The sequence below is a fragment of the Paracoccus aeridis genome, from assembly GCF_004923205.2.
GTDB classification, from domain to species: Bacteria; Pseudomonadota; Alphaproteobacteria; order Rhodobacterales; family Rhodobacteraceae; genus Paracoccus; species Paracoccus aeridis.
The window spans coordinates 1-98,174 of the sequence record NZ_SELD02000043.1 but is presented as its reverse complement, the minus strand read 5'-3'; the positions used below and the strand labels follow the sequence as shown (position 1 = coordinate 98,174).

General features: G+C 70.2%; 89 protein-coding genes and 1 pseudogene. 36 read left to right on the top strand and 54 right to left on the bottom strand.

All coding sequences use genetic code 11. The annotated features are described in order from the left end of the window. The 3 genes from ELI80_RS12995 to ELI80_RS12985 all read left to right on the top strand — a co-directional run. On the top strand, positions 1-1,107 hold a 1,107-nt coding region (locus tag ELI80_RS12995), incomplete at its 5' end, for a TniQ family protein (protein WP_136652347.1). A 232-nt stretch (positions 1,108-1,339) separates the two neighbouring features. Beyond that, on the top strand, positions 1,340-1,771 hold the full coding sequence (locus ELI80_RS12990; protein WP_136652346.1) for a DUF2231 domain-containing protein: 432 nt from the start codon (positions 1,340-1,342) through the stop codon (positions 1,769-1,771). Beyond that, positions 1,768-3,270, top strand: a complete 1,503-nt coding sequence (locus tag ELI80_RS12985; protein WP_201740634.1) for a PQQ-dependent sugar dehydrogenase — start codon at positions 1,768-1,770, stop codon at positions 3,268-3,270. The genes ELI80_RS12990 and ELI80_RS12985 overlap by 4 nt, the downstream gene beginning before the upstream one ends. Before the next feature lie 21 nt (positions 3,271-3,291). Here the strand turns inward: ELI80_RS12985 and ELI80_RS12980 are convergent, their stop codons facing one another. Continuing rightward, positions 3,292-4,530, bottom strand: coding sequence for an AGE family epimerase/isomerase (locus tag ELI80_RS12980; RefSeq protein WP_136652345.1), 1,239 nt, complete (start codon positions 4,528-4,530; stop codon positions 3,292-3,294). 110 nt (positions 4,531-4,640) lie between these two features. Here ELI80_RS12980 and ELI80_RS12975 point away from each other — a divergent pair, with 110 nt between their 5' ends. Continuing rightward, positions 4,641-5,810, top strand: coding sequence for an acetyl-CoA acetyltransferase (locus ELI80_RS12975; RefSeq protein WP_136652344.1), 1,170 nt, complete (start codon positions 4,641-4,643; stop codon positions 5,808-5,810). Here the strand turns inward: ELI80_RS12975 and ELI80_RS12970 are convergent. Both ELI80_RS12970 and ELI80_RS12965 read right to left on the bottom strand, forming a co-directional pair. Then, positions 5,791-6,807, bottom strand: a complete 1,017-nt coding sequence (locus ELI80_RS12970) for an alpha/beta fold hydrolase (protein WP_136652343.1) — start codon at positions 6,805-6,807, stop codon at positions 5,791-5,793. The two genes, ELI80_RS12975 and ELI80_RS12970, sit on opposite strands and share 20 nt — an antisense overlap. Before the next feature lie 69 nt (positions 6,808-6,876). After that, a complete protein-coding gene (locus ELI80_RS12965) occupies positions 6,877-7,731 on the bottom strand; it encodes a hypothetical protein (RefSeq protein ID WP_136652342.1) in 855 nt (284 codons plus the stop codon). Between the two features lie 283 nt (positions 7,732-8,014). Here ELI80_RS12965 and ELI80_RS12960 point away from each other — a divergent pair, with 283 nt between their 5' ends. The 8 genes from ELI80_RS12960 (at position 8,015) to ELI80_RS12925 (ending at position 19,589) form a co-directional block, all read left to right on the top strand. Then, a complete protein-coding gene (locus ELI80_RS12960) occupies positions 8,015-9,607 on the top strand; it encodes an NAD(P)-dependent oxidoreductase (protein ID WP_136652341.1) in 1,593 nt (530 codons plus the stop codon). Positions 9,608-9,617: 10 nt separating this feature from the next. Further along, complete coding sequence (locus ELI80_RS12955; RefSeq protein ID WP_236641487.1) at positions 9,618-10,334, top strand: hypothetical protein; 717 nt, start codon at positions 9,618-9,620, stop codon at positions 10,332-10,334. 75 nt (positions 10,335-10,409) lie between these two features. Continuing rightward, positions 10,410-14,924, top strand: coding sequence for a glutamate synthase large subunit (gltB, locus tag ELI80_RS12950; RefSeq protein ID WP_201740636.1), 4,515 nt, complete (start codon positions 10,410-10,412; stop codon positions 14,922-14,924). A gap of 392 nt (positions 14,925-15,316) precedes the next feature. Further along, the gene (locus ELI80_RS12945; RefSeq protein ID WP_136652339.1) at positions 15,317-15,940 is read left to right on the top strand and encodes a DUF1269 domain-containing protein; all 624 of its coding nucleotides are present in this window, start codon (positions 15,317-15,319) and stop codon (positions 15,938-15,940) included. A 58-nt stretch (positions 15,941-15,998) separates the two neighbouring features. After that, entirely contained in the window at positions 15,999-16,766 is a 768-nt protein-coding gene (mtgA, locus tag ELI80_RS12940; RefSeq protein ID WP_136652338.1) for a monofunctional biosynthetic peptidoglycan transglycosylase, read from the top strand. A 96-nt stretch (positions 16,767-16,862) separates the two neighbouring features. Beyond that, a complete protein-coding gene (gene fzlA / locus ELI80_RS12935; protein ID WP_236641486.1) occupies positions 16,863-17,549 on the top strand; it encodes an FtsZ-binding protein FzlA in 687 nt (228 codons plus the stop codon). Positions 17,550-17,628: 79 nt separating this feature from the next. Continuing rightward, positions 17,629-18,627: a tRNA epoxyqueuosine(34) reductase QueG gene (gene queG / locus ELI80_RS12930; protein WP_438943073.1), complete on the top strand. Its 999-nt coding sequence runs from the start codon at positions 17,629-17,631 to the stop codon at positions 18,625-18,627. Beyond that, a complete protein-coding gene (locus ELI80_RS12925) occupies positions 18,624-19,589 on the top strand; it encodes a DMT family transporter (protein WP_136652336.1) in 966 nt (321 codons plus the stop codon). The genes queG and ELI80_RS12925 overlap by 4 nt, the downstream gene beginning before the upstream one ends. Here ELI80_RS12925 and ELI80_RS12920 read toward each other — a convergent pair whose 3' ends face one another. The 9 genes from ELI80_RS12920 to cysQ form a co-directional block, all read right to left on the bottom strand. Then, entirely contained in the window at positions 19,590-20,972 is a 1,383-nt protein-coding gene (locus tag ELI80_RS12920) for a hypothetical protein (RefSeq protein WP_136652335.1), read from the bottom strand. It abuts the gene before it with no gap. Then, positions 20,972-22,678 carry a DUF5927 domain-containing protein gene (locus tag ELI80_RS12915; protein ID WP_136652357.1) on the bottom strand — a complete coding sequence of 569 codons (1,707 nt, stop codon included), beginning with the start codon at positions 22,676-22,678 and terminating at the stop codon, positions 20,972-20,974. The genes ELI80_RS12920 and ELI80_RS12915 overlap by 1 nt, the downstream gene beginning before the upstream one ends. Beyond that, a complete protein-coding gene (locus ELI80_RS12910; RefSeq protein ID WP_236641485.1) occupies positions 22,678-23,703 on the bottom strand; it encodes a glycosyltransferase family 2 protein in 1,026 nt (341 codons plus the stop codon). Before ELI80_RS12910 ends, ELI80_RS12915 begins: the two co-directional genes overlap by 1 nt. Positions 23,704-23,721: 18 nt before the next feature. Continuing rightward, positions 23,722-24,969, bottom strand: a complete 1,248-nt coding sequence (locus tag ELI80_RS12905) for a glycosyltransferase family 4 protein (RefSeq protein ID WP_136652334.1) — start codon at positions 24,967-24,969, stop codon at positions 23,722-23,724. Next, entirely contained in the window at positions 24,959-25,975 is a 1,017-nt protein-coding gene (galE, locus tag ELI80_RS12900) for a UDP-glucose 4-epimerase GalE (protein WP_136652333.1), read from the bottom strand. The genes ELI80_RS12905 and galE overlap by 11 nt, the downstream gene beginning before the upstream one ends. 4 nt (positions 25,976-25,979) lie before the next feature. After that, a complete protein-coding gene (locus ELI80_RS12895) occupies positions 25,980-26,870 on the bottom strand; it encodes a UTP--glucose-1-phosphate uridylyltransferase (RefSeq protein WP_136652332.1) in 891 nt (296 codons plus the stop codon). Between the two features lie 133 nt (positions 26,871-27,003). Continuing rightward, a complete protein-coding gene (locus tag ELI80_RS12890; protein ID WP_236641484.1) occupies positions 27,004-28,278 on the bottom strand; it encodes a glycosyltransferase family 2 protein in 1,275 nt (424 codons plus the stop codon). Then, entirely contained in the window at positions 28,275-29,075 is an 801-nt protein-coding gene (locus ELI80_RS12885; RefSeq protein ID WP_136652330.1) for a 3-deoxy-manno-octulosonate cytidylyltransferase, read from the bottom strand. Before ELI80_RS12885 ends, ELI80_RS12890 begins: the two co-directional genes overlap by 4 nt. A 3-nt stretch (positions 29,076-29,078) precedes the next feature. After that, positions 29,079-29,879, bottom strand: a complete 801-nt coding sequence (gene cysQ / locus ELI80_RS12880; protein WP_136652329.1) for a 3'(2'),5'-bisphosphate nucleotidase CysQ — start codon at positions 29,877-29,879, stop codon at positions 29,079-29,081. A 210-nt stretch (positions 29,880-30,089) separates the two neighbouring features. Between cysQ and ELI80_RS12875 the strand changes: the two genes are divergently transcribed. Next, positions 30,090-30,908: an ABC transporter permease gene (locus ELI80_RS12875; protein WP_136652328.1), complete on the top strand. Its 819-nt coding sequence runs from the start codon at positions 30,090-30,092 to the stop codon at positions 30,906-30,908. Here ELI80_RS12875 and ELI80_RS12870 read toward each other — a convergent pair. Then, complete coding sequence (locus ELI80_RS12870; RefSeq protein WP_136652327.1) at positions 30,889-31,602, bottom strand: alpha-ketoglutarate-dependent dioxygenase AlkB family protein; 714 nt, start codon at positions 31,600-31,602, stop codon at positions 30,889-30,891. The genes ELI80_RS12875 and ELI80_RS12870 overlap by 20 nt on opposite strands. Positions 31,603-31,757: 155 nt before the next feature. Between ELI80_RS12870 and dnaK the strand changes: the two genes are divergently transcribed. From dnaK to radC, 3 genes are all read left to right on the top strand, one after another. Further along, positions 31,758-33,671, top strand: coding sequence for a molecular chaperone DnaK (gene dnaK, locus ELI80_RS12865; RefSeq protein ID WP_136652326.1), 1,914 nt, complete (start codon positions 31,758-31,760; stop codon positions 33,669-33,671). A gap of 79 nt (positions 33,672-33,750) precedes the next feature. After that, positions 33,751-34,914, top strand: a complete 1,164-nt coding sequence (dnaJ, locus tag ELI80_RS12860) for a molecular chaperone DnaJ (protein ID WP_136652325.1) — start codon at positions 33,751-33,753, stop codon at positions 34,912-34,914. A 35-nt stretch (positions 34,915-34,949) separates the two neighbouring features. Then, entirely contained in the window at positions 34,950-35,741 is a 792-nt protein-coding gene (gene radC, locus ELI80_RS12855; RefSeq protein ID WP_136652324.1) for a RadC family protein, read from the top strand. 162 nt (positions 35,742-35,903) lie between these two features. On the opposite strand, the gene uvrC is transcribed toward radC, so the two are convergent. The 8 genes and pseudogenes from uvrC to ELI80_RS12815 form a co-directional block, all read right to left on the bottom strand. Next, positions 35,904-37,793, bottom strand: coding sequence for an excinuclease ABC subunit UvrC (uvrC, locus tag ELI80_RS12850; protein ID WP_136652323.1), 1,890 nt, complete (start codon positions 37,791-37,793; stop codon positions 35,904-35,906). 300 nt (positions 37,794-38,093) lie between these two features. Beyond that, on the bottom strand, positions 38,094-38,897 hold the full coding sequence (locus ELI80_RS12845; protein WP_136652322.1) for an SDR family oxidoreductase: 804 nt from the start codon (positions 38,895-38,897) through the stop codon (positions 38,094-38,096). Further along, positions 38,897-39,688: a S49 family peptidase gene (locus ELI80_RS12840; RefSeq protein ID WP_136652321.1), complete on the bottom strand. Its 792-nt coding sequence runs from the start codon at positions 39,686-39,688 to the stop codon at positions 38,897-38,899. Before ELI80_RS12840 ends, ELI80_RS12845 begins: the two co-directional genes overlap by 1 nt. Positions 39,689-39,762: 74 nt before the next feature. After that, a complete protein-coding gene (locus ELI80_RS12835) occupies positions 39,763-40,641 on the bottom strand; it encodes a PfkB family carbohydrate kinase (RefSeq protein WP_136652320.1) in 879 nt (292 codons plus the stop codon). 72 nt (positions 40,642-40,713) lie between these two features. Further along, positions 40,714-41,454, bottom strand: a pseudogene (locus ELI80_RS16660) (cytochrome c1); the annotation flags it as partial. Between the two features lie 970 nt (positions 41,455-42,424). Then, positions 42,425-43,750, bottom strand: a complete 1,326-nt coding sequence (gene petB / locus ELI80_RS12825) for a cytochrome b (protein WP_136652319.1) — start codon at positions 43,748-43,750, stop codon at positions 42,425-42,427. 13 nt (positions 43,751-43,763) lie between these two features. After that, complete coding sequence (petA, locus tag ELI80_RS12820; protein ID WP_136652354.1) at positions 43,764-44,336, bottom strand: ubiquinol-cytochrome c reductase iron-sulfur subunit; 573 nt, start codon at positions 44,334-44,336, stop codon at positions 43,764-43,766. 241 nt (positions 44,337-44,577) lie between these two features. After that, entirely contained in the window at positions 44,578-46,344 is a 1,767-nt protein-coding gene (locus tag ELI80_RS12815; protein WP_136652318.1) for a 2-isopropylmalate synthase, read from the bottom strand. Between the two features lie 216 nt (positions 46,345-46,560). Here ELI80_RS12815 and ELI80_RS12810 point away from each other — a divergent pair, with 216 nt between their 5' ends. Together ELI80_RS12810 and ELI80_RS12805 are read left to right on the top strand one after the other, a co-directional pair. Beyond that, positions 46,561-48,219: an NAD+ synthase gene (locus tag ELI80_RS12810; RefSeq protein WP_136652317.1), complete on the top strand. Its 1,659-nt coding sequence runs from the start codon at positions 46,561-46,563 to the stop codon at positions 48,217-48,219. A gap of 103 nt (positions 48,220-48,322) precedes the next feature. Further along, positions 48,323-48,772, top strand: a complete 450-nt coding sequence (locus tag ELI80_RS12805) for a pyridoxamine 5'-phosphate oxidase family protein (RefSeq protein WP_136652316.1) — start codon at positions 48,323-48,325, stop codon at positions 48,770-48,772. 18 nt (positions 48,773-48,790) lie between these two features. Here ELI80_RS12805 and pncB read toward each other — a convergent pair whose 3' ends face one another. Together pncB and pncA are read right to left on the bottom strand one after the other, a co-directional pair. Then, positions 48,791-50,098 (bottom strand): nicotinate phosphoribosyltransferase, encoded by a 1,308-nt coding sequence (gene pncB, locus ELI80_RS12800; protein ID WP_136652315.1) that lies wholly within the window; start codon positions 50,096-50,098, stop codon positions 48,791-48,793. After that, positions 50,095-50,688 carry a bifunctional nicotinamidase/pyrazinamidase gene (gene pncA, locus ELI80_RS12795; protein ID WP_201740632.1) on the bottom strand — a complete coding sequence of 198 codons (594 nt, stop codon included), beginning with the start codon at positions 50,686-50,688 and terminating at the stop codon, positions 50,095-50,097. Before pncA ends, pncB begins: the two co-directional genes overlap by 4 nt. A gap of 97 nt (positions 50,689-50,785) precedes the next feature. On the opposite strand from pncA, the gene trhO reads away from it, so the two are divergent. After that, positions 50,786-51,673 carry an oxygen-dependent tRNA uridine(34) hydroxylase TrhO gene (gene trhO, locus ELI80_RS12790; RefSeq protein WP_136652314.1) on the top strand — a complete coding sequence of 296 codons (888 nt, stop codon included), beginning with the start codon at positions 50,786-50,788 and terminating at the stop codon, positions 51,671-51,673. Between the two features lie 9 nt (positions 51,674-51,682). Here the strand turns inward: trhO and ELI80_RS12785 are convergent, their stop codons facing one another. Next, entirely contained in the window at positions 51,683-52,204 is a 522-nt protein-coding gene (locus ELI80_RS12785; protein ID WP_136652313.1) for a hypothetical protein, read from the bottom strand. A 181-nt stretch (positions 52,205-52,385) separates the two neighbouring features. On the opposite strand from ELI80_RS12785, the gene ELI80_RS12780 reads away from it, so the two are divergent. From ELI80_RS12780 to ELI80_RS12770, 3 genes are read left to right on the top strand one after another with little or no spacing between them, the layout of a single operon-like run. Next, positions 52,386-53,153 (top strand): amino acid ABC transporter substrate-binding protein, encoded by a 768-nt coding sequence (locus ELI80_RS12780; RefSeq protein ID WP_136652312.1) that lies wholly within the window; start codon positions 52,386-52,388, stop codon positions 53,151-53,153. Between the two features lie 25 nt (positions 53,154-53,178). Beyond that, the gene (locus tag ELI80_RS12775) at positions 53,179-53,841 is read left to right on the top strand and encodes an amino acid ABC transporter permease (protein WP_136652352.1); all 663 of its coding nucleotides are present in this window, start codon (positions 53,179-53,181) and stop codon (positions 53,839-53,841) included. 28 nt (positions 53,842-53,869) lie between these two features. Next, a complete protein-coding gene (locus ELI80_RS12770; RefSeq protein ID WP_136652311.1) occupies positions 53,870-54,616 on the top strand; it encodes an amino acid ABC transporter ATP-binding protein in 747 nt (248 codons plus the stop codon). 3 nt (positions 54,617-54,619) lie between these two features. On the opposite strand, the gene ELI80_RS12765 is transcribed toward ELI80_RS12770, so the two are convergent. Next, on the bottom strand, positions 54,620-55,456 hold the full coding sequence (locus ELI80_RS12765) for a 2-keto-4-pentenoate hydratase (RefSeq protein ID WP_136652310.1): 837 nt from the start codon (positions 55,454-55,456) through the stop codon (positions 54,620-54,622). Between the two features lie 127 nt (positions 55,457-55,583). Between ELI80_RS12765 and mutS the strand changes: the two genes are divergently transcribed. After that, positions 55,584-58,238: a DNA mismatch repair protein MutS gene (mutS, locus tag ELI80_RS12760; protein ID WP_136652309.1), complete on the top strand. Its 2,655-nt coding sequence runs from the start codon at positions 55,584-55,586 to the stop codon at positions 58,236-58,238. Here the strand turns inward: mutS and ELI80_RS12755 are convergent. The 3 genes from ELI80_RS12755 to ELI80_RS12745 are packed head-to-tail and all read right to left on the bottom strand — an operon-like array spanning position 58,175 to position 61,278. Beyond that, positions 58,175-59,017, bottom strand: a complete 843-nt coding sequence (locus ELI80_RS12755) for a glycosyltransferase (protein ID WP_136652308.1) — start codon at positions 59,015-59,017, stop codon at positions 58,175-58,177. The genes mutS and ELI80_RS12755 overlap by 64 nt on opposite strands. A 13-nt stretch (positions 59,018-59,030) precedes the next feature. Then, entirely contained in the window at positions 59,031-60,536 is a 1,506-nt protein-coding gene (locus tag ELI80_RS12750) for a glycosyltransferase 61 family protein (protein WP_136652307.1), read from the bottom strand. A gap of 22 nt (positions 60,537-60,558) precedes the next feature. Then, entirely contained in the window at positions 60,559-61,278 is a 720-nt protein-coding gene (locus ELI80_RS12745; RefSeq protein WP_136652306.1) for a DUF1013 domain-containing protein, read from the bottom strand. A 153-nt stretch (positions 61,279-61,431) separates the two neighbouring features. On the opposite strand from ELI80_RS12745, the gene ELI80_RS12740 reads away from it, so the two are divergent. Then, positions 61,432-62,076: a ribonuclease T2 family protein gene (locus ELI80_RS12740; protein WP_136652305.1), complete on the top strand. Its 645-nt coding sequence runs from the start codon at positions 61,432-61,434 to the stop codon at positions 62,074-62,076. 254 nt (positions 62,077-62,330) lie between these two features. On the opposite strand, the gene ELI80_RS12735 is transcribed toward ELI80_RS12740, so the two are convergent. Both ELI80_RS12735 and ELI80_RS12730 read right to left on the bottom strand, forming a co-directional pair. Beyond that, complete coding sequence (locus tag ELI80_RS12735; RefSeq protein WP_136652304.1) at positions 62,331-63,326, bottom strand: NAD(P)H-quinone oxidoreductase; 996 nt, start codon at positions 63,324-63,326, stop codon at positions 62,331-62,333. Then, positions 63,323-64,003: a COQ9 family protein gene (locus ELI80_RS12730; protein WP_136652303.1), complete on the bottom strand. Its 681-nt coding sequence runs from the start codon at positions 64,001-64,003 to the stop codon at positions 63,323-63,325. The genes ELI80_RS12735 and ELI80_RS12730 overlap by 4 nt, the downstream gene beginning before the upstream one ends. A 95-nt stretch (positions 64,004-64,098) precedes the next feature. Here ELI80_RS12730 and rpsU point away from each other — a divergent pair, with 95 nt between their 5' ends. Next, positions 64,099-64,305, top strand: a complete 207-nt coding sequence (gene rpsU, locus ELI80_RS12725) for a 30S ribosomal protein S21 (protein ID WP_011748553.1) — start codon at positions 64,099-64,101, stop codon at positions 64,303-64,305. 182 nt (positions 64,306-64,487) lie between these two features. On the opposite strand, the gene ELI80_RS12720 is transcribed toward rpsU, so the two are convergent. Further along, on the bottom strand, positions 64,488-64,946 hold the full coding sequence (locus tag ELI80_RS12720) for an Lrp/AsnC family transcriptional regulator (protein WP_201740635.1): 459 nt from the start codon (positions 64,944-64,946) through the stop codon (positions 64,488-64,490). 148 nt (positions 64,947-65,094) lie between these two features. On the opposite strand from ELI80_RS12720, the gene ald reads away from it, so the two are divergent. Next, positions 65,095-66,213 carry an alanine dehydrogenase gene (gene ald / locus ELI80_RS12715; protein ID WP_136652301.1) on the top strand — a complete coding sequence of 373 codons (1,119 nt, stop codon included), beginning with the start codon at positions 65,095-65,097 and terminating at the stop codon, positions 66,211-66,213. Between the two features lie 66 nt (positions 66,214-66,279). Here the strand turns inward: ald and mscL are convergent, their stop codons facing one another. After that, positions 66,280-66,759, bottom strand: a complete 480-nt coding sequence (mscL, locus tag ELI80_RS12710; protein ID WP_136652300.1) for a large conductance mechanosensitive channel protein MscL — start codon at positions 66,757-66,759, stop codon at positions 66,280-66,282. A gap of 100 nt (positions 66,760-66,859) precedes the next feature. Between mscL and ELI80_RS12705 the strand changes: the two genes are divergently transcribed. Then, positions 66,860-67,564 (top strand): glutathione binding-like protein, encoded by a 705-nt coding sequence (locus tag ELI80_RS12705; protein ID WP_136652299.1) that lies wholly within the window; start codon positions 66,860-66,862, stop codon positions 67,562-67,564. A gap of 42 nt (positions 67,565-67,606) precedes the next feature. On the opposite strand, the gene pheT is transcribed toward ELI80_RS12705, so the two are convergent. The 7 genes from pheT to pyk all read right to left on the bottom strand — a co-directional run bounded on the left by pheT (position 67,607) and on the right by pyk (position 74,265). Continuing rightward, positions 67,607-70,012, bottom strand: coding sequence for a phenylalanine--tRNA ligase subunit beta (gene pheT / locus ELI80_RS12700; RefSeq protein WP_136652298.1), 2,406 nt, complete (start codon positions 70,010-70,012; stop codon positions 67,607-67,609). 1 nt (position 70,013) lies between these two features. Then, a complete protein-coding gene (locus tag ELI80_RS12695) occupies positions 70,014-70,580 on the bottom strand; it encodes a hypothetical protein (RefSeq protein ID WP_136652297.1) in 567 nt (188 codons plus the stop codon). Continuing rightward, positions 70,577-71,659, bottom strand: coding sequence for a phenylalanine--tRNA ligase subunit alpha (pheS, locus tag ELI80_RS12690; RefSeq protein ID WP_136652296.1), 1,083 nt, complete (start codon positions 71,657-71,659; stop codon positions 70,577-70,579). Before pheS ends, ELI80_RS12695 begins: the two co-directional genes overlap by 4 nt. Positions 71,660-71,799: 140 nt before the next feature. Beyond that, the gene (gene rplT / locus ELI80_RS12685; protein ID WP_136652295.1) at positions 71,800-72,180 is read right to left on the bottom strand and encodes a 50S ribosomal protein L20; all 381 of its coding nucleotides are present in this window, start codon (positions 72,178-72,180) and stop codon (positions 71,800-71,802) included. Positions 72,181-72,195: 15 nt separating this feature from the next. Further along, the gene (rpmI, locus tag ELI80_RS12680) at positions 72,196-72,396 is read right to left on the bottom strand and encodes a 50S ribosomal protein L35 (protein WP_017998717.1); all 201 of its coding nucleotides are present in this window, start codon (positions 72,394-72,396) and stop codon (positions 72,196-72,198) included. Positions 72,397-72,537: 141 nt separating this feature from the next. After that, positions 72,538-72,762 carry a hypothetical protein gene (locus tag ELI80_RS12675; protein ID WP_136652294.1) on the bottom strand — a complete coding sequence of 75 codons (225 nt, stop codon included), beginning with the start codon at positions 72,760-72,762 and terminating at the stop codon, positions 72,538-72,540. A 54-nt stretch (positions 72,763-72,816) separates the two neighbouring features. Then, the gene (pyk, locus tag ELI80_RS12670; protein ID WP_136652293.1) at positions 72,817-74,265 is read right to left on the bottom strand and encodes a pyruvate kinase; all 1,449 of its coding nucleotides are present in this window, start codon (positions 74,263-74,265) and stop codon (positions 72,817-72,819) included. A gap of 126 nt (positions 74,266-74,391) precedes the next feature. Here pyk and ELI80_RS12665 point away from each other — a divergent pair, with 126 nt between their 5' ends. Beyond that, complete coding sequence (locus ELI80_RS12665) at positions 74,392-75,132, top strand: N-formylglutamate amidohydrolase (protein WP_136652292.1); 741 nt, start codon at positions 74,392-74,394, stop codon at positions 75,130-75,132. Between the two features lie 111 nt (positions 75,133-75,243). On the opposite strand, the gene ELI80_RS12660 is transcribed toward ELI80_RS12665, so the two are convergent. Further along, complete coding sequence (locus ELI80_RS12660) at positions 75,244-77,457, bottom strand: primosomal protein N' (protein ID WP_136652291.1); 2,214 nt, start codon at positions 77,455-77,457, stop codon at positions 75,244-75,246. 96 nt (positions 77,458-77,553) lie between these two features. On the opposite strand from ELI80_RS12660, the gene fsa reads away from it, so the two are divergent. The 3 genes from fsa to ELI80_RS12645 are packed head-to-tail and all read left to right on the top strand — an operon-like array spanning position 77,554 to position 79,923. Then, positions 77,554-78,210 carry a fructose-6-phosphate aldolase gene (gene fsa, locus ELI80_RS12655; RefSeq protein WP_136652290.1) on the top strand — a complete coding sequence of 219 codons (657 nt, stop codon included), beginning with the start codon at positions 77,554-77,556 and terminating at the stop codon, positions 78,208-78,210. Then, the gene (locus ELI80_RS12650) at positions 78,207-78,956 is read left to right on the top strand and encodes a DUF484 family protein (RefSeq protein ID WP_136652289.1); all 750 of its coding nucleotides are present in this window, start codon (positions 78,207-78,209) and stop codon (positions 78,954-78,956) included. The genes fsa and ELI80_RS12650 overlap by 4 nt, the downstream gene beginning before the upstream one ends. A gap of 13 nt (positions 78,957-78,969) precedes the next feature. Further along, positions 78,970-79,923, top strand: coding sequence for a tyrosine recombinase XerC (locus tag ELI80_RS12645; RefSeq protein WP_136652288.1), 954 nt, complete (start codon positions 78,970-78,972; stop codon positions 79,921-79,923). Between the two features lie 4 nt (positions 79,924-79,927). Here the strand turns inward: ELI80_RS12645 and ELI80_RS12640 are convergent, their stop codons facing one another. The 6 genes from ELI80_RS12640 to ELI80_RS12615 are packed head-to-tail and all read right to left on the bottom strand — an operon-like array spanning position 79,928 to position 85,805. Next, on the bottom strand, positions 79,928-80,320 hold the full coding sequence (locus tag ELI80_RS12640) for a Na+/H+ antiporter subunit G (protein WP_136652287.1): 393 nt from the start codon (positions 80,318-80,320) through the stop codon (positions 79,928-79,930). Further along, positions 80,317-80,586: a K+/H+ antiporter subunit F gene (locus ELI80_RS12635; protein ID WP_136652351.1), complete on the bottom strand. Its 270-nt coding sequence runs from the start codon at positions 80,584-80,586 to the stop codon at positions 80,317-80,319. Before ELI80_RS12635 ends, ELI80_RS12640 begins: the two co-directional genes overlap by 4 nt. A gap of 23 nt (positions 80,587-80,609) precedes the next feature. Next, on the bottom strand, positions 80,610-81,101 hold the full coding sequence (locus ELI80_RS12630; RefSeq protein ID WP_136652286.1) for a Na+/H+ antiporter subunit E: 492 nt from the start codon (positions 81,099-81,101) through the stop codon (positions 80,610-80,612). Further along, on the bottom strand, positions 81,098-82,615 hold the full coding sequence (locus tag ELI80_RS12625) for a monovalent cation/H+ antiporter subunit D (RefSeq protein WP_136652350.1): 1,518 nt from the start codon (positions 82,613-82,615) through the stop codon (positions 81,098-81,100). The genes ELI80_RS12630 and ELI80_RS12625 overlap by 4 nt, the downstream gene beginning before the upstream one ends. 8 nt (positions 82,616-82,623) lie before the next feature. Beyond that, positions 82,624-82,971 carry a Na+/H+ antiporter subunit C gene (locus ELI80_RS12620; RefSeq protein WP_136652285.1) on the bottom strand — a complete coding sequence of 116 codons (348 nt, stop codon included), beginning with the start codon at positions 82,969-82,971 and terminating at the stop codon, positions 82,624-82,626. Continuing rightward, on the bottom strand, positions 82,971-85,805 hold the full coding sequence (locus ELI80_RS12615; protein WP_136652284.1) for a monovalent cation/H+ antiporter subunit A: 2,835 nt from the start codon (positions 85,803-85,805) through the stop codon (positions 82,971-82,973). Before ELI80_RS12615 ends, ELI80_RS12620 begins: the two co-directional genes overlap by 1 nt. A 152-nt stretch (positions 85,806-85,957) precedes the next feature. Here ELI80_RS12615 and ruvC point away from each other — a divergent pair, with 152 nt between their 5' ends. From ruvC to ELI80_RS12590, 5 genes are read left to right on the top strand one after another with little or no spacing between them, the layout of a single operon-like run. Next, complete coding sequence (gene ruvC, locus ELI80_RS12610) at positions 85,958-86,452, top strand: crossover junction endodeoxyribonuclease RuvC (RefSeq protein ID WP_136652283.1); 495 nt, start codon at positions 85,958-85,960, stop codon at positions 86,450-86,452. Further along, positions 86,449-87,123, top strand: a complete 675-nt coding sequence (gene ruvA / locus ELI80_RS12605; protein ID WP_136652282.1) for a Holliday junction branch migration protein RuvA — start codon at positions 86,449-86,451, stop codon at positions 87,121-87,123. Before ruvC ends, ruvA begins: the two co-directional genes overlap by 4 nt. A 19-nt stretch (positions 87,124-87,142) precedes the next feature. Continuing rightward, positions 87,143-88,018 (top strand): M48 family metalloprotease, encoded by an 876-nt coding sequence (locus ELI80_RS12600; protein ID WP_136652281.1) that lies wholly within the window; start codon positions 87,143-87,145, stop codon positions 88,016-88,018. Next, complete coding sequence (gene ruvB, locus ELI80_RS12595; RefSeq protein ID WP_201740631.1) at positions 88,015-89,055, top strand: Holliday junction branch migration DNA helicase RuvB; 1,041 nt, start codon at positions 88,015-88,017, stop codon at positions 89,053-89,055. Before ELI80_RS12600 ends, ruvB begins: the two co-directional genes overlap by 4 nt. Beyond that, positions 89,048-89,488, top strand: a complete 441-nt coding sequence (locus tag ELI80_RS12590) for a PaaI family thioesterase (protein WP_136652280.1) — start codon at positions 89,048-89,050, stop codon at positions 89,486-89,488. Before ruvB ends, ELI80_RS12590 begins: the two co-directional genes overlap by 8 nt. Positions 89,489-89,491: 3 nt before the next feature. Here the strand turns inward: ELI80_RS12590 and folD are convergent, their stop codons facing one another. From folD to tolA, 8 genes are all read right to left on the bottom strand, one after another. After that, positions 89,492-90,370 (bottom strand): bifunctional methylenetetrahydrofolate dehydrogenase/methenyltetrahydrofolate cyclohydrolase FolD, encoded by an 879-nt coding sequence (folD, locus tag ELI80_RS12585; protein WP_136652279.1) that lies wholly within the window; start codon positions 90,368-90,370, stop codon positions 89,492-89,494. Beyond that, positions 90,360-90,671 carry a chorismate mutase gene (locus ELI80_RS12580; RefSeq protein ID WP_136652278.1) on the bottom strand — a complete coding sequence of 104 codons (312 nt, stop codon included), beginning with the start codon at positions 90,669-90,671 and terminating at the stop codon, positions 90,360-90,362. Before ELI80_RS12580 ends, folD begins: the two co-directional genes overlap by 11 nt. A gap of 114 nt (positions 90,672-90,785) precedes the next feature. Continuing rightward, positions 90,786-92,678: an ATP-dependent zinc metalloprotease FtsH gene (gene ftsH, locus ELI80_RS12575; RefSeq protein WP_136652348.1), complete on the bottom strand. Its 1,893-nt coding sequence runs from the start codon at positions 92,676-92,678 to the stop codon at positions 90,786-90,788. Between the two features lie 61 nt (positions 92,679-92,739). After that, complete coding sequence (tilS, locus tag ELI80_RS12570; protein WP_136652277.1) at positions 92,740-94,008, bottom strand: tRNA lysidine(34) synthetase TilS; 1,269 nt, start codon at positions 94,006-94,008, stop codon at positions 92,740-92,742. Next, positions 93,998-95,065: a tol-pal system YbgF family protein gene (locus tag ELI80_RS12565; protein ID WP_136652276.1), complete on the bottom strand. Its 1,068-nt coding sequence runs from the start codon at positions 95,063-95,065 to the stop codon at positions 93,998-94,000. Before ELI80_RS12565 ends, tilS begins: the two co-directional genes overlap by 11 nt. After that, on the bottom strand, positions 95,062-95,613 hold the full coding sequence (gene pal, locus ELI80_RS12560) for a peptidoglycan-associated lipoprotein Pal (protein WP_136652275.1): 552 nt from the start codon (positions 95,611-95,613) through the stop codon (positions 95,062-95,064). The genes ELI80_RS12565 and pal overlap by 4 nt, the downstream gene beginning before the upstream one ends. 14 nt (positions 95,614-95,627) lie before the next feature. After that, entirely contained in the window at positions 95,628-96,965 is a 1,338-nt protein-coding gene (tolB, locus tag ELI80_RS12555; protein ID WP_136652274.1) for a Tol-Pal system beta propeller repeat protein TolB, read from the bottom strand. 66 nt (positions 96,966-97,031) lie between these two features. Further along, a partial coding sequence (gene tolA / locus ELI80_RS16080) for a cell envelope integrity protein TolA (protein ID WP_161596473.1) occupies positions 97,032-98,174 on the bottom strand: 1,143 nt, incomplete at its 5' end.

The following is a 98,174-nucleotide window of genomic DNA, read 5'->3' as shown; positions in this document are numbered from 1 at the left end:
GTTCTGCAAACTACGTCGAGAGCCGACTATTTCAGCGGCCTGTTAACGGTGCCCACCACGACAGGAGAATCCGCGACGTCGTTCGCCTCTCGCCTGGCTCGGCGGAACGGCGTGCCCCGGATGATCACCTTCTGCTCGGATGTGGGGATCGACTACTTTGCGCTTGTGAACGGCGATCCGGTCGAAATCCAGCGGTTGGCAGTTCTGGGTGGGATCGACCCTGTCCCGCTGCAAGCGGCAACACCTTCTCTGGTTGAGCCGGGCTGGTTTCGGCTCGGGTACGAACGCATAAAATGCACCGCCTTCGCGCGGACCACGCTCAGGATCTGCCCGATTTGCGCTGAGAATCCAGGTGACAGGACGGGAATCGTCCACCATGGGTTATGGCAACTCGCAGCAATCCGTAGTTGCGAACGGCATGGCTGTCATCTCGTCGCAGTCCCGAGGCCAAAAAATGCAAATGACTGCTTCGACCATATTCCGATGGTTGAAAGTTTTCAGGCCGCAGGCACCACGATGGCTGAACTTGAGCAGCTTGAGTTGGAAAATTATCTCATCAATCGGGTCCGAAACGGCCCTGCGGGCATATGGCTGGACCGATCCCCCTTCCACGTTGCCTCGCAGGCCTGCGAGATGCTGGGCTTATTGTTGACTATTGGCCCCAAGGCAAAGCGCTCCGAGATGGAGGACGCGCAATGGGCAGCGGCAGGAACTGCCGGCCTGCGGGTTCTTCGGGGCGGACCAGATAGTCTGCGGCGGTCACACAAAAAGATTCGGGATACGCACCCGGCCGACGAGAGGCTACACCGATCGCACTATGGCGTATTCTTTGAATGGCTGCGATATCGTGATGATGACAAAGACTTCGATATTTTCCGAAACATCGTCAGAGACTTCATTTTCAAGAACTTCCCGATACCGGCTGGCGCAATAGTGTTTGGAAAGCCCTGTCCTGAGCAGCGACTTCACACTTTCGAGACGGCCGATAAATTATACGGCGTTCCACATATTAGGCTCGGTCAGAGGGCTGCGATGGTCGGCTCTCATTTTGCGTGGTCAGAGGCAGAACTACCTGAAAAGAGAGGCAAAGGCCAAGCGCAAAGTTAGCGACCGTCTATTGATTTCATTGAACTATTTTCAGCCCAAGAGGCAGAACTTCGTAACGTTACCGACCCGCCTTCATGCACGAACATCTTCTCGCGTTGCCCATGTGCAATGCGGCGCGCCGTCCCGGCGTTCACGGAAACTTATCGCCTCGCCCCGCATTGCTTTCCCGGGGCCCGGTGCGCGCTGCGCGCCGAGCGATCACCCGTCCGGTGAACAAGCGAGAGGAAGCATCGTGGTTGCCATATCCTACCTGGATGCGCGAAGGCCGCTGCATCCGCTGCATGCGATCCTTCTGTCCATCCCGCTGCCGCTGTTCATCGGCGCGCTCATCTGCGACGTCGCCTATTCGCGGACATGGCACGTGCAGTGGGGCAACTTCTCGTCCTGGCTGATCGCCGGGGCGCTGGTCGGCTGCGGACTGGCGCTGCTTTGGGCGCTGGTCGCGCTCATCCGCAACCGGGGCATGGGCGACCGGGGCAGGCTGCCGTATTTCCTCGTCCTGCTGGGCCTGTTCGTGGTCGGCCTGATCAACGCCTTCGTCCACGCCAAGGACGCCGCCGCGACCATGCCGGAGGGGCTGTGGCTGTCGGCTGCCTGCGTGGTGCTGGCGCTGGTCGCTTCCTGGATCGGCTTTGCGGGTTTCCGCACGGGAGATTTCGAATGATCCGCCTTCTGCTTCTGTCAAGCGCGCTGACGCTCGCCCCGCTGTCGGCCATGTCCCAGACGACGCAGGCCCAGGCGTTCCCGGCCGACGGGGCGCCGGACACGGCTGCGGCGCCCTTCGTGACGTCGTCGACCGGGACCGTCCCGATCGAGACCGCGCCGGCACCGGCCGAGACCGCCCCGGCAACCGGGACGGCAGCAACCGCAGCCCCGACCGAGACACCGGCCGAGACACCGACTGCGGCGGCCCAGCCCGCGCAGGCGCGGCAAGGCGGCGTCCCCGCCTCGCAGGTGGGGCCGAACCCGGACCTTCCGGCCCCCCGGCGGGGCTTACTGCCCGACATGACGGTGCCGCGCCCGGCCCTGTGGGGCGACGACCTGCCCACCGTGCCGGCGGGCTTCACCATCGCCGCCATTGCGACGGACCTGAAGATCCCGCGCCAGACGCTGGTGCTGCCGAACGGCGACATCCTCGTGGCCGAGGGAACGGGCGGCGGCGCGCCTGCGCTGCGCCCCAAGGACCTGATCGCCAACTTCATCAAGGGCCTGGGAAAAAGCAGCGTCGAGGGCGGCAACCGCCTGACCCTGCTGCGCGACGCCGACGGCGACGGCACGTACGAGACGCAGGGGGTCTTCGCCGAGGACCTGAACGCGCCCTACGGCCTTGCGCTGGTGGACGGGCAGCTGTTCGTCGCCAACCAGGACGCCGTGGTGCGGTTCGACTACGTGGACGGGCAGACCACCGCGAGCGGCCCGCCCGAGACGCTGACCCTGCTTCCGTCCGAGATCAACCACCACTGGACCAAGGCCATGACCGCCAGCGCGGACGGCCGCTTCCTGTACGTGGGGATCGGGTCGAACAGCAACATCACCGAACGCGGCATCGCGGCCGAGGAGGATCGCGCGATGGTCTGGCAGATCGACACGCAGACCGGCGCGCATCGTCCCTATGCGACCGGGCTGCGCAACCCGACCGCGCTGGCGATCCAGCCCGGCACGGGTCAGCTGTGGGCGGTGGTGAACGAACGCGACGAGATCGGCCCGGACCTCGTCCCCGACTACCTGACCTCGGTGCAGGAGGGCGCGTTCTACGGCTGGCCCTACAGCTACTGGGGCCAGACCGTCGATCCCCGCGCCCAGCCGCAGGACCCCGAAAAGGTCGCCTCGGCCATCGCGCCCGACTACGCGCTGGGATCGCACGTGGCGGCGCTGGGCGTGTCGTTCTCGACCCCCGCGATGGGGGCGGACTTTGCCGATGGCGTGTTCGTGGGCGAGCACGGCAGCTGGAACCGCGACGACCCAGTCGGCTACAAGGTCATCTTCGTGCCGTTCCAGGACGGCCGCCCTGCGGGCGATCCGGTTGACTTCGTGACGGGCTTCCTTCTGGACGAGGGCAATACCCGCGGCCGCCCCGTCGGGGTGACGGTCGATCCGCGCGGTGCCGTGATCGTGGCGGACGACCTGTCGAACACGGTCTGGCGCATCACGCCCGCGTCGTGACCCGGCCCGGCCGGCCGCGCCCTAGCGCGCGCCGGCCTGCTGGCGCAGGTCATCGGCAAGCCGCGACAGGCCCGGCACCTGCGGCAGAAGCACCGCCTGCAGCGAATGATAGATGTCGGGCTTGCCGGTGAACAGGCGCGAGGCCGGCCGGCCGCGATCGTCGATTTCGGGGAACCAGCCGCCGCGCGCGTGGTCGATCAGGCTTGCATCCGCGAAGGTCCAGAGCCGGCGGTACCATGCCTCGTCCTCCTCCTGCGGGTCCAGCTTCTGCAGCGCGGCCACGGCGCCGATCGCCTCGGCCACGGGCCACCAGTAGCGGTCGCGGATCAGCACCCGGTGGTCGTCGCCCAGCGTGTAGGCGAAGCCGCCCTCGCGTAGCCACGCCGCGTCCAACGCGGTGTGGATCATCGTGCGGGCGCGGCCGGGCGCGCCGTCGTCCGGGCGGCCCGACAGGTCCCAGTGCTGCAGCGCCAGCCGGCCCAGTTCGAACGAATGACCGGGCGTGGTGCCCGGCGGGCGGAACATCGGATTGCCGCGATAGGCCCTGTCGACGCGCCAGTGCGCGTCGTAGTGTTCGGGGATGTGCCAGCCGTGGGCCGGCGCGATCTCTCCCACGAAGAAGTCCAGGATCCGGCCTGCGCGGGCAAGGTGCTGCGGCTCGCCGGTCGCCTCGAACGCGGCCAGCAGCGCCTCGACCCCGTGCATGTTCGCGTTCATGCCACGATAGGTCGAGAACGGCTGCCAGTCGCGGGTGTATTCGTCGCGCAGACGCCCGCACGGCTCGTCCCAGAAATGGCGGTCGATGATCTCTGCCACGTCCGCGATCAGGCGGTCGGCGTCCGGGTGCCCCGCGGTCTTCGCCGACGCGCCGGCCAGCAGCACGAAGACGTGGCCGTAGGCGAGCTTGGTCCCGTCGGCCACGCCGCCCGCGTCCGTGGACCAGACATAGCCGCCATGCCGCCCGTCTCGGTGATGCGACCACAGCCGCGCCATCCCCGCGTCGATCATGTCGGTGCAGTCCGGCAGCCCCGCAGCGTGGGCGAGCGCGAAGGAATGGACCAGCCGCGTCGTCGTGTGCAGTTCCTGCAGGCCGCCCGGCAACGGCGTGCCGTCCAGATCCAGCACCGCGAACGCGCCGCCTGCCCGCAGGCTGGGGCGGAAGAACCGGACCTGCCGGGCCGCGTCGGCGCGCAGCCACGCCAGATGCTCGGGCAGGTCGCGCCAGTTGATGTCGGGATCGTCGGAACGGGGCAGCGGCATGGGGCGGTCCTGAAGATGGGCGGGCGCAGCATGGCACCGCGCCGCCACGGTTGCCAGACCGCCCGCGGGGTGCCATGCAGGGATCGAGCACCCAAGGCAGAGGTTCCACGATGGGCAAGGCACAGATCGTCGGTTGGGCACATTCCCGCTTCGGCAAGGCCGAGGCGCCCGACACCGAGACCCTGATGGCCGAGGTCGTCCCGCAGGCCCTCGACCACGCCGGCATTGCGCCCGAGGACGTGGACGGGATCTTCGTCGGCGTCTTCAACAACGGCTTCGCGCGGCAGGACTTCCAGGGCGCGCTGGTCGCGATGGGCGACGAGCGGTTCGCCCACACCCCGGCGACGCGCTACGAAAACGCCTGCGCCACCGGATCGGCCGCGATGCACGGGGCGATGGACTTCATCGAATCGGGCCGGGGCCGGATCGCGCTGGTCGTGGGCGCCGAGAAGATGACCGCGACCCCGAACGTCGAGGTGGGCGACATCCTGCTGGGCTGCTCCTACCGCAAGGAGGAGGCGGAGGTTCAGGGCGGGTTCGCGGGCCTGTTCGGGCAGATCGCCGACAAGTACTTCCAGCGCTACGGCGACCGGTCCGAGGAGCTGGCGATGATCGCGGCCAAGAACCACGGCAACGGCGTCGCGAACCCCTATGCGCACATGAGGAAGGACTTCGACACCACCTTCTGCAACACCGTCAGCGACAAGAACCCGCGCGTCGCGGGGCCGCTGCGGCGCACCGACTGCTCGCTGGTGTCCGACGGCGCGGCGGTGCTGGTGCTGGCGGACGAGGAAACCGCCGCCGGCATGGCCCGCGCCATCGCCTTCCGCGCCCGCGCGCAGGCCAACGACATCATGGCGATGTCGCACCGCGACGTGCTGGAATTCCGCGGCGCGCGGATGGCATGGGCCAAGGCGTTCGACCAGTCGGGCCTGACGCTGGACGACCTGTCCCTGGTGGAAAGCCACGACTGCTTCACCATCGCCGAGCTGATCGAATACGAGGCGATGGGCCTGGCCGAACCCGGCGAGGGCCACCGCGTCATTCGCGAGGGGATCACGCGGAAGGACGGGCGGCTGCCGGTGAACCCGTCGGGCGGGCTGAAGGCCAAGGGGCATCCGATCGGCGCGACGGGCGTTTCCATGCACGTCATGGCGGCGATGCAGCTGGCCGGCGAGGCCGAGGGGATGCAGGTCCCGGACGCCAAGCTCGCGGGCGTCTTCAACATGGGCGGGGCTGCGGTCGCGAACTACGTCTCGATCATGGAGCGGGTGAAGTAGGGGGCCGGGGGCGCGCTTCGGCGGCAACGTTCTCTGTCATATCCTTCGCCACGTCATCCGCCACGTCGCGCAGCCAGGCCGCCACCAGTCGCGGCTGCGTGATCGGCAGCATGTGCCCGCCCGGCACCAGCGTCAGCCGCACCATGCCGCTGGCCCCGGCGAGCAGCGCGGCGTGCTGCGCCGGGGCGACCAGCGCGTCGCTTTCCGCGCCCAGCACGTGGATCGGGACCGACAGCTCGGCATAGCGCCGCGACAGCGCCGGCAGCTGGTCCAGCGCCGCGCGGAGGTCGCGCCCCGCCGCGGCGATGCTGCGCGGCCTGAGCGCGAGAAAGCCGCCACCCTTCCAGCCGACCGACAGCGGCCAAGGCTCGGGCGAGAAGATGTGCTTCGTGACGAACGGCGACAGCGGCGCCGACATCGGCGCAGCGAGGGTCTGGGTCCAGAGCCACCCCAGTGGCGTCGGCGCCAGCAGCGCCCTCTGCCACGCCGCGTCTTCCGGTGAGCGCAGCGGGTGGGTCGCCGGGGCGATCAGCGCCGCGCCCCGGATCGCGCCGGGATGGTCCAGCGCCACCTGCAGCGACAGCGCGCCGCCGAGCGAGTGCCCGACCAGCAGCGGGCGGTCGAGGCCGAGCGTCTCGATCAGCCGGACCACCAGCCCCGCCTGTGCGGCAAGGCTGCCCTTGGGGCCGATATCGTCGGAATAGCCCGCGCCGGGGCGGTCGACGACGTGGATCTCGTGCGCGTCGTCCAGCAGTTCCGTCAGGCGCATGGTGAAGTTGCGCGCCGTCCCAGCAAGGCCGTGGATCATCAGCATCGCCGGCCGGCCGTCGCGGCGCGCGCCGCGCGAGACGACGTGCAGACGGACCCCGCCCACCTCGACCATTCGGCCGTGCGGGGGTGCGGCGGCCTCGATCCCGGCCTGCATCGCGCGCGAGATCAGCGCGGATGTCGCGAGGACGCGGGCGGCGGCGGCAAGGACGGATCTGGTGCGCGGCATGGCGGCCCCCCTGAAGCTTTCGGAAGGGAACGCGCGCGGGGCCGCTTCGGACCCCACGCGGGCGGAACGTCAGCGTTGCTGCCCCGGCCAGCCGCAGGGCCAGCACCCCCGGCGCGGGTCGTCCCAGTCGGGCATGTCGAGCCAGGGATACCAGCAGATCCCCGCCACCGGCACGCCCGACAGCGCCACCTCGGCCCGGACATGCGCCAGCCAGCCCCAGCGGTCGCGGATGTGCGGAAACCGCCGGTGCGCGGCGCGCAGGCCGTCGTGCCAGCCGGTTTCCGTGATCATCACCGGCAGGCGGTAGCGTTCCGAAACGGCCTGCAGGACGCGGTGCAGCGGCTCGATCGCGTGGTGGGGGTAGTAGTTGACGCCGACCATCTGGACGAGGCCGGTCCCCACCAGCTCGTCCGTCGCGCGGAACACCGACGGGGCAAGGTGGTGGAACGGGTCGCAGGTGGCGAAGCGCGGGGCGTTCGGCAGCATCGCCGCGCTGGTCATCATCCTGCGCGCGGCGGCGATGGCGCGCGACGGCGTGATCCCCGACACGCGCCGCCCGACCGAGGGTTCGTTCACCGCGATCGCCCAGGCGCCCGGCGGCAGCGCGACCGCGCAGGCGATGGCGTGCGCGGCGGGCCGGGGCGGCAGGTCGAAGTGGCAGAAATCCCAGATCACCGGAAAGCCGTCCGGCACCGCCTGCACGCGGGCCACCACGTCATGGCGCCACGACAGCCCGTCGCGCGCGCCCGCCGCCCCCTGCCCGATCGCGGTGGCGTAGTGATGCGCCATGCCGGCGTCCGGCAGGTGGCCTGTCGAGTGAAGCAGGTCGTGCCCGCTCCAATGCAGGCGCCCGCACTCGAACCCGGCGATGATGGGGATGTCGCTGCCGTAGACCGGCTCGAACGCGGGGAAGGCGGCTGGCAAGGCTCCGTCCATGACTCTCGCGGCACTTGGAACAAAACAGGCACGAGGCTTAACCGATCGGGGCGAAGGTGGAAACCCCCGGATGCAGGAGAACACCGGGCATCCCATACTTGGGTCCGCTTTCGTACCTAAATAAATCCACGCGCCGCAGCAGCTTACCGGACGGCAGGGGCCGATTTGCGTTGTAGGTCAGCAACGCTGCCTTTTCTCTCTGAACGGCCTGATTTAGAACGATTCGCGGGCGTCGCGGCGCTCATTCTGCCGATTGATGGGGGCGCAGCCGATGGCCACGCAGAAGATGCTCAGGTTCGTGACGGTCGGGCGCGAGATGCCCGAAAAGCGCGAGGCATCCGACCGCGCCCGGGACTTCCACGAAATCTACCGCGAGTTTGCCGACGCCAAGGCCGCCGAGCAATCCAGCCGCTGCTCGCAATGCGGCGTGCCCTACTGCCAGTCGCACTGCCCGCTGCACAACAACATTCCCGACTGGCTGCGCCTGACCGCCGAGGGGCGGCTGCACGAGGCCTATCTGCGCAGCCAGGAAACCAACACGTTCCCCGAGATCTGCGGCCGCATCTGCCCGCAGGACCGGCTGTGCGAAGGCAACTGCGTGATCGAGCAGTCGGGCCACGGCACCGTCACCATCGGCGCGATCGAGAAATACATCACCGACACCGCGTGGGACGAAGGCTGGGTCCAGGCCCCCCGCCCGGCCATCGAGCGCCCCGAAAGCGTTGGCATCATCGGGGCCGGTCCCGGGGGCCTTGCCGCCGCCGACCGGCTGCGGGCGATGGGGTTCCAGGTCACCGTCTATGACCGGCACGACCGCGCGGGCGGGCTGATGATCTACGGCATCCCCGGCTTCAAGCTGGAAAAGCCGGTGGTGGAACGGCGGTCGAGACTGCTGGCCGACGCGGGCGTCGTGTTCCGGCTGAACGCGGACGTGGGCCGCTCGATCACATTCGACGAAATCCGCGCGCAGCACGACGCGGTGCTGATCGCGACCGGGGTCTACAAGACCCGCGACCTCGACATCGACAACGCCCCGGCGCAGGGCGTGGTCGCGGCGCTGGACTACCTGACCGCGTCGAACCGGATCGACCTGGGCGACCACGTCCCCGACTTCGATGACGGGGAGCTGAACGCCGCCGGCAAGCGCGTCGTCGTGGTCGGCGGCGGCGACACCGCGATGGACTGCGTCCGCACCGCGATCCGGCAGGGCGCGGAAAGCGTGAAGTGCCTGTATCGCCGCGACCGCGCCAACATGCCGGGATCGCAGCGCGAGGTGCAGAACGCCGAGGAGGAGGGCGTCGAGTTCGTGTGGCTGTCGGCCCCTGCCGCGTTCTCGGGGCACGTCGTGGGCGACGCCGCGCTTCGGGATGAAGCGGATGTGGCCAACGACGGCGGCGACGTGGATGGCGACGGGATCGGCGACAACCCGAAGCTCTCGCCTGCGCGGCTGCGGACGGAAACCGACCGCTCCACCGGCCCCGTCGGGCAACAGGCGGCGGGCCGCGTCACCGGCCTGCAGGTGCAGCGGATGCGGCTGGGCGCGCCCGACGTGTCGGGGCGCCAGTCGCCCGAGCTGATCGAGGGCGCGATCCACGACGAACCCGCCGACCTCGTCATCAAGGCGCTGGGGTTCGAGCCCGAGGAACTGCCCCGGCTCTGGGGCGTCGAGGGGCTGGAGGTCACGCGCTGGGGCACCATCCGCGCCGACCACCGCACCCACCGCACCAGCCTCGATGGCGTGTATGCCGTGGGCGACATCGTGCGGGGCGCGAGCCTCGTCGTCTGGGCCATCCGCGACGGGCGCGAGGCGGCCGACAGCATCGCGGCCGCGCTGACCCGTTCGGGCAGCATCGCCGCCGAGTGAGGGGCACCCCGTGACGATCACGCTCAACACGGGCAGGGGCGCGCTGGCGCTGGGTCTCGCGGCGCTCGCGGGCCCTGCCCTTGCTGCGGCCCCGGTCTTCACCCCGCCACCGGGCTGCACGCTGGAAATGACGGTCCAGAACCGCAGCTGCACCGTGTCGCAGCACTATCGCTGCGACGCCGATGCGCCCGGCGACCAGTGGGTCGAATACTTCACCCGCGAGGGCGCCACCTACCGGTCGAGGATCGACGACGAGACGCGGTGGATGGAAAGCCACGGCCTGCTGGACGGCATCACCGACCGGATCGAGGAAGGCGGGCCGGACGATTCCAGCCTGACCACGCTTCTGGCGGAGGGCTCGGACGAGTTCGACTTCTGGACCCGCTCGGACGCGGGCGAGCGGCTGCACCATGTCGGCCGGGACGAGCTGACCGGCGACACCGCCGAGGTCGGCGGCGTGCCCCTGAAGATCACGCGCTTCCAGCTGCGGACCTTCGACGAAGCCGGCAACCTGCTGATCGAACGCTCGGGCCAGCAGTTCGTGAGCGAGGCACAGCGCCGCTTCTACGGCGGGGTCGAAACCGCGACCGACTGGACCGGCGAGCGGCAGGAAACGAACGACAGCCCCGTCCGGTTCAGCTTCCCCGGCCAGCCCGGCTTCGGCTCGACCGAGCCGCAATACGACTGCGAGATCCAGATGGTCCGCGCCGGGTTCCCCCATGCCTGAGACGCGCCCCGACTGCGAACGCTGCGACAATCCCCATCTCGAAGGAGACATGCCGTGACCATTTCCCCGAGCTGGATGGCCGACGAGGAAACCCGCCGCGCCTGGATGGCGGAAAACTCGATGTACCGGGCCGAGGACGAGCATGCGTCCTGCGGCGTGGGCCTCGTCGTGTCGATCGACGGCAGCAAGTCGCGCCGCGTCGTGGAACACGGCATCAACGCGCTGAAGGCGGTCTGGCACCGCGGCGCGGTGGACGCGGACGGCAAGACCGGCGACGGCGCGGGCATCCACGTCCAGATCCCGGTCCCGTTCTTCCACGACCAGGTCCGCCGCACCGGGCACGAACCCGATGCGGGCAAGCTGATCGCCGTGGGCCAGGTGTTCCTGCCCCGCACCGACTTCGCCGCGCAGGAACGCTGCCGCACGATCGTGGAAACCGAAGTGCTGCGGATGGGCCACTACATCTACGGCTGGCGGCACGTGCCCGTGAACACCGCGGTCCTGGGCGAAAAGGCCAACGCCACCCGCCCCGAGATCGAGCAGATCCTGATCCGCTGCGAAGGCGACATCGACGACGAGACGTTCGAGCGCGAGCTCTACATCATCCGCCGCCGGATCGAGCGCGCGGCGACCGCGGCGCAGGTGCAGGGGCTCTACTTCGCCTCGCTCAGCTGCCGGTCGATCATCTACAAGGGGATGATGCTGGCCGAACAGGTGGCCGAGTTCTACCCCGACCTCAAGGACGCGCGGTTCGAAAGCGCCTTCGCGATCTACCACCAGCGCTATTCGACCAACACCTTCCCGCAGTGGTGGCTGGCGCAGCCGTTCCGCATGCTCGCCCACAACGGCGAGATCAACACGCTGCGCGGCAACGTCAACTGGCTGAAGAGCCACGAGATCCGCATGGCGTCGTCCACGTTCGGGGACATGGCGGACGACATCAAGCCGATCGTCCCGGCGGGCTCGTCGGACAGCGCCGCGCTGGACGCGGTGTTCGAGGTGCTGGTGCGGTCGGGCCGCAACGCGCCGATGACCAAGACCATGCTGGTCCCGGAAAGCTGGTCCAAGTCCGCGACCGACATTCCCAGGGCGTGGGCCGACATGTACGCCTATTGCAACGCCGTGATGGAGCCTTGGGACGGCCCCGCCGCCCTCGCCATGACCGACGGGCGCTGGGTCTGCGGCGGGCTGGACCGCAACGGGCTGCGGCCGATGCGCTATGTCGTGACCGGCGACGGGCTGCTGGTCGCGGGGTCCGAGGTGGGCATGGTCCCGGTGGACGAGACCTCCGTCCGCGAGAAGGGGGCGCTCGGGCCGGGGCAGATGATCGCCGTCGACATGGCCGAGGGCCGGCTTTACCACGACCGCGAGATCAAGGACAAACTCGCCGCCGCGCAGCCGTTCGGCGAATGGGTGCAGAAGGTCGTCCAGCTGTCGGCGCAGATGAAGGAGCTGCCCGAGACGGTGTCCTTCACCGGCGAGGATCTGCGCCGCCGCCAGATCGCCGCGGGCTACAGCGTCGAGCAGCTTGAAACCATCCTCGCGCCCATGGCCGAGGACGGCAAGGAAACGCTGGCCTCGATGGGCGACGACACCCCGCCCGCCGTGCTGTCGCGGCAGTATCGCCCGCTCAGCCACTTCTTCCGCCAGAACTTCAGCCAGGTCACGAACCCGCCCATCGATTCCCTTCGCGAATCGCGGGTGATGAGCCTCAAGACCCGGTTCGGCAACCTCAAGAACGTGCTCGACGAAAGCTCGGCCCAGACCGAGATCACGATGCTGGAGACGCCGTTCCTCGCCAATGCCGAGTTCGAGGCGCTGATGGCCGCCTTCGCCGAGCAGGTGACGCGGATCGACTGCACCTTCGGCCAGGGGCCGGACGCGCTGCAGCAGGCGCTTCACCGCATCCGGGCGGAAGCCGAGGACGCGGTGCGGTCGGGGGCGGGCCAGATCGTCCTGACCGACGAGGCGCTGGGGCAGGGACGGATCGGCATCCCGATGGTGCTGGCGACCAGCGCGGTTCATTCGTGGCTGACCCGCAAGGGGCTGCGGACCTTCTGTTCGATCAACGTCCGCTCGTCCGAGGCGGTGGACCCGCACGACTTCGCGGTGCTGATCGGCTGCGGCGCGACGACGGTGAACCCCTATCTCGCGCAGGACAGCATCGCCGACCGGATCGCGCGCGGGCTGCTGGCGGGCGACCTCATCACCGCGATGCGCCGCTACCGCGACGCGATCGACGCGGGGCTGCTGAAGATCATGGCGAAGATGGGGATTTCCGTCCTGTCGTCCTATCGCGGCGGCCTCAACTTCGAGGCCGTGGGCCTGAGCCGCGCGATGGTGGCCGAGTATTTCCCCGGCATGCAGAGCCGCATCTCGGGCATCGGGCTGATCGGCATCCAGCGCAAGCTCGAGCGCGTCCACGCGCAGGCCTTCGCCGAACCCGCCGATCTTCTGCCCATCGGCGGCTTCTACAAGGCCAGGCGTTCCGGCGAAAAGCACGCGTGGGAAGCCAACACCATGCGACTGCTGCAGGTCGCCTGCGAAAAGGCGTCCTACGAGATCTGGAAGCAGTTCTCGGCCGCGATCCGTGCGAACCCGCCGATCCACATCCGCGACCTGCTGGACATCAAGCCGCTGGGCAAGCCGGTCCCGATCGAGGAGGTGGAATCGATCACCTCGATCCGCAAGCGCTTCGTGACGCCGGGCATGAGCCTCGGCGCGCTGAGCCCCGAGGCGCACATGACGCTGAACATCGCCATGAACCGCATCGGCGCGAAGTCCGACAGCGGCGAGGGCGGCGAGGACCCGGCGCACCACGCGCCGCTGCCGAACGGCGACAACCCGTCCGCGAAGATCAAGCAGGTCGCGTCGGGGCGGTTCGGCGTGACGGCGGAATACCTCAACGCCTGCGAGGAGCTGGAAATCAAGGTCGCGCAGGGGGCGAAGCCCGGCGAGGGCGGGCAGCTGCCCGGCATGAAGGTCACGTCGCTGATCGCGCGGCTGCGCCACTCGACGCCGGGCGTGACGCTGATCTCGCCGCCGCCGCACCACGACATCTATTCGATCGAGGATCTCGCGCAGCTGATCTACGACCTCAAGCAGATCAACCCGCGCGCCAAGATCACGGTCAAGCTGGTCGCAGGCTCGGGCGTGGGCACGATCGCCGCGGGCGTGGCGAAGGCCAAAGCCGACATCATCCTCATCTCCGGCCACAACGGCGGCACGGGGGCGTCGCCCGCGACCTCGATCAAGTTCGCGGGCCTGCCGTGGGAGATGGGGCTGACCGAAGCGCACCAGGTCCTCGCCATGAACCGGCTGCGCGACCGGGTCACGCTGCGGACCGACGGCGGTCTTCGCACCGGCCGCGACATCGTCATGGCCGCGATGATGGGGGCCGAGGAATACGGCATCGGCACCGCCGCGCTGATCGCGATGGGCTGCATCATGGTCCGCCAGTGCCAGTCGAACACCTGCCCCGTGGGCGTCTGCACGCAGGACGAGCGCCTGCGCGCGATGTTCACCGGCAGCGCCGACAAGGTCGTGAACCTCATCACCTTCTACGCGCAGGAGGTGCGCGAGATCCTCGCCTCGATCGGCGCGCGGTCCATCGACGAGGTGATCGGGCGCGCGGACCTGCTGACGCAGGTCAGCCGGGGGTCGGCGCATCTGGACGACCTCGACCTGAACCCGCTGCTCATCACCGTCGATGGCGCGGACAAGATCGTCTACGACCGCTCGCGCCCGCGCAACGCGGTCCTCGACACGCTCGACGCCGAGATCGTCAAGGACGCCGCCCGCTTCTTCGAGGACGGCGAGAAGATGCAGCTGTCCTACGCCGTGCGGAACACCCACCGCACCATCGGCACGCGCACCAGCTCGCTGATCGTGCAGAAATACGGGATGCGGAACAAGCTCCAGCCCGATCACCTGACGCTGCGCCTGACGGGCAGCGCAGGGCAGTCGCTCGGCGCCTTCGCGGCGCGGGGGCTGAAGATCGAGGTGACGGGCGATGCCAACGACTATGTCGGCAAGGGCCTGTCGGGCGGGATCATCGTGGTGAAGCCGCCGATGGGCAGCCCGCTGGTGGCGGCCGACAACGTCATCATCGGCAACACCGTCCTGTACGGCGCGACCGACGGCCACCTGTTCGCGGCCGGCCGCGCGGGCGAACGCTTCGCCGTGCGGAACTCGGGCGCGAAGGTGGTGATCGAGGGCTGCGGCACCAACGGCTGCGAATACATGACCGGCGGCGTCGCGGTGATCCTGGGCGCCATCGGCACCAACTTCGGCGCCGGGATGACGGGCGGCATGGCCTACATCTACGACCCCGACGGCGTGGCGGCGAAGAACCTGAACATGGAGACGCTGGTGACCTGCCCGGTGACGCAGCCGTTCTGGGAAGACCAGCTGCGCGCGCTGGTCGAACGCCATGCGGCGGAAACCGGCAGCGCCAGGGCGGCAGAGATCCTGCAGGACTGGGACCGGACCCGCGCCGCGTTCCTGCAGGTCTGCCCGGTCGAGATGCTGGCGCACCTGAAGCACCCGCTGGCCGATGCCGGCGAGCTGGCGGCGGTCCCGGCGGAGTGAGCCAAGCGGCGCCGGTCGGATGGACCGGCGCCGTTCCGCGCACGTCGCGACGGCCGGTGAAGGCGTCGCAGGATCGCCCTGCGGTCGTCTGATCGGAGCGCGGGAGCGACGATCAGCGTGCGCCGAGACGCGACAGCAAGGCCGCGATCTCGACCTGCTCGGGTCAAGGCGCCATGGCGGCCGAACGGGCAACCGGTGGCAGCGGGCCTCGTCCGCACCACCCGCCCCCGACATCCAGTCGACAGGGCGATCCGACGCGCTGGTCGCTGAGGAAGGTCGGCCTCGATCCGGCAGGCCATCCCGGAAGCCTGCGGCCGCCGCGCAGGCGAAGCGCGGAACCCTGCGCGCGGGGCGAGGGTTGGGGCGCAGCACACCAACCTTCGAGGACCAACATGTCAGACCTGATCGTGATCGCCTTCGACAACCAGGATGACGCCTTCGCCGTGCGGCAGGATCTCGCCAAGGCGCAGTCCGAATACCTCGTCGAGCTTGAGGATGCGGTCGTCGTCACCCGGCCCGACGCCGAGCACTACCAGCTTCACCAGGCCGCGAACCTGACCGCGGCGGGTGCGCTGGGCGGCGGGTTCTGGGGCGGGCTGATCGGGCTTCTGTTCCTCAACCCGCTGCTGGGCGCGGCCGTGGGGGCGGGCGCCGGGGCGCTGGCCGGCAGCGCATCGGATTACGGCATCAACGACGACTTCATCCGCCAGATCGGCAAGACGGTGCCCGTCGGCAGCGGGGCGGTGTTCATCCTGTCGCGCAAGCTGAACCTCGACAAGCTGCTGCCGCGGCTGCAGCAATATGCCGGCGCGCGCGTGATCCAGACCTCGCTGGGGAACGAGGACGAGGCGCGGCTGCGCGCGGCCCTGTCGGGCGGCGCCCATGCGCCGCTAAGCGAGCCGCCGGTGCAGGCGGAAGCGCCCCGGAGCTCGATCCTGGCCGCCGACACCAACGCCGACACCAACGCCGACGGGGACATCCCGACGACGACCCCGTCTGTCCCGCCGCGGCTCTGACCCCCGCGCGGCCACGGCAACCTTGACGCGCGGCGCGGGGGCGTGAGACCACGCCCCCATGCGCTTCGGCATCCCTCCTCCCCCGCCGGTCGAGGACGTCCCCCCGGCCCCGCCCCCGCGGCCCGTCGCGAGGCGGCGCGGCGTGGCGCTGCGGCTTCTCCGCCCGCTCCGGCGGCTCGGGCGGCCGCTGCGCTGGTTCGCGCTCAGGGTGCTGGCGCTGATGGCGGGGCTGGTGGTGCTCTACTGGATGGTCAACCCGCCCACGACCTGGACCATCATGCGCGAGGCCGGACCGGGCGCGCGCCAGTGGGTGCGGATGGACGACATCGCGCCCGTGGTCGCGCGGTCGGTCGTCGCGGCCGAGGACGCGAACTTCTGCAACCACTGGGGGTTCGACATGACCGAGATCCGGCGCGTCATCGCCTCGGGCTCGAACCGGGGCGCGTCCACGATCACCCAGCAGACGGCGAAGAACGTCTATCTGTGGCAGGGGCGCAGCTGGGCGCGCAAGCTGCTGGAGACCGTCTACACGCCGATGATCGAAGCGGTCTGGTCCAAGCGCCGGATCCTCGAGGCGTACCTGAACGTGGCCGAGTTCGGCCCCGGCATCTTCGGCATCGACGCCGCCGCGCGCGAGCTGTTCGGCACCACGCCCGACAGGCTGTCGGCACGCCAGGCGGCGGCGCTGGCGGCGGTCCTGCCCGCGCCCAAGACGCGCCGCCCCGAGCCCGGCTCGCGCCGGGCGCGGGCGATCGCGGACGGCGCCGCGACGATCCAGGCGGACGGCCGCGCCGCGTGCTTCCAGCGCGAGCAGCCGGCCGGCTGACCGCCGGGGAGAAGCCGCCGCGGTTGAAACACCTGCGCCCGGGGCGTATGACCGCAAGGTCCCGCGAAAGCCTTGAGCACAGACCAGATCGCCCGAATGTCCATGACCGCCTCGTCCACCCCGCGCCTTTACCACATCGCGCTGTCCCCGTTCTGCCGCAAGGTGCGGCTGGTCCTGGGCGAGAAGCGGATCGAGGTCGAACTGGTCGAGGAACGCTACTGGGAGCCGGGGTCCGAGGTGCTGAAGCGCAATCCCGCGGGCAAGATCCCGGTCCTGCGGATGGACGGGCGGCTGATGGCCGAAAGCCAGGCGATCTGCGAATACCTGGACGAAACGGTGCCCGCGCCGCCCTTGATGCCGGGATCGCCGCTGGAACGCTACGAGGTGCGCCGGCTCTGCGCGTGGTTCGACGACAAGTTCAACCGCGAGGTCACCCAGCCGATCCTGTCCGAGCGGGTGTGGAAGAAGGTCATGAAGGCCGGCTATCCCGACAGCAAGCTGGTCAAGGGCGGCCTGCGCGCGGTCAAGGACCACATGGACTACCTGACCGGCCTGCTGGAGACGCGCAAGTGGCTGGCCGGGACCACGCTGAGCCTCGCCGACTTCACCGCCGCGGCGCATCTGTCGTGCCTCGACTACATTTCGGACGTGGACTGGGACCGCTCGGCCACGCTGCGCGACTGGTACGCGACCGTGAAGTCGCGGCCAGCGTTCCGCAGCGTGCTGGCCGACCAGGTGCCGGGGATCCCGCCCGCGCCGCACTATGCCCAGCTCGACTTCTGAGCGGTCGCAGGGGGGCGCCGCCCCCCATCGCCCGGGGGGCGATCCCCCCCGGGATATTTCGGCAAAGAAGAATGCGCTGGTGGCCCGCGCGCTGGCCGAGGGATTCTCGGCCGTGCGCGTGACGACGCCCGGCGCGATCCCGCACGCGGCCGGGCGGCTGGCCGATTTCGTCGCCCGGGGCCGGCACGGGCAGATGGGCTGGATGGCCGAGCGGGCGCATTGGCGCGGCGATCCGGCGGCGCTGTGGCCCGCGGCGCGGTCGGTGGTCATGCTGGCCGAGACCTACACGCCGGAGCACGATCCGCGCGAGGATCTCGCCCGGCGGGATCGGGGTGCGGTCAGCGTCTATGCGCAGGGGAAGGATTACCACGACCTCGTCAAGGCGCGGCTGAAGCGCGTCGGGCGCTGGCTGGTCGAGGACACGGGGGCCGAGATCAAGGTGTTCGTCGACACCGCGCCCGTGATGGAAAAGCCCTTGGCGCAGGCGGCGGGGCTTGGCTGGCAGGGCAAGCACACCAACCTCCTGTCGCGCGACCTGGGAAGCTGGTTCTTCCTCGGTGCGATCTTCACCACGCTGGACCTGCCGCCCGACGCGCCCGAGCGGGACCACTGCGGCAGCTGCACGGCCTGCCTCGACGCCTGCCCGACGAACGCGTTTCCGGCGCCGTTCCAGCTGGATGCGCGGCGCTGCATCTCGTATCTCACGATCGAGCACAGGGGGCCGGTCGATCCCGAGCTGCGGCCGCTTCTGGGCAACCGCATCTACGGCTGCGACGATTGCCTTGCCGCCTGTCCCTGGAACAAGTTCGCGGCGCAGGCGAACGAGATGCGCTATCACGGCCCGCATCGCGCGCCGCCGCTGGAGGAGTTGGCGGTGCTGGACGATGGGGGGTTCCGCGCCCGGTTCTCGGGCAGTCCGATCAAGCGGATCGGGCGCGACCGGATGGTGCGCAACGCGATGTACGCGGTGGGCAACAGCGGCCTGCCGCGGCTGCGTCCGCTGGCGCAGGCGCTGGCGAACGACGCCGACCCGGCCGTCGCCGACGCTGCCCGCTGGGCCGCGGGGCGGCTGGCATGAGCGCGGATCTGACGACACGGATCGCCGCCCCCGCGATGGCCCAGAGCCCGCTTCGGGGCATCCTGCTGAAGATCTGCAGCGTCACGATCTTCACCGTCATGGGCGCGATCCTCAAGGCCACCGCCGACGTGGTGCCGGTGGGCGAGCAGGTCTTCTTCCGCTCGCTTTTCGCGATCCCCGTCATCCTCGTCTGGGTCGCGCTCAGGGGAGAGCTGCGGATCGGGCTGCGCACGCACCGCGCGGTGAGCCACTTCTATCGCGGCATCATCGGGACGCTGGCGATGGTCTGCAGCTTCGCGGGGCTCGGCCTGCTGCCGCTGCCGGAGCAGACGTCGCTGGGCTACGCCATGCCGCTGCTGACCGTCCTTTTCGCGGGCATGTTCCTGGGCGAGGTGATCCGGGGCTTCCGCCTGGGCATGGTCGCGCTGGGGCTTGCGGGGGTGCTGGTCGTCCTGTCGCCGCGGCTCGGGGCGGGCGCGGAAAGCGTGTCGGCGCAGCAGACGCTGGGCGCGGTCCTGACGCTCGCGGGGGCGGCGCTCGGGGCGCTCGCGCAGATCTTCATCCGCAGGATGGTCGCGGAGGAACGCACCTCGGCGATCGTGTTCTGGTTCTCCGTCACCTCGACGGTGCTGTCGCTGGTGTCGCTGCCGTTCGGCTGGGTGCTGCCCGCGCCCGACGTGACCGCCCTGCTGGTGGCGACGGGCATCCTGGGCGGGATCGGGCAGATCATGCTGACCTCGGCCTACCGCTACGCGGACGCGTCGCTGGTGGCGCCGTTCGACTATGTCTCGATGGTGCTGGCGCTGGCGATCGGCTGGTTCGTCTTCGGCGAGGCGGCGACGGCCACGATGCTCGCGGGCGCGGCCATCATCATCGCGGCGGGCGTCGCGATCATCTGGCGCGAGCGGCAGCTGGGGATCGAGCGGGCGCGGGCGCGCAAGGCGATGACGCCGCAGGGGTGATCAGGGCCGGTCGCCGAAGCCGAACGCCACGTAGTCGCGCAGATAGGCCGCCTTCGCGGCCTTCCTGAGGTCGGCGTCGTCCAGGAAGGGCGGGATCGCCGCCGCCACGGGAGGCTCCGCGTCGATCCCGGCCGACCGGGCGAGAAAGCCCAGATCCTCGGCCATCCGGTCCTCGCGCACGACCATGTCGGGGACGCCGAAGCGGGCGAAGCCGGACGTGACCTCCGACTGCGTGGCCCAGCCGGGATGGGTGGACAGCGTCGTCTGGCCGTTCAGGTTCCGGCGCAGCAGGTCGAGGAACGCCGCGAACACGCGCGCCCGTTCGTCGGGCGGGATCGCCTGGACGCCGCCCTCGGGCACCGGCACCCGATGCGTGGCGCGCAGCAGCTGGCGCAGTTCGGCGTTGCCCCCATCCGCGAGCGCGGCGAACGCAGCCCATGCGCGCAACAGCGGGTGGCGCACGACGGTGAAGCCGCGGTGGCCGGGGCGCTGGCGCTTCCACTGGCGCAGGCTGTTCTGGTTGAAGTCCGCGGTGACGGGGCCGAGGCCGCGCAGCCACGTCCCGACGACCTCGGACGGGCCGCCCCTGACCGGCATGAACAGCAGCCCCCTGCCCGCCTCGGCCGCCACGAAGGACGGGACGGCGGGACCGCGGCGCGGCTCGAAGCTTGGCAGTCGGCGGGACTGGAACGGGTCCATCGCCGCCAGCGCCGCCTGCATCTCGTCGAAGTTCTCCACCTTCTCGGCCAGCTCGCGCGGGTTCTGCGGGACCTGGTCGCTGGCGGGTTCCACCCGCTCCAGGTCGGTGCGGCCGAGCCAGTGCAGAAGGCCGGTCATCACGCCCGCGTCGCGCAGATCCTCGTAGCCCAGCCAGAACGCCGCCTGCCCGCTGGTCTGGAGCCGGTGCAGGACGCGCAGCTGGAACTGCTCGATCTCGGACATCGCCTGCCCGAACTCGGCCGCGTCGAAGCGGATGCGGGCGGGAATCGGGGTCTCGGTCTCGTTCAGCTTCCACTGGTTCGTGGCATAGGCGAGCCGGGTCGAGACGTAGCTGTCGAGCGGGTTCCGCGCGAGGACGATCTTGGCGCAGGTCTTGTCGTCCAGGATCGCGTCGAGGATCCGCGGGTCGTGGTCGTGGAAGTAGCGGAAGCCCGTCATGTTGGGGTGCGAGCGGATCGCCTCGAACAGGCGCATCGGGTCGGCGTCGCGTTCGGCCATGGTCACGCCGCGCAGTTCGTCCTTGTCGGGCCAGCCCATCATGTAGGGGTTGAACGCCTCGCCGAAGCAGGTGACGTACTTGATCGCGTTCAGCGTCGCCTCGAGAAGGTTCGACCCGGTTCGCATCTCGGCGAAGATCACGAAGCTGCGGAAGGGGTGCGTCATCAGGCGTCCTTGAGGATGGGGGCGCGGGCGGTCCGGTTGGGGTGGCGGAAGTCGCCCATCTTGCGGGGGCGCAGGCCCGCGTTCCGGAGCCGGTCGAGGAACGCGAGCATGCCCGTGAGATCGGCGACCCCGGGCGCCCCCTGCGGCACGGTGTCGGTTTCCAGAAGCGCGGCCAGCGGGGCCACCGGATCGGCGCCGACCTCGGCCAGGTTCCAGCGTTCCACCCGCGCCTTCAGCCAGACGGAATCCAGCACCTCGAGCAGCGCAAGCTCGCGCCGCTGCAGGATCGCGGCCGCGCGGCGCACGTCGTCGAAGGGCATGCCCGAATGAAGCAGGGGCACCGCCCAGGCGCCGGTCACGACCAGCAGCCGCATGTTCGGATCGGTCGCCATGAACCAGTTGAGCGTCTGGCTGTCGCGCGGGCTGAACTGGAACAGCTGCCGCCGCCTCGACACCCGGATCAGCGAGGTCAGGAAGCCCTGCGGATCGAGGTCGCGGACCTTCGGGCTGTCGCTGAGGCAGCCGGGCCCCAGCCTGCGCCCGCCGCCATATTCGATCCCGTCGGGCGCGAAGAGGCGGCCATGAACATCGGCGTCCACATGGTCGGGCAGCCATTCCACCAGCCCCGGATAGGCGTCGGCCATGCCGTAGAGCACGGTGTACGGCGCGGCGGTCTTGCCGTTCTCGGCGTCCTTGCGGGGGAAGCGGCTCTGCATGTACAGGCCGGGCCGCCCCACGTTGCGGCGCGACACGGCCTGGTCGATGAGCCGGTCGATCATGTAGCTGTCGGGCTCGTCGTTCTGCGCGTGCGCCTTGGGAAAGACGTCGTACAGCGCCTGCGCGCGCGGCCAGATCTTGCGCGCGATGAAGCAGCCCGACTGCGCCAGCACGTCGCGGTGGTCGTCGTAGAAGACGTAGGGCTTGCCCTGCCCGTCGAACTTGGACAGCGTCAGCGACCGGCTTTCGATCCCCAGCGTGTGCCGGCGGGCGAGGGTCTGGAAGTAGCTTTCGTCCGGGATCCAGACGCGGCGGAAGTAGCGGTCGAACACCGGCCGGCGCGGGTCCGTCAGGATCGCGGCCAGCGTGCGCGCCGTCAGGCACCACCACTGCGATCCCAGATGCGGGATCACGCCGTCGGGGATGGTACGCGACACCTTCAGCCGCCGCTGCAGGTTCACGTAGCGGTCGAAGAACCCGCGCTGGCGGCGGAACGAGAACGGGAACCGCAGCGTGAACCGCTCCAGGTCGAGGCCCCCGACGGCCCAGCCGACATCCGCGGCGTTCACGCTTTCGATGAAGTCGCGGTCGGGCCTGCGGGAAAGATAGTCGATCAGCTCGGCCACCGGGCGCAGCGGCAGGCACGCGCCCGACGTGGTCAGGACATGGGTCAGGCCGGGCTCGGCGGCAAGCAGCGCCTCTGCCGCGTCCTGCGTCGCCGCGACCAGGCTGAAGGTGCCCCACTCGCAGGCCCGCCGGGGTGCGAACAGGATGCCCGGCACGCCCGCAAGCGACGCCCGCATGCCGGCGAGATCGGCGTCCGGCACCTTCGCGTCCACGTGGATCGCCACGGCCGCGCCGCCCTCGGCCCAGATCCGGGCCATGCGGGCGACAAGCGGCATGTTGTCGTGGCACAGCATCACGACGCCCAGCCGCGCCGGGACGATGCGTTCCGATTGAACCGACTGCCCGCTGCGGCCCGCGTACATCACGGCCAGTTCCCCCGCGAGATCAGGCCCAGATGCTCCAGCTGCCGCCAGCCTTCGTATTCCACCGATTCCGGGCACCACAGCTGCGGCCGGTTCTGCAGGGCCGAGTGATACGCCCTGTATTCGCGGCTGCCCGCGTAATGCTGGCCGCGCGTCAGTTCCTCGTCCGACTTCTCGACGAAGGTCGACAGGAACTTGGTATGCAGCAGGACGCCCGACGCCCGCTCGCCCCCGTTCTCGTCATAGACGAGGTTCAGCGAGCGCGGCAGCAGCATGTGGGTCGAGCTGACATAGGCATAGTGCCGCGCCCAGCGGACCAGCGGCGTCTTGTTCAGGGCGGGCGCGTTGTGCGGGTCGTCGGCAAAGAACGCCCGCGCCCGCGGGCCGCCCTGGATCCAGAGGTTGCCGTATTCGCCGTTCTTGCGGATCATGTAGTTGGCGGGGTCGAACCACGATGCGATGTCCAGCGGGTTCTCGCCCGTGAGATACGGCCGTTCCGAAACCGTGCCGCGCGGGTACATGTCCAGCAGCATCGCCGGAAACGCGCGGTAGGACGAGCTTTCCAGCCAGTCGGTCAGCGCCCGCAGCGGCCGGACGTCGCAATGCGGATAGACGAGGAACTCGTCGGGATCGACGGTCAGGCACCAGTGACCCGTGCCGTGGCGGAACAGCAGCCAGTTGACCCAGTCCAGCCCGAAGCGCGACCCCTTGTAGCTGGCCTTCGTGGTCCACAGCGACACGTCCGGCTGGCCCGCGAGCAGGTCGCGGCTGCCGTCGTCGCTGTCGTTGTCGACAATCAGGAAGTGGTCGATCCCCAGCTTGCGGTAGTAGTCGAGGAAGTACGGCAGGCGCACCGCCTCGTTCCGCAGGGTGACGAAGCACAGGATGGCGTCCGCGCCGATGTCGCCGGTGCGGTCGGCCACGGGCGACAGCGCGCGCCTGCGGCGGATGGCGCGGGCAAGCAGGTACTGCCGGCGCGCGCGCAGCCGGACCCGCCGCCTGTACCTGTTCCACCAACCCGGCACGACCACCCCTTGAATCGTCTAGCCCGGCGCGCCCCGTCGGGCGGCCTGCGTCATGACAGCCTTGCTAACGGTTTCGAAGTGCGCGCTCCACCCCGGAACATCCACCGGTTGAAGAACCTGGCGGGGCTGCGCGGCAGCGGCCTCGATCCGCGCGGCCCACGCGGCCGGGTCGTCGGGGGGAAGAAACGTCGCGGCGTCGCCCAGAAGGGCGCGGGCCGTGGGCAGCGGCGTGGCGATGACGGCGGTGCCGCGGGCCGCCGCTTCGGTCAGCGGCAGGCCGAAGCCCTCGCTGCGGCTGGGCATCAGCAAGCCGTGGGCGCGATCCAGAAGCGCCGCGACCGCCCCGTCCGACAGGTCGTTCATCTCTCGCACCGGGCCGCCGGGCGGCAGCGCGTCCAGCCGGGCGAAGGTCGCGGCGTTTTCCCACCCGCGGCGGCCGACGATGAACAGCTGCGGGATCGCGGACGGCGGAAGGCGGCGCGCCAGAAGCTCCCACGCGTCCAGCAGCAGCGCGTGGTTCTTGCGCGGCTCGATCGTGCCCAGCGCCACGAAGAACGGGCGCGACAGGTCGAGGTCGGGCGGCAGGTCCCCGGGGACCGGGGCTGCGAGCGTCGTGCCGATCGGCGCCACGATCACCGGCGCGCGTTCGGGGATGCCGAGGCGGCCCCGCCAGCGCAGCAGGTCGGCGCGGGTCGCCTCGCTGATGGTGGCGATGGTTGCGGCGTGGCGCAGGGCCGATTGCAGCCGGGCGCGAAAGATCGGGCCCTGCCCCGCGCGCGTGAACTCCGGATGGTCGAGCGGGATCGTGTCGTGGACCAGCACGACCGGGTGCGCCCAGCCCATGCCGGCAAGCCACCCGGGGTCGAGGTTCGTGTGACCGACGTTGAGATAGGTGACCGGGCCGGGCAGCCGCCGCAGGACGCGGGCCCGCAGGCCGCGCCCGCTGCGCGGGGCACGGATCACCGCGCGCCGCACCAGCGCCCACTTTGCCCGGGGCCGCGCGCCTGCCTGGCGCAGCAGGCGGTCGAGCGGCGAAGCCGGCGGCAGGCCCGAGAGATCCCCCGCGACCCAGCGCAGCAGGTCCGCCCCGGCGGCGGGCGGCAGCACCGCCTGCACCGGCCCCAGCCGCGCGACCAGCAGATGCGGGCGGCCTTGCAGATGGCCGAGCCACGCCGCCTCGACCCGGTCGATGCCGGTCAGCGGCCCCTGGCCGAGACGGGAGATCAGCCGTGTGACGTCCAGCAGGTAAGCCGGCTCATTTCCCATAGCCGCCGGTCTGGTGCCAGCGCCAGGCGTCGCCGATCATCTGCGGCAGGGTGGACCTGTCCGCGCGCCAGCCCAGCACCTCGCCCGCGCGCGCGCTTCCCGACACCAGCGACACCGCGTCGCCTTCGCGGCGCGGACCTTCGGTCATCGGGACGGCGTGGTTGGTGGCGAGCGTGGCCTGGTCGATCACCTCGCGGACGGAAAAGCCCGATCCGGTGCCGAGGCAGAACACCTCCGCCCCGCCGGTCGCCTGCGCTTCCGGCGGACGGCCGCGGCCGTCGCGCAGCCACTTCAGCCCCAGCACGTGCGCGTCCACCAGGTCCATGACGTGGACATAGTCGCGCACGCAGGTGCCGTCGCGAGTGTCGTAGTCGGTGCCGTTGATCGTCAGGGCCGGGCGCTTGCCGTCGATCGCTTCCAGGATCACCGGGATCAGGTGCGTCTCGGGCTGATGGAACTCGCCCACCTGCGCCTCGGGGTCGGCGCCCGCGACGTTGAAGTAGCGGAAGATGACCGAGCGCAGGCCGTGGGCCGCGCCGAAATCCTTCAGCATGTCCTCGATCGCGCGCTTGCTGGCGCCGTAGCTGTTCAGCGGCGCCTGCGGCGTCGTCTCGTCCAGCACGACGCCGTCATGGTCGCCGTAGGTCGCGCAGGTGGAGCTGAAGACGAAGTCGAGACAGCCCGCGTCCACCGCCGCCTCGATCAGGTTCAGCGAGGCGCAGACGTTGCCGCGCCAGTACTTGCCCGGCTCGCGCATCGCCTCGCCCACCTGCGACAGCGCGGCGAAGTGCATCACCGCGATGGGCCGGTGCGCGGCGAAGACCTCGTCCAGCCGGGCGCGGTCCATCAGGTCGCCCTGTTCGAACGGGCCGAACTTCACCGCCTCGCGCCAGCCGGTGCAGAGGTTGTCGAAGGTGATGGGGATGTAGCCCGCGGCGGCCAGCGCCTTGCAGGCGTGCGAGCCGATGTAACCGGCGCCACCGGTTACAAGAACCTTGTCTGCCATGCGCTTACTCGGCCGCCTTCCGCATCGCGAGGACGTCGTGCAGGTACTCGGCGAACTCCTCGCGCAGGTCGTCACGATCCAGACCGAACGCGACCGTCGCCTGCAGGAAGCCCGCCTTCGACCCGCAGTCGTAACGCTGGCCGCGGAAGCGCAGGCCGAACACGTCGCGCCCTTCCTCGATCTCGTCGGCGATGGCGTCGGTCAGCTGGATCTCGCCGCCCGCGCCCTGCTTCAGCTTGTTGAGGTTTTCCATCACGCTGGGCGCGAGGATGTAGCGGCCGATCACGGCGAGGTTCGAGGGCGGGTTTTCCTTGGGCTTCTCGACCATGCCGCGCACCTTGACGATCGCGCCCATGTCTTCCTCGATGTCGAGGACGCCGTAGGACTTCGTCTTGTCCAGCGGCACTTCCATCGTGGCGACCATGCTGCCGCCGGTCTCGGCATGCGCCTCGATCATCTGCTGCAGGCACGGGGGCTCGCCCATGACGACGTCGTCGGTCAGGACCACCGCGAAGGGCTCGTCGCCGATCAGGCGGCGGGCGCACCAGACGGCGTGGCCAAGGCCCATCGCCTTGTGCTGGCGGACATAGGCGATCGCGCCCGAATCCATGTTGGTCTGGCGCAGCAGTTCAAGCAGGTCGTTCTTGCCCGCCTTGTGCAGCGTGTTTTCCAGTTCATGCGCGTGGTCGAAGTAATCCTCGAGCGCGCCCTTGCCGCGCGAGGTGACGAAGATGAACTCCTCGATGCCGGCCGCGCGCGCCTCGTCGATGGCGTACTGGATCAGCGGCCGGTCGACGAGGGTCATGATCTCCTTCGGGATCGACTTCGTGGCGGGGAGAAACCGGGTGCCCAGTCCGGCAACCGGGAAAACGGCTTTGGTGACCTTGCGGACCATGAACGTAGCTCCGTTAGGGGTGACGCGCACCCGCCCTGCTTTCATGCAACGGGCTTACCCACACACGCGGGCCGTAGCAAGCGAACGACGGCCGCGACGGGTCGAAGCCCGCCGATTTCGTGCGACATTTGCATCAAAGGCGCATGTGCGACAGGCGCCGTGCCTCGCGCGCGGCACGGTCGCGACAGCGCCATCGGCGGACGGGCGGGTCGCCGGGCAGCGACGGCCCCCACAGGCCGCCCGCCTGTTCCCAGAACCCCGCCGGATCGAACCGGGCCCGGTGCGGCAGGATCGAGGGGCTGAGCAGGATCAGCGTCACCAGCCGCCCGCCGCGGGCGGCGCGCGCGGCTTCTGCGCGCAGGCGGCGGCGCTGCCGGTGCCAGCCGCAAAGGACGACATGGGCGCGCGGGCCGGTGCCGGGCAGGGTCAGCAGGGAAGCGGCGGCGGGGCTGCCGGGAAGCGGTTCCGGCCAGCAGACGCTGGGGGGCGCGCTTGCCGCGCCCGCCGCAAACGTCCGCATCAGCGGCGTCACCCGCAGCGGGTCGAGCCGACCGGCCACCATCAGCCGCAGCAGCCGCGCGCGCAGCCTTTCGGACGCGCGCGCCGGATCGCCGCCGTGGCGCGCGCAGAAGATCGCGGTGGACCGGCCGACCTGTGTGAGGTCGGAAGGCACGCCGGACGCGCTGCGGCGGTCGTCGCCCGCCCAGCCATGCGCGACCTCGGCCCCGGGCACCACCGCGGTAGGCGCGTCCGGCCAGCGCGCGGCCATCCGCATGTTCAGGTCGCTTTCGTCCAGGTGATACGCGAAGGCCGGGTCGAACCCGCCCACGTCCCGCAGCGCCGCGCGGCGGAACGCGCAGTTGGTGCCGAGCGTGCTGACCGGCAGGCCGTCGAGCGGCCTCAGCAGCAGGACCGATTCGCCTTCCGGTTGAACCGGAACGGCCAGCCCGTCGCGGGTCATCCGTTCGGCCCGCGCCTGCCAGCGCAACCCGTCGCGGCCGCGCGTGAAGCCCGTGGCGGCCAGCACCGCCGGGTTCGCAAAGGGCGCGGCGAGGCGGGACAGCCAAGTCGGCTCGGCCACCGCGTCGTCATCGATGAAGGCCACGACATCGCCCGCCGCCGCGGCGATCCCCGCGTTGCGCGCGGCGGAGATGTTGGGCAGGTCGAACGGCACCCGCCGGATCGGCAGGTCCGGGCGCAGGCCGACCGATCCCGGATCGGCCACCAGCACGATTTCGAACGCCGGATGATCCTGGAGCGTCAGGGCGGAAAGGCACAGCGCCAGCGGGCCGGGGCGGTGGCGCGAGACGACAACGACGCTGACCGTCACCCCGCGCGTTTCCGTCGCCCCGCGCGCGTCCGCCACCCCGCGCGCGTCCGCCACCCCGCGCGCGTCCGGTTCCGTCAATCCAGCCCCATCCGCCGCATCATCGCCTCGATCCGCGGCACGTCCTCGGGGTTGTTCAGTTCCCAGAACTCGCGCCCGCGGGCCTGGACCTCGACGCATAGCACCGGGACGCCGCGCTCGAGGAAGCGAAGCTGCTCCAGCCCTTCCAGCCGCTCCAGCGTACCCTCGGGCCAGCCGGCATAGGCGGCGAGCGGCCCGGGGCGGTAGGCGTAGACGCCGACATGGTGGAACACGGGACTGGGCGCGTGGGCGGCCACGTCGTGCGGCACGAACGGGATCACTTCCTTCGAAAAATAGAGCGCCCGCCGGTCCGCCCCGAACACGGCGGTGGTCCCGCCGACGCGGCCCGCGGCGCGGTCGGCCAGCAGGTCCGCGCGCATCGCGCCGGTGCAGTTCAGGACCGGCGTCGCGACCTGCGCGACCGGATCGCCGCGCAGGCCCGCGACCAGATCCTCGACGAACCACGCGGGTGTCAGGGGCGCGTCGCCCTGCAGGTTCACGACAATCTCGGGCGAAAGGCCAAGGCCCGCCACCGCCTCGGCGCAGCGTTCCGTTCCGTTGCGGCAGGTGGTCGAGGTCATCGCGACCTCGGCCCCGAACCCCGCCGCGTGGTCGGCGATGCGGTCGTCGTCGGTCGCGACGATCACCCGGTCCGCGCCCGCGACCTGCATCGCCGCGTCCCAGCTGCGCCGGATCAGCGCCCGCGCCTGCCCCGATGCGCCCGTCAGCGGCACCAGCGGCTTGCCCGGGTAGCGGGTCGAGGCGTTGCGCGCGGGGATGACGATGACGACGGACACGGCTCAGCCCTGCGGGTGCAGAAGGACGCCCGGCGCGTAGGCGATGAAGAACGGGTTCTCGAACCCCGGCTTGCCGTAGGTCAGCGCCGCCTGGTCGTCGAAGCGGACCACCTGCCCGCCCGCGCCGCGCAGCACCGCGTCGCCCGCCGCCGTGTCCCATTCCATGGTGCGGCCGAGGCGCGGGTAGAGGTCGGCCTCGCCGGTGGCGACGAGGCAAAACTTCAGCGACGACCCGGCGCTGGTCATGTCGCGCACGCCGTACTGCCCGATATAGTCGTCGGTCGCCCGGTCGCGGTGCGACTTGGACGCCACGACCATCAACGCGCGGTTGTCCGGGACCGGGTTCACCCCGATCGGGCGCACCTCGCCGGGAGTGTCGCGGAACGGCCCGATCTCCTCGACCGAGCGGCCGTCGGCCAGCGTGTAGAACAGCCGCCCCCTGGCGGGCGCGTAGACCACGCCGCGGACCGGCGTGCCGTGGAGGACATAGGCGATGTTGACGGTGAAGTCGCCGCGGCGCTGCACGAACTCCTTGGTGCCGTCGAGCGGGTCGACGATGAGGAAGGTGTGCAGGCTCTGCCCGTGGGTGTCGGCCTGCTCCTCGGTCACCAGCGCCACGTCGGGGAACGCCCTGCGCAGCCCGGCCGAGATCAGCGCGTCGGCCGCCTCGTCCGCCTCGGTCACGGGGGATTCGTCGCCCTTGGCGCGGACCTCGAACTCGGGGCCGTTGTAGACCTGCATGATTCGGTCCCCGGCCTGAAGCGCGAGCCGCCGCATCACGGCGACAAGTTCGTCGAATTGCATGCGCTTTCCTTCCGTTCGGCCCGGTCGCCGACGATCCGGACGGATGCCCGGCGTTGAAAGATGCGACCGCTCCCCTTATGCTCGCGCCGATTGTATCCGGCAAGCCGGCCGATCAGCGCACTGCCCGCCCGTGCCGTCCCGGGCACGCTTTCGCCGTCGCCCCACCCGTCTGCCCACCCCTCTGCCCCGCCCGCACCGAAGGCCGCCCGCATGTTCGTCCAGCCGCGCAACCGCAACCTGGCCCAGGCCGCGTTCTCGACGCTGGCGCTGATCTATCACCAGACCGTCCACAACCTGCGCAGTTCGCACAGCAACGCGGTCGTGGGCCTTGCCATGTCGGTCGGGCAGGCTTTGGCGATGGTCGCCGGCTTCTACATGATGTTCCACGTGATGGGTGTCCAGCGCTCGCCCATCCGGGGCGACTTCATCGTCTTCCTCATGACCGGGATCTTCCTGTTCATGACCCACGCCAAGGCGATCGGCGCGATGACGGGGGCGGCGAACTCGACCTCGGCCATGATGAAGCACGAGCCGATGAACACGGCCGTCACGATCAGCTCGACCGGGCTGACGGTTCTCTATCAGGAGACGCTGGCATCCATAGTGATCCTGTGGACCTACCACGCGCTGGTCACCCCCATCCACATCGAGAACCTTCAGGGGCTCGCCGGGATGTTCCTGCTGGCCTGGGCGTCGGGCTGCGCGATCGGGATGATCTTCATGTCGGCCAAGCAGTGGTGGCCGGCGGGGATCAGCATCATCAGCTCGTTCTACCAGCGGATCAACATGATCGCATCGGGCAAGATGTTCGTGGCCAACGTGCTGCCGACGATGATGTTGAACATGTTCGACTGGAATCCGCTGTTCCACGTCATCGACCAGGCGCGGGGATACGCCTTCATCAACTATTCGCCCCGCAACTCGAACTGGGAATACGCGGTCTGGTTCACGCTGGCCTGCCTGATGATCGGGCTGATGCTGGAGTTCGTGACCCGCAACGCCCGGTCGCTCAGCTGGTCGGCGCGCTGACCCCGGCGCCGGGCCGCGGGGCCTGCCCCGGGTCTTGTCCCGCATCCCGCCCCGCCACCCGCAGCGTCAGGTTGACCCGCCCGCCGCCGGGCACGAGGTCGGAACTGCCCGGCCGTATCCTGTCGATCCCGTGAAACGCCAGCCGCGCGGGTCCGGCCAGCACCATCACGTCGCCCGAGTGCAGCCAGACGCTTTCCGTGGGCCCGCCCCGCTCGGTTCCTCCCGCCCGGAACAGCGCGTCGTCGCCAAGGCTGACCGACACCACGGGGCAGGACAGGTCGGCTTCGTCCCGGTCCTGGTGCAGCCCCATCCGCGCGCCCTCGCGGTACAGGTTGACAAGGCAGCTGTCGGGCCGCCGCGCGCCGCCCGTGACGTGGTCCCAGAGCGCCAGCAGGCTGCCGGGGATCGGCGGCCACGCCCGCCCGTCGGGTTGCCGCGGCTCGTAGCGGTAGCCGCGGCGGTCGCTGGTCCAGCCGAGCGCACCCGCCGAGGTCATCGCGACCGACAGCGGCTTGCCCCAGCGGGTGACGGGCCGCACCGGCGGGGCGGCGTCCCAGATCGCCTCGACTTCGGCCATCAGATCGACCTGCGCGAGGCCGTCCAGCAGGCCCGGCCACAGCCCGATGCCGCGGATCCCGCGCGGCGCCGCAGGGCCGCCGGAACCGGGCGAGGGACTGGTTTCCGTGTCGTTCATGCTACCGTCTCGCAGCGCTTGCAGGCCCAAAATCCCCTTCCTATATACCCATCGAACCGGCCGGGTCACCGGCCATCACACCCCCACGGGATAGGGAACCGGGGGCCGCAGATCGGACCCGGAACCCGCATCATCGCCGCAAGAAAGGTAAACGCATGGCCAAAGTCATCGGCATCGACCTCGGAACCACGAACAGCGTTGTCGCCATCATGGACGGCAGCCAGCCCAAGGTGATCGAGAACTCGGAAGGCGCGCGCACGACGCCGTCCATCGTGGGCTTCACCGAAAGCGAACGCCTCGTCGGCCAGCCCGCCAAGCGTCAGGCCGTCACCAACCCCGAAAACACCGTCTTCGCCGTCAAGCGCCTGATCGGGCGCCGCGTGACCGATGCCGAGGTCAAGAAGGACCGCGACCTGGTCCCCTACAAGATCGTCGACAGCGGCAACGGCGACGCCTGGGTCGAAGTCCGGGGCGAGAAGTATTCCCCCGCGCAGGTCAGCGCGATGATCCTTCAGAAGATGAAGGAAACCGCCGAATCCTACCTGGGCGAGAAGGTCGAGCAGGCGGTCATCACCGTCCCGGCCTACTTCAACGACGCCCAGCGCCAGGCGACCAAGGACGCGGGCAAGATCGCGGGCCTGGAAGTGCTGCGCATTATCAACGAGCCGACGGCGGCCGCGCTGGCCTACGGGCTCGACAAGAAGGACAGCAAGACGATCGCGGTCTATGACCTCGGCGGCGGCACCTTTGACATCACCATCCTGGAAATCGACGACGGCCTGTTCGAGGTGAAATCGACCAACGGGGACACCTTCCTCGGCGGCGAAGACTTCGACATGAAGATCGTCAACTACCTTGCCGACGAGTTCAAGAAAGAGCACGGCGTCGACCTGACCCGCGACAAGATGGCACTTCAGCGCCTGAAGGAAGCGGCGGAAAAGGCCAAGATCGAGCTGTCGTCCTCGTCCCAGACCGAGATCAACCAGCCGTTCATCTCGATGGACAAGAACTCGGGTACGCCGCTGCACATGGTCATGAAGCTGACCCGCGCGAAGCTGGAAAGCCTGGTGTCCGACCTGATCAAGCGGACCATCAAGCCGCTGCAGGACGCGCTGAAGGACGCGGGCCTCGCCAAGTCCGACATCGACGAGGTTGTTCTGGTCGGCGGCATGACCCGCATGCCCAAGGTGATCGAGGAAGTGACGAGCTTCTTCGGCAAGGAACCCCACAAGGGCGTGAACCCCGACGAGGTGGTGGCGCTGGGCGCCGCGGTGCAGGCGGGCGTCCTGCAGGGCGACGTCAAGGACGTGGTGCTGCTCGACGTGACGCCGCTGTCCTTGGGGATCGAGACGCTGGGCGGCGTTTTCACCCGCCTGATCGACCGCAACACGACGATCCCGACCAAGAAGTCGCAGACCTTCTCGACCGCCGAGGACAACCAGAACGCCGTGACGATCCGCGTCTTCCAGGGCGAACGCGAGATGGCCGCCGACAACAAGCTGCTCGGCCAGTTCAACCTTGAGGACATCCCGCCCGCCCCCCGCGGCATGCCGCAGATCGAGGTGGCCTTCGACATCGACGCCAACGGCATCGTGTCGGTGAACGCCAAGGACAAGGGTACCGGGAAAGAGCAGAAGATCACGATCCAGGCGTCGGGGGGTCTGTCCGACGAGGAGATCGAGAAGATGGTCAAGGACGCCGAGGCGAACGCCGAAGCCGACAAGGGCCGTCGCGAACTGGTCGAATCGCGCAACCAGGCCGAAAGCCTGATCCACTCGACCCGCAAGTCGCTGGACGAGCACGGCGACAAGGTCGACGGCTCGACCGTCGAGGCGATCGAACTGGCCATCGGCGCGCTGGAAGACGCGCTGAAGTCCGACGAGCCCGGCAAGATCAAGGGCGGCATCCAGAACCTGATGGATGCGTCCATGAAGCTGGGCGAGGCGATCTACAAGGCGGGCCAGACCAGTGCCTCGGGCGAAGGCGAGGGTGACGAGAACCCGCGCGGCGTGGACGACGACATCGTCGACGCGGACTTCGAGGACCTGGGCGAAGAAAAGCGGAAGTAAGCTTCCCGCGACCGTGGCCGGCCCGTGTTCTGCACGCGGGCCGGTCTTTCATTGACGATCCACCTCAAACCGGAAGATCATGGCCAAGCGCGATTTCTACGAGGTTCTTGGTGTGGGGCGCGGCGCGTCGGCCGACGAGATCAAGAAGGCCTACCGCGCCAAGGCCAAGGAACTCCACCCCGACCGCAACCCCGATTGCAAACTGTCGGAGGGCCGCTTCAAGGAAGTGAACGAGGCCTATGACTGCCTGAAGGACGCGCAGCGCCGGGCAGCCTACGACCGCTTCGGGCATCAGGCCTTCGACGGCGGCGGCTTCGGGGCGGGCGGCTTCGGCGACGCGCGCGGCGGCAACGGCCACTTCGGCAGCGCCTTCGCCGACGTGTTCGAGGATCTGTTCGGCGACATGATGGGCGGACGTGCCGCGTCCGGTCGCAACCGCGCCACCCGCGGGCAGGATCTGCGCTACAATCTTCAGGTCACGCTGGAAGAAGCCTACGCGGGGTTGCAGAAGACGATCTCCGTTCCCGGCTCGGTCGCCTGCGGCGAATGCAACGGCACCGGCGCCGAGGGCGCGGTCGAGCCCGCCACCTGCCCCACCTGCGCCGGCATGGGCAAGGTCCGCGCGAGCCAGGGCTTCTTCACCGTGGAACGCACCTGCCCCACCTGCAACGGACAGGGCCAGATCGTGAAGAACCCCTGTTCCGCATGCGGCGGCGCCGGCCGGATCGAAAAGCAGCGCGCGCTGGCGGTGAACATTCCCGCGGGCGTGGAAACCGGCACCCGGATCCGCCTTGCGGGCGAGGGCGAGGCGGGCTTGCGCGGCGGGCCGCCGGGCGACCTCTACATCTTCGTCGAGGTCAAGGACCACGCGATCTTCATGCGCGACGGGCGCATGCTCGCCTGCCACGTGCCCGTCAGCATGACGACCGCGGCGCTTGGCGGCGAGGTCGAGGTGCCGACGATCGACGGCGGCCGCTCGCGGGTCAGGATCGCGCCCGGCAGCCAGACCGGCCAGCAGATGCGCCTGCGCGGCAAGGGGATGCCGCCGCTGCGCCACGGGCCGGGGATGCAGGGCGACTTCGGCGACATGCTGGTGGAGCTGTCGGTCGAAACCCCCGTGAACCTGACCGCGCGGCAGAAGGAGATCCTGCGCGAGTTCGAGGCGATCGACGCCGACAACCATCCGCAGACGTCGAACTTCTTCGGCAAGATCAAGAATTTCTGGGAAGGGCTGGGCGCTTAACGCAGCCTTAAGGTTTTGCCGGCAGGCTGGCAGCCATGCCAGGGGATCACGCCTTCCACGAAGCCACGCCGTCGCTGTTCCGGTTCGACCCGGCGCAGGACGACGTGGAAGCCGTGCCGCCTGCGGCGGCCGCGAAGAAGGCAGGGGCAGCGCAGCCGAGCTACATCGCCGACCACCGCGCGCGCCTACGCGATCGCTTCATGCAAGGCGGCGCGGCAGCCATGCCCGACTATGAACTGCTCGAACTCGTCCTGTTCCGCGCGGTGCCGCGTCAAGACATGAAGCCGCTCGCCCGGCGGCTGCTGGAGCAGTTCGGCGACTTCAACCGCGTGCTGTCGGCCGACCCCGCGCGACTGGCGGCTGTCGATGGCGTCGGCCCCGCGATCATCGTCGAGCTGAAGATCGTGGCGGCGGCAGCGCAGCGGCTGGCGCGGTCCCGGGTGATCCGCCGGCCGGTGCTGACAAGCTGGGACGCGCTGGTCGATTACTGCCACACCGCGATGGCGCATGGCGAGATCGAGCAGTTCCGGGTGCTGTATCTCGACCGCAAGAACGTCCTGATCGCCGACGAGGAACAGGCGAAGGGCACCGTCGACCACGTCCCGGTCTACCCGCGAGAAATCGTGCGCCGCGCGCTGAACCTGAACGCCAGCGCCCTGATCCTGGTCCACAACCACCCCTCGGGCGACCCGACCCCCAGCGACCCCGACATCGAGATGACCCGCCGCATCGTCGCCGCGGCCGAGACGATGGGCCTGATCGTCCACGACCACCTCATCATCGGCAAGGACAGGGAGCTGAGCTTCCGGGCGTCGGGGTTGCTGTAGGGCGCACGATCCGCCGAACCGTCCGCGCCCGCTGTCGGCGCCGAGCCTTGGCCCGTGCGGACGGCCACCGCGCCCCGCTCACGCCGGCAGTCCAGCCGCGCACCTCGCTACAAGCCGGGATCTCACGCGTCTCGCAACCACACTTTCACGGCGCCGGGGCGCTCACCCCTGACCGTGGAAGTGATCGTGGATCGTCCGGGCCATCGTCTCGGAAATCCCTTCGACCGCTTGCAGGTCCGGCAGGCCCGCGCGGGCGACGCCCTTGGCGCTTCCGAAATGCGCCAGCAGAGCGCGCTTGCGCGCCGCGCCGATGCCCGCGATCTCGTCCAGCGGGTTCGCCATCGCCTGCTTCGTGCGCCGCGCGCGGTGGGTGCCAATCGCCCAGCGGTGCGCCTCGTCCCGCAGGCGCTGGACGAAGTACAGCACCGGATGGTTCATCGGCAGCGCGAAGGGCGGGCGGCCCGGGCGGTGGAATTCTTCCTTGCCGTGGTTCCGGTCCTGCCCCTTCGCCACCCCGATGATCGGGATGTCGTCGACGCCCAGGTCGGCGAGGATCCCCTGCACGGCCGACACCTGCCCCGCGCCGCCGTCGATCAGCAGCAGGTCCGGCCACGCCTCGGACGCGCGGTCCGGGTCGTCCTTCAGCAGACGGTGAAAGCGCCGCGTCAGCACCTCGCGCATCATCCCGAAGTCGTCGCCCGGGGTGATCTCTGTGCCCTTGATGTTGAACTTGCGGTACTGGCTCTTCATCCAGCCTTCGGGGCCCGCCACGACCATGCCGCCCACCGGGGCCGAGCCCTGAATGTGGCTGTTGTCGTAGACCTCGATCCGGCGCGGGACCGCCGGCAGGTCGAAGGCGTCGGCCAGCCCCTCCAGCAGCTTGTGCTGGGCGGCGCTTTCCGACATGCGCCGCGACAGGCTTTCGCGCGCGTTCCGCAGCGCGTTCTCCACCAGCTCCGCCTTTTCGCCCCGCTGCGGGACCCCCACCACGACCCGCCGGCCCGCGCGTTCGGACAGAAGCGCTGTCATCAGGTCCATGTCCTCGATCCCGTGGCTCAGCAGGATCATGCGCGGTGGCACCTTGCCGTCGTAGAACTGGCCGAGGAACGCCTCCATCACCTCGTCGGCGGACTCGGCGCCGTTGAGTTTCGGGTAGAAGTCGCGGTTGCCCCAGCTCTGGTTGCCACGGATGAAGAAGACCTGCACGCAGGCCTGCCCGCCCTCCATGTGGAGCGCGATCACGTCCGCCTCGGCCACACCCTTGGGGTTGATCGCCTGCACCGACTGGACCGAGGTCAGCGCCTTGATCCGGTCCCGCAGCGCCGCCGCGCGCTCGTATTCCATGTCCTCGGCCGCCCGCGCCATCTCGGCGGCGAGGTTCGCCTGGACCGCGGTCGTCTTGCCCTGCAGGAACCGCTCGGCGTCCGCGACCAGCGCGAGGTAGGCTTCAAGCTCGATCCGGCCGGTGCAGGGCGCGCTGCAGCGCTTGATCTGGTGCAGCAGGCATGGCCGCGTGCGCGACGAGAACGTCGCGTCCGTGCAGGACCGCAGCAGGAACACGCGCTGCAGCTGGTTCAGCGTCCGGTTCACCGCGCCCGCGCTGGCGAAGGGGCCGTAGTAGTCGCCCGGCTCAGACTTCGCGCCGCGATGCTTCTTGATCTGCGGAAAGGGGTGCGACTTGGCGACGAGGATGTTCGGGAACGACTTGTCGTCGCGCAAGAGCACGTTGTAGCGCGGCTTCAGCTGCTTGATCAGGTTCTGTTCCAGCAACAGCGCCTCGGTCTCGGTGCGCGTGGTCAGGAACATCATGCTGGCTGTGTCGCGGATCATCCGCGCGATCCGGGCCGAGTGGCCCGACGGCCGGGCGTAGTTGGACACCCGCGCCTTGAGGTTCCGCGCCTTCCCGACGTACAGCACCGCGCCCTGCGCATCGAGCATGCGGTAGACGCCGGGGCTGCTGTCCAGCCGGCGGACGTAATCCGCGATCAGCCTGTGGCCTGTTTTCTGGGGCGGCGGCGGGTTCGGCCCGCTCGCCTCATGCGTGTTATCCATAGAGGGCTGGTCGGTCATGGGGACAACAAAGTGATTCCTGCGCCACCCCGCAAGAGCGGCAGCCTGACAAGCGGATTCCTGTCCACGGTTTCTGGGGATAACTCTGTGGAGGGACTTGGGGCGACGGTCGCCCGGTCCAACATATGATGATCTTCCATCGGGTTGCCTGCATTTTAGGCAGTGTTGCAAGCTATTGATGTGAAAGGATATTTTATCTCACCGTCCGAACAACCTGATTTCGTTGACGGATTCGCGACGGTTCCGTGATCGCAGCGCGGCAGGTGGACAACATCGCCGGCGTCAAGCGATTCCGCGTCCACCGGACCCCACGACATCGGGCGTGCGCCAACCCAGATGCTGGCCGCCGTCCACGCAGATCAGCTGTCCCGTGACCGCCCGCGCATACAGCAGGTAGTCCAGCGCCGCCGTCACGTCCCCCGCATCCGCGCCGCGTTCGAGGATCGTCCCGGCGCGCTGGCGGCGGAAGTGATCGTCGCTCTGCCGGTCGCCTTGCAGCGTGGGGCCGGGCCCGATCGCGTTCACCCGGACGCGCGGGGCGAGCGCCTGCGCCATGGTCCGCGTCAGCGCCCACAGGCCCGCCTTGGCAAGCGAGTAGGTCATGAACTCGGGCGTGGGCTTCAGGACGCGCTGGTCGACCATGTTGACGATGAGGGCGTCGGCCTCGCGCTCCGTTCCCGGCGGGGGTGGCTGGTCGGGGGCGAGTTGCGCCGCGAAACGCTGCGACAGGACGAACGGGGCCCGCAGGTTCGACCCGATGTGGCGGTCCCACGACTCCCGGGTGGCCGTGTCGATCCGGTCGTGCTCGAACACCGAGGCATTGTTCACGAGAACCCCGAGCGGGCCGAGTTCCGCGACCGCCGCGGGCACCAGCGCCTCGACCTGATCGAGGTCCAGCAGGTCCGCGCACAGCGTGGCGGCGCGAACACCCAGCGCGCGGGCATCCGCGGCCGTCCGCTCGGCATCCTCGGCCGAGCGGTGGTAGTGGATGGCCACGTCGTATCCACGCCGCGCCAGCGCCAGCGCCATCGCGCGGCCCAGCCGGCGCCCCGCGCCGGTGACGAGCGCCGCGCCCCGGAGCGCCATCAGCGTCCCGTGCCCGGCCAGGCGACCCGGTCGTGGACGGCGTCCACGAGGTCGTCGGCGGACATGCCCAGCCTGCGGAGGAACGGCTTGCGCGCGCCATAGTGCCGCAGCCGCACCTTGTCGCCGTAAAGCTCGCGCAGCTTCGGCTCCATATGCGCGATCCCGTCGGCCAGCCCCACCTCGACCGCCTGCGCGCCGGTCCAGACGTCGCCGGTGAACAGGTCCGTCCCCTGTGCCAGCCGGTTCCCGCGCCGGGCGCTCACCTGCGTCTTGAAGGCGTCGTGCATCGGCTGCATCAGCCGTTCGAGCCGGGCCACGTCCTCGGGCGATTCCGGGCGGAACGGGTCCAGCATCGACTTGGACCGGCCGGCGGTATGGACGCGCCGTTCGATCCCGTGGCGGGCGATCAGGTCGGAAAAGCCGAACCCCGCCGCGATCACGCCGATTGATCCCAGGACCGAACTGTGGTCGGCCCAGATGTCGTCGGCGGCGGTGGCGAGCCAGTAGCCGCCCGAGGCGGCCACGTCCTCGACGAAGGCATGGACCGGCAGCTTGTGGCGGTCGGCAAGGCGGCGGATGCGCGCGGCGATCAGCGACGATTGCACGGGCGACCCGCCGGGCGAGTTGATCGACAGCGCGACGGCGCGCGGGCCGCCCTTGCGGAAGGCGCGCGCCAGCAGCGGGGCAAGCGCCGCGTCCGACAGACCGGCCCCGCGCGAGGCGGCGCCGATGGTGCCGTGCAGGCGGATCACCGCCACGGTCGGCGCGGATTTCAGGAACGGGATACGCATGTCCGGCACATAGGCGCTGCCACTGCCGGTCACAAGCACGGGGGCGGGTCACAAGCCCCGGGCCGGTCGCGCGGTCAGGGGCCGGCCTTGTCGAGGAAGGCGATCACCTCGTCCAGCGCCGGCATCGCATCGGCCGCGCCGGGCCGCGTGACCTGCAGCGCGGCGGCGGCGGCGGCGCGGCGCAGCGCCGTGTCGATGCCCAGCCCCGCGTCCAGCCCGGCCGCGAACCACCCCGCGAAGCAGTCGCCCGCGCCCGTGGTATCGACCGGCGTGACCGGGAAGGCCGCCTGCCGCGTGACCCGGCCCGACGCGAGATCGCGGTATTCCGCCCCGTCGGCGCCCATCGTCACCAGCATTCCCGCGACCGGCAGCGGCGCGTCGATGCCTGCCTGCAGCCGCGCGGCCTCGCCCGCGTTGACCGCGAGGATCGAGACGAAGGGCAGCACCTCGCGCACCGCGTCGAGGTCGAACGGCGCCGCGGAATAGATCACCCGCGCCCCCGCCCTGCGCGCGAAGGCCGCCGCGGCGCGCTGGTGCGAGGTCTCGTTCTGCAGCAGCAGCGTGTCGGCGGGGCCGATCCCCGACAGCGCTTGCAGGACGTCGCCTTCGGCCAGCGCCCGGTTGGCACCGGGGTGGATGACGATGGCATTCTCGCCGTGCTCGTCGACCATGATGATGGCGTGGCCGGTCGCCGCGTCCGCCAGACGCGCGACCCCCGCCACATCCACGGCAGAGGCGCCGAGGATTTCCGCGACCCACGCGTCGCTTTCCGCGATGGCGCCGATGTGGCACACGGCCGCACCTGCGCGGGCGGCGGCGATCGACTGGTTCGCGCCCTTGCCGCCCAGGCCGCGCGACAGCGACCGCGCCGCCACCGTCTCACCGGGTTCGGCGAGCGCGGCGAGGCGGTAGACATAGTCGACGTTGATCGAGCCGAGGTTGAAGATCGCCATCCTGACTGCCCCCGAACGGACGAACGCGCCCGTGGGGGGCGCGTTCCTGTTTCAGCGAACCGTGTCGGCGGCTCAGCGGCCGTCGTTCAGCCGGTCGGCGCGGTGCTTGAGCGGCCACCACAGGCGCTGGTTGGTCAGGTACAGAAGCACCGTCAGCGCGATCAGGAACAGCACCGACACGAAGCCCACCTGCTTGCGGTCCATCAGGTGCGGCTCGGCCGCCCACATGAGGAACGCGGTCACGTCCATCGACATGCTGTCCACGTCCGAGGGCGCGCCGTCCGCGAAGGCCACCTGGTCGGCCTGCAGCGGCGGGGGCATCGCGATCCAGCCGCTGGCGAAGGCGGTGTTCTCGTAGAGGACCGACCCTGCCTCTTCCTTCTGCTCGCCGGTGTAGCCGGTCAGGATGGCGTGGATGTATTCCGGCCCGCCCATGCCGTTCACGAGCTGGCTGATCCCGGTCCCGTAGGGGCCGTGGAAGCCGGCGCGCGCCTTGGCCATCAGCGACAGGTCGGGACCCATGCCGAGGCCGGTGACGGTCGGGAAGTGGTCGGTCGGCAGGCGCGGACGCTCCTCGCCGGTTTCCGGGTCCATGATCGTCATCTGCGCGGCATAGGCGCGGACCTGGTTTTCCGGCAGGCCCGGGCCGCCTTCGTCGGCGAGGCTGCGGATCGCGACCTGCTTCATGCCGTGGCAGGCCGAGCAGACCTCGGTGTAGACCTGAAGGCCGCGCTGCAGCTGGAACTGGTCGAACCTGCCGAACGGACCCTCGAACGAGAAGTCCACATCCTCGACATGCGCGTGGTGCGCGGCGGCGGGGGCGGCTTCGGCGGCGTGGGCGTCCTCGCCCCCCTCGGGCGCGGCGGCGGGAACCTGTTCGTCCGGCGGCGTGTCGCCAACGCCGTCAGCTGCGCCTTCGGGTGCGGCACCGGCTACGGGTGCCTCGCCGGGGGCGGGCTCGCCTGCCTCGGTGCCGACCGGAACGGGTGCGGTGACCTGTTCCTCGGTCGCGGACGCGGGCAGCCCTTCCTTCGGGGCTGCCGGCGGTTCCCCGGGCGAGCCGGTGGGCGTCGGGGTGGCGGGCGCGCCGTCGGGCGCGGCCGTGCCGGTCCGCGCGGCCTCGGTCGCTTCTTCCTGCGAAAGCTGGGGCGCCGGCGTCTCGCCCTCGGCCGTGGGCCGGGCCGCCGATTCCGTGTCCGAGATGTCCGTGCCGGTCACTTCGGCGCTGGGTTCGGTCGTCGCGTCTTCCGTGACGTTGGGCTGCTGCGGCAGGCGCGCGGGCGCGCCGGTGCTGGTCACGTCGCCGACGGCGGTGGCGTCGGTCGTGCCCGACACGACGTTGCCGGCGCCGGATTCCACCGTAGCGCTGCGGGTCATGCTGGATGGGCTCATGGCCGACGCGGACGGGTCCAGCGTATCGGCGCTGCTGGCCTGCGGGTCGGCGATCGAGCCGGGCGCAGGCGCGGCGCCCGGTCCGGTCGCGGCCACGCCGCCCAGCGCGCCGGGCGTTTCCTGCGACGCGTCGCCCTGCGGCGTGGCACCTGCCGGTGCCGCCACCTCGTCCGCGGGCACGCCGCCCACGGTGTCGACCGTGGTGACCCCGTCCGAGCCGCGGGTCACGACCGTCCCCGGCCCGGTCTGGGCGGGGGCGGCGGTGCCGGGTGCGTTCAGGGGAACGGTGACGGTCTGCGTCTGGGCCTGCGACTGGCTTGCGGCCATGCCCAGGGACAGCGCCGCGACCGCCGTCAGCGTAACGGTTCTGAAGGTCATCTTTGCGCTCTCCTTACTCGGCCGGATGGGCGGCCGAAGGCCGGTAGTGTTCGTCGAAGTCCTGCTCGATCGTGGTGGGCATCGGCGCCGGGCGCTCGATCACGCCGAGGAGCGGCAGGATCACCAGGAAGTAGGCGAACCAGTAGGCCGCGCCGATCAGCGAGATGTAGGGATAGATACCTTCCGCCGGCTGCGCGCCGACCCAGGTCAGCACCACGAAGTCCACGGCCAGGAGCCAGAACCACCACTTGAACTGCGGGCGGAACCGGCCCGAGCGCACCCGGCTCGTGTCCAGCCACGGCACCAGCGCCATCACCAGGATCGCGCCGAACATCGCCAGCACCCCGAAGAACTTGGCGTCGATGATGCCGAAGCTCAGGAAGTTGACCAGCTGCACGACCCAGACATCGGCGGTGAAGGCGCGAAGGATCGCGTAGAACGGCAGGAAGTACCATTCCGGCACGATGTGCGCAGGCGTCGCCAGCGGGTTCGCCTCGACGTAGTTGTCGGGGTGGCCCAGGTAGTTGGGCATGTAGCCCACGATCGCGAAGAAGATGATCAGGATGAAGGCGAGCGCCAGCAGGTCCTTGATCACGAAGTAGGGGAAGAACGGCACGGTGTCGCGGTCGGCTTCCTCGCGCGAGGTGCGGCGCACCTCGATCCCGGTCGGGTTGTTGTTGCCGGTAGTGTGGAACGCCCAGAAGTGGACGACGACCAGCGCGGCGATCACGAACGGCAGCAGGTAGTGAAGCGAGAAGAAGCGGTTCAGCGTGGCGTTGTCCACGGCCGGGCCGCCCAGCAGCCATTCCTGGATCGACGGCCCGATGCCCGGGATCGCGCCGAACAGGCCGGTGATCACGGTCGCGCCCCAGAACGACATCTGGCCCCAGGGCAGCACGTAGCCCATGAACGCCGTCGCCATCATGGCGAGGTAGATCAGCATGCCGATGATCCAGGTGATCTCGCGCGGGGGCTTGTAGCTGCCGTAGTAGAGGTTGCGGAAGATGTGCATGTACACGGCGAAGAAGAACAGCGAGGCGCCGTTCGCGTGCAGGTAGCGCAGCATGTAGCCGCCGTTCACGTCGCGCATGATGTGCTCGACCGAACGGAACGCCAGGTCGACATGCGGCGTGTAGTGCATCGCCAGGACGATGCCGGTGACGATCTGCAGCACCAGGCAGAAGGTCAGGATGATGCCCCAGATCCACATCCAGTTGAGGTTCTTGGGCGTGGGCAGGGTGACGAAGTCGACGATGAGTTCCACCACCGGCAGGCGGCGGTGGATCCACCGCTCGGCCCGCGACTTGGGTTCGTAGTGTTCCGTGGGAATACCGGCCATTGGTCGCGTCTCCTCAGCCCAGCTGGATGGTGGTGTCGTTGACGAAGGCCGCGACGGGAACGTGCAGGTTCTGCGGCGCCGGGCCGCGGCGGATGCGGCCGGCGGTGTCGTAGTGCGAGCCGTGGCACGGGCAGAACCAGCCGCCGAAGTCGCCCGCGCCGTCACCGATCGGAACGCAGCCGAGATGGGTGCAGACGCCGATCATGACCAGCCACTTGCCTTCCTCGTCCAGCGTGCGGTTCGCGTCCAGCGCGGGCTCGTCGGGGCGGTTGGCGTTCTCGGCCAGCGGGTCGATCAGCGCGGCGGTGTCGTCGGCGCGGCCCTGCTCGATCTCGGCGGGCGTGCGGTGGCGGATGAAGACCGGCTTGCCCAGCCACTTGACCGTCAGCTGCGTCCCTTCCGTGACCCCGCTGATGTCGACCTGGATCGAGGACAACGCCTGCACGTCGGCCGAGGGGTTCATCTGGTTGATCAGGGTCCAGCCGGCAGCCCCCGCCGCGATCGCGCCGGCGCCGGCTGTCGCGTAGTAGAGGAAGTCCCTCCGGGTGGTGCCGTGATCTCCTGCGTTGTCGTCTGCGTGGGACACGGGCATTCTCCAATTCCTGGCCTTGGGCGGGCCGGTACGACACGTCAACGGGCCGCAGAAACTGCAGCCCTCGCGTCAGCGCTTCTAGCGGCCTTGTTTCGGCCCGTCCAGCGGCCAAGCCGCAGGCGAAGGCGCATAACGTCGCAGTGTGGGATTCCCGTCGCGGGGGGCGCGTGCAGGCAGAGCCGCCGCGCCAGCCCGCCGCGCCAGCCCGCTGTCGGCCGCCGTGTCGCCTGCCGCGTCAGCCCGCCGGGGCGGTGGCAGTCGGGACGGCGGTCCCGGGGACGGAATCAGGCGCGGGGGCAGTCGGGTCGGCGGCGGGTGCATCGGAGCCCCCCGGCGCCTCGCCTGCCGCCGGGGTCGGGGCTTCGGACGGGGGGACATCGGCCGGGACCGGCGCCGATCCTCGCGCCGGTGCTGCCGGAACGGGGGCGGCTGGACTTGCCGACGGCAGCGGGGCCGTCTCTGCCGCCGGGGCCGGTTCCGGGGAATCATCGGGAACGGCCGGCGTCACCGCCGCATCACCCCGGGGCGGAGCCGCGGCTGCGCTCGCCGGTTCGGCCTGCGTCGGCGCGGCCTGCGTCGGGGTCGCCGCCGTCGGCTCGGCCAGCGTCGGGGTGGCCAGCTGGTCCTGCTGCCATTCGCCCTGCGCCACCTGCCCCGAGGCGTAGCGCATCACCCCGTTCCCCTGCCGCTTGCCCGCGACGAAGCTGCCGGAATAGACGTCGCCGTTGGCGTAGGTGGCGACACCCTCGCCGTCGATCTCTCCCGACCGCCAGCCGCCTTCATAGCGGAAGCCGTCCTTCGTGGTCAGCGTCCCCTGCCCCTCGCGCATGCCGTTGACGAAGCCGCCCGCGTAGGTCGTGCCGTCGGCATAGGTCGCGACGCCGTCGCCGTGGCGCTGGCCGTCCTTCCACGCGCCCTCGTAGACGTAGCCGTCGGGATAGGTCATCCGCCCCTGCCCGTCGTTGCGCGCGCCCTTGAAGCTGCCCTCGTAGACCATGCCGTTGGCGTAGGTGGCGCGGCCCTGCCCTTCGATCACGCCGGCGGTCCAGTTGCCGTCGTAGCTCGCGCCGTCGGGATAGGTGATGCGGCCCTGCCCGTGCGGCTGGTCGGCCACCAGCGCGCCCTCGTAGACCGAGCCGTCGGGGAAGGTCACGCGGCCCTGCCCCTCCATCCGGCCGTCGACCCACTCGCCCTCGTAGACATAGCCGTCGGTGCCGGTGAACGTGCCCTGCCCGTGGCGCTTGTCGGCGCGGAAGCCGCCCGTGTAGACGTCGCCGTTGGCGTAGGTGGCGGTGCCGGTGCCCTCGCGCTGGTCGTCCTTCATCTGGCCTTCGTAGACGTCGCCGCCCGGCTGGACGAGCCGGCCCGTGCCGTTCATCCGCCCCGCCGCCCAGACGCCTTCGTAGACCAGCCCGTCGGGCATGGTGAGCTTGCCCTGCCCCGCGCGCATCCCCGCCAGCATCCCGCCCTCGTAGACCGAGCCGTCGGGATAGGTGATCCTGCCGGTCCCTTCCTTGGCGCCCTGGATCCAGTCGCCCTCGTAGCGGTAGCCGTTGGGCTGCGTCAGCGTGCCCTTGCCGTCGTGCAGCGCGCCCGAGAAGCCGCCGGTGTAGGTCGAGCCGTTGGCGTAGGTGGCGGTGCCCTGGCCGGTGATCTCGCCATCCACCCACTCGCCTTCGTAGGTGCCGCCGTCGGCATAGGTGATCCTGCCGGTGCCGTTGGGCTTGCCGGCGTCGAAATGCCCTTCGTAGGTGGACCCGTTGGGATAGGTCGCGCGGCCCTGCCCGACGATCTGCCCGTCCACCCAGTCGCCTTCGTAGCGGTAGCCGGACGGCAGCGTGTAGGACCCCTGCCCGTGCTGGCGGCCGTTGCGGAACGTGCCCTCGTAGACGCCGCCGTCGTCATACTGCTTGGTCACCACCGGCTCGGCCGCGACCGGGGCCGCCAGCATCGCCGCCGCGGCCAGACCCGCCGCGATTGTCGTCACGATTGCCGCCTTCATTGCCCGATCCTCGTCGCCGCTGTGGAGTTCTGCGTGGCGCCGTCCTGCTGCCGGGTCCAGCATTAGACCATGCCGTCCCGCGGGGCAAAGCCCTGCTTCGCCGCCCCCCTTCCCACCCGCGCACCGCCGGGCGCCGCCGCACACGGCCGGGCACCGCTTTCACTCGCCCGGCGGCTGGCCTATCGTCCGCCCGAACGGGACCGCAGGACCACAGCCATGATCGACCGCTTCCGCCTGACCCTCGCCCAGCTGAACGCCACCGTGGGCGACCTTGCCGGCAATGCCGCGCTGGCGCTGGACGCGTGGGAAAAGGGGCGCGACGCGGGCGCCAGCATGGTCGCCCTGCCCGAGATGTTCCTGACCGGCTACCAGACCCAGGACCTGGTCCTGAAGCCCGCCTTCCTGCGCGACTGCCACGCGGCGCTGGACGCGCTCGCCGCGGCCTGCGCGGACGGCCCGACCCTTGCGATCGGCGCCCCGTGGTCCGAGGGCGAGAACCTCTACAACGCCTACCTTATCCTGCAGGGCGGGCGGGTCGCGGCGAAGGTGTTCAAGCACGAGCTGCCGCACAAGCAGCTGTTCGACGAGCTGCGCCTGTTCGACCCCGGCCCGATCAGCGGCCCCTACGTCGTCGACGGCGTCCGCATCGGCAGCCCCATCTGCGAGGACGCGTGGTGGCAGCCGGTGACGGAAACCCTGGCCGAGACCGGGGCCGAGATCCTCGTCGTGCCGAACGGCAGCCCCTATCACCGCAACAAGCTGGACCTGCGGATGGGTCACATCGTCGCCCGCGTGGTCGAAAGCGGGCTGCCGGCGGCCTATCTCAACATGGTGGGCGGGCAGGACGACCAGCTTTACGACGGCGCGTCGTTCGTCCTGAACCCGGGCGGGCACAAGGTCGTGCAGCTCGCATCCTTCGACGCGGCGATCGAGCATGTCGACTTCGTCCGCACCGACGCGGGCTGGCGGGCCGAACCGGGGACGATGGTGCCCCAGCCCGGCGAATGGGAACAGGACTACCGCGCGATGTGCGTGGGCCTGGGCGACTACATGCGGAAGTCCGGGTTCCGCAAGGTGGTGCTGGGGCTTTCCGGCGGGATCGACAGCGCGCTGGTGGCCGCCATCGCCGCCGACACGCTGGGGCCGGAAAACGTCCGCGGCGTGCGCCTGCCCTCGGCCTATTCCAGCCAGCACTCGCTGGACGACGCGGCGGACCTCGCGGCGCGCCTCGGGATCCGGCTGGACACGATCCCGATCGAGGGCCCGCGCGAGGCGGTCGGCGCGGCGCTCGGCGGCGTCATGGCCGGCACCGAGCCCGACCTGACCGAGGAGAACATCCAGTCCCGCCTGCGCGGCCTGCTTCTGATGGCGATTTCCAACAAGCATGGCGAGCTGCTGCTGTCCACGGGCAACAAGTCCGAGGTCGCGGTCGGCTACGCCACCATCTACGGCGACATGGCGGGGGGGTACAATCCGCTGAAGGACCTCTACAAGACGCGGGTGTTCCAGACCTGCCGCTGGCGCAACGCGAACCACCGGGACTGGATGGCCGCGCCCGCGGGCGAGGTGATCCCGCAGGCCATCATCGACAAGCCCCCGTCGGCCGAACTGCGCCCCGACCAGACCGACCAGGATTCGCTGCCGCCCTACGAGGTGCTGGACGCGATCCTCACCGGCCTCGTGGAACGCGACGCATCGGTGGCGGAGCTGGTCGCGCAGGGGTTCGAGCGCGAGACGGTGAAGCACGTCGAACGGCTGCTCTACGGCAGCGAATGGAAACGCTACCAGGCCGCGCCCGGACCGCGCCTTTCGCCCCGCAGCTTCTGGCTCGACCGGCGCTATCCGCTGGTGAACAAGTGGCGCGACGAAGGGTGACGCCCGCCGTCCGGCCCTGCATGTCCGGCAGCGGGATTGACCACAGGCGCCCGGCCGGGATGATCGCAGCTGGAACGATCACGACTGGAGCCCGGTGCCGACGATGAACATCCGCGAACTTTCCGCCGCCGAATGCCGCCACCTGGTCGAGAGGAACCGACTGGCCCGGCTGGCCTGTTCCCTCGACGGCCAGCCCTACGTGGTCCCGATCTCCTGCGTCTATGACGCGCATTTCCTCTACGCCTTCACGATGCCCGGGCGGAAGCTGGACATCCTGCGCGCCAATCCCCGCGCCGCGCTCCTGTTCGAGGAGCTGGGCGACGGCACCGGATGGACGACCGTCATCGCGGAGGGCAGCTTCGAGGAACTGATCGACCGGCCCGGCCACGAAAACCTGCGCGGCCACGCCTGGTCGCTGCTCAGCCAGCACGCGAACTGGTGGGAACCGGGCGCGATCAAGCCCGCGAAGCCGGCGCCCGGCGACCAGACGGCGCATGTGTTCTTCCGCGTCCATGTCGACAGGATGTCCGGGCGCGAGGCCGTCGAAGCCTGACCGCCGCCTTGCGCGGGGTCACACCACGACCTCCATCCCCACCTGCTCGCCCACCCCGAACACCCGGCGGTAATGCGCGATGAGGTCCGCGGGGCCGGTCGCCTTCGCGGGGTTGTCCGACAGCTTGACCGTGGGCTCGCCGTTCGCCGAGGCCGCCTTGCAGACCAGGCTGAACGGCGCCAGGCCGTCGCCCGGCACCAGGCCGCGGAAGTCGTTGGTCAGCAGCGTGCCCCAGCCGAAGCTGACCTTGACGCGGCCGTTGAAGCGCCGGAACAGCGCCGCCATCTGATCGACGTCCAACCCGTCCGAGAAGATCACCAGCTTCTGCGCCGGATCCTCGCCGCGGCTCTTCCACCACTCGATCGCGTATTCGGTGATCGCGACCGGATCGCCGGAATCGACGCGGATGCCGGTCCAGCCCGCAAGCCAGTCGGGCGCCCCGTCGAGGAAGCCGCGGGTGCCGTAGGTGTCGGGCAGGATGATCCGCAGGTTGCCGTCGTGCTCCTCGTGCCAGTCGGCCAGCACGCGGTAGGGTGCCTGCCGCAGCTCCTCGTCGGTGTCGGCCAGCGCGGCATAGACCATCGGCAGCTCGTGGGCGTTGGTGCCGATCGCCTCGATGTCGCGGCGCATCGCGATCAGGCAGTTCGAGGTGCCGGTGAAGCGGTGGCCCAGCCCCTCTATCATCGCCTGCACGCACCAGTCCTGCCACAGGAAGCTGTGCCGCCGCCGGGTCCCGAAATCCGCGATGCGGAGATCGGGGCCGAGCGCGCGCAGCGCCTCGATCTTTTCCCAGACGCGGGTCATCGCGCGGGCGTAGAGGATCTGCAGCTCGAACCGGCCGAGATCCTTCAGCACCGCGCGCGAACGCAGTTCCATGATGATGGCGAGCGCGGGGATTTCCCACAGCATCACCTCGGGCCAGCGCCCCTCGAAGGTCAGCTCGTACTGGCCGTCCACGCGTTCCAGGTGGTAGGCCGGCAGGCGCAGGTTCTCGAGGAACTCCATGAAGTCGGGGCGGAACATCTGCCGCTTGCCGTAGAAGGTGTTGCCCCGCATCCAGGTGCTTTCGCCGCGCGTCAGCGACAGGCTGCGGACGTGGTCGAGCTGTTCGCGCAGTTCGCCCTCGTCGATCAGGTCGGCGAGGCGGATCGACTGCGAGCGGTTGATGAGGCGGAAGGTCACGTCCACGTCGGGCCGGTTGCGGAACACCGACTGGCACATCAGGAGCTTGTAGAAGTCGGTGTCGATCAGCGAGCGGACGATCGGGTCGATCTTCCACTTGTGGTTGTAGACGCGGGTGGCGATGTCGATGGTCGGGATCATCATGCGAGGGTCACTCCGGCGTCGCGCATCGCGGTCCGGGCGGCATCGCGCGAACCGTCCAGGTCGATGGCGCGGGTCGCGGCTTCGATGACGGTCGCCCGAAAGCCAAGCGCGCGCGCATCCATCGCCGACCACGCGACGCAGAAATCATGGGCCAGGCCGACGAAGTGCAGGTCGTCCGCGCCACGCTCGCGCAGGTAGCCGGCAAGGCCGGTGGGGGTGTCGCGGTCGTTCTCGCGAAACGCCGAATAGCTGTCGATGCCGGCGCGGAAGCCCTTGCGGATGACCAGGTCGGCGCGGTCTGCGTCAAGGCGGGGGTGGAACGCCGCGCCCGCGCTGCCGATGACGCAATGCGCGGGCCACAGGACCTGCGGGCCGTAGCCCATCGTCACGGTCGAGAACGGCGCGGCGCCCGGGTGGTTGCCGGCGAAGCTCGAATGATCCGGCGGGTGCCAGTCCTGCGTCAGGACCACGGCGTCATAGTCGTCCATCATCGCGTTGATCGGGGCCACGATCTCGTCCCCGCCCGCGACCGCCAGCGCCCCGCCGGGGCAGAAATCGACCTGCATGTCGATGATGATGAGCGCGCGCATGATCGTCCCCCTCGCGGATCGGCGAACGGTAGAAAGGGTGGCGGGCAGCGTCAATGCGGGGTTGCCAAGCGAAGGGGGGCCGACTAACGCCCCGCCCATGTTCGTCGTGGCCGCCCTTTACCGTTTCACCCGGTTCGCAGACCCGGCCGCGCTGAAACCCGGCCTGCTGGCGCTCTGCGAAAGGCACGGCGTGCGCGGCACGCTGATCATCGCGGGCGAAGGGGTGAACGGGACCATCGCGGGCACGCGCGACGGGATCGACGCGGTGCTGGCGGGGCTGCGCGCGCTGCCAGGCTGCGCGGCGCTGGACTGGAAGGAAAGCGCGGCCGCCGCAATGCCGTTCGGGCGGATGAAGGTGCGGGTCAAGGCCGAGATCGTGACGATGGGCGTGCCGCAGGTGGATCCTGCCGCGCATGTCGGCCGCTACGTCGCGCCCGCCGACTGGAACGCGCTGATCGAAAGCCCCGACGTCGCGCTGATCGACACCCGCAACGACTACGAGGTCGCAATCGGCAGCTTCCGCGGCGCGGTCGACCCCGGCACCCGGTCCTTCCGCGACTTCCCCGTCTGGTGGAAGGCGAACGCCCACCGCTTCGAGGGCAAGCGCGTCGCGATGTTCTGCACCGGCGGGATCCGCTGCGAGAAGTCGACCAACTACCTGCTGGCGGAGGGCGTGGCAGAGGTGTTCCACCTTCAGGGCGGGATCCTGAAATACCTCGAGGACGTCCCCCGCGAAGACTCGCTCTGGGACGGCGCGTGCTTCGTCTTCGACCAGCGCGTCAGCCTGACGCACGGGCTGAAGCCGGGCGGCCACGTCATGTGCCACGCCTGCCGCCGCCCGCTGACACCGGCCGACACCGCGCGCCCGGGCTACGAGGAAGGCGTGCAGTGCCACCTGTGCGCGGACGAATACTCCGACGCCGACCGCGCCCGCTTCCGCGACAGGCAGCGGCAGGTCGAGCGGGGCGAGTTGTTCGCAGGCTGACGGCGCCGGTCAGCCCGACGCCACCTGCGCGAACAAGTCGGCCCATTTCGGCGGCGCGTCGCTGGCGCCTTCGGCGAAGCGCACCATCTCGGAAAAGGCGGAATCGTCGAGGATCAGCGAGAAGTAGCGCGGGTCCGGGTCGATCCCCACGCGGCCCAGCGTGAAGCGGTCGGCGTCGAAGCAGGCACCGACCAGCGGCCACTCGCGGCAATGGATCGTGCCCTCGTGATCGTTGCAGGCGGTCGCGACGATCCCCGCCCGTTCCTCGCCCAGCAGCGCGCGCAGGGACGCGCTCGCGCGGGCGACGCGGGCGGCCGACGGGCCGTGCTGCGGGTCGCGGTATTCGCTCACCCGGCGGCAGTCGTGCAGTACCGCGAAGGCCACGCAGATCCCGGCGTCGGCGCGGTCGTCGCGGCGGGCGAGTTCCAGACCCGTCGCCGCGACCGCGCGCCAATGCCGCTCGCCATGATCGGGCGACGCCTTCAGCTTCGACCCCGACCGCGCCTCGGCCAGCAGACGTTCCCAGCTCATCTCCACCGCCCCTGCCGGCCGCGCGATGCGGCCGAGTCCAGCTTGTCGCGGCGCGCGGGTCCTGTCGAGGGGCTTCCCCGCGCGGCCCCCGCCGCTTCGGACCGGTGCGGACGGTTTGGCAAGGAACGCGAATGACGGCTGCATCGTTGGCAGAAGGCTTCACACCGGAAGGGCTTTTCCCATGAACAAGATGCTGATGTCGGCGGCGCTGTCGGTCGCCGTGATGACCGGCGCCGCGCAGGCCGAAACGATCCGGGTCGGCATGTCGGGCGGCTATTTCCCCTTCACCTTCACCGAGGGGGGCGAGCTGAAAGGCTTCGAGGTCGACCTGATGAACGCCATCGGCGAGAAGACCGGCGACGACGTCGAGTTCGTCACGATGGGCTTTTCGGGCCTGATCGGCGCGCTTGGCGCGAACCGGATCGACACCGTCGCCAACCAGATCACGATCACCCCGGAACGCGAGGCGCAGTTCAACTTCTCGCAGCCCTACGTCTATGACGGGGCGCAGGTCGTGACCCGCAAGGGCAACGACGCGGTCACCGGCCCCGAAAGCCTGAAGGGCAAGACGGTCGCCGTGAACCTGGGGTCCAACTACGAGCAGTTGCTGCGCGAACTGCCCTACGCGTCCGAGATCGACATCAAGACCTACGAAAGCAACATCGAGCAGGACACCGCGCTCGGCCGCGTCGATGCCTTCGTGATGGACCGCGTGAGCTCGGCCCAGTCGATCAAGGAAAGCGGCCTGCCGCTGCAACTCGCCGGCGAGCCGTTCAGCGAGATCCGGAACGCCCTGCCCTTCCGCAAGGACGAGGCGGGCACCGCCTTGCGCGACAAGGTGGACGCGGCGCTGACCGAGCTGAAGGCCGACGGCACGCTGGCCGAGATCAGCCGGAAGTGGTTCGACACCGACATCACCACGCCCGCCGCGCAAGCCGCCGCACAATGACGCGCGCGTGATCGACCTCGACTACATGGCCGGGCTCGTGCCCGTGATCCTGCGCTTCGTGCCGCTGACCTTCGGCATGGCGGTGGGGTCGATGATCGGCGCGCTGGTACTCGCGGCGGTCCTGGCCGTGATCCGGGTGCTTCGCATCCCCGTCGCCCACCAGGCGGCGGGGGTGTTCATCAGCTTCTTCCGCGGCACGCCGCTGCTGGTGCAGCTGTTTCTGTTCTACTACGGGCTGCCGCAGGCGATCCCGGCCTTCGTCGCAATCGACGGCGTTACCGCGGCGATGCTGGGCCTGACGCTGCACTTCGCGGCCTACATGGCGGAATCCCTGCGCGGCGCGATCCTGGGCGTGGCCCGCGACCAGTGGGAAGCCGCGCGCGCCGTCGGCATGACCGAGGGCCAGACCATGCGCCGCATCATCCTGCCGCAGGCGGCGCGGGTGTTTGCGCCGACGATGGTCAACTACTTCGTGGACATCCTGAAATCGACCTCGCTCGCCTTCACGCTGGGCGTCACGGAGATGATGGGCGCGGCCCAGAAGGAAGCCGCGGGCAGCTTCCGCTATCTCGAATCGTTCCTGGTGGTGGCGATCATCTACTGGATCATGGTCGAGGTGCTGTCGCGCGTTCAGGCGTGGCTGGAACGGCGGACCGAGCGGCGCGCGACGGGGGGGACGCGGGCATGACGGGCGCGGGCATGACGGGAACGCGGGCATGAGCGGGCGGTGCGGCGCGAGCCTCGCGGGGCTGACCAAGCGCTTCGGCGAAACGACCGTGCTGCGCGGCATCGACCTGTGCGTCGAGCCGGGCGAATGCGTCGCCGTCATCGGCCCGTCCGGCACCGGCAAGTCCACGCTGCTGCGCTGCTGGAACTTCCTCGAGCGCGCGCAGGCGGGCCGGGTCCAGATCGGCGACCTGTCGGTGGATGCCGCCGCCGCCACCCGCGCCGAGGTTCTGGCGATGCGCCGCCGCACCTCGTTCGTGTTCCAGAGCTACGCGCTGTTCGCCAACAAGACCGCGCGCCAGAACATCGCCGAGGGGCTGACCGTGGTGCGCGGGATGCCGCAGGCGCAGGCCGACGCGCGCGCCATGTCGATCCTGCGCGATATCGGCCTGGCCGACCGGGCCGACGCCTATCCGTCGAACCTCTCGGGCGGGCAGCAGCAGCGGATCGGGATCGCCCGCGCGATGGCGCTGGACGCCGACCTGATGCTGCTGGACGAGCCGACCAGCGCGCTGGACCCCGAGTGGGTGGGAGAGGTGCTGGCGCTGATGCGCCGGGTGGCCGAGGCCGGGCAGACCATGGTGGTCGTCACCCACGAGATGCAGTTCGCGCGCGAGATCGCGAACCGCGTCGTCTTCATGGACGGCGGCGTCATCGTCGAGGAAGGGCCGCCGGAGCGGATCTTCTCCGACCCGACGGACCCGCGCACCCGCGCCTTCCTGCAACGCGTGCTGTAGCGCCTAGTCCGTCAGCCGCGTGGCGACATGCATCGGCTTGCCGCCGATCACGTAGTCGGCGCTGACCTCGGTTCCCGGCGCAGCCTCGGTCAGGGGGCTGAGCGACCCCAGCGAGATCATCGCCCCCGCCGGCAGGACGTAGCTGCCCTGCCCGACCAGCCACAGCACCACGTCCAGCGGATGCCCCAGCAGCATGTCGCCGGTGCCCTGCGCGACCGACGCGCCGTTGGCCTTCAGGTCGACCGTCAGTGCGGCGAGGTCCGCGACCGGGTCGGCGAGGTCGGCCACGGCCACGCCCTGGCCCAGAACCCCGCGCCAGGGGGTCACGCCATAGGACGCCATGACCGGCCCGGTGGCCTTCACCCCTTCCGCCAACGCAAGGTCGGGCAGTTCGATGAACGGCCGCACCTCGCCCAGCGCGGCCGCGACCTGTTCGCGCGTGGTCGCCTGCATGATCGCCGGATCGGCGACGGTCACGATCAGGTCGGCCTCGTAGAAGGGCGAGCGGCTGCCCGAAAGCGACACCGCCCCGCCGTCGGGCACGATCATCGGCGCGAACAGCGCGCCGGTCGCAGGCTCGGTCACGCCGAACCTGTCCTGCACGGGCTTCGAGGTGAAGCCGACCTTGACCCCCACCGGCTTGCCCATCGCGGCCTCCAGCCCGCCGCGGAAGGCGGTGTAGGCGCAGGCCGCGTCGGCCATGCTGGCCACGACCGGATCGGGCAGGCGCTGGCCCGCGAGCCAGCCGGCCGCGGCGGCCTGCATCTGCGCGGGCGGCGGGCAGGCGGCGAGCGCGGGACCGGCCGCGAAGATGGCTGCGAGTGCTGGAACGAACCTCATGGAAACCTCCCCTGTTCCGATGCGGCGAGGGTGCGCGCGGGCGCGTCGCCTGTCCACCGGAACCTGCGCCCGAACGGTTCCCATCGGCCGGCCCGCGCCCTAGAACCGTCGAAACCCAAGGTGCCCGATGACCGACCAGCCGACCCCGATGATGGCCCAGTATCTCGCGATCCGCGACGCCAATCCGGGGGCGCTGCTGTTCTATCGCATGGGCGACTTCTACGAGATGTTCTTCGACGACGCGGTCGCCGCCGCCGCCGCGCTGGACATCGCGCTGACGAGGCGCGGGACCCATCTGGGCCAGCCGATCCCGATGTGCGGGGTGCCGGTCCACGCCGCCGAATCCTACCTGCTGACGCTGATCCGCAAGGGCTTCCGCGTCGCCATCGCCGAACAGATCGAGGACCCGGCCGAAGCCCGCAAGCGCGGCGCGAAATCCGTGGTCGCCCGCGACGTGGTGCGGCTCGTCACCCCCGGCACGCTGACCGAGGAATCGCTACTGGAAGCGCGGCGCCACAACTTCCTCGCCGCGTTCGCGCAGGTCCGCGACGACTGCGCGCTGGCGTGGGTCGACATCTCGACCGGCGCGCTTCGGGTCGCGCCCTGTCCGCCCGCGCGGCTGGCGCCCGAACTCGCCCGCCACGCCCCCCGCGAACTGCTGGCGCTGGACGGATCGCGGCTGGACGACGTGGCGGCGGAAGCCGGGGCGGCGCTGACCGAGCTTTCGGCGGCAAGCTTCGACAGCCAGTCGGGCGCGCGCCGCCTGTGTGCGGCCTATGGGGTCGAGACGCTGGACGGCTTCGGCAGCTTCGGCCGGGCCGAACTCGCCGCGATGGGCGCGATCGTGGACTACCTCGAACTGACCCAGCGCGGGCGGATGCCGCGCCTTGCGCCCCCGGTTCGCGAAAGCGGCGCCGGCGCGATGCAGATCGACGCGGCGACGCGCCGGAACCTGGAGCTCACGCAGGCGCTGTCGGGCGGGCGCGACGGCTCGCTGCTGGCCGCCGTGGACCGCACCGTGACCGCCCCCGGCGCGCGGCTGCTGGAACGCCGCATCAGCGCGCCCAGCCGCGATCTTGCGGAAATCCATCGCCGCCAGGCCGCCGTCGCGCATCTGGTGGACGACGCGCGCCTGACCGCCGATCTGCGCGACAGCCTCGCCCGCGTGCCGGACATGGACCGGGCGCTGTCGCGCCTTGCGCTGGAACGCGGCGGACCGCGCGACCTCGCCGCCATCCGCAACGGCCTGTCCGCGGCGATCCGCATCGCGGGGATGCTGGACGACGGGGACGCGCTGCTGGCGGATGCGGCGCGCGACCTGACCGGGCACGACGACCTGATCGCGCTTCTGGACGACGCGCTGGTGGCCGAGCCGCCGCTTCTGACCCGCGACGGCGGGTTCGTCGCGCAGGGCTACGATCCCGACCTGGACGACACGCGCGCCCTTCGCGACGAAGGGCGCGGCGTGATCGCCCGGATGCAGGGCGAGTTCATCGCCGAGACCGGCGTGTCCAGCCTCAAGATCAAGCACAACAGCGTGCTGGGCTACTTCATCGAGACGACGGCTACCCACGCCGAGAAGATGCTCGCCCCGCCGCTGAGCGCGCGCTTCATCCACCGCCAGACGACCGCCAGCCAGATCCGCTTCACCACGGTGGAACTGAGCGAGCTGGAAACCCGCATCCTCAACGCCCGCGACCGCACGCTGGAGATCGAGCGCGAGATCTACGCCCGCCTCGTCGCCGCCGTGCTGGAGGCGGGGCCGCGCATCGGCCAGACCGCGCGCGCGCTGGCGGAAATCGACCTTGCCGCGGCCTTCGCGGACCTTGCGAGCGCCGACGGCTGGACCCGGCCGCGCGTCGACGACAGCCGCGCCTTCGTGGTCGAAGGGGGCCGCCACCCGGTCGTGGAACGCGCGCTCAGGCGCAAGGGCGAGCCGTTCGTCGCCAACGACTGCGCGCTGACGACGGGCGACACGCCCGCGATCTGGCTGCTGACCGGGCCGAACATGGCCGGTAAGTCGACCTTCCTGCGGCAGAACGCGCTGATCGCGGTCCTCGCGCAGGCGGGCGCGTTCGTGCCGGCGGCACGCGCGCATCTGGGCCTCGTCTCGCAGCTGTTCAGCCGCGTGGGCGCGGCGGACGACCTCGCCCGCGGGCGGTCCACCTTCATGGTCGAGATGGTGGAAACCGCCGCGATCCTGAACCAGGCCGACGCGGGCGCGCTGGTGATCCTGGACGAGATCGGGCGCGGCACCGCGACCTGGGACGGGCTGTCGATCGCCTGGGCGGTGCTGGAACACCTGCACGCGCAGAACCGCTGCCGGGCGCTGTTCGCGACCCACTACCACGAATTGACCCAGCTTGCCGCGAAGCTCGAAGGGGTCGAGAACGCGACCGTCGCCGTGCGCGAATGGGAGGGGGAGGTGATCTTCCTGCACGAGGTCACCAGGGGCGCCGCCGACCGCAGCTACGGCGTGCAGGTCGCGCGGCTCGCGGGGTTGCCTTCGGCAGTCGTGGACCGGGCGCGCGACATTCTTGCGGCGCTGGAATCAGGCGCGCGCGAGGGCGGCGCGAAGCCCGCCGCGCTGATCGACGACCTGCCGCTGTTCCGCGCTTCGCCGCCAGCCGCGCCGGCGGCGAAGGTTTCGGCGGCAGAGGCGCGCCTGCGCGAGATCACGCCGGACACGCTGACCCCGCGCGAGGCGCTGGAGCTGGTTTATGAGCTGGTTGGGTTGGTTGACGTCGGCCGCAATGTCTCGAAGTCGAACCCGATCAAGTAGGGGAAGTCCCGCTCGAGGCACTCACTGAACTCCTTCTGCGGGATGGGAACATACATCTCGCCTGGTCTATCTGGATTCATCGGGATGGAGTCTGATGGCCATTTCAGAACGAGAGCTCCCAGGTGACTTTGATCAACAAAGTGATCCATGCGCCGCTGGACTGCGAAGTGACCGAAATGAAAGACAGTCCGTCCTGCACGTTTCGGGCGGATCGCCAACCCCGCGCTGAAGAACGCCTGATTGTATCGCCAGAAACCAATTGGCCGATCCCGGTATATCGACACCGCCAGGTTGCGCCCAAAAGAAATCGCGAAAGGTCGGAGGTCGCGCATGCGCTCACAATGGACCTTCAGCCGTTCGATAAACCGGATGCTCAGGCAGTCGTCGTCGTCCAGGCGGAACTGAGCAAACTCAGAAAGATTGATGTTCAAGTCGTTACATGTTGCAATCACCGCAGAGCCGACGTCGGTCGGCGGGTAGAAGCGCAGAACAACATGAGGCACTTTCGCGCATAGTTCCTCAAGCTTGCTCCGGTACTTCTCGGGCATGCGATCCGATGAAAGCACCAGAAACAGAAAATCCTTGTCTGTCTGCCGTGCCATCGATGCTAACGTAAGGTTCTCGAAGGAGCGCAGCCGCGCCTCCAGGCGTTCAGGCGCAAAGAGTTCCGTCGCTGCACTTTCGTAAACCGATTCGAGCGCGTCGTCGGAAACATCGCGGTATGCCTGCCAATCCCCTCGCCCTATCAGTGCAAACCGGCAAACCCCGACAATACGCATTCACGCTGTCTCCTTACGAACGTGTCCGATTCCGTTCCTTAGCGTCAGAGGAAACAGGCCAGTGACGGGCGGAGAATTCGTCAATGTGCTTCAAGATCCTTTCTGCTGCCAATTCGCCGATATGAATTCCACGATGCCCGCTCGAAATAGCTGGAATGTCTTCCGCAGCGCCGTAGCCCTCGACATCCGCAAAAACGGTGGAATAGGCGCAGCTCGCGACATGGGCGTTACCGAGAAAGTCACCCCATCGGTGCAGCTGCGTCTGCGGCGTACCAACCTCGATGAACAGGGCGCGACGGTTGGCGAACAGCATATGCGCAAATCCCGCCCCATGTGGTCCGACTACGATGTCGGCACCATTGATCATCGCTATCTGTTCAAGAGGCGTCAGTTTCTCAAGATAGGCCACGGTGAAGTCGCGCCGGCGCAATTCTCCGAGCAATTCGTTCTCGCGCGCGTTTGGGCGGTTCTTGTTATCCGGACTGTTCGGATCGCGCCCGATCCACAGGCGCTTGGGGCGGTCCTGCTGTGGCAATCCTCTCACCCGCTCCAGCGCGTCGTGCCTCAGATGCCGCATTCCAGTGTCAAACGTCGATTTCGACAGAAACTTGCGACAGGCCCGGTCCGAGCCAAGACGCCGCCACGGATCGTCCTGCGGAAGCTCCGAAAACGCGATGTCGATCGCCGCATCACTGGACTGGTAAAGGTAGTGCCGATGGTTATAGACCAGACGAGCGGCATCATACTTGACCATCTTGTCGATGTAGCTGACGCGATGCGCCAAGCCCGGATAGATGTCGCTGACGTAACCTTGAACAAAGTCCTTGAGGTCATCTACCCGCGGCAGATGTATGAAGATGCTTGCTTGCGACCGAACGCGAGCAATCACGGAAAGCTGAGGCATCGTCTCGGTCAGAAAGTGATAGAAGTTGAAGCCATTCCTCGCATCGACGACAAATGGAGCGTCGTCGTCGCCAGGGTCCGCCACTTCCATCCCATGATGCGCTTCCTGTTTGCGCTGCTGGAACTCGGCATTCAAGCGCCGCTCGGCATTGGCATCCAGTCGGTCCAGAACGGCCTTCCAGACCCGATCCCCCGCCGCTGCGCTGAGTACCAGTTTCCCCTCGATGGAAATGCGACGTCGTCCTGCAACAAGATTGCGGGCCAGCACCAGCGACGAAAGCGTCTCAAACACCGGGGGATTGGTGGGCGTGCGCCAGCGGGGATCTATCCGCCTCCGCATCTTCCTGTTTACGGTTTCGCTCTCAGTCGCGACAATCTGCCGAACCCGTGCTGCCGGCCGCTTCTTCAGCAGCTTGCCGGGCGGACCGAGATAGCACAGCCCCTTGTCTGTACCCGGGAAAAAGAAGTCGTGGGCAGAGAACACGTTTTCCAAAAGCAATCCCTGATGCAATGAACGTGAGCCAGTTTGCAGCGTAACACGGCCGAATTGCCTTGCTGCGATTGCGGTGTTGCAGCGAGCTTGGAACAGCTCGCTCGCGATCAGCGGATGCCGCACCTACCTCAAGAAGCCGGCAGCCTCACTCCTCCTCATCCCCCTTGGGCAGGTTGAAGAAGCTGTCGGCGTCCACGTCGTCGGTGCGCTTGCCCTCGTCGCGGGTCAGGCTGAACCCCTCGAGCCCGGCGATCCCCGCCGGCATCCGCGGCTCGTCGGCCATCCCCAGGCTGCTTTCGGTCGACACCAGCTTGCGGCGCTCGTCGTCGGTCATCACCTCGGGCTTCGACTTCGCGGCCTTCTGGACGGCGGCGTCCAGCTCGGTCTGGCGGCACAGGCCCAGCGCGACCGGGTCGATCGGGGTGATGTTCTGGATGTTCCAGTGGGTGCGGTCGCGAATCGCCGCGATGGTCGGCTTGGTCGTGCCGACGAGCTTGGCGATCTGCGCATCCGCCAGCTCGGGATGGAACTTCACCAGCCACAGGATCGCGGCCGGACGGTCCTGGCGCTTCGACAGGGGCGTGTAGCGCGGGCCGCGGCGCTTTTCCTCGCCCTCGGCGGCGGGGTTGTGCTTCAGCTTCAGCTTGTAGGCCGCGTCCTTCTGGCCCTTCTCGATCTCCTGCGGGTCAAGCTGGTTGGACGCGACGGGGTCGAACCCCTTGACGCCGGTCGCGACGTCGCCGTCGGCGATGCCCTGGACCTCGAGCTCGTGCAGGCCGCAGAAATCGCCGATCTGCTTGAAGCTGAGGGTGGTGTTGTCGACCAGCCAGACGGCGGTGGCCTTGGCCATCAACGGCTTGTTCATGGGTTGCTCCTTCGCAAACGTATCCTGTCCGGTGAAACCGGGCGGCGCGGGGCGCCATTCCGCAATTTCGGGAATTGAGGCGCAATATACGCAGAAGGACCGGGTGTTTGAAGCCCCTTTTGCCGTGCCTGCGGGGCAGCTACGCTCGCGCGCATGAAAGCCCTTCTCGCCGCCGCGGCCGCCCTGCTGGTCGCCCACGGATCCTGCCCCGCGCTCGCGGCGGAGGATGTGGCGGGAGAGTTCGACTACTACGTCCTCGCGCTCAGCTGGTCGCCCGCGTGGTGCGCGACGGAAGGCCGCGGCCGGGACGAGCCGCAGTGCGATCCCGAAAGGCGCACCGCCTTCACCGTCCACGGCCTGTGGCCGCAATACGAGGACGGATGGCCCGCCGACTGCGCCACGTCGCAGCGCGATCCCTCGCGCCGCGACAGCGCGGCGATGGCCGACGTCATGGGGTCGGGCGGGCTTGCCTGGTACCAGTGGCAGAAGCACGGCCGCTGTTCGGGCCTGTCCGCGCGAGGCTACTACCAGGCGGTGCGCGACGCCGCCGCCGCGGCCGAGGTGCCGGCGCTGCTGAAGATGCTCCCGCGCGACGTGAACCTGCCCGCGTCGGTCATCGAGGACGCGTTCATCCAGGCCAACCCCGACATGACCCGCGACGGCATCACCGTGACCTGCAACGGCACGCGGCTGGACGAGGTGCGGATCTGCCTGACCCGCGACCTTCAGCCGCGCGACTGCGCCCCCGACATCCGCCGCGACTGCCGGGGCGCGCTGCTGATGGAAGCGCCGGGCTGAGGCGCCGGCGCCGCTTCCGCCGACGCGCCGCATGGATAATCACGGGCAGAAGATCGGTGCCGTCAACCCGGTGTGAAGATGTTTCGGCGACCCTGTCCGGGCGGAACAGGCGGGGACGCCGATGGCCGTGACAGGAGATGCCTCACCCCGCACGGACGAGCGCCGCTGCGGGGTGCGTGCCCCCGTCCCATCTTCTGTCCGGAAATATCCCCGCCGGAGGCTCCGGCGCTTGAGGTTCTCCGGGACACGCGCGATCAGTCCTCGCCGGCCACCCGCAGGACGATCTTGCCGATGTGATCGCCCTGCTCCATCCGCCTGTGGGCTGCGGCGGCATCGGCCAGCGCGAACTCCTGGTCCATGACCGGGCGCAGCTTTCCGGCCTCGACCATGGGCCAGACGTGGCGGCGCAGCTCGTCGGCGATCCGGGCCTTGGCGAGATCCGATTGCGGGCGCAGGGTCGATCCGGTGATCGTCAGCCGCCGCGACATGACCGGCGCGAAGTTCAGTTCGACCTTCGGCCCGCCCAGGAAGGCGATGAACACCAGCCGCCCGTCATCGGCCAGCGCACGGATGTTGCGCGGGATGTAGTCGCCACCCACCATGTCGAGGATCAGGTCGGCCCCGCCCTCGTCCTGCAGCGCCTCGACGAAGTCGTCGGTGCGATAGTTGATGGGCTGGGCGCCCAGCGCCGCGCAGGCCGCGCATTTCTCGTCCGATCCGGCGGTGGCCCAGACGCGGGCGCCCAGCGCGCGGGCGACCTGGATCGCCGTGGTGCCGATCCCGGAGGATCCGCCGTGGACGAGAAACCGCTCGCCCGCCTGCAGCTTCCCGCGCATCACCACGTTGGACCAGACGGTGAAGGCCGTTTCCGGCAGGCACGCGGCCGCGCGAAGGGTCACGCCCTGCGGGACCGGCAGCGCGTGGTCGGCGTGGGTGGCCACGTATTCGGCATAGCCGCCGCCGGGCAGCAGCGCGCAGACCGCGTCGCCGATCTGCCAGCGCGTGACGCCCGGACCGACCGCGGCGACATGGCCGGAACATTCCAGCCCCGGCAGGTCCGACGCCCCCGGCGGCGGCGCGTAGGCGCCCAGCCGCTGCAGCACGTCGGGCCGGTTCACCCCGGCATAGGCCACGCGAATCACGATCTGCCCCGGGCCCGGCATCGGCACCGTCCGCCGCGCCGGCGTCAGCGTTTCCGGCCCGCCGGGCTGCGAGATCTCGATCGCGGTCATGTCGTCGGGAAGGTTCATCTCGTGGCTCCGTCGTTGCGCCGCGTCCCGCCCGGTGCGGCAAACCGGCTGTCGCGCGGGGGGCTGGTGATCCAGCCGGTGGCGAAATCGGCGAGCGTGCCCACCCCCGGCACCCTGCGGGCCGCGGCCTTGAGCTTCTCGAACCGCATCACGTCGTCGATCCGGCGGTCGATGAAGGCGCGGGTGTCGGCCCGCCCCTCGGAATAGTCGCCGAGCCAGTACAGCACCACGGCGCCCCACACCGACGACAGCGTGGCCCGCTTGGTCCACCAGTTCACGTCGTCGGACCTGTCGCCCAGCGCCGTCCAGACCGTGTCGGCCGTTTCCCAGACGAGCCGCGCGCCCAGGGCCGCGTTCTGCGGCAGCGCCATGACAGACGCGCCTGCGCGCACCAGCTCGGGGTCGGACGCGCAGACCCTGCGCCACAGCGCATCGGCCACGCGGTCCCGGAACCGTCCGGCGGGCGGATCGGCCCGCAGCGCGGCGCGCAGGGCCGCGTCGCCGCGCCGGTGGTACGCCGCCGCGAGCCCCGCGCCGCCCTGCGGGAACATCGCCCGCGCCACGTCCGGCGAGATGCCGATGTCGCGCGCGCCCGCCACCAGCGCACGGTCGTTCATCCCCTCGAACGGGACGTGCAGCAGCGCCGCATCCAGCAGCCTGTCGGTCGCGTCATTCATCGTCGTCCTCCGCTGGACAAGCCGGGGCAGTCGGGCTATAGGGCCGCTTCCTGCAGATCAGATCAACTCTAACCTAGGAAGGTGGTGACAACCACATGCAGGTGAGCGTTCGCGACAACAACGTCGAACAGGCGCTTCGTGCCCTGAAGAAGAAACTTCAGCGCGAAGGGGTCTTCCGCGAAATGAAGCTGAAGCAGCATTTCGAGAAGCCGTCGGTCAAGAAAGCCCGTGAAAAGGCCGAGGCCGTCCGCCGCGCCCGCAAGCTGGCCCGTAAAAAGGCCCAGCGCGAAGGCGCCCTCTGAGGGACTTGAGAAAGCCCCTTACGGGTCTTGCGAAGGCGCGCTGTCCGACGAGCGAGCCATGAGTTCAGGAAACCCCCGCAGCCCTGGCCGCGGGGGTTTCTTCTTCCCGGCGTGTCAACGGACGGTCGCGGCTTCTCGGAGCACCCGCAGGTTTTTGCCCGCGCACTGCAGCCCTATCGCCCTCACACCGGCAGCGCCGTCGTCTGCACGACCGTCCGCAGCGAAAACGACGACTGCATCTGCGCGACGCCCGGCAACCGGGCGAGGTGCTGTCGGTGGATGCGGGCGAAATCGTCGGTGTCGGCGGCCAGCACCTTCAGCAGGTAGTCGGCCGTCCCCGCCATCAGGTGGCATTCCAGCACGTCGGGGATGGCGCGGACAGCCTTTTCGAAGGCGTCGAGCACCGCGTCGCCCTGACCCGAAAGCGTGATCTCGACGAAGACGGTTGTCGTGCGGTCCAGGCTGCGCTGGTCCAGCAGCGCGACGTAGCCTGCGATCACGCCCGCCTGTTCCAGCCGCTGGACCCTGCGGTGGCAGGCGCTGGCCGACAGGTTCACCCGTTCGGCAAGGTCCGCGTTCGATATCCGCCCCTCTTTCTGCAGCGTCGCAAGGATGCGCCGGTCGGTATCGTCGATCTGGATCATTCCGGCGGTTCCTTCGGCCCAACACGCAGAATGCAGCAGGATCTTCACCTGACCCCGCCGGCTCGCCGGCAGATAAGCAGAAATCTTCCGCACTGTCATGACAGGATCGCGACAGGGGAGCGCTTTGCGAAGGGGAGGAAGTCGCATGCACGTCGGTTGCCCGAAGGAAATCAAGCCGCAGGAGTTCCGGGTCGGGCTGACGCCGGACGCGGTGCAGGAATTGGTGGGGCGCGGCCACCGCGTATCGATCCAGGCCGGTGCCGGGACGGGCGCGGGGTTCACCGATCCGGACTACTCCGCCGCCGGGGCCGAGATCGCGCCGGACGCGACGTCGGTGTTCGCGGCGGCGGACATGATCGTCAAGGTCAAGGAACCGCAGGCCGGCGAGCGCGCGATGCTGCGCGGCGGGCAGCTTCTCTTCACCTACCTGCACCTCGCGCCCGATCCCGACCAGACGCGCGACCTTCTCGCGTCGGGCGCGACCGCGATCGCCTATGAAACCGTGACCGACGCCCGCGGCGGCCTGCCGCTGCTTGCGCCGATGTCCGAGGTGGCGGGCCGGCTTGCGCCGCAGATGGGCGCTTGGGCGCTGCAGAAGGCGAATGGCGGTCGGGGCGTCCTGCTTGGCGGGGTGCCCGGCGTGCAGCCGGCGCGGGTCGTCATCATCGGCGGCGGCGTCGTTGGAACGGCGGCCGCCCGCGTGGCGGTCGGAATGGGCGCCGACGTGACGGTGCTGGACAGGTCGCTGGCGCGGCTGTCCTATATCGACGACATCTTCATGGGCCGGCTGAAGACGCAGTATTCCAACACCGGCGCGATCGCGGACCTGCTGCCGACCGCGGACGTGGTGATCGGCGCGGTCCTGATCCCCGGCGCGGCCGCGCCCAAGCTCGTCACCCGCGCGCAGCTGTCGACGATGCTGCCGGGGTCGGTGCTGGTCGACGTGGCGATCGACCAGGGCGGCTGTTTCGAGACGTCGCACGCGACCACCCACGAGGATCCCGTCTACACGGTCGACGACGTGCTGCACTACTGCGTGGCCAACATGCCGGGCGCGGTCGCCCGCACCTCGACCCAGGCGCTGGGGAACGCGACGCTGCCGTTCGTCGTGGCGCTGGCCGAGCAGGGCTGGCGCGCGGCCTGCACGTCCGATCCCCACCTGCGGGCGGGACTGGCGGTCCACGACGGCGTCCTGACCTCACCCCCCGTCGGCGCGGCGCTGGGGCTGGAGGCCCGCACGCCCGAGGCGCTGCTGGGGCTTTGACCGCAGCGGCGGTTCACGCGACGGAAAACACGGCGGGCCGGGTCGTCCCCCGCCCGCCGGTTCGGGTCAGCGCAGCTGCGCCGGATCGTGGGAACCGGCCGGGCCGGCAGTCCGGCCCATGTCGGGCCGGGCGGCCAGCAGGTCGCGGATCTCGGCCAGCAGGGCTTCCTGCGAGGGGCCGGCCGCGGAAGCCTCGGCTTCCTGCTTGCGCATGGCGCGGTCCTTGATGTTGTTCACGCCCTTCACCAGCAGGAACACGACGAAGGCGATGATCAGGAAATTGATGACCGCCGTGATGAAGCTGCCATAGGCGAACACGCCGACGCCGGCGTCGCGCGCTGCCCGCAGCGTCGGATAGTCGTTGCCGTCGAGCGGGTAGAAGTAGTTCGAAAAATCGGTGTTGCCCGTGATCAGGCCAAGCACGGGCTCGATCAGGTCGCTGACGAGCGAGGTGACGATCGCCGTGAACGCGGCCCCGATGATGATGCCGACGGCCATGTCCATGACATTGCCCTTGGCGATGAAATCACGAAATTCCTTGATCATGGCGAGCCCTTTCGTCGTTGATGCAGGCAAGGCTCCTGCTAGGGTCGGGGTACCATGACACGCAGCAGTAAACAAAAGATTGAACGCGGGAGGCCCGAGATTGGCTGATCTGAGTGGATTTCCGATCACAAGGCGCTGGCCGCCGCGCCGCGCGGACGTGATCCAGCTGTATTCGCTGCCGACGCCGAACGGGGTCAAGGCGTCGATCATGCTCGGGGAATGCGGGCTGGACTATGACGTCCACCGCATCAGCATCGGCGACCCCGAAGACCAGATGACGCCCGAGTTCCTGTCGCTGAACCCCAACAACAAGATCCCCGCGATGATCGACCCGGACGGGCCGGGGGGCGAGCCGATCGGCCTGTGGGAATCCGGCGCGATGCTGATCTATCTCGGCGACAAGACCGGGCGCTTCCTGCCGCGCGAGGGGGCCGCGCGGTATCACACCATCCAGTGGCTGATGTTCCAGATGGGCGGCGTGGGGCCGATGTTCGGCCAGATCGGCTTCTTCCACCGCTACAAGGGCCGCGAGATCGAGGACAAGCGCCCGCTTACCCGCTACGTCAACGAGGCCAAGCGGCTTCTCGGCGTCATCGACCGGCAGCTTGACGGGCGCGACTGGATCACCGGCAACTATTCCATCGCCGACATCGCGATCGCGCCGTGGGTGCGGACCCTGCGGACCGGGTACGAGGCGCAGGACCTGGTCGGCCTTGACGACTTCCGGAACATCGCCCGCTGGGTGGACCGTTTCACCGCCCGGCCGGCGGTGGAAAGGGGCCTCGACGTCCCGCCCCGCGAATGACCGCGGGGGCGCCGGCCCGATTCGGGTCGGCGCCCGCCCGCCTCAGCTGCGCAGCGTGCCGCCGGTCGCCCTGGCGACCTTTTCCACGATCTTCGCCGCGACCGCCTCGATCTCCTTGTCGGTCAGCGTCTTGTCGCGGGGCTGGAGACGCGCGGTGATCGCGACGGACTTCCTGCCCGCGCCCATCTGCGCCTCGGCCTTTTCGCCCGCGAACTGGTCGAACACGCGCACGCTTTCGATCAGCGCCTTGTCCGCGCCCTGCGCCGCGTTGACGATGGTCAGCGCCTCCACGCCCGCGTCCACCACGAAGGCGAAATCGCGTTCGACCGCCTGCAGGTCGCTGAGGTTGAGCGCGGGGCGCGTCGGCGTCTTCACCTTCGGCAGCGGCACGTTCGCGACGTGGACCGTGAACGCGACCGCCGGCCCCTTGACGCCCATCGCCTTGAGGACGCGCGGATGCACCTCGCCGAAGGTGGCGAGCCGGTTCGGCCCCAGCGCGATGTTGCCGGCGCGGCCCGGATGCCACCAGCCGTCGAGCTTGCGGTCAACCTGCGCCCGGGCGGGCGCGCCGATCGTGGAAAGGATCGCCTCGGCGTCGGCCTTGGCGTCGTAGACATCGACCGGACGGCGCGACCCGAAGGCGTCGCGGGGCGCGCTGGCCCCGACCAGAAGGCCGGTCAGCTGCACCGTCTGCTCACCCGGCTCGCCGCCCGAGAAGACCGGCCCCAGCTCGAACAGCGCCAGGTCGGCAAAGCCGCGCGCCTGGTTCCGCGCCGCCGCCGCCAGCAGGCCGGGCAGCAGGTCGGGGCGCAGGTGCGACATCTCGCTGCTGATCGGGTTCTCGATCCTGACCGCGTCCGAGCCGCCGCCGAACAGCGCCGCCGAGGCTTCGTCGATGAAGCTGTAGGTGACGCATTCGTTGTAGCCGAGCGCCGCCGCCATCCGCCGCGCCGCGCCCTCGCGCCGCTGCAGGGGCGTCAGGACGGGCTGCGGCACGCCCGGGCGCGGACGCGGCAGGGGCTTGCCCTCGAGCCGCGACAGGCTCGCAATGCGGGCGACTTCCTCGATCAGGTCGGCCTCGCCCTGCACGTCGGGGCGCCACGGCGGCACCCACGCCATGTCGCCGTCCATCCGGAAGCCGAGCGCTTCCAGCGTCGCGCGCTGCCGCGCCTCGGGGATCTCCATCCCCACGAGGCTCTGCGTCCGCGCCGGGTCCAGCCGGTAGGCGCGCGCAGTGTCGGGCGCCGCCCCCGCCTCGACCACGCGGCTCGCCTCGCCCCCGCAGAGATCGAGGATCAGGCGCGTCGCCGCCTCCAGCCCCGGGCGCGTGAACGCGGGGTCCACGCCGCGCTCGAAGCGGTAGCGCGCGTCCGAGTTGATCTTGAGCGCGCGCCCCGTCGCGGCGATCCCGATCGGCTGCCAGTAGGCGCTTTCAAGGAACACGTCCGTCGTCGCCCCGGTCACGCCCGACGCCTCGCCGCCCATGATCCCGGCAAGGCTTTCGGGGCCCTGGTCGTCGGCGATCACGAGGTCGCTCTCGCGCAGGTCGTAGGTCTTGCCGTCGAGCGCGAGCAGGCTCTCGCCCGCCTTCGCGCCGCGCACGGTCAGGTCGCCGTGGACGCGGGCGGCGTCGAAGACATGCAGCGGGCGGTTGAGGTCGAAGGTGAACAGGTTGGTGATGTCCACCAGCGTCGAGATCGGGCGCAGCCCGATGGCCCGCAGCCGCTGCTGCAGCCAGTCGGGGCTGGGGCCGTTCGTCACGCCGCGGATCAGCCGGCCGGTGAAATGCGGCGCGCGCGCCGTGGCCTCCGGCGCGATGGTGACGCCGATGGGGGAGTCGAAGCTGCCCTCGACCGGCGGGATGTCGAGCGGCTTCAGCGTCCCCAGCCCCCGGGCGGCGAGGTCGCGGGCGATGCCGCGGATGCCCAGCGCGTCGGGGCGGTTGGGGGTGATCTTGATCTCGAACACCGGGTCGATCTTCTCGGGCGCGTTCTCGGCCAGCCAGTCGGTGAACCGCTGCCCGACCTGCCCCGAGGGCAGCTCGATGATGCCGTTGTGTTCGTCCGACAGCTCCAGCTCGCGTTCCGAGGCCATCATGCCGTGGGATTCCACACCGCGGATCTTTCCCACGCCGAGGGTGGTGTCGATCCCCGGCACATGGTCTCCGGGCTTGGCCAGCACGCCGACCAGCCCCGCCCGCGCGTTCGGCGCGCCGCAGACGACCTGCTTCTCGCCCTCGTCGGTTTCCACCCGCAGCACCCGCAGCCGGTCGGCGTCGGGATGCGGCTCGGCCTGCGCGATCCGGGCGAGGGTGAAGGCGGAGAGCTTGGAGGCGGGATCGACGACCTCCTCGACCTCAAGCCCGAGGTCGGTCAGCGCGTCGGTAATCTCGGTCAGACTCGCCGTGGTGTCGAGATGGTCACGGAGCCAGGAGAAGGTAAGCTTCATGTTAGCCTCCGCTCCATTTTGCAACGAAGCCAAGAGAAATGGACAATACCCCGATTGTAGTAAGGAAGGCCAAGAAACCTCTCTCAAAAGTCGCCAACTTCCCGCCCCACCGACAGATGATGATAGCAGATGAAAGAAATGCAGCGCCGAGGAGCATCACGACATTCGAGGGGGACGAAAAAAAACTGCGAGTAAACCTAAGCACTGCTCCGGGAGCAAAAGTTGCAGTAGATAAAAAAAGGAAGCAGATACAGCCCCATAGAGCACCATATCCTCCGGCCAGAAAAGAAACAACTTCCTCAAAAAAAGATTCGGAAGCCTGATTGCTTGAGTTGGTAGTAGCTTGTTTTGTAATTATAAACAATTGCACGATGTCGAATATCAACAGCGCCGTGAGGAATAGAATACCAGGAATAGCAAGGGCCGCCAAAACCGAATTAGTGACGAGTGCATCATTGATGTCCTCTGGCTTAGGAGGCCTACCAATAACTGCAGTGGCTACGCTGCCTAGAGCAATGATCGTTCCAGAAGCTATCCAAATCCTCTCAATATGCTTTTCTTTACTCACCGCGACAACCCCCCGCTCACACTCGGCACATCCCCTGCCGCAAACCCATAATGCCGCAGCCACCGCAGATCGCCATCGAAAAACGCCCGCAGATCCGGAATCCCGTACTTCAGCATCGCGATCCGGTCGATCCCCATGCCGAAGGCAAACCCCTGCCACTCCGCCGAATCCACCCCCGCCGCGGCAAGCACCTTCGGATGCACCATCCCCGAGCCGAGGATTTCCAACCACGACTCGCCCTCGCCGATCTTCAGCTGCCCGCCGGACCAGTCGCAGCGGATATCGACCTCGGCCGAGGGCTCGGTGAACGGGAAATGCGAGGCGCGGAAGCGCAGTTCGACCGAGGGCACCTCGAAGAAGGCGCGGCAGAATTCCTCCAGCGTCCATTTCAGGTTCGCCATCGAGATGTCCTTCCCGATCGCCAGCCCCTCGACCTGGTGGAACATGGGCGTGTGGGTCTGGTCCATGTCCATGCGATAGACGCGGCCCGGCGCGATCACGCGGATCGGCGCGCCCTGCGCCTGCATGGCGCGGATCTGGACGGGCGAGGTGTGGGTGCGCAGTACGTGGGGCGGGCGGTTGTCGCCTGTCGCGCGCGCCATGAAGAAGGTGTCGTGTTCCTGCCGCGCGGGATGTTCGGGCGGGATGTTCAGCGCGTCGAAGTTGAACCAGTCGCTTTCCACCTGCGGGCCTTCGGCCACGGCGAAGCCCATGTCGGCGAAGATCGCCGTCACCTCCTCCATCACCTGGCTCACCGGGTGGATCGTGCCGTGCGGGCGGGGGCGGCCGGGCAGCGTCACGTCCAGCCATTCCGACTTCAGCCGCTCGTCCAGCGCCGCGTCGTCCATCGCCGTGCGGCGGGCGCGGAGCGCGGCGTCGATCTCGTCCCGCAGGCGGTTCAGGCTCGCGCCGCGGATCTGGCGCTCCTCGGGCGTCATGCGGCCGAGTTCCTTCATCAGCCCGCTGATCTCGCCCTTCTTGCCCAGCGCGGCCAGCCGCACCTCCTCCAGCGCGGGGGCATCGGCCGCATCGGCCACGCGGGCAAGCCAGGTCGAGCGCAGGGTGTCGGTGTCGGTCATCGGGGCCTCGCGGAAATTGCCGGGCGGGCTTAGCACGCGGCGCACGGGCGCGGAAGCCACCGGGCGCCGGGCAGGACGCGTCAGAACGAAAGAACCCGCGCCGGGGCGCGGGTTCGGGCAGCCTGGAAGGGTCGGGCCGGTCAGGCGGCGACGGCCTGAGTGCCGGCGGCCGCCTTTGCCTGGGCCACGATGGCGTTGAACGCCTCGGGCTCGTGCACGGCGAGGTCGGCCAGGACCTTGCGGTCGACCTCGATCCCGGCCTTCGACAGCGCGGCGATAAAGCGCGAATAGGTCATCTCGGCATCCACCGCGCGGACGGCGGCGTTGATCCGCTGGATCCACAGCGCGCGGAAGTTGCGCTTGCGGGTCTTGCGGTCGCGGGTCGCGTACTGGTTGGCCTTGTCGACGGCCTGCGTCGCGGTGCGGAAGTTCCGCGAGCGGTTGCCGTAATAGCCCTTGGCGGCGTCAAGGACCTTCTTGTGGCGGGCGTGGGTGACCTTGCCGGATTTCACACGGGACATGTCTCGGCTCCTCGATCAGCGGTTGTAGGGCATGTATTTCTTGACGATCTTCGCGTCCGCGTCGGACAGGATCATGGTCCCGGTCACGTCGCGGATGAATTTCGTCGAGCGCTTGATCATGCCGTGGCGCTTGCCTGCGGGGCCGGCCTTGACCTTGCCCGAGGCCGTCATCGAGAACCGCTTCTTCGCGGCCGCCTTGGTCTTCATCTTCGGCATTTTCTTCTCCTCGAAGTCAGAGTGAACGCGCGACTCGGCAATGCCATCCGGCCGGCCGCGCGGGATCGAAGGGCGCCCTATACAGGGGGCGCCGACCGCTTGCAAGCGGTCGGCGGCAGCGATGCGGGATCGCCTGCGCGGTCAGGCGCGGATGTCGCCCTGCAGCAGCCGCTGCCAGGCCAGGCCGAGGTCGTGGATCTGGAACGGGGTCGGGTCCATCCACGCCGCCGCCACGATTGCGGCGATGCCGGCGACCGCCGCCACGGCCGCGCCGCGCGGCGGCTCGGTCCGGGCCAGCGCCACGACGAGAAGGACGATGGACAGCGCCACGGCGGCAGTGCCGAGAAGTATCAGGATGTCAGTCATTTCGGATGTCCGTTCGTATGCCTGCGCGTCTCGCCGGCAGTCTGCGGGGCGCGTCTATTCCGGGTCGGTTCGATAGATCAACCGCTCGTCGCAGGGGGCGACGCGAAGAATGTTGGTCGATCCCGCAGTGTTGAACGGCACGCCCGCGATCACGATGATCTGGCGTGACGGGTCGGCGAACTCGAACTCCCGCGCCGCGACGACGGCGTTGACGACGGCCTGCCGGAAGCGTTCGAGCGCCGGGGTGAGCACGCAGTGCGCGCCCCAGACCAGCGCCATCCGCCGCAGCACGTCCGGCTGCGACGACATTGCGATGATCGGCACCCGCGGACGCTCGCGCGCGGCCAGCCGCACGGTCGTGCCCGACTGGGTATAGGCGCAGATCGCGGCGATGTCGGTGGTTTCCGCGATCTCGCGCGCGGCGACGGCGATGCTGTCGGCGACCGAGGTGCGGTTGGCGGTGCTGCGCGAGCTTTCGATCACCTCGCGGTAGACCGGGTCGCTTTCAACCGAGCGGGCGACGGCGTCCATCGTGCGGACCGCGTCGACGGGGAAATGCCCGGCCGCCGATTCCGCCGACAGCATGATCGCGTCGGCGCCTTCGTAGATGGCGGTCGCGACGTCGCTGACCTCGGCGCGGGTGGGCATCGGGCTTTCGATCATGCTTTCCAGCATCTGCGTCGCCACGATCACGGGCGTCGCCGCCTGCCGGCAGGCGCGGACCAGCCGCTTCTGGATCGGCGGCACGGCGTGGACCGGAAGCTCGACCCCCAGATCCCCCCGCGCGACCATGATCCCGTCCGAGACCTTGAGGATTTCCGAGAATGCGCGCACGGCGGCCGGCTTCTCGATCTTGGACAGGATCGCGGCGCGGCCGCGGGCAAGGCCGCGCGCCTCGATCACGTCCTCGGGGCGCTGCACGAACGACAGGGCAAGCCAGTCCACCCCCGCCTCGCAGGCGAATTCCAGGTCGGCGCGGTCCTTGTCGGACAGCGCGGCCAGGGGCAGCACCACGTCGGGGACGTTCACGCCCTTGCGGTCGGAGATGGTGCCGGCGGCGATCACGGTGCACTCGGCGAAGTCAGTCCCGCACGCATCCACCCGCAGGCGGATCTTGCCGTCGTTGACCAGAAGCTTCGATCCGGGCTCGAGCGCCGCGAAGATTTCCGGGTGCGGCAGCTGCACCCGCTGCCCGTTCCCCGGCGCGGGGTCGAGGTCGAAACGGAACCGCTGGTCCACGACAAGCTCCACCGGGCCGGCCGCGAAGGTGCCCACGCGCAGCTTCGGTCCCTGAAGGTCGGCCAGCACGGCGATGGGCCGGCCCAGATCCGCCTCGATCCTGCGGATGATCTGCAGCCGGCCGAGGTGATCGGCATGGCTGCCGTGGCTCATGTTCAGGCGGAACACGTCGGCCCCTGCCTCGAATAGGGCGCGGATCGTCGCTTCGTCGGCCGACGCGGGCCCCAGTGTCGCCACGATCTTGACGTTGCGGTGCCGTCTCATCCGATATCCTTCCGTCCCGTCGCGCGGCGCTTCCGGTCGCGAGGTCTGTATGTCGCAACCGCACCGTGGCGGCAACTGGCAGACCGGAAAGGCGCGGGCTATATCGCGGCAATGCAACAAGAATTAATGAGCGCGCCGGCATACCGGATCGAAGGCGGGGATCGCCCCTCGCGCTGGCTCGTGACCTGCGACCACGCCTCGAACCGGGTGCCCGACTGGGTGAACGGCGGCGACCTGGGGATCGCGGCCGCGGACATGGCGCGCCACATCGCCTTCGACGTGGGCGCGGCGGGGGTCGCGCGGCATCTCGCGGCGCTGCTGGACGCACCGGCGATCCTGTCGGACTTCTCGCGCCTCGTGATCGACCCGAACCGGGGCGAGGACGACCCGACGCTGCTGATGCGGCTCTACGACGGGACGGTGATCCCGGCGAACCGCCGGGCCGACGCGGCCGAGCGCGAGAGGCGGCTGGATCTCCTCCACCGTCCCTACCACGCCGCGCTGGCGCGGGTCGCGGCGCGCCATCCCGCCCGCGCGATCTGCGCGATCCACAGCTTCACCCCGCAGCTCCGCGGCCGCCCGCGCCGCCCCTGGGCGGTCGGCATCCTCTATTCGCACCGCGACGAGCGGCTGGGCCCGGCGATGGTCCGCGCCTGCCGCGACGAGGGCTGGATCACGGGCGACAACCAGCCGTATTCGGGCCACCTGGAAGGCGACGCGATCGACCGCCACGCGCTTGCTCACGGCCGGCCCAACGTGCTGGTGGAAGTCAGGAACGACCTGATCGGGGACGACGCGGGGCAGCGGGAATGGGCCGAACGCCTGGCCCCCGTCCTTGAACGCGTGCTGGCCGGGTCCGGTCTCTAAACCGGGCGGGCAGGAGAAGCATAAGGCTTCCGGGCGCCCGGCAAACTCCTGCCGAGGGTTTTCAGCGAGGAAGGCCGCAACGGCGGCTAGGGGGCCGGCCGGGGCGCGACCCTACAGGAAGCTCTGCGGGTCGATGTCCACGCTCAGCCGCAGGTTCGTCGGCGGCTTCGGCGCCGCCGCCAGCCAGCGCGCGATCGCGTCCTGCAGCGGCGCCTGCCGGGGCGCGCGGACCAGCATCCGCACCCGGTACCGCGCCCGCACCCGGGCGATGGGGGCGGGCGCGGGGCCGAACAGGTCCGCGCCGACCTCGCGCAGCGGCTGCGCCACGCGGGCGAGATCGCGGGCATAGCCTTCCACCACCGGCTGGTCGGGGTGGGACAGGATGATCCCGGCCAGGCGAGAGAACGGCGGCATCGCCGCGGCCTGCCGGGCGGCGGCCTCGGCGTTCCAGAAGGTCTCGTCGTCCCCTGACAGGATCGCGCGGATCACCGGGTGGTCGGGCTGGTGGGTCTGCAGAAGCGCGACCCCCGGCCGGTCGCCCGCCTGCCGCCCCGCGCGCCCCGCGACCTGCCGCATCAGCTGGAACGAGCGCTCCGCCGCGCGCAGGTCCGCGCCCTGCAGCCCCAGGTCGGCGTCGATCACCCCCACCAGCGTCAGGCCGGGGAAGTTGTGGCCCTTGGCGACGATCTGGGTGCCGATGATGATGTCGGCCCCGCCCTGGGCGATGTCCGCGATGGTGGCCTTCAGCGCCCGCGCCGACTGGAACAGGTCCGACGACAGCACCGCCGCGCGGGCTTGGGGGAACCGCTCCGCCACCTCCTCGGCCACCCGCTCGACGCCCGGCCCGATCGCGGCCATCCTGCCTTCGGTCCCGCAGGCCGGGCACGCGACCGGGATCGGCTTCGTCGCCCCGCACTGGTGGCAGACGAGGCGCTTCTGGAAGCGATGCTCGACCATCCGCGCGTCGCAGTCGTCGCAGCCGACCTGCTGCCCGCAGGCGCGGCAGGTCGTGACCGGCGCATAGCCCCGGCGGTTGAGGAACAGGAGCGACTGTTCCCCCCGCCCCAGCCGCTCGTCCACCGCCGCCGCGAGGGTGGGCGAGATCCAGCGCCCGGACGGCATCTCCTCGGCCCGCAGGTCGATCGCCGCCATCGCGGGCAGCTCCGCCTCTCCATAGCGGGACCGCAGGTCGATCCGGCGGTACTTGCCCGCGCCCGCGTTGACCCAGCTTTCGACCGAGGGCGTGGCGGAGGCCAGCACCACCTGCGCCCCCTCGATGCTCGCGCGCAGCACGGCCATGTCGCGGGCGTTGTAGTAGACCGTCTCGTCCTGCTTGTAGCTGCCGTCGTGTTCCTCGTCGACGACGATCAGGCCGAGATCGCGGAACGGCAGGAACAGGGCCGAGCGCGCGCCGACGACCATCCCGACGCCCGCAGCCCCGCGCGCGGCCATGTGCCACAGCCGCCGCCGCTCTGCCCCGGTGACGCCCGAATGCCACTCGCCGGGGCGGGCGCCGAACCGCGCCTCGACCCGGTCGAGGAACTCTGCCGACAGCGCGATCTCGGGCAGCAGGACCAGCGCCTGCCGGCCCTGCCGCAGGGTTTCGGCGACGGCCTCCAGATAGACCTCGGTCTTGCCCGACCCGGTGACCCCGCGCAGAAGCGTGGTCCCGTAGCCGCCCGCGCGGATCGCCGCGCGCAGCGCATCCGCCGCCTCGGCCTGGTCGGGGGCAAGGGGCTTGCCCGGCAGCGAGGGGTCGAGCCGCGGAAAGGCCGCGTCGCGCGGCGCCTGCGTTTCCGCCAGGGTGCCGGCCGCGACGAGCCCCTTGACCACCGACGCCCCCACCCCCGCGAGGCTCGCCAGCTCGCTGGGCGAGAAACCCGCCCCGCCATGTTCGTCGATCACCCGCAGCACGGCGGCGCGGGCGTCGGTCATCCGCTCGGGCGGCGGGCCCGCGCGATGGATCACCCGGCGCGCGGCGGGGGGCTGGCCCAGGTCCGGCGCGCGCAGCCCCATCCGCAGCATCACCGGCAGCGCGGTCAGGGTATAGTCGGCCGCCCGCGACAGGAACTCGACCATCCGCGGCGTCAGCGGCTCTGCGTCCACCAGCCGCAGCACCGGGCGCAGTTTCGCCGCGTCGAACCCGCCGTCGCCCGGCCCCCAGACACAGCCCATCACCTGCCGCGGCCCCAGCGGCACCACCACCAGCTGCCCGGTTCTGACGCCCCCCTCGGGCGCGAGGTAGTCGAGCAGCCCCACCGGCTCGGTTGTCAGGACGCCGACCCGCTCGCCGGGCGGAAAGAACCGCGCCTCCGGCCCGCTCATCCGCGGCCCCGGCCTTTCGCGGGCGGGCGTTCTGCGGTAAACCCGGCCCCAAGCACCCCACCATTCCGCGGGCCGACCCCGCGCAGGAGCCACGACATGAGATTCTTCGTCGACACCGCCGACATCGCCGCCATCCGCGAACTGCACGAACTGGGCATGGTGGACGGCGTCACCACCAACCCCTCGCTGATCCTGAAATCGGGCCGCAACATCGCCGAGGTCACGCGCGAGATCTGCGAACTGGTCGAAGGCCCGGTCAGCGCCGAGGTCGTGGCCGCCGATGCCGAGGGCATGATCCGCGAGGGCAAGCACCTGGCGGAGATCGCGCCCAACATCGCGGTCAAGGTGCCGCTGACCTGGGACGGGCTCAGGGCCTGCAAGGCCCTGTCGGACGACGGCCACATGGTCAACGTCACGCTGTGCTTCACCGCCTCGCAGGCGCTGCTGGCGGCCAAGGCCGGGGCCACGTTCATCAGCCCGTTCGTCGGGCGGCTCGACGACCTCGGGCTGGACGGGATGGAACTGATCGCGGACATCCGCACGATCTATGACAACTACGGGTTCGAGACAAACGTGCTCGCCGCCTCGATCCGGTCGGTGAACCACATCGTCGAATGCGCGCGCATCGGCGCCGACGTCATCACCGCGCCCCCCGCCGTCATCAAGGCGATGGCGAGCCACGTCCTGACCGACAAGGGGCTGGAACAGTTCAACGCCGACTGGGCCAAGACCGGCCAGAAGATCGGCCTATGACCGAAGGCCGGACCCAGGACGCGACGCTTCAGGGCGGCGATCCGGCGCTGGACGACGATCCCGCGCTGGACGCCCCCACCCGCGACCGGCTGCTGGCCGAGCCTTCGCTGATCCTGCACGACCGCGGCCTGATGCGGGCGCTGGTGGCCGCGCGAGAGGCGGAACTGGGCGCCAACGTGATCGACATCCGCGGCCGCGCGATGGAGGCGCTGGAGCATCGGCTCGACCGGCTGGAATCGGCGCACGAGACGGTCATCTCGGCCGCCTACGAGAACCAGACCGGCACCCAGACGATCCATCGCGCCGTCATCGCGCTGCTGGAGCCGGTGGATTTCCCCGGCTTCCTCGACACGCTGAACGTGGACGTGGCGCCGATGCTGCGGGTGGACACGCTGCGGCTGGTCATGGAAAGCGACAGCCTCGACGATCCGCAGACGGATCCCGAAAGCGCGCTGCAGATGATGCCGGCGGGAACGATCGCGCACCTGATCTCGGCCGGGCGGCGCGCGCCGCGCGGGGCCGACATCGTCCTGCGCAAGGCCGCGTCGGAAACGCTCGCGATCCACGGCCAGCCCGTCGCGTCCGAGGCGCTGCTGCCGATCGACCTGGGCCCCAACCGCCACCCGGCGCTGCTTCTGATCGGGTCGGCCGAGCCGGGGCGGTTCTCGCCCGCGCAGGGGACCGACCTCCTGCGCTTCTTCGGGCAGGTGTTCCGGCTGGTCCTGATGGGCTGGCTGCGGGAATGACCCGGGCGCGGGCATGACAGGCACCACGCCGCATCATGCCCCGCCCCCGCTGGCGCTCGCGCCGGCGATGGCCGACGCGCTGGCCCGCTGGCTCGATGGCGAGCGGTCCACCCGCGACCGCTCGGACCACACCATCACCGCCTACCAGTCCGACCTGCTGGCGTTCCTGTCGTTCCTGGGCGGCCACCACGGCGCGCCCGCCCTGCCCGCCCGCATGGGCGCGCTGACGCAATCGGACATGCGCGCCTTCGCCGCCGCCGAACGGACGCGCGGACTGTCGGCCCGGTCGCTCGCCCGCCGCCTGTCGGCGGTGCGGTCGTTCCTGCGCTGGCTCGCCGACCGCGAGGGCTTCGACGTGAGCCGCGCGCTGTCGTCCCGCGCCCCCCGCTACCGCCGCAGCCTGCCGCGCCCGCTGGCGCCCGACCAGGCGCGCGCGGTGCTCGACCTCGCCGCCGTCACCCACGACACCCCGTGGGTCGCCGCCCGCGACCAGGCGGTGCTGACGCTGCTCTACGGCTGCGGGCTGCGGATCTCCGAGGCGCTGGCGCTCGATGGCCGCGACTGGCCGATGGGCGAGGTGCTGCGGGTGCGCGGCAAGGGCGGGAAGGAACGGCAGGTGCCGGTGCTGCCGGTGGCGCGCGACGGGATCGCGGCCTACCTGCGGGTGCAGCCGTGGGGCCTTGCCCCCGACGATCCGCTATTTCGCGGCGTGCGCGGCGGGCGGCTGTCCGCAGGCGCGGTCGAGGGCCTGATGGTGCGGCTGCGCCACGCGCTCGGCCTGCCGCCCACGGCGACGCCGCACGCGCTGCGGCACAGCTTCGCCACCCACCTGCTGGCGGCGGGCGGCGACCTTCGCACGATCCAGGAGCTTCTGGGTCATGCGAGCCTGTCCACGACGCAGGTCTATACCGCGGTGGACGACGCGCATCTGCTGTCCGTCCACGGTGCGGCGCACCCGCGGGGCTGAGGCGTCAGCGGGGGTCCGGCCTTTCCGTTCCAGCCACGTCCGCCTCATCGCCGAAGGTGGCCCAGTCGTTGCCGGGGCCGGGCGGCGGCGGGATCTCGGTCCGGTCCCACGAGCGGTGCAGGTTGGCCTTGGACAGGAAGAAGCCGGTGATCGGCGCTGTGACGAACAGGAACAGGGCGATGAGCAGCTCGTGCCAGCTCGGCACGCCCTTCACGCCCCAGAAATACAGCATCGACGCGATCAGGACCGCCCCCACCCCCAGCGTCGCCGCCTTGGTGGGCCCGTGCAGCCGGGTCATCGCGTCGGGCAGCCGCACCAGCCCCCAGGCGCCGACCAGCGCGAAGCCGCCCCCGATGACGAGAAGCGCCGCCACGAGAACCTGCGCCAGCGCCGTCATTCGATGATGTCCCCCCTGAGCAGGAACTTGGCGAAGCCCACGGTCGCGATGAAGCCGACCATGGCAAACAGCATCGCGGCCTCGAAATAGACCGGGGTGCCGTCCGCGATCCCCACGATCACCAGCGCCGCGATCACGTTGATCGTCATGGTGTCGAGCGCGAGGATCCGGTCGGTCAGCGCAGGCGAGAACACGACCCGGTAAAGGCACAGCAGCAGCGCGGTCCCGAAGCAGCCGAGCGCGAACCACACCGCCCAGCCGATCAGGGCCATCTCCGGGGCATGGGCGGTCACGTGAAGATCTCCTTCAGGCGGGATTCGTAGCGGGACTTGATGTCGGCGACGATCGCAGCCGGATCGGGCGCGTGCAGGCAGTGCACCAGCAGCGCGTTGCCGTTCCCGCTCACGTCGGCCGTGACGGTGCCGGGGGTGAGCGTGATCGTCGCGGCAAGGACGGTGATGCCTTCCGCGCTCTCCAGGTCCAGCGGCACGACGACCCAGGCCGGGCGCAGGTCGGACGAGGGGGTGAAAAGGACGATCTTCGCCACGTCGACGTTGGCGCGGATGATGTCCCAGATGACCAGCGCCGTGTAGGCCACGAGCTTCAGCGGCCGGCGGACCCGCGGCTTGCCGGGCCAGTAGGGCGCGGTGAACAGCGGGACCGCGACCGCGAGCATCGCCGCGAACACCAGCGATCCCCAGGCGAAGCGGTTCACCAGCGCCATCCACACCAGCACGATCAGCACCGACATGAACGGATGCGGCAGGATGCGGCGGATCATCTCGCGCCCTCCTGCCGGACCAGCACCGCATCGACATAGGGGCCGAGGTCGTGAAGCTGCGCGGCGGTCGCGTCGGTGAAGCGCATGACGGGGCCGGCGGCGACGGTCAGCGCGACAAGCCCGGCGATCAGCGCGCCGGTGCAGGCGAGCGCGAGCCACGGGGCCGGTCCCGGCTCGGGCGCCGTTGCCGCCGCCGCGTCCGACGCGGTCCAGAACACGATCGTCCCCGCCCGCGCCAACCCGATGATCGCCATGAGCGAGGTCACGAGGATCGCGGCCCAGATCGCCAGCGTCCAGTCGGTTCCCCGCGTCGCCTGCAGCACGGCCAGCTTGCCCAGGAACCCCGACAGGGGCGGCAGGCCGGCGACCCCGACCGCCGCCGCCATGTAGAACGCGCCGACCAGCCCCGCCTGCGCGCCGCGCGACATCGCGGCCAGCCGCAGGCTGCCGCGGCGGCCCGCGACGAGATCGGCCACCAGGAACAGCGCCGCCGTGGCGAGGGTCGAATGAAGCAGGTACCACAGCCCCGCCGAAATCCCCGCCTCGGTGAACTGCGCCACCGCCAGCGTCAGCGTGCCCACGGACGCGAGCGCCCCCCACGCCGCCATCCGGCCCAGGTCGCGGCTGCCCATCACGCCCAGCTGGCCCAGCACCAGCGTCAGCAGCGCGGCGGGCAGCAGCAGGTCCGCGACCAGCGTGCCCATCGCCTCGCCTGCCGGGAACACCAGCGTGTAGAAGCGAATGATCCCGTACAGGCCCACCTTGGTCATGATCGCGAACAGCGCGGCGACCGGCCCCGGCGCGTTGGCGTAGGTCGCCGGCAGCCAGAAGTGCAGCGGTACCAGCGCCGCCTTGATCGCGAAGACCAGCATCAGCAGCACCGCGCCCACGCGGATCAGCGCGGTCTGGTCGGGCGGCAGCCGCGTCATCCTGTCGGCAAGGTCCACCATGTTCAGCGTGCCCATGGACGCATAGATCGTCCCGAGCGCGGCGAGGAACAGCGCCGACCCGGCAAGGTTCACCACGACGTACTGGACCGAGGCGCGCAGCCGCATCTCTCCCCCGCCGTGGGCCAGAAGGCCGTAGCTCGCGATCAGCAGCACCTCGAAGAAGACGAACAGGTTGAAGGCGTCGCCGGTCAGGAACGCGCCCGTCAGGCCCATCAGCTGGAACTGGAACAGCGCGTGGAAATGCGCGCCGCGCCGGTCCCAGCCCGACCCGATGGCATAGAGCTGCACCACCAGCGCAAGGACCGCCGTCAGAAGCAGCATCGTCCCCGCGAGCCGGTCCAGCACCAGCGCGATCCCGAACGGCACCTGCCAGTTGCCCAGGCGATAGACGAAGATCTCGCCCCCCGCCGCCTGCGCCAGCAGCCAGACGGCGAGCGCGACCTGCGCCGCCGTCGCCGCGACCGAGAACACCCGCTGCAGCAGCAGGTCGCCGCGCATCCACAGGATGATCAGCGCGCCGACGACGGCCGGCAGCAGGACCGGCGCGATCAGCCAATGACCCAGCGCGCCCATCATTCGCCCGCGCCGCCCGCATCACGCGACGGCATGTCGATCCGGTCGTCCCCGCCCTCGACAAAGGCGCCGAGCGCCATCATCACCACCACCGCCGTCATCCCGAAGCCGATCACGATCGCCGTCAGAACCAGCGCCTGCGGCAGCGGGTCGGTATAGGCGGGGGCCCCGTCGCTCAGGACAGGGGGCGCGCCCCGGACCAGCCTGCCGGTGCTGAACAGGAACAGGTTGATGGCATAGCTCAGCATGGTCATGCCGAGGACGACCGCGAAGCTGCGGCGGCGTAGGATCAGGTAGACCGCCGCCGCGGTCAGGATCCCGATTGCGGATGCGACGAGCAGTTCCATCAGCGCCTCCCCCCGGCAGGGTCGAGGTTCGACGACGTGTCGTCCGTCTCGCCCGCCCGCCGTGCGATCCGCGACAGCGACTGCAGCATCAGCATCACCGCGCCCACGACGCACAGGAACACGCCGAGGTCGAAGCCCATGGCGGTCGCGAGCTCGAATTCCTCGAGGCCCGGCAGCTTGAAGTAGCCATAGGCAGAGGTCAGGAACGGCCGCCCCGCAAGCCACGCGCCGGCGCCGGTGATCCCGGCCGCCAGCACCCCCAGCCCGATCAGCCCGTGATAGGGGATCGAGCGGCGCCCCTCGGCCCAGCCGAAGCCCGACGCCATGTACTGCATCACCAGCGCGATCGACACCAGAAGCCCGGCGACGAAGCCGCCCCCCGGCGCGTTGTGGCCGCGCAGGAAGATGTAGACCGCGACCACCAGCACCAGCGGCAGCAGGATGCGCGTCACCACCACCAGCGGCAGCGGATGCCGGTCGCCCGCGCGCGCGCGGTCGCCGAACAGGTCGCGCAGCTTCTGCCCGGTCGCGCCGCCGACCAGCGTCTGCGTCAGCGCGAAGATCGCGACGGCCGCGATGCCGAGGACGGTGATCTCTCCGAAGGTGTCGTAGCCGCGGAAATCGACGAGGATCACGTTCACCACGTTGTTGCCGCCACCCAGCTTGTAGCTGTTGCGGACCATGTAGTCGGCGATGCTGGGGAACGCCGGCCCGGTCCTCATGATGACATAGGCGAGCGCGCCGAACGCCCCGCCCGCCGCCACCGCGACCAGCCCGTGCAGCGCCCGGCGCGGCGCGGTGGATTCGACCGGCGTCACCTTCGGCAGGAAGTTCAGCGCCAGCAGCAGGACCACGACCGTCACCACCTCGACGCTGATCTGCGTCAGGGCGAGGTCGGGGGCGGACAGGTAGACGAAGGCCGCCGACACGATCAGCCCGGCGATCCCGACCAGCACCAGCGCCAGCAGGCGGCTGCGGTGATAGAACACCATGCAGCCGGTGGCGGTGACGAGCATGACCCAGCCGATCAGCGCGATGGCCGTCACCGGCAGCATCGGGCGGCTGAAGGCGGGCGCGGCCCCGGTCGCCCAGGCGGCGATCCCCGCCGCCACGATCACGGCGACGATCGCGCCGAGCCCCCGCGACATCGACCCGTTGGTCAGCCCGTCGGCGATCCCGCGCGACCACCGCGTCGCGGTCCAGACCGCGGCCTCGTGCCAGCGGCCGGCATCGGGCGCGGGCAGCGCCGCCCGGACCCGGTCGGCGACCCGCCAGAGAAGCAGCAGCGCCACCCCGCCCGCGACCGCCACCCCCGACATCGCCAGCGCCGGCGTGACCCCGTGCCAGACGCTGAAATGCGGATGCTGCGCGGCCCCCGTGACCGCCGACGCGGCCGCCGCGACAAGCCAGCCCGCAGACGCGTCGGGCGCGGCCCCGATCAGGACCGTCAGCGCCACCAGCAGCGCGGGCGCAAGCCACAGCCCCATGCCGGGATCGTGCGGACGGGCCGGATAGCCCGTCTCGACCCGGCCCGTGAACACGTGGAAGACGTAGCGCAGCGAATACGCGACCGAGAACATCGTCGCCGCCACGACGATCCAGCCCAGAACGTCCGGCCCGCCCAGCCAGCGGGTGTGCGCGGCCTGCTCCAGCATCAGCTCCTTCGAGATGAAGCCGCCGAGCGGCGGGATCCCCGCCATCGACAGCGACGCGACCGCCGCGATCACGAATGTCAGCGGCATCAGCGCGCCGAGCCCCGACAGGCGGCGGATCGACCGCGTGTGCGCGGCATGGTCCACGATCCCGGTGGCCATGAACAACGCCGCCTTGAACGTCGCATGCGCCACGATGTGGAACATGGCCGCGACCGCCGCGGCCTGCGTTCCGAACCCCAGCAGCATGGTGATGAGGCCGAGATGGCTGACGGTCGAATAGGCCAGCAGCCCCTTCAGGTCATCCTGGAACAGCGCCACGACCGCGCCGACGCACATCGTGGCGAGGCCCGCGGTGGTCACGATCCAGAACCACTCGGGCGTCCCCGACAGCACCGGCCACAGCCGCGCCATCAGGAAGATCCCGGCCTTCACCATGGTCGCGGAATGCAGGTAGGCGCTGACCGGCGTCGGGGCCGCCATCGCGCGCGGCAGCCAGAAATGGAACGGGAACTGCGCCGACTTGGTGAACGCGCCGACCAGGATCAGGACCAGCGCCGGGACATAGAGGGGCGAGGTCCGGACCGCCTCGCCCGCCAGCAGGATGTCCGAAAGCTCGTTCGACCCCGCGACCTGCCCCAGCAGCAGGAGCCCCGCGATCATCGCCAGCCCCCCCATCCCCGTCACGACCAGCGCCATGCGCGCGCCCTGCCGCGCCTCGGGCTGGTGCCGCCAGTAGCCAATGAGCAGGAACGACGACAGCGAGGTGAGTTCCCACATCACCAGCAGCAGCAGGACGTTGTCGCTGAGGACGATCCCCAGCATCGCGCCCTGGAACAGCATCAGGTAGGTGAAGAACCGCCCCGGCGGGTCGCGCGGATCAAGATAGAACCGCGCATAGAGGATGATGAGCAGCCCGATCCCGAGGATCAGGATCCCGAACAGCAGCCCCAGCCCGTCCAGCCGGAAGCTTGCGGCAAGGCCGATCTGCGGCAGCCAGTCGATCCGCGCGGCCACGACCTCGCCCGCCAGCACCGCCGGGGCATGCAGGCACAGCCCGATCAGCGCCGTCAGCGTGAACAGCGCGCAGGCGCAGGCCGCGACGCCGCGGCCCGACCGCACCAGCAGTCCGGGAACAAGGGCGCCAAGGAAAGGCAGCGCGGCGATCAGCGCAGGGGACATGGAACCTCGTGACTTCGCGAATCTGTTCCAGAATCGGCGCGAAGCGTCAACCCGCCGGGCCGCGCGCGACGCCCGCCGCAAATCGCGCTAGGCGGTGTTCGCGGTTCGTGCTAACCCGTGGAAAAACAAGAAGCAGTCGAGGGTGCAGGCACATGCGCGTCTTGGGCATCGACCCCGGACTGGTCAACATGGGGTGGGGCGTGATCGAGGTGGACGGGTCGCGCGTCCGCCACGTCGCGAACGGGATCGTGCGGTCGCGCAGCACCGAATTGGCCGCCCGGCTGGCCGATCTCCATCGCGGCCTGACCGAGGTCTTCGCGGCCCACCTGCCCGACCAGGCGGCGGTGGAACAGACCTTCGTCAACAAGGACGCCGTCGGCACGCTGAAGCTGGGCCAGGCGCGGGGCGTGGCGCTGCTGGTGCCCGCGCAGGCGGGGCTCGCGGTCGGGGAATACGCGCCGAACGCGGTCAAGAAGGCGATCGTGGGCGTGGGCCACGCGCAGAAGCAGCAGGTGGAACACATGGTCCGCTTGACGCTGCCCGGCGTGGACCTGGCCGGCCCGGACGCCGCCGACGCGCTTGCCATCGCGATCTGCCACGCCCGGCACCTGCAGTCGCGCACCCTGCGCATCAAGGTGGTCGCATGATCGGGCGGGTCGCCGGGGTGATCCTGCACCGCGCCCCCGACCACGTCCTGATCGACGTGCGGGGCGTGGGCTACCTCGTCCATGTCAGCGAACGCACCGCCGCCACCCTGCCCCCCGTGGGCGAGGCCGCGGCGCTGTACACCGATCTCCTGGTGCGCGAGGACCTGCTGCAGCTTTTCGGCTTCCCCACGCTGCTGGAGAAGGAGTGGCACAGGCTCCTGACCAGCGTGCAGGGGGTGGGCGCGAAGGCGTCGCTCGCGATCCTCGGCACGCTCGGGGCCGAAGGCACCGGCCGCGCCATCGCGCTGGCCGACGCGGGCGCGATCCGCCGCGCGCCGGGCGTGGGGCCGAAGCTCGCGCAGCGGATCGTGCTGGAGCTGAAGGACAAGGCCCCCGGCATCATCGCCATGGGCGGCGCGCTGACGGTGACGCTGGACCCCGCCCCCGCGGTGGTGGAAGCGGACGCCCCCACCCCCGCCCGCCGCGCCGCCGCCCCCGCCTCGCCGTCCTCGGCGCAGGCCACGGCCGAGGCGCTGTCGGCGCTGACCAACCTCGGCTACGCCCCGTCCGAGGCCGCCGCCGCGGTCACCGGCGCCGCCGCCGCGGAACCGGACGCCGCCACGCCCGCGTTGATCCGCGCGGCGCTTCGGGCGCTGGCTCCCCGGGAATAGCGTTCGAAAGGAGCACGACATGCAGGGAAACATCCGCACCTTCGTCCTGATGGCCGCCATGACGGCGTTGCTGATGGTCCTCGGGATGCTCTTGGGCGGGCGCGGCGGGGCGATCCTCGCGCTGGTGTTCGCGGGCGCGGGGAACCTGTGGGCGTGGTGGAACAGCGACAAGGCGGTGCTGCGCCAGCAGGGCGCGGTCGAGGTGGACGCGGCGAGTGCGCCCGACCTCGTGGCGCTGGTGGGCGAGCTCGCACGGAACGCGGGGTTGCCGATGCCCAGGGTCTACGTCCTCCAGACCGAGCAGCCGAACGCCTTCGCCACCGGCCGCAATCCTGAAAACTCGGCCGTCGCGGTCACGCAGGGGCTGATGCGGATCCTGTCGCGGGACGAACTCGCGGGCGTGATCGCGCACGAACTCGCCCATATCCGCAACCGCGACACCCTGACGATGACCGTGACCGCCACGATGGCGGGCGCGATCGCGATGATGGGCAACATGGCCATGTTCAGCAGCGCCAGCCGCGAACGCGGCGGGGCGCTCGGCGGGATCCTGGCCATGATCCTCGCGCCGCTGGCGGCCGGGCTGGTGCAGATGGCGATCTCGCGCACGCGCGAGTTCTCGGCCGACAGGGACGGGGCGGAGATCTGCGGCAAGCCTATGGCGCTCGCCTCGGCGCTGGCGAAGATCGCGAACGCCGCCGGGCGCACCGTGAACATGCCGGCCGAGCGCAACCCGGCCAGCGCGGCCATGTTCATCATCAACCCGCTGTCGGCGCTGAAGACCGACCGGCTGTTCGCGACCCACCCGCCCACGCAGGACCGGATCGACCGGCTCGCCGCGATGGCCGCCGCCCCGGTCTCCGCCAGCGGCGTTCCCCCGGTCCGCCGCGGATGATCCCTGCCGACCAGGGCCCCGACCCCGTCCTGCGCCCCGAGCCGGTGGCGGGCGACGCCGAGGACCGCGCTCTTCGCCCCCAGCGGCTGGAAGAGTTCGTGGGCCAGGCCGAGGCGCGGGCGAACCTGCGCGTCTTCATCGACAGCGCGAGGATGCGCGGGCAGGCGATGGACCACACGCTGTTCCACGGCCCGCCGGGCCTGGGCAAGACCACGCTGGCGCAGATCATGGCGCGCGAACTGGGCGTGAACTTCCGCATGACCTCCGGCCCGGTGCTGGCGCGGGCGGGCGACCTCGCCGCGATCCTGACCAACCTCGAGGCGCGCGACGTCCTCTTCATCGACGAGATCCACCGCATGAACCCGGCGGTCGAGGAGGTCCTGTATCCGGCGATGGAGGATTTCGAGCTGGACCTGGTGATCGGCGAGGGACCAGCCGCCCGCACCGTCCGGATCGAGCTGCAGCCCTTCACGCTGGTCGGCGCGACGACGCGGCTCGGCCTGCTGACGACGCCGCTGCGCGACCGCTTCGGCATCCCGACCCGGCTGCAGTTCTACACCATCGAGGAACTTGACCTGATCGTCGCCCGGGGCGCGCGGCTGATGGGGATCCGCGCGGACCCGCAGGGCACACGGGAAATCGCCCGCCGCGCCCGCGGCACCCCGCGCATCGCCGGGCGGCTGCTGCGCCGGGTCGTGGACTTTGCCCTGGTGGAAGGCGACGGCCGGCTGACGCGCGAGATCGCCGACAACGCCCTGACCCGGCTGGGGGTGGACGACCTCGGGCTGGACGGCGCGGACCGGCGCTATCTCGCGCTGATGGCCGAACATTATGGCGGCGGTCCGGTGGGGGTGGAGACGCTGTCCGCCGCCCTGTCCGAAAGCCGCGACGCGATCGAGGAGGTGATCGAGCCGTACCTGCTGCAACAGGGCTTGATCCAGCGGACGCCGCGTGGCCGGATGCTGGGGCATCTCGGGTGGCGGCACCTGGGGCTGGACCAGCCGAAGGCGGCGCAGGCGGGGTTGTTCGATGGATGACGCGACGGTGGTGGACGGCGACGCGGTCGCGGCGCGGCTGCGGCACAGCTTCGCGCGCCAGACGATGATGGCGACGCTCGGCGCCGAGATGGTCGAGACGGGCGCGGGCCGCGCCGTCATCGCCGCCCCGATCGGCGCCCATGTCCTGCAGCAGCACGGCGCGGGCCACGCGGGCCTCGCCTTCTCGCTGGGCGACAGCGCGGCGGGCTATGCGGCGCTGTCGGTGATGGCGGCCGGGTCCGAGGTGATGACGGTCGAGATGAAGATCAACCTCCTGTCCCCCGCGACCGGCGACCGGCTGGTGGCCGAAGGGCGGGTCGTGAAGGCGGGCCGGCGCATCGTGGTCGTGGCGGCGGACGTCTGGGCCGAGACGGCGGCGGGCCGCAAGCACGTCGCGATGCTGCAAGGGACGATGATCCCCGTGGACCCCTGAAGGTCAGGGCGTCAGCCCGTCCGGGTCGGGCAGGCCGTTCACGCGGGCGGTGGCGGTCAGCGTGTTCGCAAGCAGGCAGGCGATAGTCATGGGCCCCACGCCGCCGGGCACCGGGGTGATCGCGCCCGCGACCCCGCGCGCCGCGTCGAAGTCCACGTCGCCGACAAGGCCGTCATCGGTCCGGTTGATGCCCACGTCGATCACCGTCGCGCCCGGCTTGATCCACTCGCCCTTGACGAAGCGTGCCCGCCCCACCGCCGCGACCAGGATGTCGGCCTGGCGGCACAGCGCGGGCAGGTTCGCGGTGCGCGAATGCGCCACCGTGACCGTGGCGTCGTTCGCCAGCAGCAGCTGCGCCATCGGCTTGCCGACGATGTTCGACCGTCCGACCACCAGCGCGTGCTTGCCCGCAAGCGACCCGAGCCGGTCGCGCAGCAGCATCACGCAGCCGAGCGGCGTGCAGGGCACCATCGCCGTCTGCCCGACGGCGAGCCGCCCGGCGTTCAGGACCGTGAAGCCGTCGACGTCCTTTTCCGGCGCGATCGCGTTGATGACCGCGGCGTCGTCCATGTGCCCCGGCAGCGGCAGCTGGACGAGGATCCCGTTCACGGCGTCGTCCGCGTTCAGCGTGTCGATCAGGTCCAGCAGGTCCTGCTGCGACGCGTCCGCCGGCAGCCGGTGCTGCCAGCCGTTCATGCCCGCCTCGTCCACCGCCCGGCCCTTCGAGCGGACATAGACGGCCGAGGCCGGGTCGTCGCCCACCAGCACCACCGCAAGGCCCGGAGTCACGCCGTGATCGGCCTTCATTGCCGCGACCTGTGCCGCGATGCGCGCGCGCAGGTCCGCGGCGAAGGCCTTGCCGTCGATCAGGTCAGCGGTCATCGTCTTCCCCCAGCGCGCGGGCTTCCTGTGCGATGAAATGTTCCATCATCAGCCGCCACAGCGCCTCGGCGAGATCCGGGTCACAGCCTGCCTCGGCGGCGTTGGCGCGGGCATTTGCGGCGACCTCCTCGACCCGCGCGTCGATCCGGGCGGGCAGGCCGATGCCGGCCTTGATCTCGGCCGCGCGGGCGATCAGGCGGGTGCGTTCCGCCAGCATCCGCGCCAGCTTCCGGTCAAGATCGTCGATCGCGGCGCGAAGCGCGGGCATGTCGGCGATGTGCGAAAGATCGGTGTCGGTCATGGCACGTTGAATGCCCCGCAGGCGGCCTGCGCGCAACCCCCGGCCCCGCGCACGGCAAAAGGAAACCCCCGACCGCGAGGGCCGGGGGCAAGGTATCGTCGCGGGGGCGGCCCGTCAGGCCGTCGGCACCGGGGCGGGTTCGCCCTTGGGCGGGGTCACGCGCGGGGTCGACTGCACCACCGGGATCGCCGACGGGGGCGTGTCGTCGTCGCCGCCCAGCTTGTCGCCGCGCAGGATCTTGCCGATCTCGTCGCCCGTGAGGGTCTCGTATTCCAGAAGGCCCTGCGCGAGGCGCTCGAACTGCTCGGACTTCTCGATCAGGATCGAGCGGGCGAGGTCGTAGCCTTCCTCGATCAGGGTGCGGACCTCTTCCTCGATCAGCTCCTTGGTATGCGCGCTGACCGAGAAGCCGCCGGTGTTGCCCTGGTAGCCCTCGTGCGCCTCGGCGTAGTCGACCGCGCCGACCTTGTCGGACATGCCCCAGCGCATCACCATCGCGCGGGCCAGGGCCGACGCCTGCTGGATGTCGCCGGCAGGGCCGTTCGACACGCCCTCCTCGCCGTACTTGATGATCTCGGCGGCCTTGCCGGCCATCGTCATGGCGATCTTCTGCTTGGCCTCGTCCTTGTGGAAGTTGAGCCGGTCCACCTCGGGCAGCGACACCACCATCCCCAGCGCGCCGCCGCGCGGGATGATCGTCGCCTTGTAGACCGGGTCGCACTTGGGCAGGCTGAGGCCCACGACCGCGTGGCCCGCCTCGTGATAAGCGGTCTTTTCCTTCTGCTCGGGCGTCAGGACCATGCTGCGGCGTTCCACGCCCAGCATCACCTTGTCCTTGGCGTTCTCGAAGTCCTCCATCGTGACGAAGCGGCGGCCGATGCGCGCGGCCATCAGCGCGGCCTCGTTGACAAGGTTCATCAGGTCGGCGCCCGAAAAGCCGGGGGTGCCGCGGGCGATGATCCGCAGGTCCACGTCGGGGCCCTGCGGCACCTTGCGGGCGTGGACGTTCAGGATCTTTTCGCGGCCCTTGATGTCGGGGTTGGGCACGTGGATCTGCCGGTCGAAGCGGCCGGGGCGCAGAAGCGCCGGGTCCAGCACGTCCTTGCGGTTCGTGGCGGCGATGATGATGATGCCCTCGTTCGCCTCGAACCCGTCCATCTCGACCAGAAGCTGGTTCAGCGTCTGCTCGCGCTCGTCATTGCCGCCGCCGATGCCGACGCCGCGGGCGCGGCCCACCGCGTCGATCTCGTCGATGAAGACGATGCAGGGGGCGGATTTCTTGGCCTGCTCGAACATGTCGCGGACACGGGACGCGCCGACGCCCACGAACATCTCGACGAAATCGGAGCCCGAGATGGTGAAGAACGGCACCCCCGCCTCGCCCGCGATGGCACGGGCCAGCAGGGTCTTCCCGGTGCCGGGCGGGCCGACCAGCAGCGCGCCTTTCGGAATCTTGCCGCCGAGGCGCGAGAACTTCTGCGGGTTGCGCAGGAACTCGACGATCTCCTCGAGCTCCTCCTTCGCCTCGTCGATGCCCGCCACGTCGTCGAAGGTGACGCGTCCGTGCTTTTCGGTCAGCAGCTTGGCCTTGGACTTGCCGAAGCCCATGGCGCCGCCCTTTCCGCCGCCCTGCATCCGGTTCATCATGAAGATCCAGACGCCGATCAGCAGGATGAAGGGCAGCCACACGCCGAGGATCGACATGAAGCCCGACTGCTGCTGGCGCTCGACCTTGACCTCGACGTCGCGGGCGATCAGGCGGTCAGCGATCTCCTCGCCCTGCGGGCGGACGGTCGTGTACTGGCGGCCGTCGCGGGCGGTGATGCCGACCTGCTCGCCGTCGATGGTGACCGAGGTGACGTCGCCGTTTTCCACCCGGCTGATGAAATCGGAATAGCTGATCTGCCGGCTGTTGAGCTGGGCCGAGTTCCCGCCGAACGCGTTGAACAGCGCCAGGATCATCAGGAACAGGACCACCCAGAAGGCGATGTTGCGCGCGTTGCCCAAGGGCATGTCCTCCGCGGGGATTAGAGCTTTGGGGACAAAATAGGGTCTGAGGGGGTCGGTATCAATGCGACAGGAGCGACAGAAGCGCGGCATCGGCGCGCAATGGCGCAGCCGCGATGCCGGCAACGGGGGCGACGGCCGGGGCAAGCCAGCTTCCGTCCGGCAGGCGGACGCCCGGGGTGGAAGCGGCTTCGTCGTATGACAGTCCGGCGGCCCGGCGGTCGAAGCCGGGCAGCGCGTCCGGCGGCAGCGCGGCCACGATGGCGCCGGGCGGCAGGCCGGTGACGCGCCAGCGGCGGTCCCAGATGGCGGGGTCGCCCGTAGCCGGATCGGCGCGGCAGGCGGCCGCGGGTTCACGGATCAGGCGGAGCGTGCCGCCGCCGGGGCGCGCGATCACCCCGTCCAGCGTCGCCCTGCGGCCCTGCGCCACGCTTTCCAGCAGGTGCGCCAGCCCGTCGCGGCGCGGGGGATAATCGGCGCCGTTCACCCAGCGAAGCGCGGCCGCGACAAGGCGGCGGCGGATCTCGGGCGAAGCATCCAGCAGCGGCCCGAGCGGCAGCGTCAATGTGCCGCGGTCGGCGCTGAAGCCCCGGGCGGCCTGCAGCGCCGCGTGGTCCAGCGCCTCGCGCGCCATGCGCAGGTCGGCCGCCGTCCGCGCCAGCGCGGCGGCGTCGAGGTTCAGCGCCGCCATCGCCTGCCGCACCCGGACCCGGTCGAAGTCGGCGTTGTCGTTGCTGGGATCGTCGATCCACGCGGCCCCTCGGGCCCGCAGGACGTCGCGCAGTTCGGCCCGGCCGACGTCGAGCATCGGCCGCAGCCACAGGATGCCGTGCGCGCGCCGCGCGGCGCTCATCCCGGACAGGCCGTCCACCCCCGACCCGCGCATCACCCGCATCAGCACCGTCTCGGCCTGGTCGTCGCGGGTGTGCCCCAGGGCGACGGCCGCGACCCCGTGGCCCGCGGCCCACCCTGCCAGCAGCGCCAGCCGCGCGTCGCGCGCCTGCGCCATCAGGTTGCCGGGCCGGGGCCCGTCCCAGCGCAGGATGTCGTGCGGGATCCCCAACGCTCGCGCCGCATCGCCCGCCGCCCGCGCTTCGGCGGCAGAGGCGTCGCGCAGCCCGTGGTCCACGGTGGCGGCGCGCAGGGGGACGCCGCGGCAGCCGGACCAGTCGCGGGCGATGTGCAGAAGGGCGGTGGAATCGCCGCCGCCCGACAGCGCGATGCCGAGGCTGGGGCAGGACGCGGCCAGCCGGTCCAGCGCCGCGTGAACGGAAGCCTCGGGCCCGGCCGGCGTCCCATGCAGGCGGTCGCCCGGCGGCTCAGCCGCCATCCGCGTCAGCGGATGCGGCGGCGGGATCGGGGTCGAGCCCCGCGTCGAGTCCTGCGTCTGCCGCGGGGTCTGCCGCGCCCAGCCCGGACGTCGCCGCGGCAGTCTGGCAGGCCAGGTCCGCCCGCCGGGTCTCGGCAGCCTGCGCGGACGGGGTTCCGGCGAACCGGGCCGCGACCTCGCCCAGGAAGTTGCAGGCCTGCTCGGTCCGGCCAGCGTCCGCGGCAAGCCGCCCGAGCCCCAGCAGCGCGTCTGCCGAGCGGGCGCCGTTCGGGTCGGACGAGAACACCGCGAGCCAGGCCTCGGCCGCGCCGCCTGCGTCACCTGCCGCGTCCAGCGCCGTCCCGCGCAGCCACGTCGCCTCGATGGCGAGCGGCCCGCCCGCGTGGGTCGCGGCAAAGGCGGCGAACTGCTCGGCCGCGCCCGCCGCATCGCCCGACCGCAGCGTCTCGGCGGCGCGGTCGAACTCGGCCCGCTCCTGCGCGGTGGCCGCGCCGCCGGGGGCGGCATCCGCGTTCCGCGACACCTCGCCGCCGGCCGCCGCCACCTCGGGCTCGAGCCCGACCAGCGGCAGCCCGCCCAGGGGCTGGGCCGTCGTCAGCGCGCCCAGATCGCAGCCCTCGGTCAGCTCGCACAGCCTGAACTCGACGTCGCCCAGCCTGTTGGTGCCGTCCGCGACGATCCGGTTGATGCGGTTGCCCAGCTTCTCGGTCACGGCGTTGAGACGGGCGATCTCGACCTCGATCGCGTTCATCCGGTCGATGGCGCTGTCGCCTCCGGCCGCCTTGAACGCGGGCGCACCGCCGGCGCGAAGCTCGGCCCGCAGCGATTGCAGGTCGGCGGCAAGCTGGTCGAGCGTGGCGCGCATGTCGGCAAGCGTGGGGTCGGCAGGCGTGGGGTCGGCAGGCATCGCTTCAGGCGGGCCCGCCGTCGCAGGCGCGCCCGCGACCGGCTCCTGCGCCGCCGCCCCCAGCGGCAGGACGGCGAGCGGAAGGACGGCGAGCGGAAGGGCAGCAAGCCCCAGCCCGGCAACCGCGCCGCGCAGCCCGGGCAGGATCACGTCCCGGCGCCCGGTTGCACGACCGTGACCGCCCGGCGGTTCTGGGCGAAGCACGATTCGTCCGAGCAGGTCGCGGCGGGGCGTTCCTTGCCGAAGCTGACCGTGCGGATGCGGTTCGCGCCGACCCCGCGCGCGATCAGGTATTCCTGCACCGCCCCGGCACGGCGGGCGCCGAGGGCGAGGTTGAACTCGCGCGTGCCCTGCTCGTCCGAGTGGCCCTGGATCACGGTCGAGAAGCTGCCGTTCTGCTGCAGCCACTCGGCCTGCCGCGCGAGCACGGTGCGGGCGCCGTCATTGAGCGTCGTCTGGTCGCGGTCGAACAGCACCGTGTCGCCCACGTTGGTGCGGAAGTACTCGGCCGTGCCGTTCAGCGACCCGGCGGGGACCGGCCCGGTATAGACCGCCCCCCCGCCCGGCGCGCCGGCATAGGGATCGACCACCAGCGGCGGCGGCGGCGGGGCGGCGCAGGCCGACAGCGCCAGCACAAGGGCCAGCACAGGGGCCAGCCATGCCGCGGGTTTCGTCCGGGACTTCCAGATCGTCGTCATTGCAGCCATCCTCGTCACGGCAGAAGCGGTCCCCAGTCGGGATCGGACGCGGCGCCCTCGATCGTCACGGGGCGCATGTTGCGCCCGGTCACGTCCACCGAATGCAGCCGGGCCACCCCGTCGCCCCCCGGCGTCTGCCGGGTGAACATCACCACGCGCCCATTGGGGGCCCAGGTCGGGCCTTCGTCAAGGAACGATTCCGTCAGGGTTTTTTCCTCGGACCCGTCGGGGCGGAACACGCCGATGTGGAAGCGGTCGCCGTCCTGGCGGGTGAAGGCGATCAGGTCGCCGATGGGCGACCATGCGGGCGCCCCGTAGCGGCCCTGGCCGAAGCTGATCCGCAGCGGCTCGCCGGTGCCGTCGGCCGACACGACGTAAAGCTGCGGGCTGCCCGAGCGGTCGCTTTCGAACACGATCCGGGTGCCGTCGGGGCTGTAGCTGGGCGCGGTGTCGATGAACGGCCCCTCGATCAGCGGGCGTGCAGCGCCGCTGGACGGGTCCATCTGCCAGATGTCGGTGTTGCCGCCCTGCTCGCGCGAGAAGATGATCCAGCGCCCGTCGGGCGAGAAGCGCGGCCCGAAGGTCATCGTCTGCGGGTCGGTCGGCACCTCGACCTCGGCCATCGTCTCGATGTCCATCGCCATCAAGCGCGGGAAGCCCGTCTCGTACGAGGTGTAGAGCAGCCGCTTGCCGTCCCGCGACAGCTTCGGCGACAGGACCAGCGTCGTGTCGTCGGTCAGCCACATCTGGTTCGCGCCGTCGAAATCCATGATCCCGATGCGCTTGAGCCGCGCGTCCTTGGGCCCGGTCTCGTTCACGAACACCACCCGGCTGTCGAAGTAGGGCGCTTCGCCGGTCAGGCGCGAATAGACCTGGTCGGCGGCCTTGTGCGCGGCCCGGCGCCAGCCGTCCACGGGGGCGTCGAACTGCATCCCGTCGCCCAGCGCCTGGCCTGAGAACACGTCGTAGAGCCGGAATCTCACCGTGACCACGTCGCCCGCGACCGACACCGCGCCGGTGACCAGCGCCTCGGCGTTGACGGCGCGCCAGTCCTCGTAGGCGATCGGCGCGTCGAAGCTGTCGGGGGGTGCGATCTGCGCCTGGTCCGCGATGGTGCGGAACAGGCCCGTGCCGGTCAGGTCGTCGGTCAGCACCTGCTGCACCCGCGCCACCATGCCGGCCCCGCCGCCCGCGTCGAAGAACGGCGCCACCGCGATCGGCATTGGCTCGACCACGCCTTCGGTGATCTCGATCCTGAGCGGCCCGGTATCTTCCTGCGCAAGCGCCGGAAGCGGGGCCGCGACGCCGAACGTCGCGGCGGCGAAAAGGGCGATCAGCAAGGGGCGGCACATCTGTTCGTTGGTCCTTCCGGGTTCGCGGGGACCATATCCCACGCGGTCAGCACTTACCATGACGGCTCAGCGAAGGTTGACGCCGCTGCCGCTGGCCGTGAAATCCACGACCACGTCGCGCCAGCGCTCGTACTTGTCCGAAGGCAGGTCGTAGCCGTCCTTCTGGAAGCCGCAGCGGATGATCGCGCGGCGCGCGACCTCGAACGCCTGCTGCACGGCCTGCTCGGACCCGCCCTCGGATTCCAGAAGCTCGACCGAGCCTTCGCGCGGCAGCCCGTCGGGCGTCATCGAGAACCCGATCGTGACCCGCACCTGCGCCGCCTCGCGCGACAGCGCGCCCGCGTTCCAGCAGTCCTGGATCGCGACGCGAAGCCCGTCGCGTTCGCCCTGCGTCAGCGGCGGCCCGGTCTCGGCCCGCCCGCCGCCGCCCTCGGCGCCCGCGCCCTCGGGGGGGATATCCTCGTTCAGCGTATCGGCCAGCGCCGCGCTGAGCGCGTCATCGACGGGGGACGGGATCTCGCTTTCGGCCTGCCGCCGCGCCTCCGCCTCTGCCTCGGCGCGGGCGGCGAGTTCGTCGGCGCGGGCCTGCTCCTCGGCGGCGGCCTCGGCGGCCAGGCGTTCCTCCTCGGCGGCCTGACGCTCGGCTTCCTCGCGGGCGGCTTCCTCGACGGCGCGGCGCTCGGCCTCGACGCGGGCCTGTTCGCGGGCGGCGGCCTCGGCCTCGCGCGCCTGCGCTTCCTCGGCTGCGCGCTGTTCCTCGGCTGCGCGCTGTTCCTCGGCAAGGCGCTCCGCTTCGGCAATGCGCTCCGCTTCGGCGATGCGCTCGGCCTCGGCGATCCGTTCCGCTTCCTCGGCGCGCTCGGCGGCGGCGATCCGTTCCGCTTCCTCGGCCTCGGCCTGCGCCCGGGCTTCGGCCTCGCGCGCTTCCTCGTCGGCGCGGGCCTGCGCGGCGGCCGCCTCGGCCTGCTGGCGGGCGGCGGCTTCGGCGGCAAGGCGGTCCTGTTCGGCCCGGCGCTCGGCCTCGACGGCAGCTTGCGCGGCGGCGGCGGCCTGGCGCTCGGCCTCGGCCCGCGCCGCTTCGGCTGCGGCCTGCCGTGCCGCTTCGGCCTCGGCCGCGGCCGCTGCGGCGGCGGCTTCGGCCTGCTGCCGGGCCAGCGCCGCAGCGGCGGCGGCCTGGCGTTCCGCCAGCCGCCCGCGTGCCTCCGTCGC

What these genes read in the sequence shown, in the direction of transcription:
- ELI80_RS12590 (WP_136652280.1), top strand. Translation starts at nt 89,048, where the DNA reads ATGGATGACGCGACGGTGGTGGACGGCGACGCGGTCGCGGCGCGGCTG.
- ELI80_RS12780 (WP_136652312.1), top strand. Translation starts at nt 52,386, where the DNA reads ATGAACAAGATGCTGATGTCGGCGGCGCTGTCGGTCGCCGTGATGACC.
- ELI80_RS12600 (WP_136652281.1), top strand. Translation starts at nt 87,143, where the DNA reads ATGCAGGGAAACATCCGCACCTTCGTCCTGATGGCCGCCATGACGGCG.
- trhO (WP_136652314.1), top strand. Translation starts at nt 50,786, where the DNA reads ATGTTCGTCGTGGCCGCCCTTTACCGTTTCACCCGGTTCGCAGACCCG.
- ruvC (WP_136652283.1), top strand. Translation starts at nt 85,958, where the DNA reads ATGCGCGTCTTGGGCATCGACCCCGGACTGGTCAACATGGGGTGGGGC.
- ELI80_RS12870 (WP_136652327.1), bottom strand. Translation starts at nt 31,602, where the DNA reads ATGAACGACACGGAAACCAGTCCCTCGCCCGGTTCCGGCGGCCCTGCG.
- ELI80_RS12975 (WP_136652344.1), top strand. Translation starts at nt 4,641, where the DNA reads ATGGGCAAGGCACAGATCGTCGGTTGGGCACATTCCCGCTTCGGCAAG.
- pheS (WP_136652296.1), bottom strand. Translation starts at nt 71,659, where the DNA reads ATGACCGACACCGACACCCTGCGCTCGACCTGGCTTGCCCGCGTGGCC.
- ELI80_RS12895 (WP_136652332.1), bottom strand. Translation starts at nt 26,870, where the DNA reads ATGGTCCGCAAGGTCACCAAAGCCGTTTTCCCGGTTGCCGGACTGGGC.
- ELI80_RS12765 (WP_136652310.1), bottom strand. Translation starts at nt 55,456, where the DNA reads ATGAGGTTCGTTCCAGCACTCGCAGCCATCTTCGCGGCCGGTCCCGCG.
- rpsU (WP_011748553.1), top strand. Translation starts at nt 64,099, where the DNA reads ATGCAGGTGAGCGTTCGCGACAACAACGTCGAACAGGCGCTTCGTGCC.
- ELI80_RS12915 (WP_136652357.1), bottom strand. Translation starts at nt 22,678, where the DNA reads ATGTACGCGGGCCGCAGCGGGCAGTCGGTTCAATCGGAACGCATCGTC.
- rplT (WP_136652295.1), bottom strand. Translation starts at nt 72,180, where the DNA reads ATGTCCCGTGTGAAATCCGGCAAGGTCACCCACGCCCGCCACAAGAAG.
- ELI80_RS12740 (WP_136652305.1), top strand. Translation starts at nt 61,432, where the DNA reads ATGAAAGCCCTTCTCGCCGCCGCGGCCGCCCTGCTGGTCGCCCACGGA.
- tolB (WP_136652274.1), bottom strand. Translation starts at nt 96,965, where the DNA reads ATGTGCCGCCCCTTGCTGATCGCCCTTTTCGCCGCCGCGACGTTCGGC.
- ELI80_RS12980 (WP_136652345.1), bottom strand. Translation starts at nt 4,530, where the DNA reads ATGCCGCTGCCCCGTTCCGACGATCCCGACATCAACTGGCGCGACCTG.
- ELI80_RS12815 (WP_136652318.1), bottom strand. Translation starts at nt 46,344, where the DNA reads ATGAAGGCGGCAATCGTGACGACAATCGCGGCGGGTCTGGCCGCGGCG.
- dnaK (WP_136652326.1), top strand. Translation starts at nt 31,758, where the DNA reads ATGGCCAAAGTCATCGGCATCGACCTCGGAACCACGAACAGCGTTGTC.
- ELI80_RS12580 (WP_136652278.1), bottom strand. Translation starts at nt 90,671, where the DNA reads ATGACCGACACCGATCTTTCGCACATCGCCGACATGCCCGCGCTTCGC.
- pyk (WP_136652293.1), bottom strand. Translation starts at nt 74,265, where the DNA reads ATGAGACGGCACCGCAACGTCAAGATCGTGGCGACACTGGGGCCCGCG.
- ELI80_RS12745 (WP_136652306.1), bottom strand. Translation starts at nt 61,278, where the DNA reads ATGAACAAGCCGTTGATGGCCAAGGCCACCGCCGTCTGGCTGGTCGAC.
- ELI80_RS12735 (WP_136652304.1), bottom strand. Translation starts at nt 63,326, where the DNA reads ATGAACCTTCCCGACGACATGACCGCGATCGAGATCTCGCAGCCCGGC.
- ELI80_RS12755 (WP_136652308.1), bottom strand. Translation starts at nt 59,017, where the DNA reads ATGCGTATTGTCGGGGTTTGCCGGTTTGCACTGATAGGGCGAGGGGAT.
- ELI80_RS12660 (WP_136652291.1), bottom strand. Translation starts at nt 77,457, where the DNA reads ATGAGCGGGCCGGAGGCGCGGTTCTTTCCGCCCGGCGAGCGGGTCGGC.
- ELI80_RS12970 (WP_136652343.1), bottom strand. Translation starts at nt 6,807, where the DNA reads ATGCCGCGCACCAGATCCGTCCTTGCCGCCGCCGCCCGCGTCCTCGCG.
- ELI80_RS12805 (WP_136652316.1), top strand. Translation starts at nt 48,323, where the DNA reads ATGAACATCCGCGAACTTTCCGCCGCCGAATGCCGCCACCTGGTCGAG.
- galE (WP_136652333.1), bottom strand. Translation starts at nt 25,975, where the DNA reads ATGGCAGACAAGGTTCTTGTAACCGGTGGCGCCGGTTACATCGGCTCG.
- ELI80_RS12630 (WP_136652286.1), bottom strand. Translation starts at nt 81,101, where the DNA reads ATGATCCGCCGCATCCTGCCGCATCCGTTCATGTCGGTGCTGATCGTG.
- cysQ (WP_136652329.1), bottom strand. Translation starts at nt 29,879, where the DNA reads ATGCAATTCGACGAACTTGTCGCCGTGATGCGGCGGCTCGCGCTTCAG.
- ald (WP_136652301.1), top strand. Translation starts at nt 65,095, where the DNA reads ATGCACGTCGGTTGCCCGAAGGAAATCAAGCCGCAGGAGTTCCGGGTC.
- ELI80_RS12810 (WP_136652317.1), top strand. Translation starts at nt 46,561, where the DNA reads ATGATCGACCGCTTCCGCCTGACCCTCGCCCAGCTGAACGCCACCGTG.
- ELI80_RS12985 (WP_201740634.1), top strand. Translation starts at nt 1,768, where the DNA reads ATGATCCGCCTTCTGCTTCTGTCAAGCGCGCTGACGCTCGCCCCGCTG.
- uvrC (WP_136652323.1), bottom strand. Translation starts at nt 37,793, where the DNA reads ATGGATAACACGCATGAGGCGAGCGGGCCGAACCCGCCGCCGCCCCAG.
- ELI80_RS12960 (WP_136652341.1), top strand. Translation starts at nt 8,015, where the DNA reads ATGGCCACGCAGAAGATGCTCAGGTTCGTGACGGTCGGGCGCGAGATG.
- petB (WP_136652319.1), bottom strand. Translation starts at nt 43,750, where the DNA reads ATGGCCGGTATTCCCACGGAACACTACGAACCCAAGTCGCGGGCCGAG.
- mtgA (WP_136652338.1), top strand. Translation starts at nt 15,999, where the DNA reads ATGCGCTTCGGCATCCCTCCTCCCCCGCCGGTCGAGGACGTCCCCCCG.
- ruvB (WP_201740631.1), top strand. Translation starts at nt 88,015, where the DNA reads ATGATCCCTGCCGACCAGGGCCCCGACCCCGTCCTGCGCCCCGAGCCG.
- pal (WP_136652275.1), bottom strand. Translation starts at nt 95,613, where the DNA reads ATGACGACGATCTGGAAGTCCCGGACGAAACCCGCGGCATGGCTGGCC.
- ELI80_RS12905 (WP_136652334.1), bottom strand. Translation starts at nt 24,969, where the DNA reads ATGGGAAATGAGCCGGCTTACCTGCTGGACGTCACACGGCTGATCTCC.
- ELI80_RS12845 (WP_136652322.1), bottom strand. Translation starts at nt 38,897, where the DNA reads ATGGCGCTCCGGGGCGCGGCGCTCGTCACCGGCGCGGGGCGCCGGCTG.
- ELI80_RS12785 (WP_136652313.1), bottom strand. Translation starts at nt 52,204, where the DNA reads ATGAGCTGGGAACGTCTGCTGGCCGAGGCGCGGTCGGGGTCGAAGCTG.
- ruvA (WP_136652282.1), top strand. Translation starts at nt 86,449, where the DNA reads ATGATCGGGCGGGTCGCCGGGGTGATCCTGCACCGCGCCCCCGACCAC.
- radC (WP_136652324.1), top strand. Translation starts at nt 34,950, where the DNA reads ATGCCAGGGGATCACGCCTTCCACGAAGCCACGCCGTCGCTGTTCCGG.
- ELI80_RS12615 (WP_136652284.1), bottom strand. Translation starts at nt 85,805, where the DNA reads ATGTCCCCTGCGCTGATCGCCGCGCTGCCTTTCCTTGGCGCCCTTGTT.
- folD (WP_136652279.1), bottom strand. Translation starts at nt 90,370, where the DNA reads ATGACCGCTGACCTGATCGACGGCAAGGCCTTCGCCGCGGACCTGCGC.
- ELI80_RS12730 (WP_136652303.1), bottom strand. Translation starts at nt 64,003, where the DNA reads ATGAATGACGCGACCGACAGGCTGCTGGATGCGGCGCTGCTGCACGTC.
- mscL (WP_136652300.1), bottom strand. Translation starts at nt 66,759, where the DNA reads ATGATCAAGGAATTTCGTGATTTCATCGCCAAGGGCAATGTCATGGAC.
- ELI80_RS12920 (WP_136652335.1), bottom strand. Translation starts at nt 20,972, where the DNA reads ATGACGCACCCCTTCCGCAGCTTCGTGATCTTCGCCGAGATGCGAACC.
- ELI80_RS12645 (WP_136652288.1), top strand. Translation starts at nt 78,970, where the DNA reads ATGACAGGCACCACGCCGCATCATGCCCCGCCCCCGCTGGCGCTCGCG.
- ELI80_RS12675 (WP_136652294.1), bottom strand. Translation starts at nt 72,762, where the DNA reads ATGACTGACATCCTGATACTTCTCGGCACTGCCGCCGTGGCGCTGTCC.
- fzlA (WP_236641486.1), top strand. Translation starts at nt 16,863, where the DNA reads ATGTCCATGACCGCCTCGTCCACCCCGCGCCTTTACCACATCGCGCTG.
- ELI80_RS12620 (WP_136652285.1), bottom strand. Translation starts at nt 82,971, where the DNA reads ATGGAACTGCTCGTCGCATCCGCAATCGGGATCCTGACCGCGGCGGCG.
- pncB (WP_136652315.1), bottom strand. Translation starts at nt 50,098, where the DNA reads ATGATGATCCCGACCATCGACATCGCCACCCGCGTCTACAACCACAAG.
- ELI80_RS12840 (WP_136652321.1), bottom strand. Translation starts at nt 39,688, where the DNA reads ATGCGTATCCCGTTCCTGAAATCCGCGCCGACCGTGGCGGTGATCCGC.
- ELI80_RS12925 (WP_136652336.1), top strand. Translation starts at nt 18,624, where the DNA reads ATGAGCGCGGATCTGACGACACGGATCGCCGCCCCCGCGATGGCCCAG.
- rpmI (WP_017998717.1), bottom strand. Translation starts at nt 72,396, where the DNA reads ATGCCGAAGATGAAGACCAAGGCGGCCGCGAAGAAGCGGTTCTCGATG.
- ELI80_RS12665 (WP_136652292.1), top strand. Translation starts at nt 74,392, where the DNA reads ATGAGCGCGCCGGCATACCGGATCGAAGGCGGGGATCGCCCCTCGCGC.
- ELI80_RS12875 (WP_136652328.1), top strand. Translation starts at nt 30,090, where the DNA reads ATGTTCGTCCAGCCGCGCAACCGCAACCTGGCCCAGGCCGCGTTCTCG.
- ELI80_RS12775 (WP_136652352.1), top strand. Translation starts at nt 53,179, where the DNA reads ATGGCCGGGCTCGTGCCCGTGATCCTGCGCTTCGTGCCGCTGACCTTC.
- ELI80_RS12770 (WP_136652311.1), top strand. Translation starts at nt 53,870, where the DNA reads ATGAGCGGGCGGTGCGGCGCGAGCCTCGCGGGGCTGACCAAGCGCTTC.
- ELI80_RS12835 (WP_136652320.1), bottom strand. Translation starts at nt 40,641, where the DNA reads ATGGCGATCTTCAACCTCGGCTCGATCAACGTCGACTATGTCTACCGC.
- ELI80_RS12640 (WP_136652287.1), bottom strand. Translation starts at nt 80,320, where the DNA reads ATGACGGCGCTGGCGCAGGTTCTCGTGGCGGCGCTTCTCGTCATCGGG.
- ELI80_RS12945 (WP_136652339.1), top strand. Translation starts at nt 15,317, where the DNA reads ATGTCAGACCTGATCGTGATCGCCTTCGACAACCAGGATGACGCCTTC.
- ELI80_RS12650 (WP_136652289.1), top strand. Translation starts at nt 78,207, where the DNA reads ATGACCGAAGGCCGGACCCAGGACGCGACGCTTCAGGGCGGCGATCCG.
- fsa (WP_136652290.1), top strand. Translation starts at nt 77,554, where the DNA reads ATGAGATTCTTCGTCGACACCGCCGACATCGCCGCCATCCGCGAACTG.
- tilS (WP_136652277.1), bottom strand. Translation starts at nt 94,008, where the DNA reads ATGGCGGCTGAGCCGCCGGGCGACCGCCTGCATGGGACGCCGGCCGGG.
- gltB (WP_201740636.1), top strand. Translation starts at nt 10,410, where the DNA reads ATGGCCGACGAGGAAACCCGCCGCGCCTGGATGGCGGAAAACTCGATG.
- dnaJ (WP_136652325.1), top strand. Translation starts at nt 33,751, where the DNA reads ATGGCCAAGCGCGATTTCTACGAGGTTCTTGGTGTGGGGCGCGGCGCG.
- pncA (WP_201740632.1), bottom strand. Translation starts at nt 50,688, where the DNA reads ATGCGCGCGCTCATCATCATCGACATGCAGGTCGATTTCTGCCCCGGC.
- pheT (WP_136652298.1), bottom strand. Translation starts at nt 70,012, where the DNA reads ATGAAGCTTACCTTCTCCTGGCTCCGTGACCATCTCGACACCACGGCG.
- mutS (WP_136652309.1), top strand. Translation starts at nt 55,584, where the DNA reads ATGACCGACCAGCCGACCCCGATGATGGCCCAGTATCTCGCGATCCGC.